This is a genomic window from Methylorubrum sp. Q1 (assembly GCF_004683995.1).
Lineage (GTDB): Bacteria > Pseudomonadota > Alphaproteobacteria > Rhizobiales > Beijerinckiaceae > Methylobacterium.
In genome coordinates this window covers 57,064-168,087 of the sequence record NZ_SRHQ01000008.1, presented here as the reverse complement: position 1 = coordinate 168,087, position 111,024 = coordinate 57,064, and the positions used below count along the sequence as shown (strand labels likewise).

At 68.5% G+C, this 111,024-nt stretch carries 106 protein-coding genes and 4 pseudogenes (1 of these 110 only partly in view); 43 read left to right on the top strand and 67 right to left on the bottom strand.

All coding sequences use genetic code 11. The features are described from left to right. Both fabG and fabD read right to left on the bottom strand, forming a co-directional pair. Positions 1-536, bottom strand: the 5' portion of a protein-coding gene (gene fabG / locus E4V01_RS10210; protein WP_012605587.1) for a 3-oxoacyl-[acyl-carrier-protein] reductase. It extends 205 nt beyond the left edge of the window; 536 of the gene's 741 nt are visible here — the first part of the coding sequence; its start codon is at positions 534-536; its stop codon lies beyond the left edge, outside the window. Between the two features lie 112 nt (positions 537-648). Continuing rightward, positions 649-1,581, bottom strand: coding sequence for an ACP S-malonyltransferase (gene fabD, locus E4V01_RS10205; RefSeq protein ID WP_135298270.1), 933 nt, complete (start codon positions 1,579-1,581; stop codon positions 649-651). Between the two features lie 345 nt (positions 1,582-1,926). Between fabD and E4V01_RS10200 the strand changes: the two genes are divergently transcribed. Next, the gene (locus tag E4V01_RS10200) at positions 1,927-2,256 is read left to right on the top strand and encodes a hypothetical protein (protein WP_135298269.1); all 330 of its coding nucleotides are present in this window, start codon (positions 1,927-1,929) and stop codon (positions 2,254-2,256) included. Positions 2,257-2,411: 155 nt separating this feature from the next. Here the strand turns inward: E4V01_RS10200 and E4V01_RS10195 are convergent, their stop codons facing one another. Both E4V01_RS10195 and E4V01_RS10190 read right to left on the bottom strand, forming a co-directional pair. Continuing rightward, a complete protein-coding gene (locus tag E4V01_RS10195; RefSeq protein ID WP_135298268.1) occupies positions 2,412-3,596 on the bottom strand; it encodes a pyridoxal phosphate-dependent aminotransferase family protein in 1,185 nt (394 codons plus the stop codon). A 363-nt stretch (positions 3,597-3,959) separates the two neighbouring features. Then, the gene (locus E4V01_RS10190; RefSeq protein ID WP_060772110.1) at positions 3,960-4,994 is read right to left on the bottom strand and encodes a hypothetical protein; all 1,035 of its coding nucleotides are present in this window, start codon (positions 4,992-4,994) and stop codon (positions 3,960-3,962) included. 346 nt (positions 4,995-5,340) lie between these two features. On the opposite strand from E4V01_RS10190, the gene E4V01_RS25665 reads away from it, so the two are divergent. Further along, a complete protein-coding gene (locus E4V01_RS25665) occupies positions 5,341-5,505 on the top strand; it encodes a hypothetical protein (protein ID WP_193763184.1) in 165 nt (54 codons plus the stop codon). Positions 5,506-5,561: 56 nt separating this feature from the next. Here E4V01_RS25665 and E4V01_RS10185 read toward each other — a convergent pair whose 3' ends face one another. Further along, the gene (locus E4V01_RS10185) at positions 5,562-6,926 is read right to left on the bottom strand and encodes an RsmB/NOP family class I SAM-dependent RNA methyltransferase (protein WP_135298267.1); all 1,365 of its coding nucleotides are present in this window, start codon (positions 6,924-6,926) and stop codon (positions 5,562-5,564) included. An 89-nt stretch (positions 6,927-7,015) separates the two neighbouring features. Between E4V01_RS10185 and E4V01_RS10180 the strand changes: the two genes are divergently transcribed. Next, positions 7,016-7,243 (top strand): DUF1674 domain-containing protein, encoded by a 228-nt coding sequence (locus tag E4V01_RS10180; RefSeq protein ID WP_060768361.1) that lies wholly within the window; start codon positions 7,016-7,018, stop codon positions 7,241-7,243. Between the two features lie 49 nt (positions 7,244-7,292). Here the strand turns inward: E4V01_RS10180 and E4V01_RS10175 are convergent, their stop codons facing one another. After that, positions 7,293-8,063, bottom strand: coding sequence for an NAD kinase (locus tag E4V01_RS10175; protein WP_003604954.1), 771 nt, complete (start codon positions 8,061-8,063; stop codon positions 7,293-7,295). A 105-nt stretch (positions 8,064-8,168) separates the two neighbouring features. Between E4V01_RS10175 and cutA the strand changes: the two genes are divergently transcribed. Then, positions 8,169-8,492, top strand: coding sequence for a divalent-cation tolerance protein CutA (cutA, locus tag E4V01_RS10170; protein WP_060768360.1), 324 nt, complete (start codon positions 8,169-8,171; stop codon positions 8,490-8,492). A 79-nt stretch (positions 8,493-8,571) separates the two neighbouring features. Here cutA and E4V01_RS25660 read toward each other — a convergent pair whose 3' ends face one another. Further along, positions 8,572-8,733, bottom strand: coding sequence for a hypothetical protein (locus tag E4V01_RS25660; RefSeq protein WP_193763183.1), 162 nt, complete (start codon positions 8,731-8,733; stop codon positions 8,572-8,574). A gap of 133 nt (positions 8,734-8,866) precedes the next feature. Here E4V01_RS25660 and E4V01_RS26155 point away from each other — a divergent pair, with 133 nt between their 5' ends. Together E4V01_RS26155 and zwf are read left to right on the top strand one after the other, a co-directional pair. Further along, the gene (locus E4V01_RS26155) at positions 8,867-9,544 is read left to right on the top strand and encodes a PilZ domain-containing protein (protein WP_245517494.1); all 678 of its coding nucleotides are present in this window, start codon (positions 8,867-8,869) and stop codon (positions 9,542-9,544) included. Between the two features lie 276 nt (positions 9,545-9,820). Continuing rightward, a complete protein-coding gene (gene zwf, locus E4V01_RS10160; protein WP_060768358.1) occupies positions 9,821-11,299 on the top strand; it encodes a glucose-6-phosphate dehydrogenase in 1,479 nt (492 codons plus the stop codon). A 35-nt stretch (positions 11,300-11,334) separates the two neighbouring features. Here the strand turns inward: zwf and rocF are convergent, their stop codons facing one another. The 4 genes from rocF to E4V01_RS10140 form a co-directional block, all read right to left on the bottom strand. Continuing rightward, positions 11,335-12,261 carry an arginase gene (gene rocF / locus E4V01_RS10155; RefSeq protein WP_135298266.1) on the bottom strand — a complete coding sequence of 309 codons (927 nt, stop codon included), beginning with the start codon at positions 12,259-12,261 and terminating at the stop codon, positions 11,335-11,337. 280 nt (positions 12,262-12,541) lie between these two features. After that, positions 12,542-14,902 (bottom strand): PAS domain-containing sensor histidine kinase, encoded by a 2,361-nt coding sequence (locus tag E4V01_RS10150; RefSeq protein WP_135298265.1) that lies wholly within the window; start codon positions 14,900-14,902, stop codon positions 12,542-12,544. Positions 14,903-15,087: 185 nt separating this feature from the next. Beyond that, positions 15,088-17,724 (bottom strand): aminopeptidase N, encoded by a 2,637-nt coding sequence (gene pepN / locus E4V01_RS10145; RefSeq protein ID WP_135298264.1) that lies wholly within the window; start codon positions 17,722-17,724, stop codon positions 15,088-15,090. A 78-nt stretch (positions 17,725-17,802) separates the two neighbouring features. After that, on the bottom strand, positions 17,803-18,711 hold the full coding sequence (locus E4V01_RS10140) for a hypothetical protein (protein ID WP_135298263.1): 909 nt from the start codon (positions 18,709-18,711) through the stop codon (positions 17,803-17,805). Positions 18,712-19,136: 425 nt separating this feature from the next. On the opposite strand from E4V01_RS10140, the gene E4V01_RS10135 reads away from it, so the two are divergent. After that, positions 19,137-19,577: a VOC family protein gene (locus E4V01_RS10135; RefSeq protein ID WP_135298262.1), complete on the top strand. Its 441-nt coding sequence runs from the start codon at positions 19,137-19,139 to the stop codon at positions 19,575-19,577. A 46-nt stretch (positions 19,578-19,623) separates the two neighbouring features. On the opposite strand, the gene E4V01_RS25655 is transcribed toward E4V01_RS10135, so the two are convergent. Continuing rightward, positions 19,624-19,788, bottom strand: coding sequence for a hypothetical protein (locus E4V01_RS25655; RefSeq protein WP_193763182.1), 165 nt, complete (start codon positions 19,786-19,788; stop codon positions 19,624-19,626). Positions 19,789-19,903: 115 nt separating this feature from the next. Continuing rightward, positions 19,904-20,413, bottom strand: a complete 510-nt coding sequence (locus tag E4V01_RS10130; RefSeq protein WP_135298261.1) for a hypothetical protein — start codon at positions 20,411-20,413, stop codon at positions 19,904-19,906. 677 nt (positions 20,414-21,090) lie between these two features. Here E4V01_RS10130 and E4V01_RS10125 point away from each other — a divergent pair. The 3 genes from E4V01_RS10125 (at position 21,091) to E4V01_RS10115 (ending at position 26,517) form a co-directional block, all read left to right on the top strand. After that, a complete protein-coding gene (locus E4V01_RS10125) occupies positions 21,091-24,768 on the top strand; it encodes a PAS domain S-box protein (protein WP_135298260.1) in 3,678 nt (1,225 codons plus the stop codon). A 152-nt stretch (positions 24,769-24,920) separates the two neighbouring features. After that, positions 24,921-26,000, top strand: a complete 1,080-nt coding sequence (locus E4V01_RS10120) for a sensor histidine kinase (RefSeq protein ID WP_060768350.1) — start codon at positions 24,921-24,923, stop codon at positions 25,998-26,000. Between the two features lie 88 nt (positions 26,001-26,088). Beyond that, positions 26,089-26,517, top strand: a complete 429-nt coding sequence (locus tag E4V01_RS10115; protein ID WP_135298259.1) for a SufE family protein — start codon at positions 26,089-26,091, stop codon at positions 26,515-26,517. Between the two features lie 34 nt (positions 26,518-26,551). Here E4V01_RS10115 and E4V01_RS10110 read toward each other — a convergent pair whose 3' ends face one another. From E4V01_RS10110 to E4V01_RS10100, 3 genes are all read right to left on the bottom strand, one after another. Further along, positions 26,552-27,376, bottom strand: coding sequence for a DUF6456 domain-containing protein (locus E4V01_RS10110; RefSeq protein ID WP_245517492.1), 825 nt, complete (start codon positions 27,374-27,376; stop codon positions 26,552-26,554). Between the two features lie 136 nt (positions 27,377-27,512). After that, a complete protein-coding gene (locus E4V01_RS10105) occupies positions 27,513-27,707 on the bottom strand; it encodes a hypothetical protein (protein ID WP_060768347.1) in 195 nt (64 codons plus the stop codon). A gap of 145 nt (positions 27,708-27,852) precedes the next feature. After that, positions 27,853-28,290 carry a MucR family transcriptional regulator gene (locus E4V01_RS10100; RefSeq protein ID WP_060772109.1) on the bottom strand — a complete coding sequence of 146 codons (438 nt, stop codon included), beginning with the start codon at positions 28,288-28,290 and terminating at the stop codon, positions 27,853-27,855. A 429-nt stretch (positions 28,291-28,719) separates the two neighbouring features. Here E4V01_RS10100 and E4V01_RS10095 point away from each other — a divergent pair, with 429 nt between their 5' ends. From E4V01_RS10095 to E4V01_RS10085, 3 genes are all read left to right on the top strand, one after another. Continuing rightward, on the top strand, positions 28,720-30,867 hold the full coding sequence (locus E4V01_RS10095; protein WP_135298258.1) for a S9 family peptidase: 2,148 nt from the start codon (positions 28,720-28,722) through the stop codon (positions 30,865-30,867). Between the two features lie 153 nt (positions 30,868-31,020). After that, a complete protein-coding gene (locus E4V01_RS10090) occupies positions 31,021-31,470 on the top strand; it encodes a hypothetical protein (RefSeq protein WP_135298257.1) in 450 nt (149 codons plus the stop codon). A 115-nt stretch (positions 31,471-31,585) separates the two neighbouring features. After that, on the top strand, positions 31,586-34,927 hold the full coding sequence (locus E4V01_RS10085; RefSeq protein WP_135298256.1) for a hypothetical protein: 3,342 nt from the start codon (positions 31,586-31,588) through the stop codon (positions 34,925-34,927). Between the two features lie 3 nt (positions 34,928-34,930). Here E4V01_RS10085 and E4V01_RS10080 read toward each other — a convergent pair whose 3' ends face one another. From E4V01_RS10080 to fabA, 5 genes are all read right to left on the bottom strand, one after another. After that, positions 34,931-35,332, bottom strand: coding sequence for a DoxX family protein (locus E4V01_RS10080; RefSeq protein ID WP_060768343.1), 402 nt, complete (start codon positions 35,330-35,332; stop codon positions 34,931-34,933). A 56-nt stretch (positions 35,333-35,388) separates the two neighbouring features. Continuing rightward, the gene (gene fliP / locus E4V01_RS10075; RefSeq protein ID WP_060768342.1) at positions 35,389-36,150 is read right to left on the bottom strand and encodes a flagellar type III secretion system pore protein FliP; all 762 of its coding nucleotides are present in this window, start codon (positions 36,148-36,150) and stop codon (positions 35,389-35,391) included. A gap of 67 nt (positions 36,151-36,217) precedes the next feature. Beyond that, the gene (gene fabI, locus E4V01_RS10070) at positions 36,218-37,048 is read right to left on the bottom strand and encodes an enoyl-ACP reductase FabI (RefSeq protein WP_135298255.1); all 831 of its coding nucleotides are present in this window, start codon (positions 37,046-37,048) and stop codon (positions 36,218-36,220) included. 470 nt (positions 37,049-37,518) lie between these two features. Then, positions 37,519-38,745, bottom strand: coding sequence for a beta-ketoacyl-ACP synthase I (gene fabB, locus E4V01_RS10065; RefSeq protein ID WP_135298254.1), 1,227 nt, complete (start codon positions 38,743-38,745; stop codon positions 37,519-37,521). Positions 38,746-38,907: 162 nt separating this feature from the next. Continuing rightward, positions 38,908-39,447: a bifunctional 3-hydroxydecanoyl-ACP dehydratase/trans-2-decenoyl-ACP isomerase gene (fabA, locus tag E4V01_RS10060; protein ID WP_003604006.1), complete on the bottom strand. Its 540-nt coding sequence runs from the start codon at positions 39,445-39,447 to the stop codon at positions 38,908-38,910. Positions 39,448-39,735: 288 nt separating this feature from the next. On the opposite strand from fabA, the gene irrA reads away from it, so the two are divergent. Next, positions 39,736-40,236: an iron response transcriptional regulator IrrA gene (gene irrA, locus E4V01_RS10055; RefSeq protein ID WP_060768339.1), complete on the top strand. Its 501-nt coding sequence runs from the start codon at positions 39,736-39,738 to the stop codon at positions 40,234-40,236. Between the two features lie 84 nt (positions 40,237-40,320). Here irrA and E4V01_RS10050 read toward each other — a convergent pair whose 3' ends face one another. Next, positions 40,321-40,914 carry an SH3 domain-containing protein gene (locus E4V01_RS10050; RefSeq protein ID WP_060768338.1) on the bottom strand — a complete coding sequence of 198 codons (594 nt, stop codon included), beginning with the start codon at positions 40,912-40,914 and terminating at the stop codon, positions 40,321-40,323. 325 nt (positions 40,915-41,239) lie between these two features. Between E4V01_RS10050 and E4V01_RS10045 the strand changes: the two genes are divergently transcribed. Beyond that, positions 41,240-42,244, top strand: a complete 1,005-nt coding sequence (locus E4V01_RS10045; RefSeq protein ID WP_003604009.1) for a D-glycerate dehydrogenase — start codon at positions 41,240-41,242, stop codon at positions 42,242-42,244. A gap of 189 nt (positions 42,245-42,433) precedes the next feature. Here E4V01_RS10045 and E4V01_RS10040 read toward each other — a convergent pair whose 3' ends face one another. Further along, complete coding sequence (locus E4V01_RS10040) at positions 42,434-43,447, bottom strand: bifunctional riboflavin kinase/FAD synthetase (RefSeq protein WP_135298253.1); 1,014 nt, start codon at positions 43,445-43,447, stop codon at positions 42,434-42,436. A 306-nt stretch (positions 43,448-43,753) separates the two neighbouring features. On the opposite strand from E4V01_RS10040, the gene E4V01_RS10035 reads away from it, so the two are divergent. The 3 genes from E4V01_RS10035 to E4V01_RS10025 all read left to right on the top strand — a co-directional run bounded on the left by E4V01_RS10035 (position 43,754) and on the right by E4V01_RS10025 (position 45,254). Continuing rightward, positions 43,754-44,137, top strand: a complete 384-nt coding sequence (locus E4V01_RS10035) for a response regulator (protein WP_003604011.1) — start codon at positions 43,754-43,756, stop codon at positions 44,135-44,137. A 182-nt stretch (positions 44,138-44,319) separates the two neighbouring features. Continuing rightward, a complete protein-coding gene (locus E4V01_RS10030) occupies positions 44,320-44,856 on the top strand; it encodes a protein phosphatase CheZ (RefSeq protein ID WP_060768336.1) in 537 nt (178 codons plus the stop codon). 170 nt (positions 44,857-45,026) lie between these two features. After that, positions 45,027-45,254 carry a hypothetical protein gene (locus tag E4V01_RS10025; protein WP_135298252.1) on the top strand — a complete coding sequence of 76 codons (228 nt, stop codon included), beginning with the start codon at positions 45,027-45,029 and terminating at the stop codon, positions 45,252-45,254. Positions 45,255-45,289: 35 nt separating this feature from the next. On the opposite strand, the gene E4V01_RS10020 is transcribed toward E4V01_RS10025, so the two are convergent. Continuing rightward, positions 45,290-46,762, bottom strand: coding sequence for an EAL domain-containing protein (locus tag E4V01_RS10020; RefSeq protein ID WP_135298251.1), 1,473 nt, complete (start codon positions 46,760-46,762; stop codon positions 45,290-45,292). 286 nt (positions 46,763-47,048) lie between these two features. Between E4V01_RS10020 and E4V01_RS10015 the strand changes: the two genes are divergently transcribed. Both E4V01_RS10015 and E4V01_RS10010 read left to right on the top strand, forming a co-directional pair. Further along, positions 47,049-47,270, top strand: coding sequence for a heavy-metal-associated domain-containing protein (locus E4V01_RS10015; protein WP_135298250.1), 222 nt, complete (start codon positions 47,049-47,051; stop codon positions 47,268-47,270). A 258-nt stretch (positions 47,271-47,528) separates the two neighbouring features. Continuing rightward, the gene (locus E4V01_RS10010; protein WP_135298249.1) at positions 47,529-49,202 is read left to right on the top strand and encodes a formate--tetrahydrofolate ligase; all 1,674 of its coding nucleotides are present in this window, start codon (positions 47,529-47,531) and stop codon (positions 49,200-49,202) included. A gap of 76 nt (positions 49,203-49,278) precedes the next feature. Here the strand turns inward: E4V01_RS10010 and E4V01_RS10005 are convergent, their stop codons facing one another. After that, entirely contained in the window at positions 49,279-51,378 is a 2,100-nt protein-coding gene (locus tag E4V01_RS10005) for a M3 family metallopeptidase (protein ID WP_135298248.1), read from the bottom strand. 197 nt (positions 51,379-51,575) lie between these two features. On the opposite strand from E4V01_RS10005, the gene E4V01_RS10000 reads away from it, so the two are divergent. The 3 genes from E4V01_RS10000 (at position 51,576) to ycaC (ending at position 54,687) form a co-directional block, all read left to right on the top strand. Beyond that, a complete protein-coding gene (locus E4V01_RS10000) occupies positions 51,576-52,493 on the top strand; it encodes an extensin family protein (RefSeq protein ID WP_135298247.1) in 918 nt (305 codons plus the stop codon). A 105-nt stretch (positions 52,494-52,598) separates the two neighbouring features. Then, complete coding sequence (locus tag E4V01_RS09995; RefSeq protein WP_135298246.1) at positions 52,599-53,690, top strand: L,D-transpeptidase; 1,092 nt, start codon at positions 52,599-52,601, stop codon at positions 53,688-53,690. 349 nt (positions 53,691-54,039) lie between these two features. Further along, the gene (gene ycaC, locus E4V01_RS09990; protein WP_060772107.1) at positions 54,040-54,687 is read left to right on the top strand and encodes an isochorismate family cysteine hydrolase YcaC; all 648 of its coding nucleotides are present in this window, start codon (positions 54,040-54,042) and stop codon (positions 54,685-54,687) included. A 168-nt stretch (positions 54,688-54,855) separates the two neighbouring features. Here the strand turns inward: ycaC and E4V01_RS09985 are convergent, their stop codons facing one another. Genes E4V01_RS09985 through E4V01_RS09975 form a run of 3 tightly spaced genes read right to left on the bottom strand, consistent with a single transcriptional unit; the run spans position 54,856 to position 57,613 of the window. Next, positions 54,856-55,566 carry an ABC transporter permease subunit gene (locus E4V01_RS09985; RefSeq protein ID WP_135298245.1) on the bottom strand — a complete coding sequence of 237 codons (711 nt, stop codon included), beginning with the start codon at positions 55,564-55,566 and terminating at the stop codon, positions 54,856-54,858. Then, positions 55,563-56,705 (bottom strand): ABC transporter permease subunit, encoded by a 1,143-nt coding sequence (locus E4V01_RS09980; protein ID WP_135298244.1) that lies wholly within the window; start codon positions 56,703-56,705, stop codon positions 55,563-55,565. Before E4V01_RS09980 ends, E4V01_RS09985 begins: the two co-directional genes overlap by 4 nt. After that, a complete protein-coding gene (locus E4V01_RS09975) occupies positions 56,702-57,613 on the bottom strand; it encodes an ABC transporter substrate-binding protein (protein ID WP_135298243.1) in 912 nt (303 codons plus the stop codon). The genes E4V01_RS09980 and E4V01_RS09975 overlap by 4 nt, the downstream gene beginning before the upstream one ends. A 292-nt stretch (positions 57,614-57,905) precedes the next feature. Between E4V01_RS09975 and E4V01_RS09970 the strand changes: the two genes are divergently transcribed. Further along, on the top strand, positions 57,906-58,295 hold the full coding sequence (locus E4V01_RS09970; protein ID WP_012779253.1) for a response regulator: 390 nt from the start codon (positions 57,906-57,908) through the stop codon (positions 58,293-58,295). A 29-nt stretch (positions 58,296-58,324) separates the two neighbouring features. Here E4V01_RS09970 and E4V01_RS09965 read toward each other — a convergent pair whose 3' ends face one another. Together E4V01_RS09965 and rsmI are read right to left on the bottom strand one after the other, a co-directional pair. Further along, entirely contained in the window at positions 58,325-58,711 is a 387-nt protein-coding gene (locus E4V01_RS09965; RefSeq protein WP_135298242.1) for a YraN family protein, read from the bottom strand. Continuing rightward, complete coding sequence (rsmI, locus tag E4V01_RS09960; protein WP_135298241.1) at positions 58,695-59,645, bottom strand: 16S rRNA (cytidine(1402)-2'-O)-methyltransferase; 951 nt, start codon at positions 59,643-59,645, stop codon at positions 58,695-58,697. The genes E4V01_RS09965 and rsmI overlap by 17 nt, the downstream gene beginning before the upstream one ends. A gap of 121 nt (positions 59,646-59,766) precedes the next feature. Between rsmI and E4V01_RS09955 the strand changes: the two genes are divergently transcribed. Then, a complete protein-coding gene (locus E4V01_RS09955; RefSeq protein WP_135298240.1) occupies positions 59,767-60,978 on the top strand; it encodes a penicillin-binding protein activator in 1,212 nt (403 codons plus the stop codon). 4 nt (positions 60,979-60,982) lie between these two features. Here the strand turns inward: E4V01_RS09955 and hemW are convergent, their stop codons facing one another. From hemW to E4V01_RS09935, 4 genes are all read right to left on the bottom strand, one after another. Beyond that, a complete protein-coding gene (gene hemW / locus E4V01_RS09950; protein ID WP_135298239.1) occupies positions 60,983-62,161 on the bottom strand; it encodes a radical SAM family heme chaperone HemW in 1,179 nt (392 codons plus the stop codon). Positions 62,162-62,344: 183 nt separating this feature from the next. After that, positions 62,345-62,980 (bottom strand): RdgB/HAM1 family non-canonical purine NTP pyrophosphatase, encoded by a 636-nt coding sequence (gene rdgB, locus E4V01_RS09945; protein ID WP_135298238.1) that lies wholly within the window; start codon positions 62,978-62,980, stop codon positions 62,345-62,347. Further along, on the bottom strand, positions 62,977-63,690 hold the full coding sequence (rph, locus tag E4V01_RS09940) for a ribonuclease PH (RefSeq protein ID WP_060768323.1): 714 nt from the start codon (positions 63,688-63,690) through the stop codon (positions 62,977-62,979). The genes rdgB and rph overlap by 4 nt, the downstream gene beginning before the upstream one ends. Before the next feature lie 337 nt (positions 63,691-64,027). Then, positions 64,028-64,330, bottom strand: coding sequence for a hypothetical protein (locus E4V01_RS09935; protein ID WP_060772104.1), 303 nt, complete (start codon positions 64,328-64,330; stop codon positions 64,028-64,030). 440 nt (positions 64,331-64,770) lie between these two features. Here E4V01_RS09935 and hrcA point away from each other — a divergent pair, with 440 nt between their 5' ends. Together hrcA and E4V01_RS09925 are read left to right on the top strand one after the other, a co-directional pair. Further along, complete coding sequence (gene hrcA, locus E4V01_RS09930) at positions 64,771-65,838, top strand: heat-inducible transcriptional repressor HrcA (RefSeq protein ID WP_371688516.1); 1,068 nt, start codon at positions 64,771-64,773, stop codon at positions 65,836-65,838. Between the two features lie 229 nt (positions 65,839-66,067). After that, positions 66,068-67,027 carry a DMT family transporter gene (locus E4V01_RS09925; protein WP_135298237.1) on the top strand — a complete coding sequence of 320 codons (960 nt, stop codon included), beginning with the start codon at positions 66,068-66,070 and terminating at the stop codon, positions 67,025-67,027. Between the two features lie 142 nt (positions 67,028-67,169). Here E4V01_RS09925 and E4V01_RS09920 read toward each other — a convergent pair whose 3' ends face one another. From E4V01_RS09920 to E4V01_RS09905, 4 genes are read right to left on the bottom strand one after another with little or no spacing between them, the layout of a single operon-like run. Next, complete coding sequence (locus tag E4V01_RS09920) at positions 67,170-70,268, bottom strand: efflux RND transporter permease subunit (RefSeq protein ID WP_135298236.1); 3,099 nt, start codon at positions 70,266-70,268, stop codon at positions 67,170-67,172. 49 nt (positions 70,269-70,317) lie between these two features. After that, positions 70,318-71,559, bottom strand: a complete 1,242-nt coding sequence (locus E4V01_RS09915; RefSeq protein WP_135298235.1) for an efflux RND transporter periplasmic adaptor subunit — start codon at positions 71,557-71,559, stop codon at positions 70,318-70,320. Further along, on the bottom strand, positions 71,556-72,191 hold the full coding sequence (locus E4V01_RS09910; RefSeq protein ID WP_135298234.1) for a TetR/AcrR family transcriptional regulator: 636 nt from the start codon (positions 72,189-72,191) through the stop codon (positions 71,556-71,558). Before E4V01_RS09910 ends, E4V01_RS09915 begins: the two co-directional genes overlap by 4 nt. After that, positions 72,188-72,502 carry a hypothetical protein gene (locus E4V01_RS09905; RefSeq protein WP_135298233.1) on the bottom strand — a complete coding sequence of 105 codons (315 nt, stop codon included), beginning with the start codon at positions 72,500-72,502 and terminating at the stop codon, positions 72,188-72,190. The genes E4V01_RS09910 and E4V01_RS09905 overlap by 4 nt, the downstream gene beginning before the upstream one ends. A gap of 308 nt (positions 72,503-72,810) precedes the next feature. On the opposite strand from E4V01_RS09905, the gene E4V01_RS09900 reads away from it, so the two are divergent. Then, on the top strand, positions 72,811-73,404 hold the full coding sequence (locus tag E4V01_RS09900; RefSeq protein ID WP_135298232.1) for a YgjV family protein: 594 nt from the start codon (positions 72,811-72,813) through the stop codon (positions 73,402-73,404). Positions 73,405-73,440: 36 nt separating this feature from the next. Here the strand turns inward: E4V01_RS09900 and E4V01_RS09895 are convergent, their stop codons facing one another. The 12 genes from E4V01_RS09895 to E4V01_RS09840 form a co-directional block, all read right to left on the bottom strand. After that, complete coding sequence (locus E4V01_RS09895) at positions 73,441-74,019, bottom strand: hypothetical protein (RefSeq protein ID WP_135298231.1); 579 nt, start codon at positions 74,017-74,019, stop codon at positions 73,441-73,443. A gap of 44 nt (positions 74,020-74,063) precedes the next feature. Then, positions 74,064-74,303 carry a hypothetical protein gene (locus tag E4V01_RS09890; RefSeq protein ID WP_060768314.1) on the bottom strand — a complete coding sequence of 80 codons (240 nt, stop codon included), beginning with the start codon at positions 74,301-74,303 and terminating at the stop codon, positions 74,064-74,066. A gap of 95 nt (positions 74,304-74,398) precedes the next feature. Next, positions 74,399-75,436 (bottom strand): formate dehydrogenase subunit gamma, encoded by a 1,038-nt coding sequence (locus E4V01_RS09885; RefSeq protein WP_135298230.1) that lies wholly within the window; start codon positions 75,434-75,436, stop codon positions 74,399-74,401. A 156-nt stretch (positions 75,437-75,592) separates the two neighbouring features. Then, the gene (fdh3B, locus tag E4V01_RS09880; protein WP_003605051.1) at positions 75,593-76,189 is read right to left on the bottom strand and encodes a formate dehydrogenase FDH3 subunit beta; all 597 of its coding nucleotides are present in this window, start codon (positions 76,187-76,189) and stop codon (positions 75,593-75,595) included. Between the two features lie 17 nt (positions 76,190-76,206). After that, positions 76,207-79,149: a formate dehydrogenase subunit alpha gene (locus tag E4V01_RS09875; RefSeq protein ID WP_060768312.1), complete on the bottom strand. Its 2,943-nt coding sequence runs from the start codon at positions 79,147-79,149 to the stop codon at positions 76,207-76,209. Positions 79,150-79,156: 7 nt separating this feature from the next. After that, the gene (locus tag E4V01_RS09870) at positions 79,157-79,402 is read right to left on the bottom strand and encodes a formate dehydrogenase (protein ID WP_003601742.1); all 246 of its coding nucleotides are present in this window, start codon (positions 79,400-79,402) and stop codon (positions 79,157-79,159) included. 76 nt (positions 79,403-79,478) lie between these two features. Continuing rightward, positions 79,479-80,114 (bottom strand): molecular chaperone, encoded by a 636-nt coding sequence (locus tag E4V01_RS09865; protein ID WP_060768311.1) that lies wholly within the window; start codon positions 80,112-80,114, stop codon positions 79,479-79,481. Between the two features lie 87 nt (positions 80,115-80,201). Then, entirely contained in the window at positions 80,202-80,912 is a 711-nt protein-coding gene (locus tag E4V01_RS09860; protein WP_135298229.1) for a DUF3306 domain-containing protein, read from the bottom strand. Continuing rightward, on the bottom strand, positions 80,909-81,427 hold the full coding sequence (locus tag E4V01_RS09855; protein ID WP_060768309.1) for a DUF3305 domain-containing protein: 519 nt from the start codon (positions 81,425-81,427) through the stop codon (positions 80,909-80,911). Before E4V01_RS09855 ends, E4V01_RS09860 begins: the two co-directional genes overlap by 4 nt. A gap of 8 nt (positions 81,428-81,435) precedes the next feature. Further along, positions 81,436-82,446, bottom strand: coding sequence for a DUF6352 family protein (locus tag E4V01_RS09850; protein WP_135298228.1), 1,011 nt, complete (start codon positions 82,444-82,446; stop codon positions 81,436-81,438). Next, positions 82,443-83,009, bottom strand: coding sequence for a DUF6505 family protein (locus E4V01_RS09845; protein ID WP_060768307.1), 567 nt, complete (start codon positions 83,007-83,009; stop codon positions 82,443-82,445). The genes E4V01_RS09850 and E4V01_RS09845 overlap by 4 nt, the downstream gene beginning before the upstream one ends. Beyond that, the gene (locus E4V01_RS09840; protein WP_135298227.1) at positions 83,006-83,764 is read right to left on the bottom strand and encodes a biotin/lipoate--protein ligase family protein; all 759 of its coding nucleotides are present in this window, start codon (positions 83,762-83,764) and stop codon (positions 83,006-83,008) included. Before E4V01_RS09840 ends, E4V01_RS09845 begins: the two co-directional genes overlap by 4 nt. A gap of 182 nt (positions 83,765-83,946) precedes the next feature. Here E4V01_RS09840 and E4V01_RS09835 point away from each other — a divergent pair, with 182 nt between their 5' ends. From E4V01_RS09835 to E4V01_RS09825, 3 genes are all read left to right on the top strand, one after another. Continuing rightward, the gene (locus E4V01_RS09835; protein ID WP_135298286.1) at positions 83,947-85,944 is read left to right on the top strand and encodes a 4Fe-4S binding protein; all 1,998 of its coding nucleotides are present in this window, start codon (positions 83,947-83,949) and stop codon (positions 85,942-85,944) included. Between the two features lie 216 nt (positions 85,945-86,160). Continuing rightward, entirely contained in the window at positions 86,161-87,087 is a 927-nt protein-coding gene (locus E4V01_RS09830) for an ABC transporter ATP-binding protein (RefSeq protein WP_060768305.1), read from the top strand. Beyond that, on the top strand, positions 87,084-87,863 hold the full coding sequence (locus E4V01_RS09825) for an ABC transporter permease (RefSeq protein ID WP_135298226.1): 780 nt from the start codon (positions 87,084-87,086) through the stop codon (positions 87,861-87,863). Before E4V01_RS09830 ends, E4V01_RS09825 begins: the two co-directional genes overlap by 4 nt. A 24-nt stretch (positions 87,864-87,887) precedes the next feature. Here the strand turns inward: E4V01_RS09825 and E4V01_RS09820 are convergent, their stop codons facing one another. Both E4V01_RS09820 and E4V01_RS09815 read right to left on the bottom strand, forming a co-directional pair. Further along, the gene (locus E4V01_RS09820) at positions 87,888-88,352 is read right to left on the bottom strand and encodes a hypothetical protein (RefSeq protein ID WP_060772102.1); all 465 of its coding nucleotides are present in this window, start codon (positions 88,350-88,352) and stop codon (positions 87,888-87,890) included. A 138-nt stretch (positions 88,353-88,490) separates the two neighbouring features. Next, on the bottom strand, positions 88,491-89,267 hold the full coding sequence (locus E4V01_RS09815; protein ID WP_060768303.1) for an alpha/beta fold hydrolase: 777 nt from the start codon (positions 89,265-89,267) through the stop codon (positions 88,491-88,493). Between the two features lie 139 nt (positions 89,268-89,406). Between E4V01_RS09815 and E4V01_RS09810 the strand changes: the two genes are divergently transcribed. Together E4V01_RS09810 and E4V01_RS26680 are read left to right on the top strand one after the other, a co-directional pair. Next, the gene (locus tag E4V01_RS09810) at positions 89,407-90,234 is read left to right on the top strand and encodes an FkbM family methyltransferase (RefSeq protein WP_060772101.1); all 828 of its coding nucleotides are present in this window, start codon (positions 89,407-89,409) and stop codon (positions 90,232-90,234) included. 98 nt (positions 90,235-90,332) lie between these two features. Then, positions 90,333-90,851 (top strand): YcxB family protein, encoded by a 519-nt coding sequence (locus E4V01_RS26680; RefSeq protein ID WP_083530724.1) that lies wholly within the window; start codon positions 90,333-90,335, stop codon positions 90,849-90,851. On the opposite strand, the gene sfsA is transcribed toward E4V01_RS26680, so the two are convergent. Beyond that, on the bottom strand, positions 90,790-91,554 hold the full coding sequence (gene sfsA / locus E4V01_RS09800; RefSeq protein ID WP_135298224.1) for a DNA/RNA nuclease SfsA: 765 nt from the start codon (positions 91,552-91,554) through the stop codon (positions 90,790-90,792). The two genes, E4V01_RS26680 and sfsA, sit on opposite strands and share 62 nt — an antisense overlap. Before the next feature lie 83 nt (positions 91,555-91,637). Between sfsA and E4V01_RS09795 the strand changes: the two genes are divergently transcribed. Both E4V01_RS09795 and E4V01_RS09790 read left to right on the top strand, forming a co-directional pair. Beyond that, complete coding sequence (locus E4V01_RS09795; protein WP_135298223.1) at positions 91,638-92,375, top strand: molybdopterin-binding protein; 738 nt, start codon at positions 91,638-91,640, stop codon at positions 92,373-92,375. A 111-nt stretch (positions 92,376-92,486) separates the two neighbouring features. After that, a complete protein-coding gene (locus E4V01_RS09790) occupies positions 92,487-93,374 on the top strand; it encodes a formate/nitrite transporter family protein (protein WP_060772100.1) in 888 nt (295 codons plus the stop codon). 88 nt (positions 93,375-93,462) lie between these two features. Here the strand turns inward: E4V01_RS09790 and E4V01_RS09785 are convergent, their stop codons facing one another. Then, the gene (locus tag E4V01_RS09785) at positions 93,463-94,581 is read right to left on the bottom strand and encodes a 2'-deoxycytidine 5'-triphosphate deaminase (RefSeq protein WP_135298222.1); all 1,119 of its coding nucleotides are present in this window, start codon (positions 94,579-94,581) and stop codon (positions 93,463-93,465) included. Beyond that, positions 94,578-95,030, bottom strand: coding sequence for a hypothetical protein (locus tag E4V01_RS09780; RefSeq protein ID WP_135298221.1), 453 nt, complete (start codon positions 95,028-95,030; stop codon positions 94,578-94,580). Before E4V01_RS09780 ends, E4V01_RS09785 begins: the two co-directional genes overlap by 4 nt. Positions 95,031-95,194: 164 nt before the next feature. On the opposite strand from E4V01_RS09780, the gene apaG reads away from it, so the two are divergent. Genes apaG through E4V01_RS09765 form a run of 3 tightly spaced genes read left to right on the top strand, consistent with a single transcriptional unit; the run spans position 95,195 to position 97,690 of the window. Further along, positions 95,195-95,587: a Co2+/Mg2+ efflux protein ApaG gene (gene apaG, locus E4V01_RS09775; RefSeq protein ID WP_003601773.1), complete on the top strand. Its 393-nt coding sequence runs from the start codon at positions 95,195-95,197 to the stop codon at positions 95,585-95,587. Continuing rightward, the gene (gene argE / locus E4V01_RS09770; protein ID WP_060768299.1) at positions 95,584-96,759 is read left to right on the top strand and encodes an acetylornithine deacetylase; all 1,176 of its coding nucleotides are present in this window, start codon (positions 95,584-95,586) and stop codon (positions 96,757-96,759) included. Before apaG ends, argE begins: the two co-directional genes overlap by 4 nt. Positions 96,760-96,769: 10 nt before the next feature. Further along, entirely contained in the window at positions 96,770-97,690 is a 921-nt protein-coding gene (locus E4V01_RS09765; protein WP_135298220.1) for a bestrophin family protein, read from the top strand. A gap of 203 nt (positions 97,691-97,893) precedes the next feature. Here E4V01_RS09765 and E4V01_RS09760 read toward each other — a convergent pair whose 3' ends face one another. The 7 genes from E4V01_RS09760 to E4V01_RS26150 all read right to left on the bottom strand — a co-directional run bounded on the left by E4V01_RS09760 (position 97,894) and on the right by E4V01_RS26150 (position 102,762). Beyond that, on the bottom strand, positions 97,894-98,277 hold the full coding sequence (locus E4V01_RS09760) for a CsbD family protein (RefSeq protein ID WP_135298219.1): 384 nt from the start codon (positions 98,275-98,277) through the stop codon (positions 97,894-97,896). A gap of 80 nt (positions 98,278-98,357) precedes the next feature. Continuing rightward, positions 98,358-98,561 carry a CsbD family protein gene (locus E4V01_RS09755; RefSeq protein WP_012605520.1) on the bottom strand — a complete coding sequence of 68 codons (204 nt, stop codon included), beginning with the start codon at positions 98,559-98,561 and terminating at the stop codon, positions 98,358-98,360. 88 nt (positions 98,562-98,649) lie between these two features. Continuing rightward, positions 98,650-99,561, bottom strand: a complete 912-nt coding sequence (locus E4V01_RS09750) for a PhnA-like protein (protein WP_135298218.1) — start codon at positions 99,559-99,561, stop codon at positions 98,650-98,652. Between the two features lie 42 nt (positions 99,562-99,603). After that, positions 99,604-99,945: a CsbD family protein gene (locus E4V01_RS09745; RefSeq protein ID WP_060768295.1), complete on the bottom strand. Its 342-nt coding sequence runs from the start codon at positions 99,943-99,945 to the stop codon at positions 99,604-99,606. A 58-nt stretch (positions 99,946-100,003) separates the two neighbouring features. Further along, complete coding sequence (locus E4V01_RS09740; protein ID WP_083530959.1) at positions 100,004-100,159, bottom strand: CsbD family protein; 156 nt, start codon at positions 100,157-100,159, stop codon at positions 100,004-100,006. Positions 100,160-100,254: 95 nt separating this feature from the next. Next, positions 100,255-101,715, bottom strand: coding sequence for a helix-turn-helix transcriptional regulator (locus E4V01_RS09735; RefSeq protein ID WP_060768293.1), 1,461 nt, complete (start codon positions 101,713-101,715; stop codon positions 100,255-100,257). A 513-nt stretch (positions 101,716-102,228) separates the two neighbouring features. Further along, entirely contained in the window at positions 102,229-102,762 is a 534-nt protein-coding gene (locus E4V01_RS26150; protein WP_371688517.1) for a transposase, read from the bottom strand. Positions 102,763-103,384: 622 nt separating this feature from the next. On the opposite strand from E4V01_RS26150, the gene E4V01_RS09730 reads away from it, so the two are divergent. The 3 genes from E4V01_RS09730 (at position 103,385) to E4V01_RS09720 (ending at position 107,067) form a co-directional block, all read left to right on the top strand. Next, entirely contained in the window at positions 103,385-103,867 is a 483-nt protein-coding gene (locus E4V01_RS09730; protein ID WP_245517489.1) for a sigma-70 family RNA polymerase sigma factor, read from the top strand. 4 nt (positions 103,868-103,871) lie between these two features. Then, positions 103,872-104,852 (top strand): FecR domain-containing protein, encoded by a 981-nt coding sequence (locus E4V01_RS09725; RefSeq protein WP_135298217.1) that lies wholly within the window; start codon positions 103,872-103,874, stop codon positions 104,850-104,852. 295 nt (positions 104,853-105,147) lie between these two features. Next, a complete protein-coding gene (locus E4V01_RS09720) occupies positions 105,148-107,067 on the top strand; it encodes a Hint domain-containing protein (protein WP_135298216.1) in 1,920 nt (639 codons plus the stop codon). Positions 107,068-107,117: 50 nt separating this feature from the next. Here E4V01_RS09720 and E4V01_RS09715 read toward each other — a convergent pair whose 3' ends face one another. From E4V01_RS09715 to E4V01_RS09705, 3 genes and pseudogenes are all read right to left on the bottom strand, one after another. Next, positions 107,118-107,378, bottom strand: coding sequence for a hypothetical protein (locus E4V01_RS09715; RefSeq protein ID WP_135298215.1), 261 nt, complete (start codon positions 107,376-107,378; stop codon positions 107,118-107,120). 1 nt (position 107,379) lies between these two features. Further along, positions 107,380-108,616 (bottom strand): annotated as a pseudogene (locus E4V01_RS09710) (transposase); the annotation flags it as partial. Positions 108,617-108,668: 52 nt separating this feature from the next. Then, positions 108,669-108,770: pseudogene (locus E4V01_RS09705) on the bottom strand (MucR family transcriptional regulator); the annotation flags it as partial. A 28-nt stretch (positions 108,771-108,798) separates the two neighbouring features. Here E4V01_RS09705 and E4V01_RS09700 point away from each other — a divergent pair. After that, positions 108,799-109,350 (top strand): annotated as a pseudogene (locus E4V01_RS09700) (bifunctional enoyl-CoA hydratase/phosphate acetyltransferase); the annotation flags it as partial. Positions 109,351-109,428: 78 nt separating this feature from the next. Continuing rightward, positions 109,429-109,621, top strand: a pseudogene (locus E4V01_RS09695) (transposase); the annotation flags it as partial. 78 nt (positions 109,622-109,699) lie between these two features. Here the strand turns inward: E4V01_RS09695 and E4V01_RS09690 are convergent. Then, positions 109,700-110,167 carry a hypothetical protein gene (locus E4V01_RS09690; protein WP_153227044.1) on the bottom strand — a complete coding sequence of 156 codons (468 nt, stop codon included), beginning with the start codon at positions 110,165-110,167 and terminating at the stop codon, positions 109,700-109,702. Positions 110,168-110,709: 542 nt separating this feature from the next. Beyond that, complete coding sequence (locus E4V01_RS09685; protein WP_135298213.1) at positions 110,710-111,018, bottom strand: hypothetical protein; 309 nt, start codon at positions 111,016-111,018, stop codon at positions 110,710-110,712. Between the last annotated feature and the right edge of the window lie 6 nt (positions 111,019-111,024).

The window sequence follows — 111,024 nt, the reverse complement described above, 5'->3', positions numbered from 1 at the left end:
TTCACCGTGATCCCGCGCGTCGCGACCTCGGCTGCCAGGGCCTTGGTCATGCCCACCAGCCCGGCCTTGGCCGCCGCGTAGTTGCCCTGGCCCGGATTGCCGGTCGCGCCGACGACCGAGCCGATGCCGATGATACGGCCGTAGCGGCGCTTCATCATCCCTCTGAGCGCGGCCCGCGAGAGCCGGAAGGCGGCGGTCAGGTTGACGTTGAGCACCGCCTCCCATTCCTCGTCTTTCATCCGCATGAAGAGGTTGTCGCGGGTGATGCCGGCGTTGTTGATCAGGATGTCGAGGCCGCCGAGCGCTGATTCGGCAGCCGGAAGCAGAGCCTCCACCGCCTCCTTGTCGGCAAGGTTGGCCTCAACCACCGCGACGCGCTCGCCGCCGAGTTCCGCCGCCAGCTCGTCGAGCACCGCGCGGCGGGTGCCGGACAGCGCGACGTGGGCGCCCTGCGCGTGCAGCGCCCGGGCGATCGCACCGCCGAGTCCGCCGGTCGCGCCGGTGACGAGGGCCTTGCGGCCGGTGAGGTCGAACATGATGTCGGCTCTTCTGGTCGTCGTGGAAATTCGGAGTGCCTCGTAAAGCGCCCGATCGTTGATCGCCGCCCCTCCGGGTCCGACGGCGCATCGGGCGTTTCGTGAGAGACGCTCAGGCGTAGGCGGCGACGTCGTCGGGGGTGCCGACCGCGCTCGCGGTCGCGTTCGGTGCAATCCGCTTGACGAGGCCGGTCAGCACCTTGCCGGCGCCGAGTTCGAAGAAGCGATCGACGCCCGCCTCGGCCATGGCGGCGACGCTCTCGCTCCAGCGCACGGTGCCGGTGACCTGGGTAATCAGCGCATTGCGGATCGCGTCCGGCTCGGTGAGCGGGCCGGCGGTGACGTTGGCATAGACCGGCACGGCGGGGGCGTGCATCGGCACCTCGGCCAGCGCCCGGCGCATCGCTTCGGCTGCGGGCGCCATCAGCGCGCAATGGAACGGGGCGGAGACGTTGAGGAGCACCGCGCGGCGCACGCCGCGGCTCTGCGCCAGCGCCATCGCCCGTTCCACCGCCTCCCGGTGGCCGGAGAGCACGACCTGCCCCCCACCGTTGTCGTTGGCGACATCGCAGACCAGACCCTCCGCCGCCTCGCCGGCGATGTCGCGGGCGGTGGCGAGGTCGGGCCCGATCAGCGCGGCCATCGCGCCGATGCCCGGCGCGACAGCCCGCTGCATCGCCTCGCCGCGAATCCGCAGCAGGCGGGCGGTATCGGAGATCGAGAAGGTGCCGGCGGCGGCAAGCGCCGAATATTCACCGAGGGAATGGCCGGCGACGAAGGCGGCATCGCGCGTGAGATCCAGGCCGCGCTCGGCCTCGAGCGTGCGCAGCACGGCGAGGCTCGCTGCCATCAGCGCCGGCTGAGCGTTGGCCGTCAGCGTCAGCTCGTCGGACGGACCCTCGAACATCAGGCGCGAGAGGTTCTGGCCGAGCGCCGCATCGACCTCCTCGAACACCTGCCGGGCGGCCGGAAACGCTTCGCTCAGCGCCTTGCCCATGCCGACGGCCTGGCTGCCCTGACCCGGAAAAATGAACGCTCGCGTCATGTCGTCCCGTCGCCGTGGCGCCGGAACGAATGCACCGGCGGATCGGTGTCCCGTCCGATGTCACGCGGTACCGTCGCAGTCACGAGAGGGACTGGCAGTACCCGGATCGTCGGGAGCGCCGTTTAAGGTGCGGCGCAGTCGCATCACGTGCGGCGAGTGTCAACAATGCGCTGCACAAGATCAGATCGGCGGAAAAGCCAAGCTCGACCACGGAATCACGTGCCCGATCACGGTCGAGCTTGGCCTGCGCCCTCGAACATTATCGATGTCGCGACCAGAACCGGGTTCATTTCCGCGCATTGATCGAAAGGCCCTCGCTTGGACGGGCCCTGCGAGACACACCCCATGTTCCGCACGATCTATCCCCAGGAGGCGGTCGGGCACGCCCATGCCCTGATCGGCGCCTACGAGACCGCCCATGCCGGGCTCGCCCGGATCTCGCACGAGTTCCGCCGCGACCTGTGCGTCACCCTGGACAGACTCGGTCCCGGCGCGGCGCCCTATCTGCGGGCCGTCCGCAGCGATCTCGAAGATCGCACCTCGGCGGCGCGTGCGACGTGGCCGCTCTGGATCGACCGGCTCACCGACCCGATGATCGATCGCCGCCTGATCGCGTCCCGTGCGCTGCTCGATGCCGTCGAGAGCGAAGCCGACGCCCGTGGGATGATTCTCTGACGATTCCGTCCCGAAGCCTTGGTGGCCGGTTTCGGGGGACGGCGTTCCCGGCGCCGTTCGACCGGGGCCGGGGCGTAGCGTACCTCACAAGACTTCCGATCTCTGGCCGTTCTTTCTCTGGCGATGACGGCGCAGCGGGAATTTTTTGAGAGACACTAAGCGGCGACGCGCAGGCTCGGCCGGCGCGAGCGCTCGGCGAGATCGGCGCGCGCCCGGTCCAGCGCCTCGGCGACGCCGAGGGCGGCTCGTGCGATCTCCGCATCGGAGTGCTCGGCGGTGACGTGCATCCGCAGGCGGCTGGCCTCGGCTGACGCGGTGAGATCGACCAGCAGGCCTAGTTCGATCAGGCGCGGTGCGGCAAGGCGGGCGAGTTCGCCGGAGCCGATCGCGACGGAGACGCTGGTGCAGGGCTCGCCGCAGACGGTCAGCGCCCGCTCCCGCAGGGCCGTACGCAGGTTCAGCACGTTGCGCATCAGCCGGGCGCGGCGTTCACACCCGTCGGCCTCGTCGAGGATGGCGAAGGCCTTGAGGATCACCGCGATCTGAATCGGCGAGAGGGCCTGCGCTTCGGCCTCGGCGGCCCGCAGACAGGCCGTGACCGCGCGGGTGCGGGCGGCGACGAAGCCGCCGTTCGAGGCGAAGCTCTTCGAGAAGCTGCCGGTGACCAGATCGGCCTTGCCCAGCATGTCCTGAAGGCCGAGATGGCCGCGCCCGTCCTCGCCGAGACAGCCCAGATCTTGGGTGACGTCGACGAGGAGGGTTGCGCCGTACTCGTCACAGAGCGTGCGCAGGGCGGCGAGGTCCGGCGTGCCGGAATCGAGCGGCGACAGGCTCTCGGTCACGACGAGGATGCCGTTCTCGGCGTCGCGCGCCCGGATGGCCCGGAGCCGGGCGCGGCAATGCCCGGCATCGAGATGGCGGAACGGGTGGAGGTTTGCGGTGGCGGCCTCGGCACTCTCCCGGAGGCCGCTCCGGATGGCGGCATCGATCACCACGTGGTCCGTCGAGCGCACGAGGCCGCGGATGACGGTGCGGGCCGCGGCACGGCCGGTCGCGCAGAGCAGAGCCTCCTCCATCTGAAGGAAGTCGGCGATCCGGCGCTCCAACGCCACCGAATCACCGGCCTCGGCCGCGGCGCAGACGCTGCGCACGCCGAAGCGGCGCAGGGTGTCGGCGGCGGTGGCCACGATGTCCGGGTGGGTCGAGAGGCCGAGGCAATCCTGCGAGGCGAAGTCGAGCCCACGGAGGGGGCGGTCGCCGAACGAGGCGGCCTTCGGGAGAAGGTGGGTGCCGTCCGTGCGATCGCGGTCCGTCGCGTCGGTCTGTTCACGATGTCTCATGCCATCCCGTCCGATGCCGCGTCGATCTCGAGATCCGACTTTCGCCGGTGGCGGCTTGCCATCGGGTTAAACGGCAACGGTCCAGAGGAAATGCATCGGCGCGTATTTAACGAAATGCTTCTTTCGCCATTTCGAACTGATCGCCGATTTCCCGCTTCAGTGTCCAGATGAAGGGGGCGACGGCCCGGCTAAACTTATCGAAACGTGAATCCAGCCTGCCGGAAATCTTTCGCAAACCATTTTGGCGCGGCTGGGACGGGCTGCTCCCCTCGTCGATGGTGAATGCCGCCGCCCTCGAACGGTTTGGGGCGCCCCCTTGTTCAAGGGGCGCCCCCGAGCGTCGTGATCGGGTTCCGCGTCGGATCAGATCACCGGAAGCCCCGTCATGCTCGCGCCGATCCTGTAGCCGTCGCCGAAGAGGGCTTCGTGCGCGAAGTAGTAGACGCCGAGGAACAGCATCAGCGCACTGGCATAATAGACCGGCGTCAGAATGACGTCCCGGCGGGTGGCGGGGACCCGGGCGTCGTCGGCGGCGATGGCGATCAGGACCGCGATGATGCCCGAGTGCCCGATGGCGTCGATCTTGCCGAATTCGAAGATGGCCGAGATGAAGACCGCCGTCAGGATGATCGCCGAGGCGCGGCGCACCAGGGGCGTCCAGATCAGGGCGAAGGCCAGCGTGAACTCGATGATGCCGGCGGCCTGCATGAAGAGTTCCGGCGAGGCGCCCATCGTCATGGCCGGCTTGGCGGCGATGAGCGGGTCGGTCCAGTGCGGGTAGGCCCACTTCTCGACCGAGGCCCACATCAGGGTGATCGCGGCGGCGATGCGTACCACGTCGATCGGGCGCTGGCCGAACAGGTCGCGGTCCAGGGCGGTCAGGGCGAGGAAGGCGGCCACGCCGAGGAACACCGGATAATCGGCAAGGTGGAAGACGCCGTAGTTCCAGACGGCGAAGCCGAAGAGGAACACGATGCCGGCGGCGGTGAAGGGGAGGGTGCGCTTCCAGAGGAGCCCGGCGGCCATGGCGAGCTGGAGCCACGGGATCCAGGCGACATCGGTCTTCAGCTCCGGCGTCAGGATGATGCCGCCGAGGTTCCAGAGCGAGACGAGGAAGAAGCCGACCACCGCCCGCACGATCAGGCCGCTGTTGACCCGAGCGAAGGCAGTCACGCGGTCCAGCGCGTTGAGGAGCGCGGTGCCGAGCGGCGTGCCCTCCATGAGACAGCCGGCCATCAGGCAGACGAGCGCCAATCCGGTGAGAAGCTCGAAGTCGGTGCAGAGGACCTGTTCGAGGCCCCGGGGCTGCCCGGCGACATCGAACGCACAAAACCATTTGACGTGGGCGCTGGCCGCCCCCGTCCCGAAAATCAGGAAGCCTGCTGCGCCTGCAAGCATGAGAGGAGAGCGCACCCAGAAGCTGGACACGTGAGACATGGAGCCGCCGAAACGGGAGGGAAGTTCGTTGTGCAGGAAAAACTTAACGCAATCCGATGGGTCGCGCTAAGGCTTTGTTTACCCACTTGAACGAATGGTTAACGGGGATTGTGTAACAAAGGTTATGCAACCTCGGGGCGCCGAATTCGCTTTGCCGGCGCGTCGTTTTCCCAGGGGGTTCGGCTAACCTGTGGAGAACGGGGGTAGCGGGGATGCCCGGCAGCGCGGCAGGCGCGTTAACGCCATCGAAGGCCGTGTTGAGGACGGCTGGACCGGCGCCGCGCTGGTCGCTCGATCGGGATAAGGAATGATTGCACTGCTCAGCCTGGTCAGCCTGACCTGCGGCCTCGCTCTCGCCGGACAGGCGCCGCGCTTTCCCGGCTGGACGGCCCGGATGGAGATGGCCGGCGGGCTCTCGCTCGTGACGGGTCTCGCCACGGTCGGCGCCGGCCTAGGAGCCTATTGCGGCTGAGCCGTGCCTGAGCCCGGACCACGGGAGGACCGGATCACAGGATCACACGTCCGGGTTCAATCGCGCCGCCTCAGAAGGCTCGCGAAGAACCCGTCGAGGCCACCCGCCCGCCCGGTGCCGCCCACGACGTGACTCGGTAAGGTGCGCAGATCGCCCGATGCGTCGATCAGCTCGGCATGGCCGGACAACCGGTCGGGCGTGATCGCGATCCGCTCGAAGTCCGGATTGCGGGCCAGGAACGCCGTGACCTGCGCGCTGCCTTCCTCGGGCTCAAGGGAGCAGGTGCAGTAGACCAAGCGACCGCCGGGGCGCGTCAGCCGCGCGGCCTTGTCGAGCAGGCGGCGTTGCAGGCCGGCCAAGCGGATCACGTCCGCCTCGCTCTTCGTCCAGACGACATCGGGATGGCGGCGGATGGTGCCGGTCGCCGAGCAGGGCGCATCGAGCAGCACCGCGTCGAAGGGCGCGTCCTCCGGCAAGGCGAGGGCATCGGCGGTGACCACCTCGGCGGAAAGGCCGAGGCGTTCGAGGTTCCGACCGAGGCGTTCGAGCCGCATGGCCGAACGGTCCACCGCCGTGACCACCGCGCCTGCGGCGGCCATCTGGGCCGTCTTGCCGCCGGGCGCCGCGCACAGATCGACGACGCGCTCGCCCGAGACAGGCGCCAGCAGCCGCACCGGCAGCGCGGCGGCGGCATCCTGCACCCACCATGCGCCCTCCGCGTAGCCGGGAAGCTCGGCCACCGCCTGCCGCACCTCGGCGAGCCGTACCGATCCGAGATCGAGCCGGATTCCCCCGAGCCGTTCGGCCCAGGTCTCGGGATCGTTCGGAACCGTGAGATCGACGGCCGCGCCTTCGAGATGCGCGACGGCGATCCGGCGCGCGGCCTCCTCGCCATAGGCGGCCCGCCAGCGCCGGGCGAGCCAGTCCGGGGTGTTGTGGGCGAGCGGATCGCTCTCCTGCTCCCGGATCGCGTCTCGCTCGCGTGCGATCCGGCGCAGAACGGCGTTGACGAGGGGCACGAGGTGCTGGAGCTGCGGATCGGCTTTCGCGAGGCGCACCGAGAGATCGACGGCGGCGTGGTCGGCCACCGCCAGATCGAGGATCTGCGCCGCACCCGTTACGAGCAAGGCGAGAAGGTGGGGCCGGTCTTCCGGCAAGCCGTCCCGCAGGCGGGCGGCGAGCGCCGCCCGGATGAAGCCGAGGCGGCGGAAGCTCGCCGTGGCGATTGCCCGAGCAAGCGCGGCTTCCCCCGCATCCAACCCCGCCCCGCGGGCGGCCTGGGCGAGCGCGTCCTCGAGCGCGAGGCCGCGGGCGGGCCCGAGCAGGGTCGCCACCGCTTCCCGCGCCGCGTGGCGCGCCGCGAGGCCGGGAACCGACGGGTCGAAGGGGGGCGGCGGGCGGCGGTTGGGGGTCGGTGCCACGCGTAAAGGGCCGTTCTGGTCTAAAAGGGATCGGCGGGGTCTCGCCCCGGAGCCGACGCAGTCACATCTGTCGGCGAGGGATGCAAGCAATGAAGGAGATCGGCATGACGCAGGCGAATGCCAAGGAGAAGGACGCGGCCTCGCGCGCCCTTTCCCCGGCGGCACAGCGCGCGCTGGCGGAAGCGGCTGAGCGGCGGGCGGCGATTGACGCCCGCGCGGCCAAGATTGCCGAGCGGCCCGAAACGCTGGGGCGCGGCGGCCTGGAGCCTGTCCGCTACGAGGACTGGGAAGTGAAGGGCCTCGCCAGCGACTTCTGACCGGACGCCGACCCGGGTCCCTCGAAGGACATGCGGCCTCGGGAGCGAATCAACCGAACTGCTCGCGCAGAATGCGCTCTTCCAGGCTGTGGCCGGGGTCGTGCAGCAGCACGAGATCGGTGGCGTGGTCGAGCCATGTCTCCACGGTGCAGACCCGGCGGAACTCGGTGTGGTCGGCCACCGCCGCCACGGGGCGGTGTTCGGCGTCGATGACGTCGATGCGGATGCGCGCGTGGTTCGGCAGCAACGCGCCACGCCAGCGCCGGGGCCGGAAGGCCGAGATCGGCGTCAGCGCCAGGAGATGCGCGTTGAGCGGCAGGATCGGGCCGCCGACCGAGAGGTTGTAGGCAGTCGAGCCCGCGGGCGTCGCGGCGAGGATGCCGTCGGCGATGAGTTCCGGCAGGCGCACATGGTCATCCACCGAGACCCGCAGCTTCGCCGTCTGGTGGGTCTGGCGCAGCATGTAGACCTCGTTGATCGCCCGCGCCGTGTGGCTGTTCCCCTCGGTGTCGGTGGCGATCATCGTCATCGGGTGGATCGTCGAACGCTTGGTCGCCTCCAGCCGTTCGAGCAGGCCTTCTTCCCGGAACTCGTTCATCAGGAAGCCGACCGTGCCGCGGTTCATGCCGTAGATCGGCTTGGGCGCGTCCATGAAGCGGTGCAGCACCTGAAGCATCAGGCCGTCGCCGCCGAGCGCGACGACGACATCCGCCTCCTCGGGCGAGACGTGGTCGTAGCGGCGCATCAGCAGGTCCGCCGCCTCCCGCGCATCGGCCGTGGGGCTCGCCACGAAGGCGATCCGTGAAAAGCGACGCGGCATCCGTGCTGTCAGCCCTGTTGACGGGAAGAGGCCGAGCCGGTCTCACTCGGGGTTCGAGCCGACCACCCGCGAACGGGCGCCGGCCTGCCGAGGGAGAGCCATAGCATGGAGCGACCGCTCCTCGTCTACACGACCTTTCCCGATGCCCCGACCGCGCTCGACGTCGGGGAAGCCCTCGTGCGCGCCCGCCTCGCGGCCTGTGTGAACGTGATCCCGGGGATGCAGTCGGTCTATGCCTGGAAAGGCGCGGTCGAGCGCGGCACGGAGGTCGTCGCGATCTTCAAGACTCGAGAGGGCCGGGCCGACGCCCTGGCGGCGGAACTGAAGCGGCGTCACCCCTACGAAACCCCGATCATCCTGCATCTGCCGGTCTCGGGAGCCGACCCGGATACGGCGGCCTGGATCGCGTCGGAAACCGGCCCCGGCTGATCGAGCCGATTCGACCCGTTATGCAAAAGGCGCGGACCCCGTCGCCGGAGCCGCGCCCTTGTGACGACGCTCGAGCGCTTCAGGCGCCGAGGAGGGGTGAGAACGCGCGCTGCCGGTGAGCGATGCTCGCCTCGTAGCGCTCGGCCTGCAGCCTCGTCAGGCCCGAGACCAGGGCCATCGACCCGCGATAGACGGTGTAGGTGCCGTCATGAGTCGGTTTCACGCGAATGAGCTCGGACATGGGACCTCTCCCTGCCAGGGGTCAACTTCGAACGCGTTACGATGGGGGCAGGTTAATCGGTTGTTCATGTCTTGCAAGCCGCTTTGAGCTTCGCGTTGGACAATATTTTTGTTGCGCTGCAAGAAGAGCCGACTTGTTCTGCAGTGCGGCTGCGGCCGCCGAACATAAAATCGATTTCATTCCGAATTCCTTCGCCAGCTTGGCCCCACATGCGGTGGGCGGCAGCATTCGTGGTGCGCATGGTGTCGGGCGCTGTGCGTCCTCGATGGATGTCGGGTTTTGGCGCAGCGAAATGCGGGCCGTCGGCGGAGGTCTGTCGCGGTGCAAATGTTGCATCAACACTTTGCCTGTATGGTCGGCTTCAAGAAGCCTTATGCCATGGGTCCCCATGCCGGATTCCCAGACCCAGATCGCCGATCTCCCCTTCGAGCTGACAACCGACGACGAAGCGGCGCTTATCGCGCGGCGTGAGGAGCGGACGTCCACGAACTGGATCGCGCTCATCCGGCTGTTCGACGGCACCGAGATCCCCTGCAACGTCAAGGATATCTCAAAATCCGGGGCCAAACTCGGCGTGCCCGCGGCGTATGAACTGCCGGCCTCGTTCATGATCAGAATTATCGGCCGGGACTTCGTGCTGAGGGTCAATCTCGCATGGCGGCAGGGCAATTACGCAGGCGTGCGCATCGAGCGCATCGCCAAGCTGCCGGTCGCCGAAGAGAAGAAGCCACCGGCCGACGAGCCGGCTTCGAAGTCGAACCCGAATTACAGCTCCATCGGCACGCGCCGCAGCCGCCTCTCGCCCGGGTGAGACGATGGCGCTACGAGCGGGCGTTGGGGGGCGCGCTTCTGCGGACCCGGAGAGACGCACCGTGGCGTTGACCCTCCGGTTCAAAGGTCTCGGCTCGTTTGTTCGGCAGCGCCCTTGCAAGGCGTCGCCATGAACCGATAACCCACCGTGCCGGAGGCTTCCGAGATTCAGCAACCTCTCGGGTGCGAGCCGCGGGGCCGCAGGAGCCGTTTCTGCCGCCGACCGGCACTTCGAATCCCGCGCGAAACAATCCTGCGCGAAACATGGGAGCCGCGCTTGGCCACCATCATCCCCGTCTCGCCCTTCGATTACGTCGTGTTCGGCGCGACCGGCGACCTGACGCAGCGCAAGCTCCTGCCGGCCCTCTATCAACGCTATCGCGATGCTCAGATCCCCGAGACGAGCCGCATCATCGGCGCCTCGCGCAGCCACATGAGTGTGGAGGAGTTCCGGGAGCACGCCCGCGATGCCCTGAAGAGCTTCGTGCCGCCGGCCGAGATCGACGATGCACGCCTCGCCGGCTTCCTCGATCACCTGTTCTACGTGGCGGTCGATGCCCTGGGCGATGAGGGCTGGGACGACCTCAAGAGCCTGCTCGACGAACGCCCCGACCGGATCCGGCCCTACTATCTCGCCACCTCGCCCGATCTCTACGGCTCGATCTGCCGCAGCCTCGACCGTTACGGGCTGATCGGTGAGAACAGCCGCGTCGTGCTCGAAAAGCCGATCGGCAAGGACCTGAAATCGGCCCGCGCCATCAACGACGCCGTCGGCGCGGTGTTTCCCGAGAGCCAAATCTTCCGCATCGACCACTATCTCGGCAAGGAGACGGTGCAGAACCTGCTGGCCCTGCGCTTTGCCAACACGATCTTCGAGCGGCTCTGGAACGCCGACGTGATCGACCACGTGCAGATCACGGTGGGCGAGACGGTCGGCGTCGAGGGGCGCGGCGGCTACTACGACACCTCCGGTGCCCTGCGCGACATGGTGCAGAACCATATCCTCCAGCTCCTCTGCCTCACGGCGATGGAGAGCCCGATCTCGCTCGACGCGAACTCCGTGCGGGACGAGAAGCTGAAGGTGCTGCGCGCCCTCAAACCCATCACCGCCGCCGACGTGCAGAGCGTGACCGTGCGGGGGCAGTACGTGGCGGGCGCGGTCAGCGGCAGGCCGGTGGAGGGCTACCACACCGACCTCGGCAACAGTGCCGCGAGCCGCACCGAGACCTTCGTCGCCCTCAAGCTCGAAGTGCGCAGCGGGCGCTGGGCGGGGGTGCCGTTCTACGTTCGCACCGGCAAGCGCCTGCCGAAGAAATTGTCCGAGATCGTGGTGCAGTTCCGCGCCTCGCCCTTCTCGATCTTTCCGACGGACGCCTTCGGGCGCGAGCCGAACCGCCTCGTCATCCGGCTCCAGCCGGAGGAGGGGATGAAGCTCGAAGTGATGACCAAGGATCCGGGCCCCGGCGGCATGCGCCTGCGCCCGACCAATCTCGACATCTCGTTCGAGGAGACGTTCAAGCAGCGCTACCCCGACGCCTACGAGCGCTTGCTGATGGACGTGGTGCGCGGCAACGCCACCCTGTTCATGCGCCGCGACGAGGTGGAGGTGGCCTGGGCCTGGGCCGACACCTTGCTCAAGGCCTGGGCCGACCGTCCAGACCCGCCGCGCCCCTACGCCGCCGGAAGCTGGGGACCGACCGCCTCGATCGCGCTGATCGAGCGCGACGGCCGTACTTGGCATGAGGAAATCGGCTGACGCCGAATCGGCATGAGAGGATCGGCTGAGGCCGGTCACGCCTCCAGCGGCGGCTCGGTCGGCCGGTCGATGATGCGGCGGCCGAACAGGCTCGCCACCAGCTCGACGAGCGCCCGGGCGCTGCGCCCGCGCTCGTCGAGAAAGGGGTTCAGCTCCACCACGTCGAGGGAGCCGACCAGCTCCGAATCGCACAGCATCTCCATGATGAGATGCGCCTCGCGGAACGTTGCCCCGCCCGGCACCGTCGTGCCGACGCCCGGCGCGATGGCAGGGTCGAGGAAGTCCACGTCGAAGCTGACATGCAGGTGGCCGTTCGCGGCCGCGACCCGATCGAGGATGCGGCGCAGCGGCGCGACTACGCCGAACTCGTCGATGGTCCGCATATCGATGACGTTCACCTGCCGCTGCGCGACGATGGCCCGCTCGCCGGCATCGATCGAGCGCAGGCCGAACAGGTGAATGCGCCGCGGATCGAGCAACGGGCGTTCGCCTCCGTCGAAGAGGTCGTCGAAACCGGGCTCGCCGCACAGGGCGGCCAGCGGCATGCCGTGCACGTTGCCGGAGGGCGATGTCTCCAAGGTGTTGAAGTCGGCATGGGCGTCGAGCCACAGCACGAAGACCGGCCGCCCGCTGCGGCCGCAATGGCGTAGCGCGCCATCGATCGAGCCGAGCGACAGACTGTGGTCGCCGCCTGCCACGAGCGGCAGGCTTCCGCCGTCCAGGGCCGTTTCCACCGCCCGCGAGATCTCGGTCATCCAGGCGCGGATCGCGGGGAGGTCGCGCTGGCCCGGCGCGCAATCGGGCGCGAGATCGCCCTGGTCGCGGACTGTGAAGCCCAGATCCCGAATCACCCGCAGCAATCCGGCGGTGCGCAGGGCCGCCGGGCCCATCACGGCTCCGGGCTCGCTCGTTCCGATCTCGATCGGTGCGCCGATGAGGTCGATGGTGGACGGTGCGGGCATGGAGGCTTCCGGTAGAGCAGGACGGGTCGGAGTCTTCGCCGGACCGGGCGTGGCAATACGGCTGCGCCACGCCCGGCCGATGCCCTTTTGTCTTACGAGCAGGGAAAAGGTGCCAAGGGCGGGCCAAATCTCTCGAAGCGGACCCTCCGCCATGAAGACGACCGGACGATTACGGTCCGGCGTGGAGCCGGCCGATCTGCGGACCATCGGCGAGTTCGGGGTGAGGCGCCGCATCGACATCGCCCATCACGGGATCGCGACGTACCCGCCGGGCCGATCCTCAGAAGGCCGCGATTCGGTCGCCTTCAGCCCGGGGCATGCCGGCCATTTCGCCGATCGCCGCCAGCGTGTCCCGCTCGGCCTCCCGTGCGACCTCGGCGAGGCGCTCGGGCGTCGGCATCGGCAGGCGTACCAGCACCAGGGTGCCGATCCCTTCCTCGGAGCGGATGCGCAGCGACCCGCCATGCAGCTCCGCGGTGGAGCGGGCGATGGCGAGGCCGAGGCCGGAGCCCTTGTAGCTGCGAGTCAGGTTGGTCTCGACCTGCTCGAACGGCCGGCCGAGCTTGGAGATCGCCGTCTTCGGGATGCCGATGCCGGTATCAGCGATGAACAGGTGGACGAAGCTGTTGCAGGAGCGCCCGCGCAGGGCGACGCGCCCCCGCTCCGGGGTGAACTTCACCGCGTTCTGGATGATGTTGAGCAAGATCTGCTGGAGCGCCCGTTCGTCGGCCAGCACGTGCAGGGTGCCGGCGAGTTCGAGATCGATGGAGACGGATTTGCTCGTTGCCTCCTTGGCCACCAACGTCAACGCGGAGGCGAGGGCCGTGCCGAGGTTGATGTCGCGGCGCACGAGCTTCACCCGCTTCGCCTCGATGCGCGACATGTGGAGGATGTCGTCGATGACCGAGAGCAGGTAGGTGCCGCTCTGCTGGATGTCGCGGCAATAATCGGCGTAGCGGGGTGAGCCGAGCGATCCGTAGACCTCGCTCTCCATCAGCTCGGCAAAGCCCATGATGGCGTTGAGCGGCGTGCGCAGCTCGTGGCTCATATTGGCCAGGAACTCGGACTTGGCCTGATTGGCGATCTCGGCGCGGGCCTTCTGGTCGAGATGACGCTCGGCGAGGTCGGCGAGCTGCTGCGTCTGGGTTTCCAGGGTGCGACGGGACCGCTTGAGATCCTTCACCGTCTCGATCAGCTCGCGCTCCGACGTGACGAGCTGCTCCTGGTGGCGCTTGAGGCTCGTGATGTCGGTTCCGACCGAAACGTAACCGCCGTCCTTGGTCCGCCGCTCGCTGACCTGGAGCCAGCGTCCGTCCGTCAGTTCCACCTCGAAGGTGCGCGACGGGCCGCGTTCCGAACCCGGAATGCCCCGGCGCACGGGGGGGAGGGCGCCCCGTCCCATGATCTCATCGTAGCGGCGGCCGGGCACCGCATCCTCGCTGGCCAGCGCGTGCAGGTCGCGGAACTTCGAGTTGCAGAGCACCAGCCGGTTGCTGGCGTCCCACAGCACGAAGGCTTCGGAGACCGCCTCCACCGCGTCGCGCAGGCGCATGTCGGCGGTCGCGGTGAACTCGGCGAGGCGGCGTTGCTCGGTGACATCCATGGCGATGCCGACGAGATGGCGGCTGCCGTCGACCGCATCCTCGACGATCTCCGCGCGGGTGCGCAGCCAGATCCACCCGCCGGACGCGTCGCGGATGCGGAACTCGTGATCGACGGTCGCGTGGCTCGCGGCGAGGTGGCGGGCGAGGCTGTAGAGGTCACCGTCCTCGGCGTGCAGCAGGGCGTTCACGTCGCCGAAGGAGAGAAGATCCTTTTCCGGCGTGTAGCCGAGAAGGGCGTACATCGAGTCGGACCAGAAGATCGTGCCGCGGGCGATGTCCCAATCCCAGAGGCCGCAGCGGCCGCGACCGAGCGCCGTGTCGAGGCGCTGCTTGACGAGATCGCAGACCTCGTCCGCCGCCTGCGCCCGCTGCGTCTGCAGGATGTAGGCGGTGGCCATGCCCGCCAGCACCAGGCCGATGGCCGAGAGTGAGACCGCGTGGTGAGCGAACATCCGCCACCAGTTGTCGGCCAGCGGCTCGAACCTCTGGACGACCGCGACTTCGCCCATCCCGTCGGACAGGCGGCGGGCCGCGACGACCGCCTGACCGCCGGCCTGGAGATTCACCGTCATCGCCCCGGCGCTCTCGCCGAGGATGGCGATGGGCTCGCCCTCGGCGAGATACCCGGCGAAGGTTTCGGCCGGGGCGGGTGCGGGATAGGCGGCGCGAATCCGGCCGCCGGGGCCGATCACCAGAACCTCGCGGCCGGCCGGCAGAAGATGGACCGGCAGCACGCGCTCGAGCCGCGTCTCGGTGGCGGACGACGCGTTCGACAAGGCGAGCGCGGCGAGGCGCGCGAAGGCTTCGACCTCGCGGGTGGCCACGCGCATCGCCTCATCGTGGCGCCCGCGCATCTGCAGAGCCGCCACGCCCAGCAGCGTGAGCATGAAGACGACGAGCAGAGCCGGAAGCGCGTAGCGAAGCCACGTCTCCGCCCGGATGAGGCGGGCCTGGGCAGTGCCGGTCGTACGTTGGATCCCGAGGATCGTGTCCGCGCGTACGCGCGCGGACAGGGACGCGGACACCGCCCCCGACATATCGACACCTCTGCACTGTTTGGAAACTGCGCCTTGGCCTGAGCCGCGTCGGCTGCTTCGAATCGTATTCACAATGGACATCGCGGGCCGGCGTTTGTCCACGCCGTTTTTGGGGTGGAGAATTGACACCGTGCGGCCGGTGACGGCCGCACGGTGCCGAAACGCTTTCCTCAACAGACTCTTAACTAGCCGGCCAAGCTCCGCGTCCCGATATCGGTCACATCACGAGAAAGTCCGGGCGTGGCCGCGATGCGACGCAGGGCCGTCTCGGCCGCTGCCCGGCGCACCGGTTCCAGCCGCCGCCAGGGGCCGAAGGCGGTCATCAGGCGTGCAGCGACCTGCGGGTTTGTGCCGTCGAGCGCCAGCACGGTCTCGGCCACGAGGGCGTAGCCGGCCCCGTCCGCGCGGTTGAACTGGGTCGGGTTGGCGAGGCTGAAGCTGCCGACGAGGGAGCGCACCCGATTCGGGTTCGTATGGGCAAAGGCCGGGTGGCCCTGAAGGCGGCGGATGCGCGCCACCGTCCCGTCCTCGGGGATCATCGCTTGGATCGCGAACCACTTGTCGAGCACCAGCGGCTCGCTCGCGTAGCGCTCGGCAAAGGCGGACAGCGCCGCCTCCCGCGCCTCGCCCGGCAAGAGCGCGAGGGTGGCAAGCCCGGCGAGGCGGTCGGTCATGTTTGTCGCCCGCGCGATCTGCGCCTGCGCCAGAACCGTGCCGGCCTCCGGGTCGGCGGCGGCGATCAGGTCGAGGGCGGCGTTGCGCAGGGCCCGCCGCCCGGCTGCGGCCGCGTCGGGCGAGAACGGGGTACCCTCCGGCTCGGCCAGAGCCGCGCGGAGGCTCAGGAGTCGGTCCCGCAGGCCCGTGCCGAGGCGGCGGCGCAGATGGCGGCGCGCGGAAGAGATCGCGTCCGGATCGATCTCCGTTCCGATCTCGTCGGCGAGGTCGCCCTCGCTCGGCAGGGCCAGAACCTGTGCGGCGAAGGCAGGGTCGCGCAGGCCCTCCGCATCGAGGAACGCGCCGAGCGCGATGACGAAGTCGTCGGCGCCCGCATCCCCGGCCGTCTCGCCGCGCACCTGATCCGTCATGAGCCCGAGGGCGATGCGCTGGGCTGCCTCCCAACGGTTGAAGCTGTCGGGGTCGTGGCGCAGCAGGATCAGGCGCGCGTCGTCGTCGAGGGTGCTCTCGACGCGGACCGGGGCGGAGAACGCGCAAAACAGCGAGGGCACGGGTTCCGCGGCGACATTCTCGAAGGTCACGGCATCCTCGGCGGTCTCGAGCACGAACACGCCGTCCTCGACCCGCTCGGCGCAGGGGCCATCGAGCGGGCCATCCGGGCCGACGAGGCCGAGGCCGATCGGGATGACGAGGGGCGGCGCATCCGCCCCGGCGCCGGGGCGCGTCTGGCGGAAGGCGAGGCGGTAGGTCCGGGCCGCGGGGTCGTAGGTACCGGAGACGGCGACCCGCGGCGTGCCCGGCCGCTCGTACCATTCGGCGAAGCGCGAGAGGTCGCGGCCCGTCACCGCCGCGAAGGCGTCGAGGAAGTCCTCGACGGTGGCGGCCGTCCCGTCATTGTCGGCGAAGTAGCGGTCCATGCCGGCGCGGAACGCGGTCTCGCCGATCAGCGTGCGCAGCATCCGCACGATCTCGGCCCCCTTCTCGTAGACGGTCGCCGTATAGAAGTTGTTGATCTCGGCATATTGCTTCGGCCGCACCGGGTGGGCGAGCGGCCCGGCATCCTCCGGAAACTGGCGGGCGCGCAGGTTCCGCACCTCGGCGATCCGGTGGACGGCGCGCGAGCGCATGTCGGAGGAGAATTCCTGGTCGCGGAAGACGGTCAGGCCCTCCTTGAGGCAGAGCTGGAACCAGTCGCGGCAGGTGACGCGGTTGCCCGACCAGTTGTGGAAATACTCGTGGGCGATGATCGCCTCGATCGCCGCGTAGTCGCCGTCGGTCGCGGTCTCCGGGCTGGCGAGGACGTATTTGTCGTTGAAGATGTTGAGGCCCTTGTTCTCCATCGCCCCCATGTTGAAGTCAGAGACGGCCACGACGTTGAACACGTCGAGGTCGTAGGCGCGGCCGAACGCCGTCTCGTCCCAGGCCATGGAGCGTTCCACGGCGTCCAGCGCGTAGGCGGCGCGGTCCGCCTTTCCCGGCTCGACATAGACCGCGATCTCGACCGCGCGGCCCTCCATGGTGGTGAAGGGCTTGGCCACCCGGTCGAGCCGCCCGCCCACCAGGGCGAACAGGTAGGCGGGTTTGGGCAGCGGGTCGTGCCACACCGCGTAATGCCGGTCCGTCCCCGGCACCGCGCCCGCCTCGACCGGATTGCCGTTGCCGAGCAGGATCGGGGCAGCCTCCCGCTGCGCCTCGATGCGGGTGGTGTAGACCGACAGCACGTCGGGCCGGTCGAGGAAGTAGGTGATCCGCCTGAAGCCGTCGGCCTCGCACTGGGTGCAGTAGACGCCGTTGGAGCGGTAGAGGCCCATCAGCCGGGTGTTGGCGGTCGGGTCGAGCCGGGTCTCGATCCGCAGGGTGAACGGACGCTGCGGCGGCCTGTGCAGCGTCAGGCCCGAGGCATCGGCCCGGACGGCGTCCGGCGCCAGCGCCTGCCCGTCGAGTTCGAGCGCCAGGAGCGTAAGGTCGTCGCCGTCGAGAACGAGGGGGGCGCCCGCACGGCCCGCCGGGTTCGGGCGCAGCGCCAGGGTTGCGGTCACGCGGGTGTCGTGCGGATCGAGGTGCACGTCGAGTTCGACCCGGTCGATCAGGTGATCGCTCGGGCGGTAGTCTTCGAGGCGAACGGTCGTGGGCGTCTCGGTGCGCATCGGTCTGGGCTCGCCGTCGGGAAAAGCGTCCCGTCTTCTAGAGGCGATCCCTGCCGAGCGGAATCCGTCACGGATCGATCAGGCCGCCGGGACCGCCTGTCTTGCCTGATGCCGAAGAGCGAGCCGGTAGGTCAGGTCGCTCTGCGCCAGGCTGCCCGCGATGAAACGGTCGAACGCGGCGACCCAGTGGGGGGTGAGGTGGATGTAGGCGTTGCGCGGCCCCGAGCGGACGAGGAAATTCCGCTCCTGCGCAACGGTTAGAATGTTGCGCACATGGCTGCGGGAGACGGCGAAGCGCGGCGCGAGATGGACGAGATCCGATCCGCGGATGCGGCTTTCCGGGTCGCTGCCGCCCATCTCCGAGAGCGTCAGCAGGATGATCAGCGCGCTCGTGCTGCTGAGAAAGACGATGATCTCAAGGTTGCTCCACATCATGGCGATGATCGCGTCGAAGGCCGCGATGGCGGATCGGGCGTGGGCCGCCTGGAATCCCAAGTCGCGCCGCCGCGCTGGCTCGAAACCCGGATCGGGGTAGAGAACCTGGAGCGGTGCGTAGTGGGCGGCCTTCCACTCGCGATCCCAGGCCAGGAGTCGCTCGGTCGGAAACAGGAGGCGCACGCGGCTGTCCCCCGGCTGCTGCCGGAGTTCGAGATAGCCGGTCTGCACGAGGCGCGCGACGAAGCTGTCGATCAGCCTCGGGCTGGCGAAGCCGAAACGGGCGACCGTCTCCTTGAGCAGGCTCAGCGTCGGCCACGTCGCCCTGTCCGCCGGATCGTAAGCGGCATGCTGGCAGACGATGATGGCGAGGGTGGTCACCCGCCCGGCGTCTGCGCCGAACTGGGCGGGAAACATGCCGGCTTCGTAGACCTTGGCATGTTCCAAGACGAAGACACGGCGCGCCTCGGCAAAATCGGGATGGGCAAGGATCTGCTCGGGCATCGCGTGTCCGACCTCGCCGACCCCCGGGATGACCGAGCCGGCCCTCATGCGCCGTCTCCCGGTAGCCGCGCGTCTGATCGGACCATCATCGCAGGAGGGGACGAATCGACACTTTCCCGATGCAATTTTCGGAAGTGAAAGCTCTCGGGCGCCACAATATGGATGCGCGCCAAATCAGTTTCGGACGACTTTCTTATATTAATCAATGTCATTTAAATGTGATCTGATAAAAATACCAGTAGTGATCTTTAGCGAAGGCGACCGTATCGATCAATTGCAACAAGCAAGGCGCTTTATCAAATCTATGTTATTCGCCGGCGGTCCGCGTGAATCCGGCGGGCGGCGGCGGTCGAACGGCCGTTGCGCCGCCGCTGGCTCACAGGCCGCGCCGGGTCCTGATCGGCCGCCCCCCGTTGACGGGCGTGTGCGCCGGGCCAGATAGCCGGCCATCCCTGTCATCATCCGGTGTGGCCATGGAATACCTGCACACGATGGTTCGCGTGGCGGACCTCGACCGCGCGCTCGCCTTCTACGTCGATTCCTTCGGGCTCAAGGAGGTCCGGCGGGTCGAGAACGAGAAGGGCCGTTTCACCCTCGTCTTCCTCGCCGCTCCGGGGGATGTCGAGCGGGCCGAGGCGACGAAGTCGCCGCTGATCGAGCTGACTTACAATTGGGATCCGGAGACCTATTCCGGCGGGCGCAACTTCGGGCACCTCGCCTATCAGGTCGATGACATCTACGCCTTCTGCCAGCGGCTGAAGGATGCGGGCGTGACCATCAACCGGCCGCCGCGCGACGGGTACATGGCCTTCGTCCGCTCGCCCGACGGCATTTCCATCGAGATCCTGCAGAAGGGCGGAGCGAAGCCGCCGCAGGAGCCGTGGGCCTCCATGGAGAATACCGGAACCTGGTAGGTCCGGCGGGTGGGCGCCCGGGCTCGATGCCCCGGCGCCCGTCCGGTCAAACCGCGAGCTTGGGCGTGATGCCGAGTTCGGCGAGCTTGGCGCAGACTGCATCGACCGGCCGCTTCAGCCGAAGGCTGATGACGGAGACCGGTACGCCCTCGCGGGCCATGCTGCGCAGGCTCTGGACCGCGTCGAGGTTCCAGTGGGTATCGACCGACATGGCTTCCTCCTGTTTCTCAGGCGGCAAGTTTCTCAGGCGGCAAGGCGATCCGGCGAGACGTCCTGCGGATCGCTCCGCCGGAACGAGGTGGATCGCCGGGACGGGCGCGGCAACCTCACGCCGAACATCTGTGCATGCCCGCAAGTTGGGCGGTGCGAAGCGTCGGCCGGCTCTGGAGCGCCCCACGGAGCGGGACGCGCAGGCTCGAACGCTCCACGGCGAGGAATATGCTGCATCCCCCCACCACGGCGCCCGTCTCGTCGCGCAACGCCGTCGGGTAAGGCAGGAAGGCCATCCGGCTCCCATCCGGCCGTTCGAGGCCGATTTGGATGCCGCGCACCGCGCGCGCGCCTCGGAGGGTGATCGCCATCGGCGACAGGTCGTGCGGCAGCGGTGTGCCGTCCGCCTCGAACAGCCGCCAAGCCCCACACCAACGTGCCTTGCCGATCACGGGGCGGAACCCCCAGAGCTGTGCGGCAGCTTCGTTGTAGTAGGTCAGCCAGCCGTTGGAATCGGTGGTATAGAGTGGTGCGTCGATCTGCCGGAACAGATCGGCCCGCGACGGCTCATGGTTCCAGTCGGAATCGGGCGCGTCGAAATCGTAGGCGAAATCGTCCGTGTTCATCAGGCTCCCCATGACGTCCGGGCATTCGAAATGCCCGCTGCCAGCACTTCGTGCCCCCCTCTGTCATGGGTTCCTGGGGACCTCCCGGCGCCTCGGCCGGCTTGGAAGGTCCTTCGGAGCGGTGCCGGAGCGCCACCCTCCAGATCGTCCAACCCTTGCGGGATTGTGCCTCGAAGCTTCCGGGGGCGGTCGCTCCTCGACGCCATGAACGGCATATCGGGCCGAACTGGGCTCTCTCGCTGAGTCTGATACGGACGAGGGGTAGAATGCACGTCTCGCCGCATGAGGCAAGCACCTCGACGACATTTCATGAGCCGAACGGCTGATTACGATCGATCGAACTTATTGCGATGCAAAAAAGGACTGAGTTTCGTGCGGGATGATGCAGGTTCCATCTTCGGCAATGCAACGAATACCGCATTTGTTGTATTTCATGTCCATCATGCCGGGACCGCCTGCCACGTGTCCGTTTCCGATCGAACGTTCATCGAGCTCGTCTCGACGCGATCCGCAGTGATCCGTCGCAATGATTCGGAGCACCGCCATCACAAGCCGTCCATGAATCGGCCCGCCGCAACGGACATATCCGCGAAGGCGTCCTCGCTGTCCCATCGATCCGCCGCCGCCGTGCCCGCCCGCGCTCCGGATCGGGTCCAAAGCCGGTGGAGGGTCGTTCGATGAGCCGAATCGTCGCTGGCGAGGGCCTGCCGGCGTCCCTGCGCTTCCTTGACGAGGGCGGGCAGACGGGCCGCGAGATCCTGGCGCATCCCTGGTCGGACACGCCGCTCGGTCCGCTGGAAGACTGGCCGGTTTCCCTCCGCACGACCCTGGCGACGATGCTGGCCTGCCCGGCCGCGATGTTCCTCGCTTGGGGGCCCGAGGGGATTTCCTTCTTCAACGACGCCTACCGGCCGGTCTTCGGCGACCGCTTGCCCCGGGCACTCGGTGCGCGCTTTCGCGAGATCTGGGCCGACCTGTGGGAGGATATCGGCCCCTTGGTCGATGCCGCTCTGCGCGGGCAAAGCGTCGCCCAGCGCAACCTGCCGCTCCTCATGGATCGCTACGGTGTGCCCGAGCAGAGCTGGTGGAGCTTCACCTATTCGCCGGTGCGCGACGATGCGGGCCGGATCAACGGCATGATCTACGTCACGGCGGAAACGACGGCCGAGGTGCTGGCCGAGCGCGCACGCCGCCGCAGCGACGAGCGCCTGGAGATGGCGCTCTCGGCCGGAGGCAGCGTCGGCGTCTGGGACTGGGACGTGACGACCGATCGCGTCACCGCCGATCCGCGCTTTGCCGCGCTCTACGGCGTCGATCCGGAGATGGCGGCGGCCGGGGCACCCATCGCCGCATTCTTTACACGGGTGCACCCCGACGACTTGCCAAGCCTGAGAGCGAGCATCGGGGCCGTGCTCGGCACGGGGGGGCAGTTCGATGCGGAGTACCGCCTCCTCCAGGGGGATGGCAGCATCCGCTGGGTCGCCGCGCAGGGTCGCTGCACCCTCGGCGAGGACGGGACGCCGCGCCACTTCCCCGGCGTCAGCTTCGACATCACCGAGCGCAAGCGTATCGAGCAGGCGCTCCGCGACAGCCAGGACCGCTTCCGCGGCATCATCAACTCGGTCGATCAGATGATCTGGTCGACGCGGCCCGACGGCTACCACGACTTCTATAACGAGCGATGGTACGCGTTCACCGGCGTCCCCGCCGGAACGACCGACGGCGAGGCCTGGAACGGCATGTTCCATCCCGAGGATCGTGAGCGTGCCTGGGCGGCATGGCAGCACGCCCTCGACACGGGTGAAAACTACCAGATCGAGTATCGCCTGCGGCACCGCTCCGGCCTCTACCGCTGGGTGCTCGGCCGGGCACAGCCGGTCCGCGATGCGGATGAGCGGATCGTGCGCTGGTTCGGCACCTGCACCGATATCCACGACCGTAAGCTCGCCGAAGAACGTCAAGCCTTCCTGCTCGGACTGAACGACCGGCTGAGGGAGGTGGGCGAGCCGCAGGCGGTGACGCTGGCCGCGGCCGCGACGCTCGGCGCTCATGTCGGCGTGGCGCGGGCCGGCTACGGCGAGATCGACGAGGCCGGCGAGACCGTGCGGGTCGAGCGCGACTGGACCCGCGACCCGTCGGTGCCGAGCCTCGCGGGCGCGCCGCGCATCCTCGACGGGTTCGGACCGGCGGTGATCGCGCAACTGCGGGCCGGGCTTACCCTCGTGGTAGAGGATTGCTACGCCGACCCGCGGGCCGGGCGCGGTTACGCGGCGACGTGGGATTCCATCGGCTGCCGGTCTCTCGTCGTCGTGCCGCTGATCCGTGAGGGGCGTTTACGGGCGATCCTCTACCTGCACGAGCCGCAGCCGCGGGTCTGGCGTGCCGAGGAGATCGGGCTGGTCGAGGATGTCGCCCAGCGCGTCGGCCACGCTGCCGAGCGCGCCCGCGCCGAGCAGGCCGAGCGCGCGAACGCTCGTGAACTGCGTCTGATCGCCGATTCGCTGCCGGTCCTCATTGCCCTGTTCGATGCCGACGGCGTGTGCCGCTTCGCCAATGCCGCCAGCGCCGACTGGTTCGGCGTCCCTCCGGCGGAGGCGGTCGGGCAGACGCTCGCAGCGCTGATCGGGCCGGACGCTCTCGCCGAGGCGCAACGGCGCTTCGAGAGGGCCCGCGCCGGCCGCGACGTGCGGTCCGAACGGGCCTGGCCGCGCCGGGACGGCAGCCCGCGCATCGCCGATATCCGCTACCTGCCGCGACCGATGCCGGACGGCTCGACCGACGGGGCCTACCTGTTCGTCACCGACATCTCGGACGCCAAGCGTATCGAAGCGATGCTGGAGCGCGAGGTCGGCGAGCGCACACGCGAGCGCGACCGCCTCTGGCAGACCACCAACGACCTGATGGGGACGGCCGGCCTCGACGGCCACCTCCGGAGCGTCAATCCGGCCTGGGGGCGCCTGCTCGGCTGGAGCGAGCGGGAGCTGCTCGAACGTCCGTTCCTCGATTTCATTGAGCCCGAGGACCGCTCCGGCACCGGCGCCGTGCTGGCACGGCTCGCCGGGAGCGAGCAGATCACCGATTTCGTCGATCGCATCCTCAGCAAGGACGGGCGCCGCCGGACGGTGATGTGGACGGCGGTGCCCGAGGGCGGCTGCTTCCACATCGTCGGGCGCGACATCACCGACCAGCGCCTCGCCGAGGAGCAGTTGCGGCAGGCGCAGAAGATGGAGGCGGTCGGCCAGTTGACCGGCGGCATCGCCCACGACTTCAACAACCTCCTGACGGGCATCATCGGTTCGCTCGACCTGATGCAGACCCGCATCGCCCAGGGCCGCGTCGACACCCTGGAGCGCTATGCCGGGGCGGCCCTCACCTCGGCCCACCGTGCCGCGTCGCTGACCCATCGCCTGCTCGCGTTCGCCCGGCGCCAGCCGCTCGAACAGAAGCCCGTCGATGTGAATGCGCTGCTGGCCGGCATGGAGGAGATGCTGCGGCGCGCGCTCCCCGAGCAGGTGCATCTCGACATCGTCGCGACGGAGTTCCTCTGGCTCACGCTCTGCGATCCGCACCAGCTCGAGAACGCGGTCCTCAACCTGGCCATCAACGCGCGCGACGCCATGCCGGAGGGCGGCCGGCTCGTGGTCGAGACCTGCAATGCCATTCTCGGACCCGCCGATCTGAGCCTGCATTCGGGCGCCCGCGAAGGGGCTTATGTCAGCATCCGCGTCGCCGATACGGGCCACGGCATGCCGCCGGAGGTCGCGGCCCGGGCCTTCGAGCCGTTCTTCACGACGAAGCCCCTCGGCATGGGGACCGGTCTCGGCCTGTCGATGATCTACGGGTTCGCCCGCCAATCGGAGGGGCATGCCCGGATCGCGTCCGAGCCCGGCCGGGGGACGACGGTGACGATCTACCTGCCCCGCTACGACGGCGCATTGCCGTTCGAGCACGCGTTGGCCCCGTCGCCCGAGCCGGCGCGCACGGAGCGGAACGAGACGGTCCTCGTGGTCGAGGACGAGCCGGTGGTGCGCGACCTCGTCATCGAAGTGCTGCGCGAGCTCGGCTACCGCGCGATCGAGGCACCGGACGGCCCCTCCGGCCTGGAGATCGTGCGCTCATCCGCCCGGATCGATCTTCTGGTCACCGATGTCGGCCTACCCGGCCTCAACGGGCGCCAACTCGCAGACCACGCCCGCACCCTGCGGCCCGAGCTGAGGGTGCTGTTCATGACGGGATACGCCGAGAACGCGACGTTCGGCGGGGGGCCGCTCGATCCGGACATGCAGATGATCACCAAGCCGTTTCCGGTTGAACGGCTCGCCGCGCGCATCTCTGAGATGATGGGGCTCTCGTGAGGCTTGGTCTGACCGTGGCTTGAAACGAGGGCTTTTCCGACCGACAGGACACATAGACTTGTGGAAGGCCCGGAACGGCCCAACACCGCACACGTTGACCGGCGCGAAGAGACCGTCGTTTCCAGGCTGCGGTGAGCGAACAGACGAGCGGTATGGGTGCTGACACGCCACAGGGCGGCCTTTCGGGGACTAAGGGGGCGGACACCCCGTTTGACCTCGGCGACGGCTTTCGCCGGTTCGCCGACCACGTACCGCTGATGATGTGGCGTACGGATGAGAAGGGGCGCTCGACCTATCACAATGAGTGCTGGCTTCAGTTCACCGGCCGCCCGCTCGCCGAGGAGATCGCTAACGGCTGGCGCAAAGGCGTGCATCCGGACGATTTCAAGCGGCACGCCGAAACCGTCGAGAAGGCCGTCGAGTCGCGCCTTCCCTTCACCGTGGAGTTTCGGCTGCGCCGTCACGATGGAGCCTATCGCTGGCTGCTCGATACCGGCCGCCCGCTTGAGGAGAACGGCGTCTTCCACGGCTATCTCGGCTCGTGCTTCGATATCACCGACCGGAAGAGCGCCGAGGAGCATGCCGAGCACGCCCTGGTCGAGAAGGAAACGTTGCTCGCAGAAATCTATCATCGGGTGCGCAACAACCTTCAGGTGATGGTGAGCCTGATCGGCCTCTACGGCCGCGCCGCGCCCGAGGCCTGCCGCGGAAGCTTCGATGCCCTGGGCCAGCGGGTACGTGCCATCGCGCTGGTGCAGCAGCATTTGCACGAAGCGCCGCACATCGCCTCGATCGATCTCCGCGATTATCTGCATCGGCTCGCCTCCGGCTTGGGACAGTTGCGCCGGGCCGGGCGGATCGGCGTGACGGTCGAGGGAGACGGGACGAGCTTGGTCGAGCCACGCACCGCCAATGCGCTCGGCATGATCGTGGCCGAGGTCGTCGCGGAATGCCTCGATGCCACGACGGAGACGGTGACCTGCGGCATCACCATCCGCATCAATGCCGGTGCCGGCACGCCGGTGCGCCTCTCGGTCGTGTCCGGGGCCGGAGAGGCCGCTGCGGCGGGACGCGAGGGGGTGCCGAAACTCGGCCCCCGTCTCATCGCGGCCTATGCCGCGCAGGCCGAGATCGCGGTCAGCGGCACCGCGACGCAGGCTGACCCGCTTCACCTGCAATTGCCCGAGGCCCGTGCCTACGTGCCCCCGACGCTTTCGCCCTCCCTGAGCTGACGCGATCGGCGCAGGCGGATGCCTCGCGGCCGCGGCTTGCGATCGCTATATCGGGTTCGATGTCCCGACGCTCCTGAACGCGAGTGCCATGCTTCCCGACCTCGACACCATCATCGAGAACTTCGAGATCCTCGACGACCCCATGGATCGCTACGAGTATGTGATCGAGCTCGGTAAGCTGATGCCGAAAATGCCGGAAGCGGCGAAGATCGAGGACAACCGCGTCTCCGGCTGCGAGAGCCAGGTGTGGATCGACGTCTCTCTGAAGGACGATGCGGGCCACCCGGCACTGAAGCTCGAGGGGGACAGCGATTCGCACATCGTGAAGGGCTTCGTGGCGTTGATGGTGGCGCTCTACGAAGGGAAGACGCCGGACGAGGCGATCGAGGCCGACGGCTTCGATCTGCTCAAGCGTCTCGCTTTCGGATCGCACATCACATCGAAGCGCTCGAACGGCGTGCGCGCGATGGTGGACCGCATCCGGAAGGATGCGGGCCGCCTTCGGACGCTGAACTGACCCGCCGCGATCTGACGGCGCGGGTCGAGGGACCTCAGGACGAGGCTGGCGGATGGTCCGTGTTGAGGCGCCAAGCGCGGGTGCGGGCCCGCTCCGGCCCCGTCGCCTCGCGCGCGATGCCGTAATGCTCGGCGAGCCGCCCGAGGGCGATCCGAGCCACCACCTTGGCGGATCGGGCCGGCCAGCGCCGCTCCGCCTCGATCCGCTCGATGCCTTTGAGAAAGCCGCACAGGTCGATCAGAAGCCCTGAGAGATCCGAGCCCACCGCCGCCAAAGCGAGATCCACCCGCTGGCGCGCGGCGATGACCCGGTCGGAACCCGAACTCGGATCGCGCGGGCCGCCGCCATCGACGCGCGGGGCGGTCCAATCGGTCGAGAGTTGCGGCAACATCTGCGCCGAGGCGAGGTCGTGGCGCAGCCGCTCGCCCGCCGCGAAGGCGGCGGCATCGATCATCGGCTCTCCGTCGCGTCCGCGGCGGCGTGCCATCCAGGCCAGCGGGCTCTCCGCCGTGTCGCGCACGCGTTCCCCATCGCCGGTGCCTTCCCGGACCACGGCGAGATGCTGCATCCGAAAGCTGTCCGGCCCGCCGATTTCCGCCCGCCGCAAACGCGCGCGCCCGGCGGCCCCGATGACCAGCCGGTTGCGCCGCCCGTCGTCCCGTGATGCGAGATCCGCCGCCAACAGCGCGTCGCCGGCCCGTATCGGGAAACGCCCGGCCCCCAACGACACCCCGCGTCCGCCGCAGCGCACGATCAGCGTTTCCGGCGCACTCGGATCGGGGAAGGCGTAGGCACCCTCGGGCGCCAGCGCCGCCAGCAGGCGTTCGGCCTCGCGTCCGAGACCACCAAAATTGTTCATGTTTTGTTCTTTTGACATCGTGCCACCCGAACCGGAACCGAAACGGGAGGCTAAAGGAAATTTGTCCTAATACAAGTCTTGACGGCCGTTGATGCCGCCTGTGGTTGCACCGTCACGCTGCTGGTTCGCGGCGCTTTCAGGCCTGGGACGGCTTGGTCGGCGGCTTCTTCAGGATCTCGGCGATCTCTTCCTCGGACTTGCCGCGCACCGCGTATCCCATCTGCTCGAAGCGATCGATCAGACGGTCGCTGTCGCAGGCGGAGCGGGCTGCCCACTCCGCGAGCGCTTCATTGGTCTTGGCAAGTTGTTCGGAGGGGCTGTCGTCGTTCATGGGGAGGCAATGCAGCAGAAGTTGTGCCGTTCCACGACTTTGTTGTTGATAACCCGATTCGTCAATGTCTGCCTGAACGATCTGCCGCTGCGCCGGCCCTGGACGGGCTGGCGCAGCGGGCGTCGCGTGAGGGCCCGGATAAACCTCAAGCGGCCGCGTCGTAGCCCGGCCGCACTTGGCCGAGACCGATCGCCTTGGCGAGGTCGGAGCGGGCCTTGGCATAGTTCGGCGCCACCATCGGGTAGTCGGGCGAGAGGCCCCACTTGGCGCGATACTGCTCGGGGGAGAGGTTGTATTTGGCGCGCAGGTGCCGCTTCAGCGACTTGAAGGTCCGCCCGTCTTCCAGGCAGACGAGATAGTCCGGCTGGATCGACTTCTTGACCGGCACGGCCGGCTGAAGCGTCTCCTGGACCACCGGCTGCGGCGCGGCGGCCCGGCCGGTTCCAACCTGGATCAGGGCGCCGTGGATGTTGCCGATCAGACCGGCAAGTTCGGCGGCCGGCACCGGGTTGTTGCTCACATAGGCGGCGACGATGTCGGCCGTGAGAGCGACGTAATCGACCGGGGTCTCGGTTTCGTTCATGTTCTTGATTGTCCCTTGGCGGTCCATCGCGCGCAATCGATCCGGCCCATGATCCGGTACGAAGACGGAAACGGACAGATACCTCTCGGCCTGTGCAATGGTGCCGCTTGATTTCGGTTTGGCGTGACGCCCCCGCAGTCACGGGTTCTACCTAGAACATCCAAATTAGACCTGCAAGACAGGACCGGTATGCACAACTGAACGGATCCGTCGCCATCCGGGACGTGCGCAATTTGTCGTGAATGCTCGACATCGCTTCCAGGGCGGCGGCCCGTCCGCCATGATCGCTCGTGCGTCGCGGCGAGGGCGCGACGAAGGGGCGGCTCATTTGCCAGCCTTGCGGCCACGGCCGTCGCACGGCACACCGCCAGGTATCGCACGCGATTTTTTCTCGCGTTGCCACCCAAGCGTTCCCACCGGAGTCCGGCGATGACCTTCGAGCCACCCCCCTTCGCCCTGCCGCCCGAGGCGCCCGTTGCCGAGATGCGCCCGCACGCCTTCGAACTCTTCGGCCGGCGCGTCGAAGATCCGTTCGCGTGGCTCAAGGCCGAGAACTGGCGCGCGGTGCTGAAGGACCCGTCGGCGCTGGCCCCCGACATCCGCGCCTATCTCGAGGCCGAGAACGCCTATGCCGAGGCGGCGCTGAGCGGCGCGGCCGATTTGCGCAAAACCCTCGTCGCCGAGATGCGCGGTCGCATCCGCGAGGACGATGCCTCGGTGCCCGAACCCGACGGACCCTTTGCCTATTATTCCCGCCATCGCGAGGGCGGGCAGCATCCGCTGATCTGCCGCCGTCCGCGCACCGTCCACCGCATCGCCGAGGAGCCGGAGGACGGCGAGATCGGCGAGCAGATCCTGCTCGATGGCGACCGGGAGGGGGAGGGCCTCGCCTTCTTCGAGATCGCGGGCGCTGCCCATTCCGACGACCACCGCCTGCTGGCCTGGGGCGTCGACACCAAGGGCTCGGAACTCCACACCATCCGCGTGCGCGACCTCGACACCGGGCAGGACCGCGTCGAGCAGGTCGAATCGACCGCCGGCGACGCAGTGTGGAACGCAACCGGCACCGCCTTCTTCTACGTGGCGCTGGACGAGAACCACCGTCCGGCCCGCGTGATGCGCCACCGCCTCGGCACGGATCAGGCGCAGGACACGACCGTCTACGAGGAATCCGATCCGGGCTTCTTCGTGAATATCGGCCGTACCCAGTCGGGCACCTACCTCACCGTCACCGCGAGCGACCACGAGACATCGGAGGTCTACCTGCTCGACCGCGCCGACGACGCGGGTGCGCTGGCCTGCGTCGCGCCCCGCGAGGAGCGGCTGATCTACTCGGTCGAGCACTGGGGCTCGTATCTCGTCATCCTGACGAACGCCGACGGAGCGGTGGACTTCAAGATCGTCACCTGCCCCCTCGACGTCACGGCGCGGGAGAATTGGCAGGACGCGGTACCCTACCGGCCCGGCGTGATGATCCGGCACCTGCACGTGCTCGGCAACCACCTCGTGCGGCTCGAACTCGAGAACGCCCTGCCGCGCATCGTCGTGCGCGACATGAAGGGCGAGGAGCACACCGTCTCCTTCGCCGAGGAAGCCTACTCCCTCGGGCTTCTGCCGGGCTACGAGTTCGAGACGGCGCGGATCCGCTTCAGCTACTCGTCGATGACGACGCCGGCCGAGACCTACGACTACGATTGCGTCACCCGCGCCCGCATCCTGCGCAAGCGCCAGAGCGTGCCGAGCGGCCACGAGCCGGCCGACTACGTGACCCGCCGCCTGTTCGCGACCGCGCCCGACGGGGAGAGCGTACCGATCTCGCTTCTGCACCGCCGCGGCCTCGTGCTCGACGGTTCGGCGCCGCTGCTGCTCTACGGCTACGGCTCCTACGGCACACTGATGCCGGCGGGGTTCCGCACCAACCTGCTCAGCCTCGTCGATCGCGGCTTCGTCTACGCCATCGCCCATGTCCGCGGCGGCACCGAGAAGGGCTGGAACTGGTACACGCAAGGCAAGCGCGAGAAGAAGCCCAACACCTTCACCGATTTCGTCGCCTGCGGCCGGGCGCTGATCGAGGCGGGCTACACGGCGCAGGGGCGGATCGTCGCCCATGGCGGCAGCGCGGGCGGCATGCTGATGGGGGCGGCCGCCAACCTCGCGCCGGAGCTGTTTGCCGGCATCGTCGCCGACGTGCCCTTCGTCGATGTGCTCAACACCATGCTCGACGCGGATCTGCCGCTGACACCGCCGGAATGGCCGGAATGGGGCAATCCGGCCGAGAGCGAGGAGGCCTTCAAGACGATCCTGTCCTACTCGCCCTACGACAACGTCGCCGCCAAGGCCTATCCGGCGATCCTCGCGCTCGGCGGCCTCACCGATCCGCGCGTGACCTATTGGGAGCCCGCCAAGTGGGTGGCGCGGCTGCGCGCCACCATGACCGGCGGCGGCCCGGTCCTCATGAAGATCAACATGGAGGCCGGGCATGGCGGCGCCGCCGGCCGCTTCGACCGCCTGGAGGAGGTCGGCCTGATCTACGCCTTCGCGCTGATGGCGGCGGGACGCGCGGCCAAGTCGGTCTGATCCCGGTCGGTGCCGGCCGCGACATGCGGCGCGGCCGGCGCTTCGACAAAGCTTCGCGAAGAGGGCAGAACAGCGCCCGCACCTTTGCTATGCTGGCTCGACGAAAAATAAGCTCGAAATAATAATCAAGCACGACGCCGAGGGAACGAAACGATGAAGCATCTCGCGATCGCAGCCGCGATTCTGTTCGCATGGCCGCTCGCCGCTGGGGCCGAGGCGCCGGCACCGGCCGCGCCCGAAATCGCCAAGACGTCCCCCGAAGCTGCCCCTGAGGCTGCCAACCCCGCTTCGGACGGTGCCCCGAAGGCGCCGCAGACCGCGCAGGAGCGCCAGGAGGCGAATGCCGCCAAGCTCGCCGGGCTCGTCCGCTTCGTCGGCGAATCCTGCAAGGAGGCGAAGCCCGATTACGAGCGGTTCAAGGCGGTGGTCTCCGGCATGGGCGTCGATCTCGACGCGATCTCGAAGGGCGAGTTGCTCATGCGCAGCATGGGCTACACCGAAGCCTACCGGAAGAACGTCGATGAGAGCTGCCGCAGGGCGCAGGAGATGTTCGGCGAGAAAGGCAAGGTGATCCCCGGCCTCGTCCTGCGCAAGGCCTCATAACGAAGGTTCGTCCTTAAGCGCCCGTTCACTGCGCTGGGCGAGAGTGCCGGCACGAGTGGCGTTCGGCGCCCGGCCTCCGAAGGCCGGCCGCCGGTGAGGGCGGGCGTTTCGCGCGATGGGGGGACGGGCCGGTCAGGCAAAGCGGCGTCCGGGCAGGGCTCTCCTGCGCGCCGGCTTCGCCGTCGGCCTCTGCGCCGCAGCCTCGGCGGCGGAGGCGGCCCGGCTCGTCTCGGCCAAGGGCGCGCAGCCACCGGAGGGTTTCGGCCGTATCGTCCTGACGTTCGATGAGCCCGTCTCCGTCAAGGCGCGGCTGTCGGGCGCGATCCTCGTGCTCAATTTCGGTGGGGCGGTGGGGGCCGGTCCCGAGCGGATCGCGGCGGGGATGCCGGACTACGTCACCGTGGTGCGGCGCGACCCCGACGGCTCGGCCCTGCGCCTCGCCCTGCAACGGCCCTACCGCGTCAACGTGCAGGATGCCGGCGAACAGGTCTTCATCGATCTCCTGCCGGAAAGCTGGAACGGCTTCCTGCCGCCGCTTCCCACCGAAGTCGTCGCCGACCTCGCCCGCCGGGCCGCCGCCGCCGAGGCCAGCCTGAAGGCGCGCAACCCGGCCCCTGTGCCGCGTCCGCTGACCCTCGAACTCGCCCGCACCGAAGCACGTACCCGGCTCTCGCTGCGCCTGCCGGAGGGCTCCGAGGCGGCCTTCGCCCCGAACGGCACCGGCACGCGCCTGACGCTGCCGGGGGCGTGGCGCATCGACGACCACGCCCTCCGCGGCCGCCTCGACCCGAATCTCGGCCGTGTCACCGTCGAGACGGACGCCGGCGAGGCCCGCATCGTCGCGAGCCCGGCCGAGGGCGTGAGCCTCGCCACCCAGCGTGACGAGGATGTCGTGGCGATCGATTTCGTCACCAAGCCGAAGGCAACCGAGACCGCGACCTCACCCGTTCCGCCTGCCGTGACCCCGGCAGCGGAGGCGAAGGGCGGGGCGAAGGAGGTGCCGAAGGAGGCCGCGCGGCCCGCGGCGTCGGCGGTGATGTCGCGCAAGGCCGGCTCGGGCCTCGTCTTCCCCTTCGCCCAGCGCGTGCCGGCGGCGGCGTTCGAGCGCGGCGGCATCGTCACCGTCGTCTTCGCCACGACCGAGCCGGTCGCCGTGCCGCCGCCCGGTGCCACAGGGCTCGTCGCTCTCGCGCCGCCGCTGCGGAGTGGCGGCTTCACCATCCTTCGCTTCACCGCGCCCGCGGGGCGGCTCGTCGACCTTTTGCCCGTCACCGAGCCGGCCGGATGGGAGTTGGCGGCCGGCGACGGTCTCGCCCCGAGCGAGAGCCTGATTGCTCAGCGCGTGCCGACGGCTCAGGGCCGGCTCGGCGTCAGCGTGCGGCTGCCCGAGGCCGGTCCTGCTGGCTGGCTCGATCTCGACGGCGAGCGCATCGCCGTCGTCACCACCGACGGCAGCCGGCCTGCCGGCGTGGTCAAGGCGCAGCGCTTCGTCGAGTTCGAACTCATTCCGAGCCGGCTCGGCCTCGCCGTTCTCGCCAACGCCGACGACCTGATCGTGCGGCCGGACCTCGACGGCGTGACGATCGGCCGTGACGGCGCAAGAGAGGGAGCAAGGGAGGGAGGAAGGGAGAGCCGCGACGGCGGGCTCTCGGTGTCGGGCATCTCCCGCCCCGCCGATCCGCCCGTGGGGGCGGTCACGGAGCTGGCGGTCGATCGCGACGCCTGGGAACGGGCACAGCGCGGCGACGTGCGCGCGACGCTGCGGGAGGGCCTCGCCGCCGCCGTCGAGGCCCATCGCCGCGACCGCGGCGGCGCCCGCCTCGGTCTCGCCCGAGCGATGATGGCCAACGATCTCGACGTGGAGGCGCTCGGTGCCCTGATCTCCGCTGCCGCCGAGGATGTGGTCATCGACGGTGATCGGCAGACGGCGCTGATGCGCGGTATTCTGCTCGCCCGGATCGGACGGGCCGAGGAGGCGCGCAAACTTCTCTCCGACGAGCGGCTCGCCACCAATCCGGAAGCCCGGCTCTGGCGTGGCTATGCCGACGCCCTGGCCGGCCGATGGAGCGAGGCGGCCGTCGCGCTGCGTGCCGGCGAATCGGTCTTGGAGCGCTACCCCGAATCTCTTGCATCGCTGTTCCACGCCGCCGCCGCCGAGGCCGCGGTCGAGACCGGCGACTGGGAGGCGGTCACGCGCGAAGCGATCGCCGCGAGCCGCGCCGCGACCGAATACACCCGCGACCGGCTGACCTTGCTGCGGGCGAAGATGGACGCGGCGACAGGCCGCAGCGCGGCGGCGCTGGCGGCCTACGAGACGCTGCGGAACCAAGCGCCTTGGCCACTGGCGGCGGAGGCGACCCTGCGTGCGGCCTCCCTCGGCCACACCCTCGGCAAGACGGCCCTGCCCGAGGCGATCGACCAGTTGGAGGTTCTGGCCCTGACCTGGCACGGCGGCCCGACCGAGATCGGGACGCTGGGCGCGCTCGGTGGCCTCTACGAGGAGGCCGGGCGCTGGCGCAAGATCTTCACCACCGCCCGCCGCGCCAACGCGCTGAGCCCCGAGGCGCCGATCGCTCGCGCCCTGCACGAGCGCGCCATGGCCGTGTTCGAGGATCTGTTCCTGGGCGCGCGCGGCGAGCGGCTCGGCGGCGTCGAGGCGCTGGCGCTGTATTTCGACTTCAAGGATTTCGCGCCCGCCGGCCGGCGCGCCGACGAAATCGTGCGGCGGCTGGCCGACCGCCTCGTCGCCCTCGACCTGCTCGATTCCGCCGACGAGCTGCTGCAATACCAGATCGATCACCGGCTGGAGGGCACGGCCCGTTCCTCGGTCTCGGCGCGGCTCGCCACGATCCGGCTCATGGAGGGCAAGCCGCTCCAGGCACTCCAGACGCTCGACGCGACGCACCTGCCCGAACTGCCCGAGGACGTGCGCCGCGCCCGCGCGATGCTGCGCGCCCGCGCCCTGTCGGACCTCTCCCGCACCGATCTCGCCCTGGAGACCGTCGAGGGCGAGACCGGCGCCGATGCCGAGCGTCTGCGGGCGGACATCCTGTGGGCAGCCCGGCGCTGGCGCGAGGCCGGCGAGGCCCACGAGATGATCCTCGGGCCGGCCTGGCGCTCGGGCAAACCCCTCGACGACACGGCGCGGGCCGACGTCATCCGCGCCGGCATCGCCTACGGGCTCGCGGGGGAGTCCCTCGGGCTCGAACGGCTGAAGGCGAAGTTCGCGGGGCCGATGGCCGAGAGCGCGGATGCCCGTACCTTCGCCATGCTGACGCGGCCGGACGCGCCCCGCTCCGCTGCCTTCCGCGATGCGGCCCTGCGGGCGACCAAGGCGGAGACGCTCGCCGCCTTCCTCTCGGAGTACCGCAAGCGCTACCCCGACAGCGCCGTGCCGGAACCCGGCAGCGCCGCGACGGGCAACCGCGCCGAGGCGCCGTCCCCGCCGCCGGGGTGAGGGTCAGATGCGACCGTGGCCGCGCTGCGCGTCGATGCTCCACGGGCCGGGGCCGGCGAAGGCGATGTAGAGGAAGACGAAGCAGTACAGGATCGCCGCGTCGCCGCCGTTCAGCGCCGGGAAGACGCTCTTGGGCGCATGGGCGATGAAGTAGGCGAAGGCCATCTCGCCGGAGAGGATGAAGGCCACGGGGCGGCTGAACAGGCCGATCAGCAGGAGCGCTCCGCCGACGAGTTCGATCAGGCCGGCAACCCCTGAAAGCGACATCAGCGGCGGGTTCATCGAACTCGCCGGAAAGCCAAGGATCTTCTGCGTCCCGTGCGCCATGAAGATGAGCGCGGAGACGATTCGCAGGATGCTCAGCATCCGCGGGGCCCAGCGAGTGGTGGTGGTCGTCAAATCCATGCTTCGGCGTCCTCGTGAGGCGGCCGCCACAACCTCGAATCGTATCGTGGCGGACCTCAGCCTCCGTAGCTCTGAATCAGGGAGCCCGCCACCAGCGTCCAGCCGTCGACCAGAACGAAGAAGATCAGCTTGAACGGCAGTGCGACCGTGGCGGGCGGCAGCATCATCATGCCCATCGCCATCAGCACCGAGGCGACGACGAGGTCGATGATGAGGAAGGGGATGAACAGGAGAAAGCCGATCTCGAAGGCGCGCCGCAGCTCGGAGATCATGAAGGCCGGAGTGACGATCTCCAGGCCGATCGCCTCCGGGCCTGCCGGGGCCGGCTGGCGCGCCATGTCGAGGAACAGCTTGAGGTCTTTCTCGCGCACGTTGCGCAGCATGAAGGTCTTGAACGGCGCCGAGGCCCGCTCGAACGCCTGGGACTGGCTGATCTGGCCGGCCAGCAACGGCTCGACACCGGTCCGGTAGGCCTCCCGCGCCGTCGGAGCCATCACGAAGGCGGTCAGGAACAGGGCCAGACTCACCATCACCGTGTTGGGCGGCGCCGTCTGCGTGCCGAGCGCCGAGCGCAGGATCGACAGCACCACGACGATCCGGGTGAACGAGGTCGCCATCACCAGCACGGAGGGCGCGAGCGCCAGGACCGTAATCAGCGCGACGAGCTGGAGCGCCCGTTCCGTGGTGCCGCCGGCGCCGAGATCGAGGGTGACGCTCTGCGCCCACGCCGCGCCCGCGCCGCCCACGAGCAGGAGGGCGGCCAGGACGATCGTCAGGGGGAGGGATCGCGGCACGAGTCGGCGGGGGGAGGGGATCATCGCGGGCCGCACCCTGCGGCGTGACGCGGTCGCGCACAAGCGACGCGACGACACGCTGCCGGCGGGATCACAGATCGCCGACGACGCCCGCCTCGTCCTGGGCCTGGAGCACCGCCGGGCGTGGCATCGAGATGATGTTGTAGCCCGAATCGACGAAGTGGATCTCGCCGGTCACGCCGCCCGAGAGATCGGAAAGCAGGTAGAGCGCGGAATTGCCGACATCGTCCAGCGTCACCGTGCGCCGCAGCGGGGCATGCGCCTTCTGGTGATTGTACATCAGCCGCGCGTCGGCGATGCCGGCGCCGGCCAGCGTGCGCATCGGGCCGGCCGAGAGCGCGTTGACGCGGATGCCGTCGGGGCCGAGGTCGCTGGCGAGATAGCGGACCGACGCTTCGAGCGCGGCCTTGGCCACGCCCATCACGTTGTAGTTCGGCATCACCCGGGTCGAGCCGGCATAGGTCAGCGTCAGCAGGGCACCGCCCCGGGGCATCCGGGCGGCGGCGCGCTGGGCGATTTCGGTGAAGGAGAAGCAGGAGATCGTCATGGTCCGCGAAAAGTTCGCGCGGGTCGTGACGTCGACGTAGCGGCCCTTGAGCTGCGCCTTGTCGGAAAAGCCGATGGCGTGAACGATGAAGTCGATCCCGTCGGGAAAGCGCTCGTCGAGGGTGGCGAAGGTGGCATCGACGGTCGCGAGGTCCTCGACGTCGCAGGGCAGCACGATATCGGAGCCGACCGAGGCCGCGAGCGGGGTGACGCGGCGGCCGAGCGCCTCGCCTTGATAGGTGAAGGCGAGTTCGGCGCCATGCTGGTGCAGGGTCTTGGCGATGCCCCACGCGATCGAATGATCGTTGGCGACCCCCATGATGAGGCCGCGCTTGCCCGCCATCAAACCCGTCATTCTCAAATCCGTACGCGTATCGGCCCGGCGCCGCGGCGCCCTGTCCGAGGCTTAGCCCGCCGGGCGAGGGCCTGTCCACGCGTGGGGGGCCTTGCATCCCGGGCCAGGGAAATTGGCTTGAGGACGGCGGCAGAAAAAAGCCCCGACGCGGATGCGACGGGGCCGGGCGGCCATGCAGATGCGGGTTGAACGCGAGCGTTCAGAAGTAGCCGCGGGTTCCGCTCCGTGCGTCATCGATCAAGGCCTGCTTGGCGCGCACCGCAACGCCGGCCGCAACGGCCAGGCTGGAGACGGTGAGCAGAGCAAGGATGACGATCATGGTGTTACCTGCCTATCGAAGCAGGAACGCCAAGACAACAGGTCGGTTCCCCCGATCCATCAGACTAAGACCCGGCCGATGCTTGGCCCGACTTCTCGCAAGTGCGAGAAGATCTGTGCCGCACGGCAAGGCGCCGTCAGCGGTTCGGCCCTCATGCGTCGGGATGCTTGAGCACGAGGGTTGCGTTGGTGCCGCCGAAACCGAAGGAGTTCGACATCACGTGGCCGAGCTGCGCCCCGTCCCGGCGCTGACGCAGGATCGGCATGTCGGCGAAGGCCGGATCGAGTTCCTCGATATGCGCGCTCTCGCAGATGAAACCGTTGTTCATCATCAGAAGCGCGTAGATCGCCTCCTGCACGCCGGTGGCGCCGAGCGAATGCCCGGTCAGCGACTTGGTGGCCGAGATCGGCGGGCAGGCGTCGCCGGCGCCGAACACTTCGCGGATCGCCTCGATCTCCTTGTCGTCGCCGACCGGCGTCGAGGTGGCGTGCGGGTTGATGTAATCGATCTTGGCGCCCTTCAGGTCTTCCATGGCCTGCCGCATGCAGCGCACCGCACCCTCGCCGGAGGGGGCGACCATGTCGTGCCCGTCGGAGGTGGCGCCGTAGCCGGCGATCTCGCCGTAGATCCGCGCGCCGCGGGCCTTGGCGTGCTCGTACTCTTCCAGCACCAGCACGCCGGCGCCGCCCGCGATGACGAAGCCGTCGCGATTCACGTCATAGGCGCGCGAAGCACGGGAAGGGGTCTCGTTGTAGCGTGACGACATCGCGCCCATGGCGTCGAACAGAACGGAGAGCGTCCAGTCCAGCTCCTCGCAGCCGCCGGCGAAGATGATGTCCTGCCGGCCGCCGCGGATGATCTCGGCGGCATTGCCGATGCAGTGATTCGAGGTCGCGCAGGCCGAGGAGATCGAATAGTTGACGCCGCGGATCTTGAACCAGGTCGCCAGCGTGGCCGACGCGGTCGAGGACATCGCCTTCGGCACCGCGAACGGGCCGACGCGCTTCGGCCCCTTCTCGCGGGCGATGGCGGCGGATTCGACGATGGTCCGGGTCGAGGGACCGCCCGAGCCCATGATGATGCCGGTGCGGTCGTTGGAGATCTCCCGCTCCTCGAGGCCGGCGTCGCGGATCGCCTGATCCATGGCGATGTGGTTCCAGGCGGTGCCGCCGCCGTGGAAGCGCATGGCGCGGCGATCGACGACGCCCTCGGGATCGATCGTCGGGGCACCGGCCACCTGGCTGCGGAAGCCGTGCGCGGCCTGCGCCTCGGAGCGGGCGATCCCGGAACGGGCCTCGCGCAGGGAGTCCAGAACCTCCCCGGTATTGTTGCCGATGGACGAGACGATGCCCATCCCGCTGATGACGACACGCCGCATGATGGCTCGTGCTGCTGACGCCGCGGCTGGTGCGGCGTTTCCTCGGGGAGGTCAGTTAGGATGATGCGCGGCCAATCTCAACCGCGCTTCGCGCACTCGGCGCCGAACCGGAGACCGGTTCGGCGCGAAAATCCCTCCCGAACCGAGCGGGCGGCGCCGGTCTCAGGCGCGGAACAGCGCCACGCGCAGGTCGTTCGCCTCGTAGATGCGCCGGCCGTCGGCCTCGAGCCAGCCGTCGGCGATCCCGAGCACGAGCTTGCCCTGACGCACGCGCTTGATGTCGATGCCGTAGACGACCTGTTTGACGGTCGGCAGCACCTGATCGGTGAACTTTACCTCGCCGACGCCGAGCGCGCGGCCGCGGCCGAGTGCGCCGAGCCAGCCGAGATGGAAGCCGACGAGCTGCCACAGGGCATCGAGCCCGAGGCAGCCGGGCATGACCGGATCGTCCTTGAAGTGGCAGGGGAAGAACCAGAGGTCCGGCCGGATGTCGAACTCGGCCAGCACGTGACCCTTGCCGTGGGCGCCGCCCTCGGTCCCGATCGAGGTGATCCGGTCGAACATCAGCATCGGCGGAAGCGGGAGCTGAGCATTGCCCGCCCCGAACAGCTCACCGCGCCCGCAGGCCAGGAGATCCTCGTAGGAGAAGCTCGAAGCGCGCTGCGGAGAAGCGCCGTCGGATTGCTGGTCGAGAGAGGCCATGGATGACGTACGGGTCCTCGGTGACGGACGGGTCCGATGCGTGCGAACGGACGAGGCGTGACGGAATGGGCGCCTCGTTAGCACAGGCTCCGCGCGCCCACAAAGCGGCTCCCGCGCAGTGCCGATACTCGGTCGACGCTCGGTCCAACGCCGACTGAGCCGATGCGAGCCATGCGCCTTCCACGTATCAAAACGGTGTCGACATCGGCATGGGTTGCCGCAGGGCTCCATGATCCGTATAATTTCTAGGCTATACTCATTCTAAGTAAGTAGGAATCGTTCCCGACGATGTCCGATTTGATGCCACTCCAGGCCGTGCTGAACGCACGGTCCTCTTCGCCGGGCGACGTTACCGGCCGTCGGGGCTGCCCGCTCTCCGACCTGCGCGATCGCTTGCGCCGGGCCGGCTTGCGCCCGACCCGTCAGCGCCTCTCGCTGGGCTGGCTTCTGTTCGGCCGTGGCGACCGCCACCTGACGGCGGAAATGCTCTACGACGAGGCGATGCGCGCCAAGGTGCCGGTTTCGCTGGCGACCGTCTACAACACGCTGCATCAGTTCACCGAGGCGGGCCTGCTGCGCCAGCTCGCGCTCGATGGCTCCAAGGCCTATTTCGACACGAACCCGACCGAGCACCACCACTTCTTCTTTGAGGAAGAGGGCGAGGTCCTCGATATGCCGGAATGCGGCATCTCGGTCGATTCGCTGCCCGACGCGCCGGAGGGCATGGAGATTGCCGGCGTCGAAGTGATCGTGCGCCTGCGCCGCCGGAAAGTGTCCGGACGCGCCTGATCCGGCGTTGACCGACGCTGGAACGAAAAAAGGCCCGGATTTCCGGGCCTTTTTTCGTGTCGATTCGTGGCGCGGCGGCTCGGCCTACTCCACCCGCTCGTCGGGATAGACGCCCCACAAACGGTTCTGGCGGATGTAGCCGTCGACGTCGCCGCGCTTGTCCGGAAGCGGCACCACGAGGCGGCACCACGAGCCGGTGCATCCCTTGACGCTGCCGATGACCCCGGGCTGCAGCCGCGCCTGCTCGGCCGACTGCTCGTCGGCGCGGGTGGTGAGCGGAACCGTCGCCTTGGCGGCGTCGGCCCGTTCGCCCGACGGGGGAATCACGACGGCGGTCCGGCGGCCCGAGAGCAGCGAGTGCAAGACCCATCCCTCCGTCCCTTCCGAATCGCGGATGCGGCGCCAGGTCTCGAACTCGGCGACGATCTCGACCGGCAGGCCCTCCCGCTGGAAGACCCACAGGGTTCGGTGATCCTTCGAGGGCCCCTCCCGCAGGTTGACGCGGTTGGTCTTCAGACTGGCATAGCGCGGCAGGGGCAGCTTGGTCACGGGCCCCTTGCCGACCTCCGGCGCGGGGGCCGGGGCGGCCTCGGCGGTCAGGGGTATCAACAGGGCGAACAGGGCCGCGAGCAGCGCGAGGCGCGCGGGGTTCATCGGGGGAAGCTCAGGCGGGCGCATCGTGCCTCGTCTCCGATCCGTGTCTCCAAGGTCGTTCCGGCAGTGACGTTTCGGCGCGTGCGCGGGCACAGGCCGGAAACGTCCATGGGTCGGCGCAGGATCGGCCGGCCCTCCGACACTGATCCATCCGGGTCAGGGCCGCATTGTGTTCGCCGACCTCTCTGCTAGAGAGGCCGACGTCCTGCAGCGGTCCGGGGGACCGGTCCGCCTTCCGCTCCATCTGGCCGCGCCATGGTTAAGGGAGCGTAAGCCGACCCCTCGCGGCATAGCGGGGTGGCGTCCGGCGCAGGCGAACGAATGCGGACGGCCTCGTCGGGGAGGGAACATGTCGTCGTTGAAGCGCAAGCCGCTGGTGGTCGTCACGCGGCGTCTGCCGGACGCCGTCGAGACGCGCATGCGTGAATTGTTCGATACCCGCCTCAACCACGATGATGCGCCGCTCTCGCAGGAGGCGCTGTCGGCCGCGATTCGCGAAGCCGACGTGCTCGTGCCCACCGTGACCGACGAGATCGGAGCCGGATTGCTCGCACAGGCGGGGCCGAACCTGCGGCTCATCGCCAATTTCGGCAACGGCGTCGATCACATCGACGTCGCCGGGGCGCTGGAACGCGGCATCACGGTCACCAACACGCCCGGCGTGCTGACCGAGGACACCGCCGACATGACCATGGCGCTGATCCTGGCGGTCGCCCGCCGCCTCGCTGAAGGTGCGCGCATCATTCCCGACGACGACTGGACCACGGGATGGTCGCCGACCTGGATGCTCGGCCGCCGCATCACGGGAAAGCGCCTCGGCATCGTCGGCATGGGCCGCATCGGCCAAGCGCTCGCCCGCCGCGCCAAGGCATTCGGCCTGTCGATCCACTACCACAACCGCCGTCGGGTGCCGTCGCATATCGAGGAATCGCTCGATGCGACCTACTGGGAATCCCTCGACCAGATGCTGGCCCGGGTCGATATCGTCTCGGTCAACTGCCCGCACACGCCCGCGACCTATCACCTGCTCTCGGCCCGCCGCCTGAAGCTGCTCAAGCCCGAGGCGATCGTCGTCAACACCGCCCGCGGCGAGGTGATCGACGAGAACGCGCTGGCGCGCCTGATCGAGGGGGGCGAGATCTCGGCCGCCGGCCTCGACGTGTTCGAGCAGGAGCCGGCGGTGAGCCCGCGCCTCGTGCGGCTCGCCCGTACCGGCAAGGTCGTGCTGCTGCCGCATATGGGTTCGGCGACGCATGAGAGCCGCACCGACATGGGCGAGAAGGTCATCATCAACATCAAGACCTTCATGGACGGCCACCGTCCGCCGGACCGGATCCTTCCGAGCATGCTCTGACGGCGGGCCGGAGCCCGGTCGCTGCGGCGGTGGAGGCCGGCTTCGGCTCCGCCCCGCCGCGATGGAGAGGAGAATGCGTGACGCCTCGCGAACTGTCGGGCGAATCCGTTCAGAAGCACGGTAAGGCGGATTGCAGCCAGCCTCGAAAACCGCGGGCAAGTCGTTCGACGGCCGAGCCGAAGGCTCCCCTCACCCGAGCATCGACGGCACCCGATCCGTGCCAATAGCCGCCTTGGCCCGAGCCGAATCGACATCCATCTGCGCAATCAGCGCCTCGGCGCTCGAAAACTTCTCCTCGCCGCGCAGATAGGCCAGCAGCTCGACGGCGACCTCCTGCCCGTAGAGATCGCCCTTGAAGTCGAACAGGTGCACTTCGAGGAGCGGCGCGCCGTCGTCGAAGGTCGGGCGGCGGCCGTAGCTCGCCACGCCGTCGTGCAGGCTGCCGTCGGCCAGGCGCACCCGCACCGCGTAGATGCCGTGGGCGAGCCCGCAGGATTCGAGGGCGAGGTTGGCGGTGGGGTAGCCCAGGGTGCGTCCGCGCTTGTCGCCGTGGCGCACCTGGGCCAACACGAACCAGCGATAGCCGAGAAGGTCGTTGGCCCGCGCCACGTCGCCCGAGGCGAGGGCGGCGCGGATTGCGCTCGACGAGATCGGCGCATCGCCGGGATCGGCCGAGACCGCAGGGACGATGCGGCAGGACAGGCCGGCGCCGGCGCACAGGTCGGCGAGCGTCCCCGGCGAGCCCTCGCGTCCGCGGCCGAAATGGAAATCGTGGCCGATCACCACGCCGGACAGGCCGAGCCCGTCGCGCAGCCAGCCCCCCACGAAATCCCGGGCGCTGGTGCCGGCAAGCCGCTCATCGAACCGGCGCACGATCAGACCGTCCAGACCGAGGCGCGCGAACACGATCTCCTTGGCGCTGGGGCCGGTGAGACGGAACATCGGTTGGTCTGGGGCGAAGAAGGCGCGCGGATGCGGCTCGAAGGTCAGCACGGCGGCGGGGTGTGACCCGGCCTCGGCGCGCACCGCCTCGATCAGCGTGCGGTGGCCGCGATGGACGCCATCGAAATTGCCGAGCGCGGCGACGGCACCCGCCAGCGCGGGAGGCACCGGGTCGTCCTCGCGGCAGACCGTGAAGGGTCTCGAAGAGGGGCGGAGGCCGATCCCGGCGGGCGGCACGGCGTTCTCGTCGCCTGAGGGCATCGGCTCCTGCGATCGAATGTCTGCGAGTCTCAAGGGATTGTCGGCAGGGAGCAGGGACGGAAAGCGTCGGCGCGGCCGGGCTCGTCCGCCTCGTCCCCGCGCGGCGGGACAGCGGCGGGAGACTTGGCGAAATCAGTCTCTCGGGTCAAGCGAGGGGGAAGGGCGCGAGATTAACTGCTTCGCAATCCGCGCCGCCTATTGTCTGAGAACGGAAGGCAGCTCCGCTCGCACGCGTCGATGCGACGTTGATCGCTCGAGAGAGCCGCGCCGCCAGTATCGATCAGGGACAAACGGAGCAATCGTCATATGGCCCTCGACCTCAGCATGCCTATCCTGGTGGTCGACGACTACCAGACCATGGTGCGTATCATCCGCAACCTCCTCAAGCAGCTTGGCTTCGAGGACGTGGATGATGCGTCCGACGGCACCGCCGCACTGGCGCGCCTGAAGGGCCGCAAGTACGGCCTCGTCATCTCGGATTGGAACATGGAGCCGATGACCGGCTACGAGCTTCTGCGCCATGTCCGCGCCGACGAGGGCCTGCGCACGACGCCGTTCATCATGGTCACCGCAGAGTCGAAGACCGAGAACGTCATCGCCGCCAAGAAGGCCGGCGTGAACAACTACATCGTCAAGCCCTTCAACGCCGCCACCCTCAAGTCGAAGATCGAGGCGGTCTGCGGAGCCTGATCGCACGATCCGCCGATGGACCGTCGCGCCGAACCGATGCGCGCCGAGCGAAAATGAGCGGACTGACACCGTAACGAGAGCTGATCCCGGCCGTCGTGCCGTCGGGGTCGGCGCAGGAGGAACGGCCGTCCTCACGGGCGGCCTTAACGGATCGAACACGAGAACGTCGCGAGAGATCGCCCATGAAAATGATGGCAACGGCACGCGACGGCCGGTCGCAGAACTCCCATCCATCGGCGATGGTGAAGGAACTTCTCGACATCGCGGACTACATCGCCAGTCTGCGGGACGCGATCGCGATCCTGCGGGCCAACGAGCTGACGCGTGACCGTCTGCCGATGGTCCACGAGGAACTGAGCGAGGTGGTGGCAGCGACGGCTGGCGCGACCAATTCGATCATGAGCACCGCAGAGGCCGTGCTCGCGCTGCGCGACGGGCCGGGCTACCGGGACGCGGTCGAGGCCAAGATCTACGACATCTTCGAGGCCTGCACCTTCCAGGACATCACCGGCCAGCGCATCGCCAAGGTGGCGGAGGCGATGAGCCAGCTCGAAGGGCGGCTTGCCCGCTTCAGCGCCGCCGTGAAAGCCCGCGACGCGGCCGGCATCGACGAGACCGAGGCCGATCGGCGCAAGCGCAACGAGTCGCTCTTGCTCAACGGGCCGCAGATGGGCGGTCCCGCGACCGCGCAGGACGCCATCGACGCGCTGTTCGCCTGACCCACGGGACAAGCGGAGATCGGGTCGGCGCGGCCTCGGACGGGCTTGAGATCAGCCGGCCGTTACGGCCAAGCTGCCTTGTTCCGAACATCGCCGTTGCGAAAAGCCGTCAAGGTCATCCCTGAAAAAGGGTGCGGGATCCGAGCTGGGGATTCCGCAGAGGCTGGACTATGGCGAACTTCGATCCGCTGCCCGATCGCGCATCCGGCGATGCCCTCGACCGCGCCCGCGCGCAGGGGCAAATGCACCATTCCATCGCGACGACGCTGCTCGTGATCGCGGCCGCCCGCGCCGAGCGCGCGGCGCCTCCGGTCCATGCGGCGCGCCAGCGTCTGGCGAAAATCTACGGAGCCTCCCGGCTGCGCAAGCGGATGGAGCGCGACGCCGCGCGAGGCTGAACCCCCTTCCGCCGACGTCGCGCCCGCCGCCGGGTTCACCCGGCTCTGCGCAGAAAATCCCGGAACGGGCGACGCTGCGGCGGCGGGCTCGGCGGTGGATCGGGGGAGGGTGGCGGCGGCGGCGCCGCCTCGGGCAATGCTGAAAGCACCTCCGCCCGCACGGCACGGGGGGCGGCGAACACCTCTCCTTGCGCCAGCGGCACGTCAAGATCGATCAGGTCGGGTACCTCTGTCTCGGCCTCGACCCCGGTCGCGACGAGCCGGATTCCGGCCCGCGCCAGGGATGTCACCAGATCCTCCAGGGCGATATCCGGCCGCGCCTCCCGGTCGAGCGGTCGCAGCAGCAGCGCGGCCGCGACCTTGACCTGCGTGATGCCGCGCTCGGCCAGAGCGGTCGGGTCGAACCGCAGGTCGATCGGGCGATCCATCACGAAGCCGATCCGCCCGCGCAAACCCGCCAGAAGGGCGGCCTGCTCCGCATCGAGGCTGCGCCAGCTCGATTGCGGCAGGGCGATCACGACGCGGCCCGCGAGTTCCGGCCCCTCGCTGACGAGCCGGCCGAGGGAGCGAAGGAAGCCGGGCTCGAACAACGAGTGCGGTGTCAGGCTGTAGCTGACCGAGGCCGGGCTGCCACGCCCCTGGAGATGGCGCGCGATCGTCGCGACGCGCTGGAGCATGCGCCGGTCGAGCGCCGTGGTACGGCCGTGCCGCTCCAGAACGGGCAGGAACGTCTCCGGCGCGTAGACCGCGTCGCCGACCTTGAGCCGCGCCAGCGCTTCGTAGGCGACGACCTTGCGCTGCGGCAGGGTGACGACCGGCTGCAGGAAGACTTCCAGCCCCTCGCCGTCGAAGGCCTCGATCAGCAAGGCCGCGTCGGCCTCGGTGGCGAAATGATCGGAGGTACGGGCCGCCGGCAGGGTCGTGCGGGGTACGAGCCGCATCGGCGGCGCCACCGGTTCCGTTTCGGGGGGAACGGTTGCGGCGGGCGCCGGTCGCGGCCGGATCGGCTCCGCTTGCGGAACCGGCTTCGGCTCGGGAGCCTGCGCCTGCACCCTCAGGCGGGCGATGTCGCCGTCCTGCGACGCCACCACCGCGGCGAGTTCCCGGACGATGCCGCTGAGGATGCCGATCTCGGCGGTCACCTCCTCAAGGCCGGCATCGAGCCGTGCGTCGAGCGCCTTGACCGCCTCGTCCGGCGGTCGCGCCGCCGGGTCCGCCGCCGCCGAACCCTGCATCCGCGACTGGATCAGGGCAGCCGTGACGGCTTCCAGCTTCACGAGGCGCTGGGACAGCACGCCGATCTCCTTCGAGACGACCTCCTGCGCGACGGCGAAGGCGGAAAGCCGCCGCCACAGCAGCGCTCCGCCGACGATCGCGAGGCCGGACACGGTGGCAACGGCGGCCAGCGGGAGGATGAGCGCCAGCGGAACGAGGACCAGGACGCCGATGAGGCCGAGGATCCAGGGGGTGCCGCGCGGGCGGATCGTTCGGGCTTTCGGTGTTTTCACCGTCGATCGACGCGTTTCTGTCTGGCGGCCGCGGCCGGGCTTCTCATTCACGCTGCGAAGCGGGCGCCCGCAGAACGTGTGGGTGAAACGTGCCGGATCGCGCGATAGGACAGATCCGGATCGTCGTAACCCTAATGTTGCCGACGCCGCTCCCCGCCGCAAGGCGGCATCATAGGTTTCTCCCGTGCATTCGGCCCGAACGCGGCCTGCGCTTGCCGCGCGCGATCCCGAAGCCACATCTGCGGAGGTCCGTCGGTGCCCGGCGGGTAGCCAGGAGACGATGGCGATGGACCAGAGCCCGATCGAACTGACGATGCGTGTGGACGGAATGACCTGCGAGGGATGCGCCGAGGCGGTGCGTCGCACGATCCGCCGCCTCGACCCGCAGGCGGACGTCTCGGTCGATGTCGGCCTGGGCCGGGTCTCCGCGACGACCGTCGCGCAAAGTCTCGACGTGGCCCATGCGCTGACCCAGGCCGGTTACACCGCCACCGCGATGACCGGTTGAAACCATTCGGCCTCGCGCGCCGGCTGGCCGGAGGCGGATCACCCGTCCCAAACGGCCTGTCCCCAATGCCCTGTCCCATGAGAAAACTTAACGGTCGGGATCAAAAAAATCCGAGACGCTTTTCCTCGTCGTTTCGCTCACACTGCCGCGATCGGTTTATCGTGGCCGTTCCGTTCGCTACCACGGAAGCATCGGGACGGACCGGGCAACGCCTCGGCACGCCGCGAGCCCGCGTGACAAGAAACGACGGTGAGAGAAATGCCCTCAGATATCGAGATCGCCCGCGCGGCGACCCTGAAGCCGATCGCCCAAGTCGCCGAAAAGCTCGGCATTCCGGACGAGGCGCTGCACAACTACGGCAAGCACATCGCCAAGATCGACCACGGCTTCATCGCCTCGCTCGAGGGTAAGCCCGAGGGCAAGCTGGTGCTCGTCACCGCGATCTCGCCGACGCCCGCGGGCGAGGGCAAGACCACGACCACGGTCGGACTCGGCGACGCGCTCAACCGCATCGGCAAGAACGCGGTGATGTGCCTGCGCGAGCCCTCGCTCGGCCCCTGCTTCGGCATGAAGGGCGGCGCGGCCGGCGGCGGCAAGGCGCAGGTCGTGCCGATGGAGCAGATCAACCTGCACTTCACCGGAGACTTCCATGCCATCACCTCGGCGCACTCGCTCGCCGCAGCGCTGATCGACAACCACATCTACTGGGCCAACGAGCTCAACATCGACGTGCGGCGCATTCACTGGCGCCGCGTGGTCGACATGAACGACCGGGCGTTGCGCGCGATCAACCAGTCGCTCGGCGGTGTCGCCAACGGCTTTCCGCGCGAGGACGGCTTCGACATCACCGTCGCCTCCGAGGTGATGGCGGTGTTCTGCCTCGCCAAGGATCTCGCCGATCTCGAGGAGCGGCTGGGCCGCATCGTCATCGCCGAGACCCGCGACCGCAAGCCGGTGACGCTGGCCGAGGTGAAGGCGACCGGTGCGATGACCGTCCTCCTCAAGGATGCGCTGCAGCCGAACCTCGTGCAGACGCTGGAGGGCAACCCGGCCCTGATCCATGGCGGTCCCTTCGCCAACATCGCCCACGGCTGCAACTCCGTGATCGCCACCCGCACCGGCCTGCGGCTCGCCGACTACACCGTCACCGAGGCCGGCTTCGGCGCGGATCTGGGTGCGGAGAAGTTCATCGACATCAAGTGCCGCCAGACCGGCCTCAAGCCGTCGGCGGTGGTGATCGTCGCGACGGTCCGTGCGCTCAAGATGCATGGCGGCGTCAACAAGAAGGATCTCCAGGCTGAGAACCTCGGCGCGCTGGAGAAGGGCTTTGCGAACCTCGAGCGCCACGTGAACAACGTGCGGGGCTTCGGCCTGCCGGTGGTGGTGGGCGTGAACCACTTCTTCCAGGACACCGACGCCGAGCACGCACGGCTGAAGGAGCTGTGCCGCGACCGGCTCCAGGTCGAGGCGATCACCTGTAAGCACTGGGCGGAGGGCGGCGCGGGCGCCGAGGCGCTGGCGCAGGCCGTGGTGAAGCTCGCCGAGGGCGAGCAGAAGCCGCTGACCTTCGCCTACGAGACCGAGACGAAGCTGACCGACAAGATCAAGACGATCGCGACCAAGCTCTACGGCGCGGCCGATATCCAGATCGAGTCGAAGGCGGCCACCAAGCTCGCCGGCTTCGAGAAGGACGGTTACGGCGGTCTGCCGGTCTGCATGGCCAAGACGCAGTACTCGTTCTCGACCGACCCGACCCTGATGGGCGCGCCCTCGGGCCACCTCGTCTCGGTGCGCGACGTGCGCCTCTCGGCGGGCGCCGGCTTCGTCGTGGTGATCTGCGGTGAGATCATGACCATGCCGGGCCTGCCCAAGGTGCCGGCGGCGGACAGCATCCGGCTCGACGCCAACGGTCAGATCGACGGGCTGTTCTAGCAAGCCATGACCCTCCCCCCGACGGATCGCGGGCAAGCCCGAGATCCGTCGGGGGGAGGGTGTTCTGCCTCGTGTGCTACGCCGCCAGCCCGCGCTTCTTGAGCAGCGGCTCGATGCTCGGCAGCCGGCCCCGGAACGCCGTATAGGCCTCGCGCGCGTCGCGCAGGTTGCCCGCGCCGTAGATCATGCGGCGCAGCCGCTGCGCGGTCTCCGGATGGAAGATGTCGCCCGCCTCGCGGAAGGCGTCGAAGGCGTCGGCATCGAGCACCTCCGACCAGAGATAGCTGTAATAGCCGGCCGCATAGCCGTCGCCGGAGAAGATGTGCGCGAAGTGCGGCGACCGGTGCCGCGCCGCGATCTCCGCCGGCATGGCGATGCGGCGCAGGGCATCCGCCTCGAACGCGACGACGTCGAGCCCGTCCTCTCCGGCTGCGGAGAGATGCAGCGTCATGTCGACGATGGCCGAGGCCGCATATTCGATCGTCGCGAAGCCCTGGTTGAAGTTGGCCGCCGCGAGCAGGCGTTCGAGCAGCGCATCGGGCATCGGCTCGCCGGTGGTCACATGGCGGGCATGGGCGCGGAGCACCTCCGGCTGCTGCAGCCAGTGCTCGTAGAGCTGCGAGGGCAGTTCCACGAAGTCGCGCGAGACCGCGGTGCCGGACAGGAGCGGATAGGTGACGTCGGAGAGAAGCCCGTGCAGGGCGTGGCCGAATTCGTGGAACAGGGTACGGGCGTCGTCGAAGGAGAGCAGCGTCGGCTCGCCGCGCGGGGCGCGGGCGAAGTTCATGACGTTGACGATGATCGGCCGGATGTCGCCGTTCAGCCGCTCCTGCGAACGGAAGGCGCTCATCCAGGCGCCTGAGCGCTTCGAGGGGCGGGCGAAATAGTCGCCGAGGAACAGGCCGACCTCGGAGCCGTCGGCGTCGCGCACGAGCCAAGTGCGCACGTCCGGGTGATAGCGCGGCACGTCGTGCAACTCCTCGAAGGCGAGCCCGAACAGCTTCGACGCCGTGTCGAAGGCCGCCCGGATCATGCCTTCCAGCGGCAGGTACGGCTTGATCTCGGACTCGTCGAGGTCGTGCTCGGCCCGCCGCAGTTTCTCGGAGTAGTGCCGCCAGTCATGCGCTTCGAGGGCGAAGTCGTGCCCCTCCGCCCGAACCAGGGCCTGTAGCCCTTCGCGTTCCGTTGCCGCGCGCTGGAGCGCCGGCTTCCAGACGTTGCGCAGAAGCTCCATCGCCGCATCGGGGGAGCCCGCCATGGTGTCGTCGAGCTTGAGATGGGCGAAGCTGTCGAAGCCGAGCAGCCGGGCCCGTTCGGCGCGCAGGCGCACGATCTCGGCGATGATGGCGCGGTTGTCGGTCTCGCCGCCATTCTCGCCGCGGCGGGTCCAGGCCGCGTAGGCCTGTGCCCGCAGATCGCGGCGGGCGGAGAAGACGAGGAAGGGCTCGATCAGCGAGCGCGAGAGGGTGATGACGTGGCTCTGCCTGCCGCCGCGCTCCTTGGCCGCCTCCGCGGCGGCATCGCGCAGGAAGGGCGGCAGGCCGGCGAGATCCGCCTCGCCGTTCAGCGGCAGGATGAAGTCGCGCTCGTCGGCGAGCACGTTTTGGGCGAATTGCGTTCCGAGTTCGGCCAGCCGGATCGCAATCTCGGCGATGCGGGTCTTGGCCTCCGGGGCGAGGCCTGCGCCGGCCCGGCGGAACCGGCTGCGGTAGCGGTCGAGCACGCGGCGCTCCTCCGCGCCCAGCCCTTCCGCGTCGGCATCGATGGTCGAGAGCCGGGCCCAGAGCTGCGGATTCAGCGTGATGGCGCTCGAATGCCGCGCGAGCTGCGGCGCGACCGCCCGCTCGATCGCCTGAAGCTCCGGGCTGGAGTTGCTGCCGGTCAAGTTGAAGAACACGTTGGCTACGCGCTCGAGCGCGTAGCCCGCGCGTTCCATCGCCGCGACCGTGTTGGCGAAGCTCGGCGCCGCCTCGTTCCCGGCAATCGCCGCGATCTCGGCCTCGTGCGCCTTCAGGGCGTGCGCGAAGGCCGGCACGTAATGCTCGGGCCGGATCGCCTCGAAATCCGGCAGGCCGAACGGCGTCGCCCAATCCGACGCGTCGAACGGGTTGGCTTGCGCGCCGCCACGGCCGGGCTCCGTACCCTCGGGGAGGTCGCGTGCGGTGTCGGCGGTCATGGGCAAAACTTTCGGGGCGCGTCGGAGAGTGAAGCGTCGAGCATAGGTTTGTGGGTCGAGCGGCGCAAAGCCACAGCCGCCTGCGCCCGGTTCTTTCACGTTTTCGCCGGGCGTGGCCGCCGCGTCCTTGCTGGGAACGGCCGGGCGGCGGATGAGGGGAGGACGGGTTGCGGCCGAGCGAGCGGGATACACACGGCATGAAGCCTTCCACCCTCGCTTCCCTTCTCGCGTGCCTCCTCGCCGCCGGGCTCGCCCTTCCGCCGGACCCGGCATGGTCCGATCCGGCCAAGCCGCCGCCCGCGACGGTGCCGCTGCCGCCGCCCCAGCCGCCGGCGCGCCCGGATGACCTCGTGCCGCCCGCCCCGCAGGTGACGCCGCTGCCGCCGGAGCGCCCGCCGGGACTGGGCACCGGCCCGGACAAGGGTGCCGTGACGAAACCGGACGAGCCGCCCAAGGAGACGAAGACCACCAACGACACGAAGGACGCACCCGCCGCCCTGCCGGAGGCGCCGCTGCCGCCGGCTCGGCCGCCGGAGCTGTCGGGCGAGTCGGCGCTCGCCCTCAAGGTCTCGGCGCCCGACGACACCGCCTGCCGGCGCCGGCTGGAGCGGCTCGGCGCGCACTTCGAGGCGGCGTCGCCGCTCGGCAACGGCCAGTGCAGCGCGCCGCATCCTCTCACCGTCACCGCACTTGCCGACGGCGTCGCGCTGGAGCCGGCGGCCACCCTGACCTGCCGGGCCGCGGAGGCGCTGGCGCGCTGGACGACGGAGGTGCAGGTCGCGGCGCAAAAGGAGTTCGGCGAGAGCCTGAAGAGTCTTGCGCTCGGGGGCACCTATGTCTGCCGCGGGCAGAACCACGACACCGACGCCAAGCTCAGCGAGCACAGCTTTGCCAACGCCATCGACGTGATGGGCTACGGCTTCACCAAGCGCGCGAGCCTCAAGGTGACGGCGGCGCCGGACGGCACGCCGGAGGCGGCTTTCCTGGCCTCGGCGCGCGTGGGCGCCTGCACCTTCTTCCGCACGGTGCTGGGGCCGGGCAGCGACGCCGCGCACGGAAACCACCTGCATCTCGACCTGCGCGAGCGCAATGCCGGGCACCGTCTCTGCCAGTAGGCGGTTTTCCCGGACCGGACGCATGACGAAGCGCCATTCGCCGCGGGAACGGTAGCGCTTGGCCATCGCTTCCTCTCGTCGTGGGTCGAGGAGCGTGAGCGGGCGATGGGACGGGTGTGGATGCGAGGAGCGCTGGCGGCGCTCGGTGTATGGTCGGTAGCCGCGCAGGCCGCCGATGCCGGAGCGCCCGAGCTGACCCGCGAGGCCATCGAGAACGCGGCGTTCCACGAGGTGTCGGAAGAGGCCAAGCCGGACACAGCATCCAAGCCGGCGAAGAAATCCAAGAAGGAAGCCGGGGCGAAGAAGGAGGCGGAGAAGAAGCCCGACCCTCTACTGGTGAAGGTGCAGGTGCTGCTCGACCGGGCCCGCTTCTCCCCCGGCGCCATCGACGGGCGCGACGGCGAGAATCTGCGCGGCGCGCTCAAGGCCTTCGCCGCGGCGCAAGGGCTGCCCCCGGGCGACCGCCTCACCCGCGAAGTCTTCGACCGGCTCCAGGCCACCGGCAAGGACCCGGTCGTGACGCAGTACACGATCACGGAAGAGGACGTGAAAGGCCCCTTCGTCGAGAAGATGCCGCCCAAGATGGAGGAGCAGGCGGAGGTCGGGCCGATGCGCTACACCAACATCCGCGAGATGCTGGCCGAGCGTTTCCACATGCAGCGCGACCTGCTCTCCGCCCTCAACCCGAACGTGCCCCTCGACAAGGCCGGCGGCACGCTGGTCGTCGCGGCCGTGCCGCCGCTCGGCGAGGGCAAGGTCGAGGGCGCGCCGGTCGCCCCCAAAGTCACCCGCATCGAGGTCGACAAGCGCACGAAGCGGGTGCGGGCCTTTGCGGAGGACGGCAAACTGACGGCGGATTACCCCGCTTCGATCGGCAGTTCGGAGAAGCCGGCGCCGGACGGGTCGGCGAAGGTGAAGGCCGTCGCCTTCGATCCCTGGTACACCTACAACCCGAAGTACAAGTTCAAAGGCGTGAAGGCGACGAAGAAATTCTCGATCCATCCGGGGCCGAACAACCCGGTCGGCCTCGTCTGGATCGACCTGTCGATTCCCTCCTACGGCATTCACGGTACGCCGGAGCCGGAGAAGGTCGGCAAGACCGAGTCGCATGGCTGCATCCGCCTCACGAACTGGGACGCGCGCGACCTCGCGAGCCATACGCAGAAGGGCGCGAAGGTCGAGTTCTTGGACAAGTAGGAGGCTCGTTGCCGGCTGGCCGGCCGGCCGGCGATGCGAAGCCGAAAGCTGCTTGGCCCCGCTCGAAGTCCGGTTGCCGCGCGTGGATGCCGGCGGCGAGACCTGAGCGCCCTTCGAGGGGCGTGGGCTCGCCACCATCGTGGTTCGAGCGCCGCACCGAGATCTCGTGTGATGGGCCAACCACGTCCGCCGTGACGGGGTACGGATGGACCCGCGGCGATCATCCCGCGATCATGCTTTCATTCCTGAAACGATCCGTTTCGATCGTTTCCGTTTCGGTGATTAGAGCACCGTGTCATAGTCTCTCCATCGACGCCGCGCCGCACAGGCCGCCCCGATGGAGACCGAGATGAGCAAGCCCTACAACCGCCTCGACCTCGACCAAGCCGTCGTCCTGCTGGTCGATCATCAGGCCGGGCTGATGTCGCTGGTGCGCGATTTCGATCCCGACCGATTCAAGAACAACGTCCTCGCCGTCGCCGATCTCGCCGCCTATTTCCAGCTCCCGACCATCCTCACCACCAGCTTCGAGGACGGCCCGAACGGTCCGATCATGCCCGAGCTGAAGGCCAAGTTTCCGGACGCGCCCTTCATCGCCCGGCCCGGCCAGATCAACGCCTGGGACAACCCCGATTTCGTCGCCGCCGTGAAGGCGACGGGCCGCAAGCAGCTCATCATCGCCGGCGTCGTCACCGAGGTCTGCGTTGCCTTCGTGGCCCTCTCGGCCATCGCGGAGGGCTACGAGGTGTTTGCCGTCACCGACGCATCCGGCACCTTCAATCCGGTCGTGCGTGAGGGAGCCTGGAACCGGATGTCGGCGGCCGGCGTGCAGCTGGTCAACTGGTTCGCCGTCGCTTGCGAACTGCACCGCGACTGGCGCCGGGATGTCGAAGGGCTGGCGACGCTGCTTGGCGACCACATTCCGGACTACCGCAACCTGATGACGAGCTATGCCGCCGTCCGCGGCTCCGTCCCGCCCGCAGCGACTGGCGCCTGAACGCGCCGTCCCGAGAGGTCGCCTCCGGCTTTCGCGATGATGCGAAAGCCGGGCCCGGAGCGCCGTCTTGGATCGAGCGGCCGGGCCGGTGCGTCAAGCCGCGGCGATCGCGAGAGAGGCGGTCGGCGTCGGCCGCTCGAAGGGCGGTCGTCCCCTGACCCGAACTGCTCAGTCCCGCCGCAGCATCCCTCCGATCGCAAGCAACAGCGCATCCCCGAGGAAGGCCAGCGCCGCGGTCGCCAGCGCGCCCTGGAGCATCGCCGCGATGTTCTGGTTCTGGAGCCCGGCGACGATCGGCGTGCCCAGCGTCGAGGCCCCTGCCAGCGCTCCGACGGCGGTGACGGAGACGGCGAGGATCAGGGCGGTGCGCAGCGTATCCACGAGCCCCGCGGCGGCGAGCGGCAGTTCGATATGGATGAGGGTCTGCGTCGGCGTCAGCCCGATGGCCTGGGCCGATTCGCGGGCCTCGGCGGTCACGGCGTCGAGCGCGCCGACCGTGCCGCGCAGGGTCGGCATGATGCCGTAGGCGGTCAGCGCCAGCAGGGTCGGCGGCCCGCCGAAGCCGAGCACCGGCAGAGCCAGGGCCACGACGACGACCGGCGGCACCGCCTGAGCGAAGGCGACGAGCGTGTCGATGCTGGTCCGAAACCCCGCCAAGCGCGCCCGCGTGGCGATCAGGCCGAGTCCGATTCCAAGTGCGGCGACCAGGGCGAGTCCGGTCGCGGCCAGGGTGAGGTGGTTGAGCGCCAGTTCGGTCATGTGGCCGACGGTGAGGGGTCGGCCGCCTGCGCCGATCCAACCGGCAAAGGCCGGATGGCTCGCAGCCGCCAGCGCAAGGCCGAGCGCGAGCGGTCCGAGGGCCGGGGCGACGCGGTTCATCGCGGCCACCGTCGGCGCATCGCCGCCTCCAGCCTGCCGAGCGCCCCCTCGGCGGCGAGCGAGAGCGCGATGATCGGTAGGGCGCCGAGCAGGATCAGGTCCGGCGCGAACTGCGCCATGCCGTCGAAGACGAGGGTACCGAGGCCGCCCGCCCCGACCAGCGCTCCCAGGGTCGCGAGACCGAATGCCTGAACCGTGGCGACCCGCAGGCCGCCGATGAGGGCCGGGGCCCCGAGCGGCAGGCGGATGGTCGTCAGGATCGGGCCCGACGTGAGTCCGAGGGCCCGCGCGGCGGCGAGGCTATCGGGACCGGTGGCGCGGTTTGCCGCCTGAAGGCCGCGCCAGAGCGGCAGGAGCAGGTAGGCCGTGATGCCGATCAGGGCCGGCCCGGTGCCGAGCGCCGAGACCCCGTAGCCGCGCAGTGCCGGGGCCGCCGTGAGCAGCGCCGAGAGGCCGGCGACGAGGCCGCCGAGCAGGGCGACCGCCGGCACGAGCTGCAATCCGCTGACGGTGAGTTCGACCACCCCGCGCGCCCGACGCCACAGCGCGAGCCCCCCGGTGAGACCGGCGGCCAGCACCAGGGCACCGAGGGCGAGGACGAGATGATCGCGGATGGCGGCGCCGAGGGCATCGGACCGGGCGCGCCCCTCGACGACGAGCGAGAGCGCATTGAGGCGACCGCCGCCCCACAGGCCCCCGATCAGCGCCAGGACGGCGGTCGCCGCGATGAGGCCGCCGCCGGGCAGGCCGGTGCGCCGAGCGGCCAGAGTCAGCGCACAGACCAGCACGACCACACCGGTCCAGGCGCCGGAGGCGAGGCGCGCCCGCGTCGCGAACGGCTGGCCGGCGGTCAGGTCCGCGGCTCCGGCGCCGAGCCCTGCCAGCAAGAGAAAGAGGGCGCAGAGGCAGGCGAGCCCGGCGAGACCAGCACTTCTCCGCCCCCGGCCCGCCGCGAGCAGGCCGAGTCCCCCGGCGGCGAGGGCGGCGATGGGCCAGAGGCCGGTGCCGAGCGCGTCCGACGCGGCGATGGGCGCACCGGTCACCAGCCGGTTCGGTGCGAGATGCAGCAGGGGCAGCCCAGCCAACACCGCCGGGAGCAGAGCCGCTGCGGCGAGGCCGGCGAGGAGGCGTGCCGTCACGGGCGGCTTGCTGCTTCAGCGAGCCACGCCTTGGCCACTGCCTCGGCGGTGCGCCCCTCCACGGTGATCGCCGCGTTGAGCCGCCGCAGCGTCTCGGCGTCGAAACGCGCGAAGATGGGGTCGAGGGCGTCGCGGATATGCGGGTGGCGTTCGAGCGTCGCGGCGCGGATCACGGGGGCGGGTTCGTAGACGATCTGCGCCCCCTTGGGATCACTCATCACGGCGAGGTCGAGGGCAGCCAGCGCCCCATCGGTGCCGTAGACCATGCCGGCATTGATTCCGCTGATGCCTTCCGCCGCAGCGCGGGCGGTCACCGCCGTGTCGCCGCCCGGCAGGCTGACGATGCGCGAGAGCGGCAGGGAGAAGCCGTAGGCGGATTCGAAGGAGGGCAGGGCGGCGGGACTCTCCACGAACTCCGTCGAGGCGGCGAGGCGGATAGCGTCCTCCCGCACGGCACCCGCGAAATCCGCCATGGTGGCGAGCCCCCGCTCACGGGCGAGACGGCCCTGAACCGCGATCAGCCATGTGTTGTTGGCCGGTGCCCGACCGAGCCAGACCAGCCCGTGCGCGGCGTCGAGCCGCAGGGCGAGGCCGTAAGCCTCCGCAGCGTTCTTCCAAGCGGGATCGGTCTCGGTGCCGGAGAAGAACGCGACGTTGCCGGTATATTCGGGATACAGGTCGATCTCTCCGGCCAGCAGGGCCGAGCGGACGATCAGAGTGGGCCCGAGGCCGAGGCGTCGCTCGACGCGCAAGCCGAGATCCTCAAGGACCAAAGCAATCAGGCTTCCGAGAAGCGCGCCTTCGGTATCGCTCTTCGAACCGATCACGATCGGACCCTCCGATGCGGCAAGGGCGCGGGCCGGAAGCATCGCGGCGGCGGCCGAGGCGAGCAGGCCCCGCCGACTCACGGTTGAGTGGGGATCGCCTCGTGCCGGGGCTGTCGCTAGGTTGCGACAATGGGCGGGAAATGTTTTGCGGAATAACATTGGGCTGACCAGCCTAGCACAGACAGAGCGGTGCGGCGCTTGACACGCCCAGCTTTACGGGCGACGGCTCGCGGTGCCGGGCAGCGTTTTCCGGGTCGCTCATCCGCTCTCGAAGCGTACCGGAAGGAATTCCTCCGGAACAATCCTGGCGCGACTGACAGACTCGAGACGGCGCTCCGGATCGGGAATGAATCGATAGGGAAGACGATCCGGCGTGAGTGTGGATTCGAACGAGGATCGTCTGTCCGGCGCCCGGGTGCTGGTTGTCGAGGACGAAGCGGCCATCTCGATGCTTCTCGAGGATATGCTGCTCGATTTCGGCTGTGAGATCGTCGGGCCGGCGGCCCGGCTCGCGACCGCCCTGGAGATGGCCCGCAGCGAGAGCTTCACGGTCGCCATCCTCGACGTGAACGTGGCGGGTGAGCCGATCTACCCGGTGGCCGAGGCCATCGCCGAGCGTAACCTGCCCATCGTGTTCTCGACCGGCTACGGCGGCGCAGGCATCCGCGAGCCGTTCCGCGACCGGCTGGTGGTGCAGAAGCCGTTCAGCCAAGCCGACCTCAAGCGCACCCTTGCCGCGGCCATCGCCGCCGCCGAGGGCTGACACGGCCCGGCCGGCTCCTGGCCGGACGCTCATAAACCTTCGATCTCGAACGCATCGGGCAGATGGCGCGGCCAGCGGCGCGGCGCCACGAAGACGGCATCCGCCCGCAAAGTCGCGTCGGCGGCAAACGGATGACGCGCGAGCCACGCCCGTGCAGCCCGCGACAGTCGCGCCCGCTTGCGTGCGTCGATGGCGGTCGCGGCGGCCTCCAGCGTCGCACGGGCCTTGACCTCCACGAAGGCGATGGTGCGCCCGCGCCGAACGATCAGGTCGATCTCCCCGCCCGCGGCCGCGAAGCGCCGGGCGAGCGGCCGATAGCCCTTCAGCATCAGCGCCAGGAGCGCCAACCCCTCGGCCGAGATGCCCCGTCCGTGGGTGGCGCGGCGCCGCGCCTCCGGATCAGCCGGAGGTCTCATCGTCCGCCCGGCGGGCGAGCGCCAGGGCGCGGGCATAGACGACGCGCTTGGGCTGGCCGGTCTCGTCGGCGACGAGCGCCGCCGCATCCTTGATCGAGTGGCGGGCGAGCGCCGCCTCGATCCGGGCGTCGAGCCCGGTATCGGCTTCGCGCGGAGCGGCGTCCTCCGGTGCCGTGCCGATGACCACCACCACCTCACCCTTGGGCGGACCCTCCTGGGCGAAGGCTTCGGCCAGGCCGCCCAGGCTGTCGCGCCGGATGGTCTCGTAGAGCTTGGTCAATTCGCGGGCCACCGCCGCGGGCCGCTCCGGCCCGAGGGTGGCGGCGGCATCGGCCAGCATCTCGGGGAGGCGATGGGGGGACTCGAACACCACCAGCGTTCCGGGAATCGTGGCCAACGCCTCCAGACGGTTGCGCCGGGCGCCCGATTTCTGGGGCAGGAACCCCTCGAAGAAGAACCGGTCGGTCGGCAGGCCGGCGGCGACGATGGCGGTCATCACCGCGGACGGGCCGGGAATCGGCGTCACCGGGATGCCGGCGGCAATCGCCGCCTGGACCAGCTTGAAGCCGGGATCCGAGACCAGCGGCGTTCCGGCATCGGAGACTAGCGCCAGGGTCTCCCCGGCCTTCAGCCGCAGCACCATCCGCTCGCGCACGGCCTCGTTGGAATGCTCGTGGTAGGAGAGAAGCGGCGTCGTGATCCCGTAATGCATCAGCAGGGTGCGGGTGACGCGGGTGTCCTCCGCCAGCACGGCATCCGCGGCGGCGAGCGTCGCCAGAGCGCGGAACGAGACGTCGCGCAGGTTCCCGATGGGGGTCGCCACCACGTAGAGGCCCGGCGCCAGAGACTCGGCCTCGGCGGCGAGGCCGAAGGCCGTGAAGGTGGCGGGGCTGCGCGGGGCCCCTTCGGAGCGCTTGTCGAGTCGCTGTGTCATCGCCGCGACAATGCCATGCCCGCGCGCCTTTGGAGACCGGGGAAAGGCATGGCCTCACATTTACTTTTCGCAAGCCCCTCCGCATCGTGACCGCGAATTGCGCTCGCACAGGAGGGTCGCGATGGCGCGACGCGGCGGACGGTGGACGGCCTGCGCGGGTGCTGCGCTTCTCGGCCTCGGGCTCACGATCGGGCTCGCGGGCTGCCTCGGCGTTCCGGACGCGCCGCGGCCGGCGGCTCGGGTGGCGCCGGAGGTCGAGCCCAACCCCACCGTGACTGCCGGCAATGTCATCGGCGCGGGCACGGTGAAAGTCGCGCTGATCGTCCCGTTGAGCGGGCAGGGGGCGGCGGTCGGCGCCGCCCTGCGCAACGCCGCCGAACTCGCCTACGACGATTTCCAGAAGCCGAACCTCCAGATCCTCGTCAAGGACGACCGCGGCACGCCGGAGGGCGCACGCGAGGCGACGCAGGCGGCCTTCGCCGAGGGCGCCGAGATGGTGCTGGGCCCGCTCTTCGCCGCCAGTGTCCAGGCCGCCGGGGGCGTCGCCCGCGGCGCGGGCAAGCCGGTCATCGCCTTCTCGACCGACGCGGCGGTGGCCGCGCGCGGCATCTACCTCATCAGCTTCCTGCCGCAATCGGAGGTGGACCGCATCGTCGACGAGGCGAGCGCGGGCGGTCGCCGCTCCTTCGCCGCGCTGATCCCCGAGACGACCTACGGCAATGCCGTCGAGGCGCAGTTTCGTGAGGCGGTGGCCCGGCGCGGCGCCCGGCTCGTCGGCATCGAGCGCTACCCGGCGGGCAATCCCGGCCCGGCGGTCGACCGGCTGCGCGGCGTGATCGCGGGGGGCGGCGCCCAGGCCGACGCGCTGTTCATACCCGACACCGCCGAAGGCCTGATGGCCGTCGCGCCCGCGCTGACCAAGGTCGGGTTCTCGCCCGCGCGGGTCCGACCCCTCGGGCTCGCCCTGTGGAACGACCCGCGTGTGCTGTCGCAGGCCGCGTTCCAGGGCGGTCGCTTCGCCGCGCCCGACACGGCCGGCTTTGCCGGTTTCGCCCAGCGCTATCAGACCCGCTTCGGGACGATGCCGCCGCGGACCGCCTCGCTCGGCTACGATTCCGTCTCGCTCACGGCCGCCCTGGTGCGCCAATACGGCTCGCAGCGCTTCGCCGACGCGACGCTCACCAACCCGGCGGGCTTCTCCGGCCTCGACGGTACCTTCCGTTTCCTGCCCGAGGGTGTCAGCGAGCGGACCTTGGCGGTCTACGAGATTCGCAACAACGCGGCGAATGTGGTGAGCCCGGCCCCGAAGGTGCTCGGGCCGTCGGGGATTTGACGGTTCAGCCCGCCAACTCCGCCACCACGGCGTTGAGCACCGGAGCGCCGCGGGCAGTCGCGGCGATGCGGCCGTCGGGGCGCCGCGCGACGAGGCCGTCTTTCACCAGCGCGTCGAGGCGATCGGCCTGGAGCGGGCGCCCCTTCAAGGTCGCGTAACGGGCGGGGTCGATGCCTTCCGTCAGCCGCAGCCCCATCATCAGGAACTCGTCGCCCTGATCCTCGGCGGACAGCATTTCCGTCTCGACGATGCCGTGGCCGTCGCGCTCGACGCGGGCGAGCCAGTCTTCGGGCGCTTTCTCGGTGAGCGTGCCGGTACGGCCCTGCGGCAGGACGAGGCGGCCGTGGGCGCCGGGGCCGATGCCGGCATATTCGCCATAGCGCCAATAGAGGAGATTATGGCGCGACTGCGCACCGGGCCGGGCGTGGTTCGAGATCTCGTAGGCCGGCAGGCCCGCGAGCCCGCAGATCTCCTGCGTCACGTCGTAGAGGGCGCGTGAGGCGTCGTCGTCGGGCGGCACGAGGCGGCCGGCCTGGGCGAGGCCGAAGAACGGCGTGCCGGGCTCGATGGTGAGCTGATAGAGCGAGAGATGCTCGGCGGCATAATCGATCGCCCGGCGTAGCTCTGCCGCCCAGGCCTCCGGTGTCTGCTCCGGGCGCGCGTAGATCAGGTCGAAGGAGAAGCGCTCGAAATGCGCCGCCGCGGTGCGCACGGCGTCCAGCGCTTCCGCTACGCTGTGCAGCCGCCCGAGCCGCTTGAGGTCGCCGTCGTCGAGCGCCTGAACGCCGAGCGAAACACGGTTGACGCCGGCGGCGCGATAGCCGCGAAAGCGGGTCGCCTCGACGCTGGTGGGGTTCGCCTCCAGCGTCACCTCCGCGTCCGGCGCCACGCTCCAGGCTCCGGCCACGGCATCGAGCAGGCCCGCCACCGTGTCCGGCGCCATCAGCGAGGGTGTGCCGCCGCCGAGGAAGATGCTGGTGACCGTCCGTCCCGGTGCGAGTGCTGCGGCGTGGGCGATCTCTCGCCGGAAGGCGTCAAGGAAGCGCGGTTGATCCACGCCCGCATGGCGAACGTGGCTGTTGAAGTCGCAATAGGGGCACTTCGCGGCGCAGAACGGCCAGTGCAGGTAGATGCCGAATCCCGCGTCGCGGGTCGGATGGTCGGGCGGTGTCGCGGGGGGCATCGGCCTGTCTTGTGTCATCGAGCCGCTTGAACCGCGCACTCGTCCAACCCGCCGCCCTCACCCTGAGGTGGCCGCGAATGCGGCCACCTCAGGGTGAGGGCGGCGGATGGGATGTCGGCGTTCGAGCGGAGCGCCTTCCATTCTTCACGCTTGATGTATGCACGCCAAACGCCGAGCGGAAGCTCAGCCCGGCCGACGCAGGCACGCCTTCGCAAGCTCGACGAAGGCCCGCGCCCGATGCGAGAGCGCGTTGCCGGTCTGCCAATCGACGCCGTGCTTCTCCTCCGAGGAGATCTCGCCGAAGGTGCGGTCCATGCCCTCGGGACGGAACATTGGATCGTAGCCGAAGCCGAGGTTCCCGCGCGGCTCCACCAGATCACCGAAGACGCGGCCCTCGAACAGCTCAGTATGGCCATCGGGCCACGCCAGAACCAGGGCCGAGACGAAGTGGGCACGCCGGTCCGCGGCGCCGCGCGTGTCGAGTTCGGCGGCGATCCGGGCCATCGCGCCGGAAAAATCCTTGTCCGGGCCGGCCCAGCGGGCGGAGAACAGCCCGGGCGCGCCGTCCAGCGAATCGACGCAGAGGCCGGAATCGTCGGCGAAGGCCGGCAGGCCCGAGGCCTCGGCCGCGGCGTGCGCCTTGATCGCCGCGTTCTCCGAGAACATCGTGCCGGTCTCGTCCGGCTCCGGAAGGCCGAGTTCGCCGGCCGAGACCGCCTCGACCCCGAACGGGGCCAGCAGCTCGCGCATCTCCACGAGCTTGCCGGCATTGTGGGTCGCGATGACGACCTTGCCCGAGAGGATGCGATGCCCGCTCACGCGATGACCTTCCGCTGCAGCTCGACGAGCTGCGCCACGCCGCCTTTGGCGAGCCGCAGCAATTCGAGGAACTGTTCGTCCGTGAACGGCTCCATCTCGGCGGTGCCCTGCACCTCGACGATGCCGCCCTTGCCGGTGACGACGAAGTTCGCGTCCGTTTCGGCCGCCGAGTCCTCGGCGTAGTCGAGGTCGAGCACCGGCTGGCCCTTGTAGATGCCGCAGGAGACGGCCGCGACATGGTCCTTCAGGGGATCGACCGAGATGATCGAGCGGGCCCGCATCCAGGCGAAGCAATCGTGGAGCGCCACCCAGGCACCTGTGATCGAGGCGGTGCGGGTGCCGCCGTCGGCCTGGATCACGTCGCAATCGACGGTGATCTGGCGCTCGCCCAGGGCCGGCAGGTTCGTGACCGCGCGCAGGGAGCGGCCGATCAGCCGCTGGATCTCCTGCGTCCGGCCCGACGGCTTGCCGGAATTGACCTCGCGGCGGGTGCGCTCGTGGGTGGCGCGGGGCAGCATCGCATATTCGGCGGTGACCCAGCCCTTGCCGGAACCGCGCAGCCACGGCGGGCCGCGCTCTTCCAGCGAGGCGGTGCAAAGCACGCGGGTGTTGCCGAAGGTGACGAGGCAGGAGCCTTCCGCGTAGCGGGCGACGGCCCGCTCCAGCGTGACGTCGCGCATCGCGTCCGCCGCGCGCTTCGAGGGCCGCATGCTTGGTAAGCTCCCGTATCGAAAATCGAAGCCCGGGCTCTTAGGCGCTGCCCGCCTCCGCGGCAACCGTCGCCCGGCCCTGGTTTCGTGCCGGCCTTCGTCGCCGGCGCCCGCCTGCGCGAACAGTCTCGGTTTTTCGGGCTTCCGCTCCGTTCGATGCTTTTCAGGATCGAAGTCCTCAAAAGCCCGCTCCGTACGGCGCTCTTCGCGCCGCGAAGCCGCTCAGGCGACTTCGAACGATGTCCCTGGACTCGCGCCTTTTCGCGCCAGACCAGCCTCCGGCATGAAAAAAGCCGCCGTCTCGCGACGGCGGCCCTTCAGACGACCTTCCGGCCGGTCACCAGCGGCGGTGGTTCATGTGACCGCGGTGGTGGTGATGGCGCGGGCCACCGAAGCGGTGGTGGCGGTGCCAATGACCACGGTGACGCATGTGGCGGCGGTAGTGACGGCGATCGCCGCGGTACTGCGCCTGCTCGATCATATCGCCAGCGGGTGCGGTCGCCTCGGTTTGGATCGGGAGCGGGGCAGCCTGCGCAGCGCGCGGCGCCGAAGCGAGGCTCAAGCCGGTGACCGCAATCGCCAGTGCGGCGACCTTGACCAGGGTCTTTCGTGCGCCAGTCAGCACTATCGGAAGCTCCATCTTCATTCGGGTAATGGGGCGGCGAATCGCGGTTCGAAACGCCGCCCTGGTGATGAAACGCCGCGGGGACGCAGAACGATCCCAATCATTTCTCGGCTAGCAGGCTGCTGGAGAAGTCTCGGGGCGGAGTGAACCATTCTCTGGAAGCCGGTTGTCGATGTCGGGCAGTGCGGCAGCCGACGCTTCATCCCGTCAGCACGCCTCACGCTCGGCGCGAAGTTCGACCGAGATGGAGATGATCGTTCTCCCTCGTCAGACGTCTGCAGCCGCCTGCTAAAGCCGCGCGGGGCGTCGTTCGCCGGTTGGGTGTGGTCCGGCGCTCGTCCGTAACGTCGCGGCAGAGCAGGATTGATCGGCGGCGCCCAAGCGCCCACAATCATTCGTCAGGATCCTGCTTTCGTCAGGTGCTCATCTCCTTGATCGAGGCCCTTTAGCCCATCGTGAATCCTCAAACCCAAGCGCTCGCCGCCCTCAACGAGCGCTCCCGAGAGATCTTCCGGCAGATCGTCGAGAGCTACGTCACCACCGGCGAGCCGGTGGGGTCGCGCAATCTCGCGCGCATTCTGCCGATGAGCCTGTCTCCGGCTTCGATCCGCAACGTGATGGCGGATCTGGAGCATTCCGGGTTGATCTTCGCGCCCCACACCTCGTCCGGGCGCCTGCCGACGGAGCTGGGCCTGCGCTTCTTCGTCGATGCGATGATGGAGATCGGCGACGTCGATCTCGCCGAGAAGGCGCGCATCGAGGCGCAGATGCAGGCGGCCGCCTCGCGCCACACCTTCGATTCGGCCCTGGCCGAGGCGTCCTCGCTGCTTTCGGGCATTTCCCGCGGGGCGGGCGTGGTGCTGACCACCAAGGTCGATGCCGGGCTCAAGCATGTGGAGTTCGTGCGGCTCGATGCCGAACGGGCGCTCGTGGTTCTGGTGTCGATCGACGGCACGGTGGAGAACCGCCTCGTCGATCTGCCGCCGGGTCTTCCGGCAGGGGCGCTGCAAGAGGCTTCGAACTTCCTCAACGCCCGCCTGCGCGGCCGCACCCTCGACACCCTGCGTGCCGATATCGAGAACGGCCGCAAGGAGATGAAGCAGGAGCTCGACGCTCTGACCGAGCGTCTGGTCGATGCCGGGCTCGCCACCACGGTCGGCCCGTCCGAGGCGCGCCAGCTCATCGTGCGGGGACAGGCCAACCTTCTGGACGACCTGCGCGCCGCCGAAGACTTGGAGCGCATCCGCCTGCTGTTCAACGATCTCGAGACGCAGAAGGATGTGATCGAGCTGCTGGCGCGGGCCGAGCAGGGCGACGGTGTGCGCATCTTCATCGGCTCGGAGAACAAGCTGTTCTCGCTCTCCGGCTCCTCGATGATCGCCGCCCCCTTCCGCGACAGCGCGCAGAAGATCGTCGGTGTCGTCGGCGTGATCGGCCCGACGCGGCTCAACTATTCCCGCATCGTGCCGATGGTGGACTACACCGCCCGCGTGGTCTCGGGGTTGCTCGACCGGTCACGGTAGGGCGTCGCTTCGGCCGTTCCCGAGTATCGCGTGCAAGCGAATTGCGATGAGGCGATCACCGGCTCGTCGAAAGAATGCGCCTCAGACAAAGACCGGGAGATGCCGGCCTGATGCCATCGGGTCGGACGCGGCTCGAGCGGCGGCGCAGGGGGATTCGAAAGCAGGAAGCGGGATGCGCGGCGTCGGGATGGGGCCGTAGGCACGGGCTCGGACTTGCCGGAGCCTCCTCATGCCAACCGTCGTCAACCACACCATGTCGCCGTTCGAATGGGCGATGCTGCTCGGACTGTCCGTGCTCTGGGGCGGATCGTTCTTCTTCGCGGGCGTGGCTTTGTCCGCGCTGCCGCCTCTGACGCTCGTCGTCCTGCGCGTTGGATTGGCCGCGCTGATCCTCAATGCCGCCCTGCCTCTGGCCGGTATCCGCCTCCCCCGCGGCCGAGACGTTTGGGTTGCCTTTTTCGGGATGGGACTCCTCAACAACGTCATGCCCTTCTGTCTCATCGTCTGGGGGCAGACCCAGATCGCCTCGGGGCTCGCGGCCATCCTCAACGCCACGACACCGCTCTTCACCGTCGTCGTCGCCCACCTGCTGACGTCCGACGAGCGGATGACCGGGAACAGGCTGGCGGGGGCGCTCACCGGCCTCCTGGGTGTGGCCGTCATGATCGGCGCCGCGGCATTCGCCGACGAAGGACGCCCTCTCCTGGCGCAGCTCGCGGTGCTCGGCGCCGCCCTGTCCTATGCTCTGGCCGGCGTCTTCGGACGGCGCTTCCAGCGCATGGGCGTCCCGCCGCTCGCGACGGCGACCGGCCAGGTGACAGCGTCCACGCTCCTGCTTCTGCCCGTTGCGCTGCTCACGGACCGGCCGTGGACGCTGCCGATGCCGGGCGCAACGGTCTGGGGTGCGGTGCTCGGGATCGCGGCGCTCTCCACCGCGCTCGCCTACCTGCTCTACTTTCGCCTGCTGGCGACGGCCGGGGCGACCAATCTCCTGCTCGTCACCTTCTTGATCCCGGTGACGGCCATCCTCCTCGGCACGCTGGTGCTGGGCGAGTCCCTGGAGGTTCGTCACATCATCGGCATGGCCCTCATCGGGGGCGGTCTCGCGGCCATCGACGGACGGGTTCTCAAGCGCGTGAGGCGACGGCCCATCGAAGAGCCCGGACGCTATCAGGGCCGGGATATCTGAGCGGTCGGAGACGAACCCGAGGTGCTCCGTCGCCGGCGGCGGCGCATCCGCTCGGAAAGGGCGCGACGTGTCGAAGCGCGGCCGTCTGCCCGCCCAGCCTATCCCGCACCAGCCCATCGCAGGGACTGGTGCGGGGCGGGGGTCAGCCGTGATGGGCGGCCGGGGCGGGTGGTGCGTCCCCGGCCTCGTCGCGCGGGCCGACAAAGCGGCCGAGCCCGCGGCCGATCAGGCTGCCGAGGCTGTCCATCAGCAGGAACACCGCGGGAACGAAGACCAGCGAGAGCAGGGTCGAGACGATGAGGCCGGCGATCACCGCGACCGCCATCGGCGCGCGAAACTCGCCGCCGATCCCGAGCGCGAGTGCCGAGGGCACCATGCCGGCGGCCATGGCGATGGTGGTCATCACGATGGGGCGCGCCCGCTTGCGGCCGGCATCGACGATGGCCGTGACGCGATCCACGCCCGAGCGCATTTCCTCGACGGCGAAGTCTACGAGCATGATCGCGTTCTTCGTCACCAAGCCCATCAGCATCAGGATGCCGATGACGACCGGCATCGAGATCGGCATGTGGCAGATCAGCAGGCCGAGGATGGCGCCGCCGATGGAGAGCGGGAGCGAGAACAGGATCGTCAGCGGCTGGAGGAACGAGCCGAACAGCAGCACCAGAACCGCGTAGACCATCATGATGCCGGCGCCCATCGCCATGAGGAAGCCGGAGAAGACCTCCTGCATGATCTCGGCGTCACCGGTCTGGCGGATGGTCACGCCCGGCGGCAGGTTTTTCGCCGTCGGCGTGGCGAGCGCCTGCTCGATCAGCGAGCCCAGCGCGTCCGAACCCTCCATATTGGCCTCCACCGCGACGCGCACCACGCGGTCGTAGCGCTCGATGGCACCGGGGCCCTGGTCGAGTTCGATGTCGGCCACTGCGGCGAGCGGGACCGCGGTACCGTTCTTGGCCGGAACTTTCAGGTTCTCCAGCCGCGAGACCGCGCCGCGGGCGCTCTCGGGCAACTGGACGCGGATCGGAACCTGACGGTCCTTGGCGTTGAACTTGGCGAGGTTGATGCCGATGTCGCCGATGGTGCCGACCCGCACCGTCTCCGCGATCACGTCGGTGGAGACGCCGAGATCGGCCGCCGCGCCGGGCTTGGGGCGGATGCGCACCTCGGTGCGGTTCAGGGGCGCTGTGGACATCACCGAGACGAGGTGCGGGATCGCGGCCATGTCGCGCTGGAGCCGGGCGGCGACTTCGGTCACTACCTCGACGTCCGGGCCGCCGACCACGAGGGCGAGATCGCGCTGGCCGTTCTCGCGCAGGTTCCAGGAGCGGATGTCGGGCTCCTGCGCCAACAGAGCGGCGATCTCGGTCTCGATCGTCCATTGCCGCTTGGCGCGCTGGCTCTTGGGGCTGAGATTGACGATCAGGGTCGCGAGACGCGTCTCCTTCTTGCCGCCGGCCTGACGGCCGCCATCCACGAAGACGGAGGTTACCTCAGGCAGCGTGCGGATGCGCTCGACCACACGGTCGGCGACGGCGATGGTGTCGGGGAGCCGCGCGCCTGGCGCCAGCTCGATCATGAACAGGGTGCGGGCGTTGTCCTGCTTCGGGATGAAGCCCGAGGGCAGGAGTCGGGTCGAGGCGAGCGAGCCGGCAAACAGCGCGAGCCCGACGAACAGGGTGATCCACTTGTGGCGCACCGACCAGCCGACAAGGCGGGTATAGGCGCGCATCACCGGCCCCTCCCGCTCCTCGGCATGGCCGTGGTCGCGCAGGAAGTAGGCCGCGAGCAGGGGCGTGATCAGCCGTGCTACCAGCAGCGACATGAACACCGAGACGGCGATGGTGAGCCCGAACTGGATGAAATAGCGGCCGGCGATGCCGCCCATGAAGGAGACGGGGGCAAAGACGGCGATCAGCGTCGCGGTGATGGCGATTACCGCAAGCCCGATCTCGTCGGCCCCCTCGATCGAGGCGCGGTAGGGCGACTTGCCCATCCGCATGTGGCGCACGACGTTCTCGATCTCGACGATGGCGTCGTCCACGAGGATGCCGGTCACCAGGGTGATCGCGAGTAGGCTGATGCCGTTGAGCGTGAAGCCCAGTGCGTCCATCGCCCAGAAGGTCGGCAGCACCGAGAGCGGAAGCGCCACCGCCGCGATCAGCGTGGCGCGCCAGTCGCGCAGGAACAGGAACACCACGAGGACGGCGAGCGCGGCGCCCTCGATCAGCGTGTGCATGGCCGAATCGTAGCTGCCGATCGTCGCCGCGACCGAGGAGTCGATGGTCTCGAAGCGGATCTCGGGATAACCCCGGCTGAACTCGGCGATCTTCTTCTCGACGCCCGCGGCGACCTCGGCATCGCTGGCGCCCGAGCCGCGCGAGACCGAGAAGGCGACGACCGGCTCGCCGTTGAAGCGGGCGAAGGTGCGCGGTTCCTCGATCGCGTCCTCGACGGTGGCGAGGTCATCGAGGCGCACCTTGCGGCCGCCGGGCAGGACGATCGAGGTGGCCTTGAGGTCGCGGATGGTACGCGAAGCGGCCAGCGTGCGGATCGACTGCTCCCGCCCGCCGACCTCGCCGCGCCCGCCCGCCATGTCGGCGGAGGTGACGCGCACCTGCCGGTTCACGTCCGCGGCGGTGATGCCGAGCGCCAGCAACCGGTCGGGCAGGGGGGTGATGCGGATCTCGCGGGCGACGCCGCCCACGCGCTCGATGCCGCCGACGCCTTTCACGCCCTGGAGCGTGCGGGCGACGTTGTCCTCCACGAACCACGACAGTTCCGCCGGCGTCATCGCGGGCGAGGTCACGCCGTAGATCAGGATCGGCAGGCCGGTGATCTCGACGCGCTGGATCACCGGCTCGTCGATGGTGCGCGGCAGGTTGATGCGGATCTTCGAGATCGCATCCTTGACGTCGTTGACGGCCCGGTCGGTGTTCACTTCGAGGCGGAACTCGACGGTGGTGACGGACGAGCCTTCCGTGATCGCCGAGGTGACGTGCTTGACGCCGCGCACGCCCGCGATCGAGTCCTCGACCCATTTCGTGACCTGGGTCTGCAACTCGGCCGGCGCCGAGCCGGCCTGCGTGATCATCACCGAGACGATGGGCACGTCCACGTTCGGCATGCGGGTGACGGGCAGCCCCCGGAAGCTGACGAGGCCGAGCACCATCAGCACGAGGAACAGGACGAGCGGCGCGATCGGATTCCGGATCGCCCAGGCGGAGATGTTCAGGCGCATCGGGCAACCCGTCAGAAGGAATGTCGATGGGGCCGAGGCTTAGAGTGCCTCAGCGCGAGCCGGCGTCGGCGGTGGCCTGCGGCGAGGGGGCTGCGGAGATTGCGGCCGGTATCTGGCCTTCCCGCGCGAGCGGAACCGGACGGACGCGGTCGCCGTCCCGCAGGAAGCTGCCGGCGCGGGCCACGACCCGTTCGCCTTCGGAGAGGCCGGAGCGGATCTCGATGTCGTCTTCGTCGGACAGGCCGGTGCGGACCTCGCGGGACTCGACCTTGTCCTCCGCGACGACGAGCACGGAGCTGCGCTTGCCGCCGCCGTAGAGGACGGAGGCCTGGGGCACGGTGACGCCGCGGGTGCGGGCGAGTTCAACGGCACCGCGGGCGAAGGTGCCGATGCGCAGGCGCGGATCGGGATCGAGGCGGACGCGGACCTTGCCCAGCCGGCTCGCCTTGTCGACCTCCGGATAGACCGCACGAACGGTGCCCGTGACGCGCTCGCCCTCGCCGATCTCGATGAAGGCGGGAGCTCCCTCGCGCAGCAGCGGAAGCTTGGTCTCGATGACCTCGGCCTCCAGCTCGATCTCGCCACGGGCGATCAGCCGGAACAGCGGCTCGGCCGATGAGGACGTGGCCATTCCGACCCGCGCCGTGCGGCGGCTGACGATGCCGGCTTCCGGCGCGCGGATCTCGGTGCGGGCGAGGCGCAGTTCGAGTTCGTCGCGCACGGCCTTGGCCTGCGCCAGTTCCGCCTTGGCCATCGCCAAGCCGTTGCGGGCGAAGGCGAGCTTACCCTCCGTCTGCCGCAGGGCGGCGGTGCGGTTCTCCATGACGGCGGCGGTGGTGATGCCGGTCTGGATCAGTTGCTTGGCGCGATCATGGGCCAGCCGCGCTTCGAGTTCGGCGGCCTCGGCCTGTTCGATGTTGCTCTGCGCCTGGAGCACGGCGGCGCTCACCTTGTCGATCAGCGCGTTCTGCTGGGTGAGCTGGCGGTCGATCAGGTCGCGGTTGAGGCGGGCGAGCACCTGCCCCTTCTCGACGCGCATGCCCTCCTCGGTCAGAAGCTCGACGAGACGGTAGCCGTCGATCTCGGGCGTCACGAGAATCTCGTCGCGCGGGACCAGCGTCCCGGTCACGACGACCCGTTCCACGATCTCCTGACGCGCGGCCTCGACCACGCTGACGGCTGGAGCCGGGGCCGTCTTCGCCGGGGGCGGGGCGGTCTCGGCCCGGGCCGGAGCGAAGCCCGCGGCGGCGAGCAGGAAGGCGGGGATGGCGAGGGCCCGGACGCTTTTCATCGGCCGGTCTCCAGATCGAGGTGGGGAAGGGGGAACGGACCGGACAGTCCGGCATCGATCACGGCCTGAAGCTGCGCCACGGCCGGGCCGGCATCGTAATCGTCACTCAGCGCACGGCTCACGATGATCCCCTTCATCAGCGGGGCGACCGCATCGAACAGGGCGGCCGAATCGCAATCGGGCGAAGTCTTGATCGCGTCGAACATCGTGATGAGCCAGGTCCGGCCTTCTTCGTCGCTGCACGCGACCATGGCGCCGATGGCCGGATTGCGGCTCGACTCCGCCCAGACGTCGAGACGTAGGATCGCCGCCCCGCGGGTGAGGTCGAGGAAGAAGCGGGCGAGCACGCCCATCAGCGCGGTGCGCTTGTCGCCGGCCCGCTCCAGCGACTCGACGAGGACGACACCGCGTTCGCGGTCGCGCTCGGCCAGACCGAGGACGACGGCCTCCTTGGAATCGAAGTAACGGTAGATGTTGCCCGGGCTCATCGAAGCCTCGCGGGCAAGATCCTGCATCGTGGTGCGGTGGAAGCCGTTGCGGGCGAAGCAGGCCTCGGCCGCGTCGAGGATATGCTCGCGCCGCGCCGCCTGTCCGCTCCGGGCGTCGATAACAGCGCCGGCCGCAGCACTCATGACGTGGTTCCGACGGTGTCCGTGGCGGCGGTGCGGCCCGGCTCGCTGAGGAACTGAACGGCGGCGCAGGAGCGCGGCTGAAGGTCGAGATCGGCACAGAGGCGGGCCTGCCAGCCATCCGGCCCGGCACCGGTCCAGCCCAGCAGCGCAAACCAACCGAACGCGACGACGGCGCAGACGAGCAGGTTCGCCGGGGTGCAGACCGCCTTGACCAACCGCGCCGGGCTGAAGCCCTCCTGCGCGGGGGCGAGATCGGCACCGAGCCCGGCGGCGTGAGGGTAGGACGCCCGGTCAACGACAATCATGCTCATGGCCCAACTCCTACGCTGCCTCGAGCTTGATAGTGAACGTTCATTCTCGTGTCAATGAACGTTCATTCTCATCGCCGGGGAGTCGCGCTTCGCTCCACAAGTGAGGCGCTGGCGCCACGCCGAGAGAACCTTATCGCCGCGTTAACGAACCGGTTACCACGCCGGAATAACGCAACGGGCAAGACCCGTGGGGCTCTGCACACGGTCGGCACTGCTTTCGCGGCGGACCGCGAAGGAAGTGCGAAGAACAAACGTCAACAGAACGCCCGTCGCAGCGAATAACGAACGCGTCGTTCGAGACCCTCATCATGTCCCCCTCAGATCTCGCCCCCCTCGCGTGGAATGCCGCGCGTGAACACCTCGACCTGTTTGGAAGCCTGGGGCTCTGCCTGGGTTTTGCCGGCGGAATGATGCCGCGGCGACGTTTGATCCTCTTCACCTCGGCGGCTTGCTCAGCCTGCTTCGCGCTGCATTTCCTACGGCTCGGCGCCCAGACCGGCACGGCGATGTGCCTCGTCTCGGTCATGCAGAGCGTGGTGGCGGCCCGCTGGATCGGGCCCGATTCCCGCGCGACCTGGGTCGCCCCGTTGTTCCTGGCAAGCAGCCTCGTCGCGCTGGGTCTCACGCTCGCCACCTGGAACGGATGGCCCTCGGCCTGCGCCGGGCTCGGATCGCTGCTGGCGACGACGGCCCGCCTGCAGGGAAAATCACAGGCGATGCGCCGCTACTTCCTCGGCGCGTCCTCGTGCTGGGCGATCCACAACACGCTGGTCGGCTCGGTCTTCGGCCTGACCTGCGATCTGCTCACACTGACGGCGCTGATCATCGCACTGGTGCGGGGCGGTGCGGAGAGGCCGGCATCCGCCGCCAACCCGGTGGCTCCGCTGCAGGGTGCCGCCTAACCGGAGGTGGAGCCCGACGGCTCCGCCCCCTGTTTCTTACGGCTGGAAGAACTTGAGATCCAACGCCGCGAGCGCGAGCAGGGGCGGGGGGAGAACGACACCGGCCACGCGCATGGACCGGGCGGCTTCGCGGCAGGCTGCGAGATCGTTGGCGCCGGCCGCGGCCTCGAGCTTCTCCACCGTGGCGGGGTCCGGCTTCGGGGCCGGCGCGGGCGCCGCCGGGGGAGGGGGATTCTTCGCCGCCGCGTTCGCCTTGGCGTTCGGGTTGTCCGCCGGATTGCCGGTCGCGCGGCTTGGTGCGGTCTCGTTGACGGCGCCGCTGAGGCCCGACGTCTTCTGAGGCTCACCGCCATCCGCCGGCTTTCCGCCCTCGGTCTTGCCGGAGGGGTTCGAGACGGCGGTGGCCTGCTGCGGAGGCGTCGCCGCGGCCTTGTTGGCCGGCTCCGGCTGCTTCACGAACGTGACCAGTTCCTGGCAGAGATTGGCCGGCTTGCCCGAAGCCTGCTGCGCAGCGGGCGCGCTCGGGCTTGCATCCTGGGCCATGGCGCTGCCCGCGAGAACCGCGCAGGCCGCGAGGCCGCCGGCGAGGTGCCGGATGATCGGCGAAGGCTTCATCGGGCTCACTCCCCCATCCTCGTTATCAGGTTTCTCGAGTTCGCTCAGGAGCGCTTCGGGTTCGAGGCCTCACCCTCGGCCTTGCCGTGGGGCTCGCCGTTGTACTCGTCCGGCTTCGGATCGCCGTTCCAGCGGGGACCGACGAGGTTGGTGCCGGGCTCCGACACCCGCGCCCCGGAGGTCGCGAACGCCTGATAGGCGAACTTCTGGTTGCTCGTGAGCGCGAACATCGCCAGCACCCCGAGGGCGATGGCGGCCATCACGGCGGCGAGGAAGGCTTTCATGGTCGTGTCTTCCCTGGAGGCCTCGGGCCTCGGTCAGCGCAGGTGGTCTTGCCCTTGGACGGGGGACCGGCCTGCGCCGCCGGTCTCCCCTCTCATCACTCCGCGGGGGCGGGATGCCCTTTGAGCTGTGGGCCGCTGCCGGTGCGCGCCTGTTCCTGCTCGACCCAGAGGTCGTGGTGCGCGCGCGCCCAGGCGAGATCGACCTTGCCGCTGCCCATGGCGTCGTAGGCGCCCTCCATGCCCAGCGTGCCGATATAGATGTGGGCGAGGATGCCCGCGATGAAGACGATGCCGATCACCGAGTGGATCACCTGCATCACCTGCATGCCGTTGATGTCGGTGAGCGCGAACGGGAACAGCATCATCAGGCCGGTGGCGGCCATGGCGGCGCCGAATCCGGCGACCATCCAAAACACACCCTTCTGGCCGGCATTGAAGCGGGCGGCATGGGGATGGCCCTTGCCGATGAAGCCGCCGCCGGCCTTGATCCAGGCCCAATCGACCTTGTTCGGGATATTGTCCCTGATCCAGAGGACGAACATGAAGACCACGCCGAGCATGAACGGCCATGCGAGGTAGACGTGGCTGTACTTCGCCCATTGCGCGATCGCGCCGAACGCCTCCGGCCCGATCAGCGGCATCAGCAGCCGCTTGCCGAAGATGTAGTTCAGGCCCGACAGCGACAGGATGATGAAGCATACCGCCGTCATCCAGTGCGTGAAGCGCTCGAAGGCGTTGAAGCGCAGGATCTTCTTTCCCGATTCCTGGCTTTGCTCCATCATGATTCGGCCGCGGAACAGGAAGAACGCAGCCAGCGCGGCGAGCATGCCGAGGATGGTCAGCGCACCGATCCACGGCAGCCAGCGCTCGCGGAAGTTCTGATACTCGCGACCCTGCGGCTGGATCAGGTTGGCCGACTTGCCGTCGGGGATCGAGACCCGGCCGCGGATCTTGGATTCCTGCTTGAACAGGAATTCCTCGTTGACCGAATCCGCGGTGGGCCGGGCACCCATCGGGTTCTGGCCGTCGGCCTGGATCGGGTTCTGCGCGAAGGCAGGCGCAAGCGCCGCCGGGCCCGCGACGAGCATCGCTGCCAGGATGAGAGTGTTGAGGAAGGTCACTGCCCGCCGCATCGGCGTTCCTTTCCGTATCCTTGTCGAGACGCCGCCGAGCCCGCGCACGCCGTTTGCGTCCCACCCGACCCCCCTCATCCAGAGGTGCCGCGCAGCGGCCTCGGAGGAGGTCGGGGGTGGGACAACGGTTCGAGGGCGTTGCCCTCGAACCGAGCGTTAGATCGCGACGGTCTCGCGGTAGGCCGTCTTCCAGCCCCAGGCGCCGGAGCCGTAACCGCGTTTGATCACCCGCTGCTTGTAGATCTCGGCGATCATCTCGCCGTCGCCCGCGAGCAGCGCCTTGGTCGAGCACATTTCGGCGCAGAGCGGCAGCTTGCCTTCGGCCAGGCGGTTCGAGCCGTACTTCTCGTACTCGGCGGTCGAGAAGTCGGGCTCGGGGCCGCCCGAGCAGTAGGTGCACTTGTCCATCTTGCCGCGCGAACCGAAATTCCCGACCCGCGGGTACTGGGGCGCGCCGAAGGGGCAGGCGTAGAAGCAGTAGCCGCAGCCGATGCAGATGTCCTTGGAGTGCAGCACCACGGCATCGGCCGTGGTGTAGAAGCAGTTCACCGGGCACACCGCCGCGCAGGGCGCGTCGGTGCAGTGCATGCAGGCCATCGAGACCGAGCGCTCGCCGGGCTTGCCGTCGTTGAGGGTGACGACGCGGCGGCGGTTGATGCCCCACGGCACCTCGTGCTCGTTCTTGCAGGCCGTGACGCAGGCGTTGCATTCGATGCAGCGGTCCGCGTCGCAGAGGAACTTCATCCGGGCCATGGTTCAGGTCGCTCCTCTTACGCCGCTGCGATCTGGCACAGGGTGCACTTCGTTTCCTGCATGCCCGTCACGGGATCGAAGCCGTAGGTCGTTACGGTGTTCACGCTCTCGCCGAGCACCACCGGGTCGGTGCCCTTCGGGTAGAAGTCGCGCATGTCCTTGCCCTGGTACCAACCGGAGAAGTGGAAGGGCATGAACGCCACGCCCTTGCCGACGCGGTCGGTCACCAGCGCCTTGACCTTGGTCTTGGCGTTGTTCTCGGCACCCGAGACCCAGACCCACTGACCATCCTTGATGCCGCGGGCGGCGGCATCGCCGGTGTTGATCTCGACGAACATGTCCTGCTGCAGCTCGGCGAGCCACGGGTTCGAGCGGGTCTCCTCGCCGCCGCCCTCGTATTCCACGAGTCGACCCGACGTGAGGATAATGGGGAAGTCCTTGGCGACGCCGCGGTCCACCACCGACTTCTGGACCGAGAAGCCGATATTCGGCATGCGCAATTGCCGCTCGTCGGGCCGGGTCGGGTACTTCGCCACGAGTTCGGGGCGGGGCGAGTAGACCGGCTCGCGGTGCACCGGCACCGGGTCGGGCAGGTTCCAGGCATTGGCCCGGGCCTTGCCGTTGCCGAAGGGCGCGACGCCGTGGTCGAGACAGACGCGCTGGATGCCGCCCGAGAGGTCGGTCGCCCAGCTCACGGTGTCCGGCTTCTCACCGCCGATCTTGAGAATGGTGGCGAGTTCGTCCGGGGTCAGGTCCTTGTCCCAGCCGAGCTTCTTGAACACCCCGAAGGTGAATTCGGGGTAGCCGTCGGTCAGGTCCGAGCCCTTCGAGAAGGAGTTTTCGGCGAGCAGGGTCTGGCCGTTGCGCTCGGTGCCGAACCGCGCGCGGAAGCCGCCGCCGCCGTCCTTTACGTGGAGGTTGGTGTTGTAGAGGATCGCCGAGCCGGGATGGCGCAGCTCCGGCTTGCCCCAGCACGGCCAGGGCAGGCCGTAATAATCGCCGCCGACCTCCGGATCGTCCTTCGGGGCGCGCAGCGTCACGAGGTCGAACTTGTGCTGATTGCGCATATGCGCCTTCAGCCGCTCCGGCGATTGGCCGCAATAGCCGGTGGACCAGCCGCCGCGGTTGATCTCCCGCAGGATGTCTTCCGCTTCCGGGGCGCCGTTGACGATCTTGATGGTCTTGCAGAGCTTGTCGGCGAAGCCGAGCTTCTGTGCGAGGCGGTAGAGGACCTCGTAATCGCTCTTCGACTCGAAGGCCGGCTTCACGATCTGCTCGCCCCACTGGATCGAGCGGTTCGAGGCCGTGCGCGAGCCGTCCATCTCCAGCGAGGTGCAGATCGGCAGGAGGTAGGTGTTGTCCTGCCGGGCATCGAGCGCCGCGAAGGTGGTCGGATGCGGATCGGCGACGACCAGCAGTTCGAGCTTGTTCATGCCGTCGATGGCTTCGGGCATGCGGGTGACGGTGTTGCCGCCGTGGCCGAACACCATGAACGCCTTGATCGGGCTGCGCTGGTCGATCTGCTCGGGCGGCAGGTTCACGGCATCGAACCACCGGGTCGAGGTGATGCCGGGCGCCTCCATGTTTTCCTTGCGGGTGCGCGCCTTGCGGCCGTCCTTCGCCGGAACCTCATCGAAGCGCGATTGCAGCCACTCGTACTCCACGTCCCAGACGCGGGCCCAATGGCGCCAGCCGCCCTCGACGAGGCCGTAATAGAGCGGCAGCGACGTCACATCGAGGCCGAGATCGGTCGCGCCCTGCACGTTGGTGTGGCCGCGGAAGATGTTGGCGCCGGTGCCCGGCTTGCCGACATTGCCGGTGGCCAGGCACAGGATGCACAGCGCGCGCACGTTGGCGGTGCCGACCGTGTGCTGGGTCGCGCCCATGCACCAGATCAGGGTCGCCGGCTTCTCCTTAGCGAACTTTTCCGCCACCCGGCGAAGCTGCTCGCCCGGCACGCCGGAGACGCGCTCGACCTCGTCGGGCGTCCACTTGGCGACTTCCTTGCGCACGTCGTCCATCGCGTAGACGCGCTGGGCGATGAACTCCTTGTCCTCCCAGCCATTCTGGAAGATGTGCCAGAGGATGCCCCAGACCACCGGGATGTCGGTGCCGGAGCGGATCCGCACGTACTCGGTGGCGTGCGCCGCGGTGCGGGTGAAGCGCGGATCGATGACGATCATGTTCGCGCGGTTGATCTCCTTGCCCGACAGCACGTGCTGCATGGAGATCGGGTGCGCCTCGGCCGGGTTGCCGCCGAGGATGATCATCGTCTTGGCGTTGCGGATGTCGTTGTAGGAATTGGTCTGGGCGCCGTAGCCCCAGGTGTTGGCCACGCCCGCCACCGTCGTCGAGTGGCAGATGCGCGCCTGATGGTCGATCGAGTTCGTGCCCCACAAGGCCGCGAACTTGCGCATCAGGTAGGCGGCCTCGTTGGTGAACTTGGCCGAACCCAGCCAGTAGACCGAATCCGCGCCGTTCTTCTCACGGATCTGGATCAGCTTGTCGCCGATCTCTTCGTAGGCCTGATCCCACGAGATCCGCTTCCACTGCCCGCCTTCGAGCTTCATCGGGTACTTGAGGCGGCGGTCGGACGAGACCAGCTCACGGATCGCCGCGCCCTTGGCGCAGTGCGTGCCGCGGTTGATCGGGCTGGCATAGGACGGCTCCTGACCGACCCAGACGCCGTTCACGACCTCGGCCGTCACCGTGCAGCCCACCGAGCAGTGGGTGCAGACGTTCTTCTTGATGACCGTGTCCGGCCCGACGGCGGACGAGCCGGCGGCCTGCGCCTTGCGCACCGAGCCGAGCTGGATCGTGCCGGCCGCAGCGAGCGCGCCGGCGGTCAGCCCGGACTTACGGAGGAAGGCACGGCGGTCGAGCACGCCCGCGGCGAGGCCGGCGGCGACGGCTTGGTGCTTGGTGCGAGCAGCGTCGCCGCTCTTGCGCTTGATCAGCATGGCAGCCTCACTTCGGACCGGTCGAGGCCGGATCGGTGTTCTTCTTGAGCGTCTCGTAGCCGTTGGTCCGGTAGAACGCCTTCACGTGGTCGCTCTCCCGGTAACGGGCCTTGGTCTCGTCGTTGCCGGGATCGTAGGCCTGGGCCTCGGTCGCCCCCATCGGCGAGGCGACGGCGGCCGCGGCGGCCACCGTGCTGCCGCCGAGCGCCCGAAAGAACTGGCGACGACCGAGCGTCTTCGGATCCTGTCGCATCACCCTCATCTCCTTCGGCGGCTGCCTGCTTTGGGACAACCCGCCTCGATTCCATTTGTCACGACGGAGCGGCCCTTCAGCCTTCCATGGCGAAGGCTTCCGCCTCGATCTCGATGAAGGCGCGTCCGAGTCCCCCGACCGCGCGGTAGAACCGGCCCGCCTTCGCCGTTTCCAGATCCGCGAAGAAACGGTCCGCCCAGGGTTCGACGTGCCGGGCGAAGAAGCGCGCCTGCATGCCGGGCTCCGCCTCGAACCGCCCGGCCGCGAGTCCGGCCATCACCTCCAGAAGGATCGCGAGATGATCCTCCGGCTCGCTCATCGACTCGTCCCGCTCGATGCCGAGCGCGGCGAAATCTTCGCGCACGCGGGCGAGCGGACGCTCGTTGAGGAAGCCGGTGAGGTAGTAGGAGGCGTAAGGCAGAAGCTCGCCGCGGCCGACGCCGATGAACAGCGCGAAGAACTCGCGCTCGACGGCCTCCGTGTCGGTCTCGTCCGCCGCACGGCGCAGGGCCGCGACCTGCCGGCCCAGAACTCCGTCGCCCTCCTTCAAGGCGGCGAGCGCCGCGAGCAGCGTCGAACCCGGTGCACGGCCAAGCAGCGCAGCCAAGAGATCGTATTGCTGTGCGCGCAGGAGGTCGATGTCGTCCGGAACGCCGACGACTCCAGACACCTCATCTCCCGGAAGTGCCATCACCGACGCGACCGAACCCATCGTTTCCCTCGGGCCCATCTGGAGGACCGCTTGTTTGGACCGATAATAAAAAGCGTTTGGCTTCGCCGCAATCGAAATGCGCGTGAATTACGAGGGCATCGCCCCACCATGGCGCCGCAGGCGAGGCCGGGGGAGGGCGGGCTGTACGACTTCAGGGGCCTCTATGGCGGCAATCGTGACCGGAGCGTGCAGGTCCGGCACCGGGAGCGGATCACCGTCGGTTGCAGGGTCGGTCTCGGGTTCCGGAGGCGCCGGGTCAGAGATCTCCGCGGCCCTCTCCGATGACGCCGTCGGAGCGTCCTGCCGCTCGGTATCCGGTTCCTCCTCCGCCGCGACGGGGACACCGTCGATGATCCGCTTCAGCATCGCCTTCACGTCGTCGGTCGGCAGGAGCGGGCCCATGCCCGGCACGCCGCCCGGCGTGTTCCAGTCATAGGCGTATTCCCGCGCCTCGCTGACGAAATCGCGGATCGCCGGGTCGAGCGACCACATCCGCCGCAGGGCCGCGTTGCGCAGAGCCGTCGGCACGCCGGCCTGGAGGAAGGCGGTGAGATCGGTCTCCGGCGTCAGGGCGTCGAGGGAGGGGAGCCGCGCCAGAAGATCGTCCGTCCCCGCCTCCGGTTCGTCGCCGGCAAGGGCGAGAGGCTGCGGCGCGGATGATTCCTCGCCGTTAGGCGCCTCCGCGCTGAGAGCGACCTCCGCCTCGGGCCGATCCGTGATCGCGGGCGCAACGGTTCGCTCGGTGGCGCGCACGGCCTCCTTGCGGCGGGCCCAGCGAGAGAGGAAGCTGCTGCTCATTCCGGCTTTCCCTGCCTGCCCGGCGCGCGGCGCGCCAAGGCCTCGGGATCGGCGCGGTCGCGCTTGCGCTTCTCGAACTTGCGCTCGATGTGGAAGGCCTCGAAGAAGGCGAGCAGCTTGGCCTGCACCTCAGGCGGCATCGGCACCGCCTCGACGATCTCGCCGATGCCCTCGGCCATCGATTCGCCCTCGTAGGGATCGGCGGTCACGCTCGCCACCGTGTAGGTGTCCTCCGCCGTGGCGTGCAGCGTGACCCAGAGCGAGGGACGGCCGGAGACGAGGTTGTCGCGGTAATGCGCCGTCTCGGCGATGTGCAAAGTGACCTCGTGGGCGCCCGCGTAAAAGGTCGCTTCCTCCTCGGTCTCGGAGAGCTGGGTCCAGGGCGCGGTCTCCGGCGCTGCCGGAAGAGCCTCGATCGGCATCCAGGCATGGCTCGCCCACGGCCCTTTCAGGCGGCGGCGCGCCACGATGATGCCGACTTCGAAGCGGTCTTCCGGGATCTGTTCCGGCGTCATGTCCGACCTCACGCGGCGGCCCGGTCGGAGGCCAGCGGCAATCCGACGACGAGGTTCTGTGGCTTGAGCTGCACGGTCTTGTCCGGCGTCATGGCGAGCAGGAGATAGACCGGCCGCTCGCCGACCCGCGGATCGACGCGGGCCGGATCGGCGAAGGTGAGGCTGAACACGGCGATCACCCGCTCGCGGGCGGCGTCGTCCAGCGCCTCGCCGCGCCAGAGCGCGTTGCCGATCCGCGTACCCTCCGCGTCGAGCCCGACGAACCAGCGCCAGTCGGGATCCTCCAGCCGGTCGAGGGGCGCGACCGTGACCTCGGCATTGAGGAGGTGACGCACGAAGGTTTCGATCGCCCGCGCCAGCCCCTCCCGACTTCGGCCGCTGGTGCCGAGGTTCAGCGCCATGGTGAAGGCGTCCGAGCGGCTCCAATAGGTCCAGGCGTTCTCCTCGTTGAGCACGTCGAGTTCGCTCGCCGCCTCCTTGCCGAGCATCGTGACCAGGGGCGAGAGCGCCGCGCCGCCCTCCCGCGCCTCGATCACCTCGGCGTCCGCCAGCAGCACTGCGCCCTCGTGCAGGCTGGCCCGCTGCGAGCGGAAGAACAGTTCGGCGGCGCGCAGCACGAACGGGTCTTCGCAGCCGTCGAGCGCATTGCGCAGGATGAGATGCACGAGTTGGGTCAGGAACAGCCCCGGCACGCCCTGCAACCCGCCGCGCACGAGTGCGAGATAGGCCGCCTCGACGGAGCGTGCCGTGAGCAGCCGCTCGCGGAAGGCCAGCATCACCTCCCAGTTCTCCCGCGCATCCGCGTCCGCGATCTTTTGGAGTTCGCCGCTCGAGACCGGTCGGCGCGGATCAGAAAGAAGGCCCGCGTGCAGCGCGCGTTCGGCGATGCAGGCCTCCTCCGGCGGCACCAGTTCGGGGCGCGCGAGATAGGCGAGGATCAACTCGTCGGTGACGGCGAGGCCGCCCCCTTCCGTGCGCTGCGTCAGATGGTGGCCGCTCGAAACCCAGAACTCGGTCATGCTCTCTCAGCCCCCGCGGAGGCGCTGCTCAAAAGTCCCACGAGGTCGGCCTGTTCGTCGGGCCCGTCCTCGTCGGTCTCGACGAAGTGGAAGGCGCGTCCGTGCAGCGGGTCCGCGCCCGGTGCGCGCTGGTGCAGGGTGCGGAATTCTTCCGCGATTTCCCCATCCTGCGCGCTTCGGTGCATGGCCACGACGCTGCCGACCGGCAGATTGCACAGCGAAGCCGCGACCTCGATCTCCTCGCGCGCGGCGGCGCGGGCCGCCTCGCGATCCGGCGCGCCGAAGCGCTCGTGGATGTGGCGGGCGAGATCTTCGATCGCCGCCTCGCGCTCGGCATCGCTCGCCTCGCTGACGACGACGAGGGTCGAGAAGCCGAGCGAGCGCACGCCGACGAAACCGGAGCGGAACGCCGCCCGCTCCTTGCCCGCAAGCGCGGAGAGGTCGGCATCGAAGAACAGGAACGAGCCCGTCACCGCCCATTCGCCGGCCTCGGCGGCCCGCGCGAAGACGAAGGTGTCGGAGGGGTCGAGCCGCAGGGTCCGCGGCAGCTTGCCCGCACTCACAGCCGCACCGTGCCGGTGGCCGGGTCGCGCCAGGAGGGGGAGATCAGCGCCGGCCGCAGCTTCAGCGTTTCGCAACGGCCGTCGGCGTGGACGAGCCGGGCATCGCCGCTCGGCTCGATCGTCGCCCGCGCGCCCGGCGGAAGGGCGAGGCGGGTGAGATAGCGGCCCGTCGAGCGCGCGGCGCCGTCCTCGTCCCAGATCTCGAACGCCTTCGTGAGATGGCGGGCGAAGCTCTCGACCAGGGGTTCGCGCAGATCGTTCGGGAAACCCTCATCCTCCAGGGAGGTCGAGTCGGGCGTGAGGCCGGGGTCGCCCGCATCCCGCTTCGAGGCGAGCAGCATCGCCGAGAAGACCAGCCAGTCCGGCGTCTCGGTCTCGTCGCAGCCTTCGGGCCAATGCAGCGCGCCGCCGCCGAGACGGGCGCCGTTGAAGCTCAGCGTAGCGGGCCACTGGAACGTCACCGGGATCTCCGGCGGCCCGAACGCGCCGACCGCGTCGGCGAGCGCCTGCATCCCGATGAAGACGGCACGCCGCGCCGTGGTCAGCGGCTCGGTCGGCGCCAGCACCACCGCGAAGGCGATGACGTCGTCGCGCTCTTCCATGAGGAGGGTGGCGGCGTCGGCCTCGCCGCTCTCCGCCATCCGGCAGGCCAGCCCCGCCGCAGAGCCCGCCGCGACGAGACCGGTGAAGGCCGGCGGCAGGACGAGCGGCGCGAGGCGCAAGCCCGGCGATCCGATATCGAGGGGGAGGGTCATAGGCGGTCTCGGGCGGGGCACGGTTCTGGGAAGAGTACCTGCGCCCGCATGTCCGTTCGTCGTTTTAGAATGATACGAGTATAGGGAAGGCAGGCTTCCGCGCGAAGGCCCTCGCGCTCCCAATCGTCTCAGGTTCAATCGTGTCCGATCGTCTCGTGTTCGCCTGTTCCTGCGAGAAGACGATGCCGCTCGATGTCGCGGCCCTGGAAAAGGGTTGCGGCACCCGCGTGCGCACCGCCGACCAGCTTTGCGGTCGGGAACTCGACCGTTACCGCGAGGCTCTGGCGACGGGCTTGCCCGTCACGGTCTCCTGCACGCTCCAGGCGCCGCTCTTCGGGGAAATCGCCGCCGAGATGGATGCGGAGGAGCGCGTCACCTTCGCCAAGATCCGCGAGACCGCCGGATGGTCGTCTCAGGCCGAACGGGCCGGTCCGAAGATGGCGGCGCTGCTGGCCGCGGCCGCGGAGGCGGTCCCCGTTGCCGGTACGGTGCCGTTGGAGAGCCGCGGCGTCGCCCTGATCTACGGGCGCGACGAGGCCGCCATCGAGGCCGGGCGGCGCTTGGCCGAGCATCTCGACGTCACCGTGCTCCTGAGCCGGCCGGCTGAGGTCGCGCCGCTCCATCGCAATGAGTTCCCGGTGATCCGGGGCACGGTGCGCGGGGCGACGGGCCATCTCGGCGCGTTCGACCTGCGCATCGACGACTACGCCTTGCCGGCGCCGTCCTCGCGCACCCACCTCGTGTTCGGGGCAGGGCGCGACGGGGCGGCCTCGACCTGCGACCTGATCCTCGATCTGACCGGCGGCACGCCGCTCTTTCCCGCGCACGAACTGCGCAGCGGCTATCTGCGGGCCGACCCGCGCGACCCGGCGTCGGTCGAGCGCGCGGTGATGGCGGCGTCCCACCTCGTCGGCGAATTCGACAAGACGCGCTTCATCGATTTTCGCGGCGAACTCTGCGCCCATTCCCGCTCGCGCATCACCGGCTGCACCCGCTGCCTCGACGTCTGCCCGACCGGGGCCATTGCGCCGGCCGGCGATACGGTGGCGATCGACCCCTATATCTGCGCCGGCTGCGGCAGTTGCGCCGCCGTCTGCCCCACGGGTGCGGCGAACTACGCCCTGCCGCCCGCCGACGCGCTGATGCGCCGCCTGCGAAGCCTGATGCGCGCCTACCGGGCGGCCGGCGGTGCGGACGCGGTGGTGCTGTTCCACGACGGCGATCATGGCGAGCCGTTGATCGACGCGCTCGGCCGCTACGGCGAGGGCCTCCCGGCCCATGTCCTGCCGGTGCGGGTCAACGAGGTGACGCAGTTCGGCCCCGAGGTTCTCGCCGCCGTGTTCGCCTACGGCGCGGCCGGGGCACGGGTGCTGGTGCGCGAGCGCCCGAAGCATGACCTCGACAGCCTGCACCGCACCGTGGCCCTCGCCCGGACGCTTGCCGATGCCCTCGGCTACGGTGCCGGCACGGAGGCGCCGACCGTCGCCCTGATCGAGACCGACGACCCCGATGCGCTCGGTGCGGCGCTCCGCTCGGACGTTCCCGGCCGTGCGACCACGGTGCCGGCCGGCTTCGTGCCCGTCGGCGGCAAGCGCGAGATGCTGCGCCTCGCCTTCCGCGAGATGCACGCCGCGGCCCCGACGCCGGTGGCCGCGGTGCCGTTGGCGGCCGGGGCGCCGTTCGGTGGGCTCGCGTTTCGCACGGAGGACTGCACGCTCTGCCTTTCCTGCGTCGGCGCCTGCCCGACCCACGCGCTGTCGGACAGTACCGACCGGCCGCTGCTCGCCTTCGAGGAGAGCCTGTGCGTGCAGTGCGGTCTATGCGCGGCCACGTGCCCGGAGGACGTGATCAGCCTGAAGCCGCAGATCGACTTCGAGGCGTGGGGCGAGCCCCGCCGGATCGTGAAGGAGGAGGAGCCGTTCTGCTGCATCACCTGCGCCAAGCCGTTCGGTACCCGCGCCACCATCGAGCGGGTGATCGGCAAGCTGCGCGAGCGGCACTGGATGTTCTCGGGAGAGGCCGGCGAGCAGCGCATCCGCTCGCTGATGATGTGCGACGATTGCCGCGTCGAGTCGGCGCTGACCCAGGGGTTCGACCCGCACGCCGTGCCGCCGATGAAACCGCGAACCACCGAGGATTACCTGCGCGAGCGCGAGGCCGCGGAGCGGCTGCAGAGCTGACGACAAAAAACGACCTGCCTTCGGTTGAGGGCAGGTCGGGCAGGGGATCAATTGTCGCAGGAGAACAATTCGACAAACCCTGGGGCGCGCTCCGGTTCCACGGGCTGCCCGTGAAGAATGGGAGAAAACGGCGCGACATGTAACCGACGGCCGCAGGGTTCACCGGTTCGAGCGCCGTGCTATAGGGCGCGCCCCACCCGCCAGCCCCGAGCCCCGATGCCCCCGATCGTCTCGATCGCGAACCTGTCGAAGGTCTACGCCTCGGGGTTGCATGCCCTGCGCGACGTCAACCTCGACATCGCCAAAGGCGAGATCTTCGCGCTGCTGGGGCCGAACGGCGCCGGCAAATCCACCCTCATCAATATCGTCTGCGGCATCGTCACGCCGAGCACGGGCCAGATCCGTGTCGGCGGCCACGACATCCTGAGCGAATACCGCGCCGCGCGCCGAATGATCGGGCTGGTGCCGCAGGAACTCACCACAGACGCCTTCGAGAAGGTGTGGGACACGGTGAGCTTCAGCCGCGGCCTGTTCGGTTTGGCTAAGAATCCGGCCCATGTTGAACGGGTGCTCAAGGACCTCTCTCTCTACGAGAAGCGCGAGAGCCGCATCATGCAGCTCTCCGGCGGCATGAAGCGCCGGGTCCTCATTGCCAAGGCGCTCGCCCACGAGCCGCAGGTGCTGTTCCTCGACGAGCCGACGGCGGGTGTCGACGTGGAACTGCGCCAGGACATGTGGCGCCTCGTCCGCCGCCTGCGCGAGCAGGGCGTCACCGTCATCCTCACCACCCACTACATCGAGGAGGCCGAGGAGATGGCCGACCGGGTGGGCGTGATCCGCAAGGGCGAGATCATCCTCGTCGAGGACAAGGTCGAGCTGATGCGCAAGCTCGGAAAGAAGCAGCTCATCCTGCACCTGCGCGAGCCGGTCACGACCCTGCCCGAGAACCTCGCGCGCCACGACCTTCACCTCGGCGAGGACGGGCGCAGCCTCGTCTATACTTACGACACTCGGCGCGAGCGCACCGGCATCACCGGCCTGCTCGGCGAGCTGGCCGATGCCGGCATCGCCTTCACCGATCTCGATACCAGCCAGAGTTCGCTCGAAGACATCTTCGTCGATCTCGTCCGCGAGCGCGCATGATGGGCGTATCCATGCTGAACGTCCCGGCGGTCCTCGCCATCTACCGTTTCGAGATGGCCCGTTTCTGGCGCACGGCCCTGCAGAGCATCGTTGCGCCGGTGATCTCCACCTCGCTCTATTTCGTGGTGTTCGGCGCCGCCATCGGCTCGCGGATGCAGACGGTCGACGGCGTTCCCTACGGCGCCTTCATCGTGCCGGGGCTGATCATGCTCTCGCTGCTGACGCAGAGCGTCTCGAACGCGGCCTTCGGCATCTACTTCCCGCGCTTTGCCGGCACGATCTACGAACTGCTCTCGGCGCCGATCGCGCCGTTCGAGGTGGTGCTCGGCTATGTCGGCGCGGCGGCGACGAAGTCGATCATCATCGGCCTCATCATCCTCGGCACGGCCTCGCTGTTCGTGCCGCTGCACATCGAGCACCCGGTCTGGATGGTGTTCTTCCTGCTGCTCACGGCGCTCACCTTCAGCCTGTTCGGCTTCGTGATTGGCCTGTGGGCGGACGGGTTCGAGAAGCTGCAACTGGTGCCGCTCCTCATCGTCACGCCGCTGACATTCCTCGGCGGCAGCTTCTACTCCATCGACATGCTGCCGCCGTTCTGGCGCGCGGTGACCCTGTTTAACCCGGTCGTCTACCTCGTCAGCGGCTTTCGCTGGGCCTTCTTCGGCAAGGGCGACGTGGCGGTCGGCGTCAGCATCGCCGCGACGCTGGCGTTCCTCGCCCTGTGCCTCGGGCTCGTGACCTACATTTTCCGCACGGGGTATCGGCTGAAGAGCTGAATTCGGACAGGGGTGCCGATCCGCTCAAAGCGGCCGCACGGCGTCGAGCGTCAGCGTCCGGGCCGCCGCCCCGCACCCGAGAACGCGCACGGACACCGTCTTGCCCGCGCTCAGCATGGTTTCGAGGGATTGCTTGACCGCGCCGTTGGTGGCGGCGTCGAGAGTGCGATAGCCGTCCTCGACGTTGATGAACGTCCGCTGGCCGGATTTCTCCTCGAGGATGACCGACTCGAGATAGAGACCGTCGCGGCCGAACGCCCGCTTCACGACCCGGCCCGTCAGCTTGGCCGGAAGGCAGCCTTCATCGGTCGAGAGGTTGCTCAAGCCGACGACCTTGCCCGCGGCATAGGTGAGTTTCGGCTGCGCGAGCGCCGCGCCGCCGAACACCAGCAGGAGGATCGCGAGGACGATCAGAATGCTGGCGAGCGCATCCGCCACCACCGAGCGAAGAAGGCCGTCCGCGGCTGTCTGCGAAGTCCGACCCGACATGGCCCATTCCTCAAGAATGGTCATAGCTTAGGGGCGGATGGGGCTCCGGGCGCAGTCCGTCAAACGATCTACCACCAATAGGCTGTTCGGGCCCGCTCGGGAGACGGCGGGACAGGCTCTGCCCCGTGAAGCGTGCCGCTACGGCCGCTGCTCCAGGAACTCGAGCACGCCCTTCCGGTGCAGTCGGTCGCCGACCGCCGTCGAGTGGTCGCGGTTCGGCAGGTCGAGGCCGCGGGCGTTCGGCAGCAGCTTCGCCAGTTCCGGGCCCGAGCCCGCCACCGTATCGAGCGTTCCGACCGAGACCAGCGTCGGCGTCTCGATCGCCGAGAGTTCGGCCCGCGACAGGGTCTGGCGCGAGGCGCGGATGCAGGCGGCCAGCGCCCGCAGGTCGCTCTTGGTCTGCTCGGCGAAGGTGCGGAAGGAGGCGGCCGTCGGGTTCGGCGCGGGCGCGCCGGGGGGCGCTTCCAGCGCCTCGGCGATGCCCTGCGGCAGGCCGCGCCCGTCCACGAGGTTGAACCCGAGCCCGCCGATCAGCAGCGAGCGGACCTCCGCCGGGTAATCGAGCGCCATATGCGCGGCGATGCGTGCGCCCATGGAATAGCCCATCACATCCGCCCGCTCGATGCCGAGATGGCGCAGCAGCCGCACCGCGTCGCCGGCCATCTGGTCGGAGGTGTAGGCAGCGGGCTCGTAGAGCTTCTCGCTCTGCCCGTGGCCGCGGTTGTCGAGGGCGACGACCCGGTAGCCGGCCTCGGTCAGGGTGCGGACCCAGAGCGTATTGACCCAGTTCACCGCGTGGTTCGAGGCGAAGCCGTGGATCAGGAGGATGGGATCGCCGCTGCCGCCGGAGGCGTCTTCCTTGGCCGGTACGTCGATATAGGCGATCTGCACGCCGTCGGAGTCGAAGCTCTGCATCCCGATGTCTTCGGGTGCCGGGGCGCCGTTGTCAAAGGCAGCGATGGTGCTTCGTGCGACAACGGACGGCGTTTGGCGCGTCGCGCTCGATCGCGCCCGACTTGCCGCGGCTGCGCCGGGCTGGCATCACCCCGGCACGATGACGGACACCTCGCCCTACGGCACCTACGCCCCCACCGGCCTCGTTGCGCGGATCGCGGAGCGCACGCAGAAGCTCCCGGAGCATTCCTGGCGCGCGCGGCGGATGGCGATGTTCCTGCGCCGCCTCGCCATCTCGATGATGCGCGGCCGGCCGCTCGACGTCGAGCGCTACGGCGCGCGGATGCGGCTGCACCCCTACAACAACAACTGCGAGAAGAAGGTGCTCTTCACCCCGCAGTTCTTCGATCCGCAGGAGCGGGCCTTCCTCAAGGAGCGCTTGCGCGAGGATGCGGTGTTCCTCGATATCGGCGCCAATATCGGCGCCTACGCCCTGTTCGTGGCGGGCTTCACCGGCCGGCGGGCGCGCATCCTCGCGGTGGAGCCGCAGCCCGACGTGTTCGACCGGCTGACCTTCAATATCGGCCAGAACCCGTTCGGCACGGTGAAGGCCATCGCCTGCGCGGTGGCCGACAAGTCCGGTGAGTTGACCCTGTTCATCGATCCGCGCAACCGCGGCGAATCGAGCGTGAAGATCGTCGGCACCCACAAGAACGCGACGGTGCGCGTGCCGGCTGTGACGCTGGTGGAGCTGTGCCGTTCGGAAGGGATCGAGCGCATCGACGCGATCAAGCTCGATGTCGAGGGCGCCGAGGATCTGATTCTGGAGCCGTTCCTGCGCGATGCACCGGCCTCCCTGCTCCCGTCGGTGCTCGTCATCGAGAACGGTGCCGACCAGTGGCAGATCGACCTGCCGAACCTGCTCCAAAAGTACGGCTACCGCCAGATCGCCCGCACGCGGCTCAACCTGATGTTCGAGCGGCACTAATTTAAACTTTCCGAATTTTGTCTCATTTTATACTGTTGTTCTGCCAAATTGCATGGCACGATGAGAAGTGCTTTGCCGATAAAGGTGATTTTTGCGAGATGCCTATGTCAGGTGGCGAAAGGGCAGGGTTCGATAGAATTGGACCTTTTACTATGAGTAAGGTCGATGCGATCGTTACTAATTTCTTCGGTCGTTTTGGGGGCGGTCCCATATCGATAAAAGCGAAGATAATATTCCTTATTATAGTAATTTCTATCTGTGTGGCGCATGGGATCGCATTCGATTTATGGTTTATAACTTTTGCAGGTTTTATGACTGTTGCCTTTTCTTTTGTGTTTCCCGCTGTTTACGCGGTCAGCTATGCTGGCAAAAGTTGTTCTGTATATTATAAAGACGATGGTATTGGCATAGACGGTTCTGATATCAATATATTGTATAAGTGGGATATGATCAAATCATATATAAAATCAGATCGTGCCTTATACATTTATCTGCATGTCGGTGGCGCTATCATTGTCCCCACGCATGCCACGACTGACGAGAACATGAATCGACTCATATCAGTCCTGAAGTATCATCAATCAACGGGATCGACGACGTATCCGTCGCCAGCGTGAGGATCGGGACGGGCGCATCGATCGCCACACCTTCCGGCCCCACCGTGCAGGTATAAGCATAAGCCTCGACGCCGGCCGCCAGCGCTGCCCGGAATGCGCGATCGAAGGCCGGGTCGATGTCGCGGGCGACGTCGAAGGCGTCGGCCCGCATCTGGATCACCACGATCAGCATGGCCCGTCCGCCCGCGGTGACGACGCCGGCCAGTTCCTCCATGTGGCGGGCCGAGCGAGCGGCCTTGCAATCGGGAAACTCCGCAAGCCCCGCATGGCGCATCAGGTGGCAGTTCTTCACCTCGACATGGCAGGGCGAAAGGCCGCCGCCGCTCGCCAGGAAATCGACCCGGCTCGCCTTGCCGTAGGCGACTTCCGGCCGGAGCGTCTCGTAGCCGATCAACGGCGCCAACTTGTTCTCGCGAAAAGCCTCGGCGACGAGGGCGTTGGGCCGGGCGGTGTTGATGCCGACCCATTGCGGCCCGCCGGGCAGCTCCGCCTCCACCAGCTCCCACGAGAACCCGAGCTTTCGCGAAGGATTGGTCGAGGGCGAGAGCAGAACGCGAAACCCTTCCGCGTTGAGCCCCAGCATCGCGCCGGGGTTGGCGCAATGCGCCGTCACCGTCGTTCCGTCGGGAAGCTGCACATCGGCGAGGAAGCGCTTGTAGCGCCGCACGAGGCGCCCTTCGATCAGGGGAGTGGGGAAACGCATCGTGGGCCGGGGCGGAACGAGGGGCTTTCGCTTTCGCGCATCCGCGCCCTAGCTTCCACCCCGATCATCGCCCCCGAGGCCGCATGCCCCAAAGTTCCGACGTCACCGCCGCCATCCTCGTCATCGGCGACGAGATCCTTTCGGGCCGCACCAAGGACAAGAACATCGGCACCATCGCCGAGGTGCTGACCGAGATCGGCGTGGACCTGCGCGAGGTGCGCATCGTGCCGGATGCGAAGGACGAGATCGTCGCCGCGGTGAACGCGCTGCGGGCGCGCTACACCTACCTCTTCACCTCAGGCGGCATCGGCCCGACCCACGACGACATCACCGCCGACAGCGTGGCGGAGGCCTTCGGCGTCGGCATCGACGTCGATCCGCGGGCCCGCGCCATGCTGCTGGAGCGGCATCGCCCGGAGGATCTCAACGCGGCGCGCCTGCGCATGGCCCGCATCCCCGACGGGGCCGATCTGATCGCCAACCCCGTGTCGAAGGCGCCGGGCTTCCGGCTCGGCAACGTCTTCGTCACGGCCGGCGTGCCGCAGATCATGGCGGCGATGCTCGATGAGATCCGCCCGACGCTGACGGGCAACGCGCCGGTGATGTCCGAGACGATCGAGGCGGGCGCGATCCCCGAGGGCAACTTCGCCGGCGGCCTCTCCGAGATCGCCGCCGCGCATGGGGATGTCTCGATCGGCTCCTATCCGTCGATAACTCCGGAGGGGTTTCGCAATCGCATCGTCGTGCGCGGCCGGGACAGGGACGCGGTGGCGGCGGCGCGGGCGGCCGTGGAGGCCTTGCTGGCCGGGCTTCGGCCTTAGGCATTTCGCTTCCATCCCCGTACCGGATCTCATGAAATAAATCTCTGCGCGCAGGGAGCGTGCAAGCGCTGCCATACGTTGGGCTGCGACGAGACGACCGCCGAGGGCCGCATGTCCCAGGAATCCCGTACGTACGGAGAGCCAGACAACCGGGGTGAGTCGAAGACCCACGGCGCCCACACCCGCGAGACGGACAACGCACAGGTCGAAAAGGCCCACCGACCGGACGCGGTGATCCTGCACGAGATCATCCGGCGGGAAGGCGAGGAGGAGATGCGCCGCACCTGGCTCGCCCTCTCGCTCTCGGGGTTCGCCGCCGGGCTCACCATGGGCTTCTCGCTGATCGTGCCCGGCGTGCTCAAGGGGCATCTGCCGCACGCGCCCTGGGCCGAACTCGTCACGAGCGCGGGCTATTCGATCGGCTTCCTCATCGTCGTGCTCGGGCGCCAGCAGCTTTTTACCGAGAACACGGTTACGCCGATCCTGCCGCTCCTCACCGAGAGGACGTTCGGCGCGTTGATGCGGGTCGTGCGGCTATGGGGCATCGTGCTCGTCGCCAACATCCTGGCGACGATCGCCATCGCCTCGGTGCTGGCGCATACCGACGCGTTCAAGCCGGAGGTGCGGGAAGCCTTTGCCGAGATCAGCCGCCACACCATCGAGGACCCGTTCTGGACCACGGTGATCAAGGCGGTGTTCGCGGGCTGGCTGATCGCCCTGATGGTGTGGATCCTGCCGGCCACGGGCTCGGCGGCGCCCTTCATCATCATCCTGATGACGTGGCTGGTCTCGATGTGCGGGCTCGCCCACATCGTCGCCGGCTCGGTCGATGCCTATTACCTCGTCGCCATCGGCGAGATCGATTTTCCGAAGTATCTCACTGGGTTCTTCGTTCCGACGCTGCTCGGCAACATCCTCGGCGGCGTGACGCTGGTCTCTGTGCTCAATTTCGGACAGGTGGCGCCCGACATCGAGGAGCACAACCGCGTCGACGCCTGAGCGTGCTCGGGCGCCGCTGGGAAGGCCGGGGCATTCGACAAGGTTCTGAGGGAACGCCTGCGCGTCGATGCCCCCGGCAGCGGATCGATCAGGCCGCGGGCGGCTCCGGCTCGATGGCGAAATGCTTCGAGAGCTTCAGACCCTGCGCCTGATAATTCGAGCCGGCGCCCGCGCCGTAGAGGGTCGCGGGCTGCTCCAGCATCCGCTCGTAGACGAGGCGGCCGACGATCTGGCCGTCTTCCAAGAGGAACGGCACGTCGCGCGAGCGCACTTCGAGCACCGCGCGGGCACCGGCCCCGCCCGCTTCGCTGAGGCCGAAGCCCGGATCGAAGAAGCCGGCATAATGGACGCGAAACTCGCCGACGAGGGGATCGAACGGCACCATCTCGGCCGCGTAGTCGGCCGGCACCCGCACCGCCTCCTTCGAGGCCAGGATGTAGAACTGGCCGGGATCGAGGATCAGCGTGCGGCTGCCATCGGCCGGCAGCGGCTCCCAGAAGTCGCGGGTGCGGTGACCGCGCGGCCGGTCCACGTCGATCAGGCCGGTGTGGCGCTTGGCTCGGTAGCCGATCAGCCCATCGAAACCCGAGAGATCGACCGAGACCGGCACGCCGCCCTGAAGCGAGGGGGTTGCGACATCGATCAGCGGGTCGTTGGCGTGGAGCGCCGCGAGTTCCGCCTCCCGCAGCCGCGGGTCGCCCCGGCGAAAGCGGATCTGCGAAAGGCGCGAGCCGGTCCTCACCCGCACCGGGAAGGTTCGCGGCGAGATCTCGGCGTAGAGCTGGCCGGCATAGCCCGCCTCGATCTGGTCGAAGGCGCTGGCGCGGTCGGTGATGACGCGGGTGAACACGTCGATGCGCCCGGTCGAGCTTTTGGGGTTGGCGCTGGCGCTGAGGCCGGGGGGGAGCGCCAGGGTTTCCTGCAATTCGGCGATGTAGACGCAGCCCGTCTCCAGCACGGCGCCCTGCGTCAGGTCGATCTCGTGCAGCGCGAAGGCCTCGACGCAGGTCGCGACCGAGCGCCCGCTGCCGGGCAGGAAGCTCGTGCGCACCCGGTAGGCGCGGCGGCCGAGCCGCAGGTCGAGGCTGGCAGGCTGGATCTGGTCGGCGGCGTAGGCGGTCGCGGGGCGGATCGCCCCGGCTTGCGTCAGCGCCGTGATGGCCTGCGCCGGCAGGATACCGGATGCTGCCGGCACGTCTCCGCTCATCGTCCCGTATCCTCGCCTTTGCGTTTGGCCTCGGCCGCCGCGCGCTCCGCCGCCTCGATGGTCACGACCATCCGCGCCAGCGCCAGCCGGGCGCAGGCGCCCATCGCCACGAGACCGGCGAGCGCGCTTGCGAGCAGCGGAAAAAGCGCGGGCCGCAAGCCGGCCGCGACAGCCACCACGACTGCTGCGATCCACGCCGCATTCCCGAGCGCCAGAATCGGTGAGGGCAGGCCGCGGATCTCGGTCTCCACGCCCGTCCGCTGCCGGACGGCCCGAGCCGCGATCCGCGCGGCGGTATCGAGGCCGAGCCCCATCACGAGCGCGAGCGCCGGCCACCGGTTCTGAGCCGGGTCCCACCACGCGAAGGCGAGGGCGAGAGCGAGCGTCAGGACGGAGCCGAGAGCCGGCCCCGCCGCCAGGGGCGGTCCATTGGGCCGTGCAGCCGTCACGGCTCCCTCGAATTCTCCCCGGTGCGAAGCGTTCGGCACGTGGTCTCCGGCCTCCGCTCACCGTAGGATACCGTGATTGACGAGGTTTCTGGCGCCACGTACCACGGCGCGTCGCAGATGTCGCGATGCGGCCTGCGCGCCGTCCACGGAGATGCTTTCACGCGATGTACAAGGCCGAGACGCGCGGCATCATGGTGACGGTGGAGCCCCGATTCGTCGAGGAGGAGTCCTCGCCGGGCGAGAGCCGCTATTTCTTTGCCTACACGGTCGAGATCGTGAACAACGGCAGCGAACAGGTGCAGCTCCGCTCGCGCCACTGGCGGATCATCGACGGACGCGGCGCCTGCCAGGAAGTGCGCGGCGCGGGCGTGGTCGGCAAGCAGCCGGTTCTCGAGCCGGGCGAGTCGTTCAGCTACACCAGCGGCTGCCCGCTCACCACGCCGGACGGCCTGATGGCCGGCAGCTACACGATGTCCACGATCGGCGGCGAGAGCTTCGAGGCGGAGATCCCGGCCTTCTCGCTGGACTCGCCCCATTTGCGCCGCGTCGTCCATTGACGGCGCCGGCCGGCGGCACCCGCCTCACGCCGCTGGAGCTTCTGGAGCGGCTCGTCGCGTTCGACACCGAGAGTTCGAAGTCGAACCTCGCGCTGATCGATTTCGTGGCCGCGTATCTCGACGGCTGGGGCGTGCCCCATCTCCGGGTGCCGAACGCGGAGGGTGACAAGGCCGCCCTGTTCGCCACCCTCGGGCCGATGACGGATGGCGGCGTCGTGCTCTCAGGCCATACCGATGTGGTGCCGGTGACGGGGCAGGCGTGGACCTCCGACCCGTTCCGCCTGCGCGTGGCCGACGGACGCGCCTACGGCCGCGGCGCCGTCGACATGAAGGGGTTCGACGCCCTCGCACTCGCAATGGTGCCGGCGGCGCTGGAGGCCGGGCTGACACGGCCGATCCACATCCTGCTCTCCTACGACGAGGAGACCACCTGCCTCGGCGTCGCCGACACCATCGCCCGCTTCGGCGCGGACCTGCCGCGGCCGGGCGCCGTGATCGTCGGCGAGCCGACGGAGATGCAGGTGGCGGACGCACACAAGAGCGTCGTGACCTACAACACCGCGGTTCACGGCCACGCGGCGCATTCGGCCAAGCCCGGGCTCGGCGCCAACGCGGTGATGGCGGCGGCCGACCTGATCGCCGAACTGAACCGCATCGCCGACGCGATGGTCGCCCGCGGCGACGCCTCCGGCCGGTTCGACCCGCCGAACACCACCGTCCATGTCGGCGTGATCGAGGGCGGCACCGCCCGCAACATCCTGCCGAAGCTCTGCACCTTCCTCTGGGAATTCCGCGGCCTGCCCGACCTCGACATGGCCGAGATCCCCGCTCTCTTCGCCGCTTCCTGCGAGCGTGTGACCCGCGAACGCCTCAACCGCTACGGCGAATTCGGGCGCATCGCGACGGTCGAGGAGGTCTCCGTGCCGGGGCTCGCGCCCGATCCGGGCTCGGAGGCCGAGCGGCTGGCCCTGCGGCTCGCCGGCCGCAACGCGACGATCACCGTGCCCTACGCGACCGAGGCCGGACGCTTCCAGCGGGCCGGCATCCCGACCGTGGTGTGCGGGCCGGGCTCGATCGATCAGGCGCATCAGCCCGACGAGTTCATCACCCTCGACGAACTCGCCCGTGGCGAGGCCTTCATGCGCCGGCTGGTCGCGGCCTGCGCCGGCTGAGACACGCGCCATGATCGTCCGTCCCCGCCCCGGCCTGCTGACGATCCTGTTCGCCATGCGCGGCTCGATCCTGCCCAAGGTCGCGCCTCAGGTGATCGCGATCGCCGCGCTCTCCTTCCTCGTGGTGGCGATCGAGCAGCGGCATCCGGCCTGGTTCCCGATCACGGCCGGGATCGGCCCCTTCACCCTGGTCGGGCTCGCGCTCTCGATCTTCCTGAGCTTCCGCAACGGCGCCTGCTACGATCGCTGGTGGGAGGCGCGGCGGGCGTGGGGCAGCCTGATCGTCGAGTTGCGCGGCCTGGCGCGGCTGCTGCCGGCGCTGCTGCCGGAACCCGAACACGAGGCCCTCCGCCGCCGCTGTCTGCGCCGAGGAGCCGGCTTCGCCCATGCCCTGCACGCCCGCCTGCGCGGACTCGACGAGACCGCGGCGCTCGTACCCTGGCTGCCCTCGGAGGAACTTGCGACCCTCGGGCAGAGGCCGAGCGGGGCCGACGCGGCGTTGACGGGGCTGACGCGGGATCTCGCCGGGGCGACGAAAGCCGGCGCGCTGAGTGACGTGCTGTTCGTGGGCCTGGAGCACAAGATCGCCGGCCTCTCCGCGATCCAGGCAACCTGCGAGCGCATTCACGGCACGCCGCTGCCCTTCGCCTACACGCTGCTGCTTTACCGGACCGCCTGGCTCTACTGCCTGCTGCTGCCGTTCGGGCTCGCCGGCTCGCTCGGCTGGTCCACCCCGATCATCGCCGCGCTCGTGGCCTACGCGTTCTTCGGCCTCGACGCACTCGGTGACGAACTGGAGGAGCCGTTCGGCACCGATGCCAACGACCTGCCCCTCGATACCCTGCTGCACACGGCCGACGCTGCGATCCTCGATGCGCTGGGCGAGACCGGCCGGGCGGCACCGAAGGCCGACCGGTTCATGCTGCGATAGTCTCGCATCCCTGCGGGACGTGGTCAGTGCCGTCGTCGCCGCGCTCGAGGGTCCCTCGGCGCCCGTTCCGGAGGCTCAACGCCTATGACGCGTCGGGGTCGTGGCCTTGCCGGTGAGCCGGCGGCTGACGAAGGCGATGACCCTCGGCAGGACGAGGGCGGTGAGAAGCTTGCGGATCATGGTTGTCTCCCGAATTGCGGCGGTCAGCGCGACGGACGCGCGAGCCAGCCCAGCGTGAAGGCGGCCGCGGCGATGCCGAGCAGGGTCGTGGTGCGGTTGGCATCGGCGTAGCGGACGGCGCGGTGCCCGTAATCCCGGCCGCGGCGGCGGGCCTCGCCGGCGTAACGGCGCCCGTCCCGGATCAGGTCGTCGGCCCGTTCGCGTGCGGAATGGGCGAGGTGTTCGCCATCGCGGGCCAGATCCTCGATACGGTCGCGGGCGCTGCCGTAGGCGTATTGCGCTCCGCCGGCCACTTGGTTCGCGGCGCCGCGCACTTGGCGGACCGGGTCACCCGTGACGCTGCCGACGGCGGTCTGGGCGCGGCCCTTGATATGACGGGACGCGCCGCGGAACTGATCGCGGTTCATGGTTCTCTCCGAATGACGAGTGAGAAGGGTAAAGGGATGGGGCCGGCCCGGCCGGCCCCGCGCAAGGATCAGGGCTGGGTTCAGTGCTTGCCGGTGACCTTGTCGGCGAGGTTCTTGGCACCGTCCTTGACGTCGCCGACCGTCTTCTGAGCCTCGCCTTTCAGCTCCTGCGCCTTGCCCTCGGCCACGAGCTTGTCGTTGCCGGTGACGTTGCCGATGCCCTGCTTGACGTTGCCGGCCGCCTCGTTGGCCAGGCCCTTGATCTTGTCGGTCGTGCTGCTCATCGGATGCTCTCCTTCTGGCGGTCAGGTTCACCGGCAGCGCCGGTCGTGGAGGCTCCCGCCAACGGCGGCGGGAGCCGAGGGGAGGGGATCAGGCGCGGCGGGCGTCGTAGGGGCCGACGAGCGTCGAGGGCTTCGGGGCACCGAGGCGTCCGCCGAAGAAGGCGGCAAGTGCGCCGAGGATCAGGGCCAGGGCCGCGTAGAACGCGCCCTGGGTGGCGGCGGACTTGGCGGCGACGGCGGCGGCTGCGGCCTTCTGCTTGGCCGTGGCGACCGCCTGCTCGTACTGCTTCTCGTAGCCGTCGATCTGCGCCTTGGCCTGGTCGGGCGCGATGCCCTGCGCCTTGGCGAGCGCGTCGGCGGCGCGGGTCTTGGCTTGCTCCTTCTGGGCCGGGTCGCCCGACAGGACGGCACGGACCGCCGCGACGGCCGCATCACGAGCGGCCTGCGGGTCCTGGCCGGCGGATTGCTCGCGAACCTTCTGCTCGATGCCGTCGAGCGGGTTGGCGATCTTCGACAGCGAGGGGGCCGCAGCCTGGGCCGCGGTCTGCACCGTGCCGCCGACGAGGTTGCCGGCGCCGCCGAGCGCGCCCGAAACCGTGCCGAGCGTGCCGCCGACGAGGCCGCCCGCGGCCGAGGTGATGAGGTACAGAACCACCAGCGTGGTCACCGCCCAGGCGACGAGGCCATGCAGGGCGGCCACGCCGGGCAGCGGCTTGCCGGAGAGACGGCCTGCGATGAGACCGCCGGCCAGCGAGGCGACGATGCCGGAGACCACGAACCACAGCCCCGCACCGAGCGAGAAGGTCGAGGCGTCAGGATTGTCGGCGGCGTTGGTGCCGACGGAGGCTAAGCCGACCCCCACCCCGACGAGATTCAGGACGACCTGGGTCACGAGGGCGGTCACGGCGCCGGCGAAGATGGCGCCCCAGGACACCTCGTTGAGCAGTACGGCCCGCGTGTCGCCGGCGGCGACGGGGGTTAGGCTTGTGGTCGTGGTCACGCAGTTACTCCGGTGGTCAGAGAAGTCGGAAAAAGGAAGGTGTCAGAGCCGGCTGACGAGAAGGCCGAGGCCGAAGCCGATCGCAGCGGCAACGAGAAGCGAGGTGCCCGGCGCCTCGGAAACGTACCCGCCGACATCGCGGGAGCCCTCGCGCAGCGTGCGGCGGCCCCGGTCGTAGGCGTCCTCGGCGTATTCCGAGACCTCGTCGGCGGTGTGCCGGACAGCATCCTTGGCCTGACCGTAAAGGTTCTCGGCGGTGCCTTGCGCTTCGCGGAAGCGGCCCTCGACGGAATCATTCTTCGAGCCGGTCAGGTCGCCGACCGCGCTCTGAACCTTGCCGCCGATCTCCTTCGCGGCGCCCGTGATCCTATCCGTATCGACCATGTCATTCTCCTCGTATTCTTGATGGGCCGGCACGCCGATGTGCCGGATGACCTTCGGGTCATTTGCCGCGCGGTGCTGCCTTGGGCGGCTGCACTTGGCGCTTCTGAGCCTTGCCCTCGGCCTCGACGCGGGCATCACCCGTCAGCTTGCCGATGGCCTCCTTGACCGAGCCCTTGGCTTCGGTGGCGGAGTTCGATTTCACGCGGTCGGTCATGAGCACCTCGCGAGTGATTGGGAAAAACCCGGTCGGCTTGAGATGTCCGCTCGCGCGCGCCAATCAATAGTATCAAAGTACCAGTAGAGCGGTTTTTATGTACCGGCGGGGTGGAGCGGGAAGCCGTTCTCCCGTCCCCAGATCACGGCCTCCGCCCGCTTGTGGACGCCGAGTTTGCGGTAGAGCGCGGCACCGTGATTCCGGACGGTGTTGCGGGAGAGGTTGAGCCGCTTGGCGATGGCGTCGTCATCGAGTCCGGTACAAATCAGGTTCAAGATCTGGCGCTCGCGCACGGTGAGGATCGGGCTCGCTCCGTCGCCGTCGTGGCCGCCGGGCTGGCGCAGGTTGGCAAGCTTCTCGATGAGCCCGCGGCTGAACCACGAGGTGTCAGCCATCACCGCCTCGATGGCCTCGAACAGGTCGCGCTCGCCGCGCTTGCGCTCGGTGATGTCCTGCAGGACGAGCAGAGCGAAGGTCTCCTCGCCGATCTCGACGCGCTCGGCGGAGACGAGGCAGTCGAGTTCCGACCCATCCTGGTGGCGCAGGCAGACCTCCTGCCCGGGGACGAAACCGGTGCGCCCGACCGCCTCCTCGAACCGCTCGCGGGCTGCATCCGCAACCCACAGCCCGGTCTCGGATGGGGAGCGCCCGACCACGCTGTCCTCGCCGTAGCCGAAGACGCGGGTGAATGCGTCGTTGATGCCGGTCACCGTGAAGCCGTCCAGGCGCGCCAGCAGCGTCGGCACCGGGGTCAACCGGAACGCCGTGGCGAAGCGCGCCTCGCTCTGCCGGAGCGCGGTCTCGGCCTTCCGGCGCAGTTCGAGGTCGGCGAACGTGAACAGCATGCAGGGCTCTTCGCCCATCTCGATGGGCTGGCCCGCGACGATGACGAAACGCGAACCGCCATCCGGCAGGTTGAGGCAGGCTTCCATCTGCGGGATGGTGCCGCCCTCGTTCAGGCGCGACACGGCGAGGTCGCGGTTGCGGGCGCCGGCCAGCACATCGACCTCGTAGACGCTGCGCCCGATGACGGCATCACGGACATAGCCCGTCATCTCCAGGAAGCCCGCGTTCACCTTGACGTGGCGCAGGTCCGACAGCCGGGTGATGACGGCGGGCGCCGGGTTTGCGTTGAAGGTCTTCTCGAAGCGCTCCTCGGCCTCGAACTGATCCGACACGTCCTTGAGGATGAGGGCGAGGCAACTCGGGCCGCCGTCACGATCCGTGGCGACCAAGCTGCGGAGCGAGTGGACGAAGTAGACGTCCGGCGCGTCGGGCCGCCGGACCTCGACGACGACATCGTGGAAACGCTCGCCTGCGACGACTCGCTCGATCGGATAATGTTCGGGCGCGCGATTGTTGCGGTAGCGCAGAGCGAAGCGCTCGCGGTAGGCATCGACGGTCGCGCCCAGTCCGTCGAGGGTCTCGACGCCGTGCATGGCAAGCGCGGCCTCGTTGGCGTAGGCGATGGTCTGGTCGGGCTCGACCAGGATCACGCCCTCGCTCAGGCCGGCGATGATCTGCCGGAGTTCATGCCTGTCAACGTCCGCCGTCACGCCCGCGTCGCTCCCTCTCGCGCCAAGCTGCCAGATCGGCAGCGGTGCTCAAACGAATTGCGCGCAAAGCGGTTCCGGAACGGATTTGGTAAATCAGGACCATGCCGCTGATATCTGGGGACCGTACCGCTCCGTCGCGAACTTCAGGCGAAAACGGCGTCGCTGGCTTCCCTCGATCCGCACGACTTTGATGTGCGGTTTCATTCCGCGGGCACGTTTCAATCCCGAAAGATCGGTATTCTACCCCGGCCCATCGAAAGCGATTGCATTCGAATATCAGACAAACAGCCGTTCGTCGGACACGCGGTCGTGTCTCGTGTTGGAGCGTTCAAGCGCCAAGTCGCTTAGACAAGGCATCGGCTGTCCGCCGCAGCTCCCAACCCAATCGGTCCAAGACGCTCGGCAGGGCTTTAGTTTTCGATCAAGTTGATGCTGATCCGCCTCCACGCGGTGGTCCAAGTTCAAAGTTAGGAGGCCGTCCTTCGTGCCCTGCCGCCACACTCGGCATCGAGGTCACGCTCCGCCGGGGACAGGCCGCCAGCACCGCTTCGGCCTCGCGCGGCACCTGACCGGCACAGGTTTGCGACCCATACGGGCGGTGGCACGAGCCGCATGCCGGGATCGTAGAGCTTTTGATTGTACACCTTTTGGTTCTTGGCGATGCGCACAGCCCAGACGAGCCCGCGCGTCGAGGCCGTGGCGGAACGCGGCGCTGGCTCCGTCGCCGACGTCGGCCCGCATCACACCGAAGCCCATACCCGCGGCCCGAAAGCGGTCGAGTTCGGTGAGCGCGATCCCGCCCTTGCGGCGCGGCGAGGCTGCCGCCTCCGGCGCGCCGACCTGCGCGCAACGCGCCGGGGGCGATCCGTTCCTCCAACAGGAACAGGTGCGGCCCCCACCGGCACGGGCACCTCGCCCCGCGCCAGGGAGACGAGCGACGGACCGTTGGCTTTCCTGCCGAGCGCACCGCAGTCCTGGTGCGCCGCCCCAACCGAGCAGGCCGCGCCGGTACAGCGGCGCCCCGTTCCGCCGCGTCGTGCGTCTCATCGCCGCCAGGAACGGGGCGAACCACGCGTCGAGATCCTGGAGCGACCAAGGCGCCCGCTCCCGCCTCCGGCAGTTCCACCGCAGGATCGGAACGCTCAACGCCTCTCGATGTGCCCAGGCAGTGCGAGAGCGCCGCGTTGCTGTACGGCTGCGAACGGCCTTTTTGCGCAATCTTACTCAGGTGCAACGCTGCACACGCTTTATTGTGCATTAGTAAGACCGGCCATTGATGTATCCATCGTTCGGCAGCCCGTGCTGCCATGTGAACCTCGATTCGATGCGCGGTTGGGCGCTTTTGCATCATTTGATGGCATGGATGCTGCATGGTGCAAAGCGTGCGGGATTCAGCTTTGCGACCAGCGCACGGCCTGCAAAGTGTGAATTTCCAACTCTTATCGGAGGGAAAAGGAAATCTTACACTTGATATTGATCTCAGGAGTGCGCTCTAAGTTAAACCGCAAACATTGCGAGACTTGATGTTTTTATTTCAAAGTGTTGTCCGAGCATTGCCGACACACAGGTCAAACAAAACATCTGCCTGCCTGGGCTTGGACGGCGCAGGGCAGGCGTCAAGCGGTGGGGTTATCAGATGGCAAATACCGCAGTCGGACCGAGCTCACGATTGGTCGAAACGCTGTTTCGAGAGCATTCCACCTGGCTCGGCTCATGGCTGTCGCGCCAGCCCTGGACCGTTCACGCTCCCGAGGACATCGTAGCAGACGTCTTCCTGTCGCTCCTGACCCTGCCGAACGTGGCGAGCGTGCGCGAGCCGCGCGCCATGATGACCACGATTGCCAAGCGGATCATCTTCGAGGCCCGCCGCCGCAAGAAGCTTCAGATCTCCTACGAGGATGCCCTGTCGGCCATCCCGGAGGCGATGGATGTCTCGCCGGAGGACCGGCTGATCCTCGTCCAGGCGTTGCAGAAGATCGACATGGTCCTCGCTACGCTCTCGCCGAGAGCCCGCGCGGCATTCCTCATGAGCCAGATCGATGGTATGTCCAACAAGGAGATCGCCCAGGAACTGAATGTCTCGCTCAGTGCCGTGAGCAAGTACATGACCCAAGGCTTTTCCGCAGTCTATCTGGCCAAGATGGAAAGTTGAACGAATGGCCAAGGCCCGGGCGCGAGAGGGCGTCGACGACAAGAGGATCGATGACAGCGGTCGGGCAGCCATCAAGTGGATGGTGGCGCTGACCTCCGGCACCATGACAGAACGCCAGCTTCGCGATTTCGACCGCTGGCGCAGCGCCAACGCCGGAAATGCGGAAGCGTGGAACCGCATGTCGGGGGGACTCCAGCCCTTCGAGGTGCTGGCTCACTCCGCTCTGCCCCGCGGGACGGTGTCTCGGTTGTCGGACGCGCCGGTCCGCCGCGACCGCCGGGCGATCCTGGCGGGCTTTGCCGGCCTCGTCGCGGTGGGGGGGGCAGGCACCCTTTCTCTGGAGCGCTTCGTCCCGCTTCAGGGCCTTCTGCACGATCGATACACCCGCACGGCGGAGCACGATCAGTTCGAACTCGACGACGGCAGCAAAGTCGTGCTCGCGCCGCGCTCCTCGATCAACGTCGCCCTCTCGGCCGAGGAACGGCGTCTCGAGTTCCTCAATGGTCGGATGATGCTCGAAGTCGCCGAGCGCGACCCGCGCCCCTTCGTGGTCGATCTGGGCTCGTTCCGCCTCGACGCCTCGGCGGGAAGCTTCGTTCTCGACAGCCGCGACGGCCGCCTGGCCGTCTCAGGGCTCAAGGGCAGCGGCACCCTCGAAGGCGGGGGACGTCGGCTGAACCTGCGCACCAGCGAGCGTCTCAACTACGATGGAGCCACCTTCAGCCGGAGCAAGGTCGACGCCGAAGTCGAAGCGTCTTGGACGACCGGCTTCGCGGTCTTCGACGACGAGTCCATCGCGGCCATCGTCGAGCAGATCCGTCCCTACTATGCCGGATTCATCAGGCTGAGCCCTGAAGTGAGGGACCGGCGCGCCACCGGTGTCTTCAACGTTTTCGATCCCGTCACTGCCCTGGATACGCTCGTCCGGTCCGTCCAGCTCAAGATGACGCAGACCGCCGGCATCTGGATCAAGATCGAAGCGTAGCGTCAAGCCTGGACCGGCATCCGCCGTAGGGCCTTGCCCGCGGCGGTCCTTCGAATTTCGATGCGCCGCCCGAGACGGTTCACAGAAGCCGTTGCCGACACGATGCGCCACTCGCCTTCGCCCGGCCGGTCTCAGGACCAGGCGCCGCGGCCGCCGGGCGAAGAACCCATGCAGGCCTGTTTCGAAAAAACGCCCCGTTCGGCGGCTGCCATTTTTCCTGCCTCGTCACACAGAGAGAAGGGAAGCTCGGCCGTTGCGTGGCGTCGGCGCGTTCCCGGAGAGGGCCTGAACCGAGATGGCAACGCTGACGGACGAGCAACGGAAATCCGTAACCTATCTCGCGGGGATGGATGAGAACGGTGCCATCGCCTCGCTCGCATGGCGGGGCTGGCGGCGGGACAACCCGGCGACCTATTGGACCGACCGAAGCTTCGTCAACAAATGGAACAACGATTCCGACGGCAACACCCTGAGCGCGAGCAGCAAAGCCGGGACGCCGGGCGGGGTCGTGACGTATTCGTTCGCCCCCGGCGTCTCGGTACTGGCCAAGGCGGCCTATCGCGAAGGCCTCAACCTCTGGGCTGACATCGTCGACATCCGGTTCAAGGAGGTCCCGCTCTCGCCCGGCTCCAATCTGGTGCTGGACACGGACGTGGATCGAGGCGCGGTGACCACCTCCCCGGGCTCGGTGCGGACGAACCCGGGGGCGACCGAAATTCCTTCGGTCCTGACCCCGGTGACGAACCCGTTGGGCTACTCGGCCAACGTCAATATTCCGGACAACAATAACGGCTACGGCGTCCTCGGCGATTTCACCACCCGGGGCGTCAGCACGGTCACGCACGAACTCGGCCATATGCTGGGGCTCGGCCATGCTGGTCCCTACAATGCGGGCGTGGCGGCCTCTAGCCAGTTCAATGCCTATGACAGCCAGCAATGGTCCGTCATGTCCTACATTACTGCCAACAATACAAGAACGCCGTTCTACGCAGAGAACCCGGTCAAGGGTAGCAACTGGACCGAAGCACATACGCCGATGATGCTGGACATTGAGGCGGCGCAGCGCATCTACGGTGCCTCCAAGACCTCCACCTTCTCGGGGGGGCAAGTCTACGGCTTCAACGCCAATATATCCGGCACCTCCAATGCCTACTACAATTTTTCTTACAACAGCGCACCCGTCGTCACGATCTACAACACAGGCACCGGCAATTCTCTTGATCTGTCGGGCTACAGCACGGGCTCGACGATCAACCTGAATCCGGGCAGCTTCAGCTCCGCTGGCGGCCTGATCAACAACATCGGCATCGCCTACAACACCCGGATTGACACGGCGATCGGCGGGGCGGGCAACGACATCATCTACACCAACGGCAACGGCAACCGGATCGATGGCGGCGGCGGCACCAACAGGGTAATTTTCGCGAAAGCGGAAACCGACTATCAGGTCGTCCGCACCGCGGCGAACGCCGCGATCGTCACGGACAGGACCACGGGCGCCGTCGACACCTTGACGAACGTTCAGGAGATGGCGTTCGCGGCGCCTGTCTGCTTCACGAGCGGAACGCGCCTCCGCGTGTTTCAGGCCGGAGGCGTGGTCGAGGTCGCGGTGGAGGCGCTGCGGGTCGGCGACGTGGCGGTGACGGCAACGGGCGGACGCCGCAAGATCCGCTGGATCGGCCAGCGGACCGTCGTGCCGGCCACATGCACGGTGCCGTCGCAGCAATGGCCGGTGCGCGTGCGGGCCGGCGCCTTCGGGAGCGATCCCTGCGGCCGCCTGCTTCCGGTGCGGGACTTGCGGCTGTCGCAGGGCCATCCGGTGCTGGTCGCGGCGGACGAGGACAACCGGGGAGGCGTCCTCGTCCCGATCATGTGTCTCATCAATGGCACGTCGATCATGCGCGAACCGGCCTCCATGGTCACCTACTGGCATGTCGAACTCGACGCACACGACATCCTGCTCGCCGAGAATCTGCCGGCAGAAAGCTACATCGACGGCGGCGACCGCGCTTTCTTTGTCAAGGCATCCGATGACGCCCTGCATAATCCGGACTTCGTCGCGCCGGGCTGGACCGCGAGATGTCGGCCCGTCCTCATCGATGGCCCCGTCGTCGAGGCGGAGCGCGCGCGGATCAACACCCTCTTTGTGCTGGCGCTGGAAGGAAACTGCGCTTGGCCACCCTTCGAGAGCGCGCACCCAACTGGATGCCGGTGACGTTCGGGGAAGGATGATGTTCTCCAAGGCCTGAGAGGGTCGAAACCGAGTCAAGCTGTTGCTTGGGCGACGGGGCGACGCAGGTCCGCCCCCAGGGCGTCCATGGTGTCGACGCCGGTGTCCCGGATGAACATCAGCCGGACCCCGCCGCCGATGAAGGTGTCGAAGTGCCAGCCTCGGCCGCGTAGGCGCGCGACCGCGGCCTCGGACATGCCCAGGGACACGCCGTTGGCCTCGACCGGATGGAGGAGATCCAGGCACGACCGCGCCGGCGAGGCGGGCGGCGCGAGCGCTGGCGGCGCGCCAGCCACGCACCATCGCCCACTCGCCCCGGACCTGATCGGGCCCTCTCATCAGAAGCGGCCGGAAGCCTCGGGCCTGCTTGATCTGTCCGACCAACGGCTCGCTCCCCTGCTTTCTGAGACGGTACCGACTGCGGCGCCCAGCCCGCTTCAGGCGGCCGCGTCTGCTGCGCCATGATGCCCCCGGCCCGGAGCAAGGTAGTCCGTGATCCTCCGCTCCTTCAGCGCGGCGAGGTTCGCCTCGTTGGCAAAGCCGGCATCGCCGGAGACTTCCCGCGGCTTGCGCCCAAGATGAGTGCGGATCTCGTCCACAAGCGGCACGAGGACGCGGTAGTCGGCAGAGGTGGTCACGAGCCGATGCACGACGATGATCTGATGGGCTGCGTCGACCGCGATCTGACCGTTATAGCCCTGCACGAAGCCGTCGCGCGTGGGCAGATTCCGGCTGTCAGGGTCGGTGAAGTTGCGCTCGCCCGGTCGGGCGGAGCGCCGTCTTCGCTGCGCAGTGGCCGCCCCTGCCAACGCATCCCCGACGAGGCGCCCGGCCCGCTCTCGTCCTCGGGATCGGGCGGATCTGCAGCCTCCGCCTCCAGCGCGGCCTTGGTGGCGCGGATCGCTTCCAGCCGCCGCGGCTTGTCGGCCATCCAGTCCGGCGTCTCGTCGCCCCGACGGCTAGCACCGTCAGCCTGATCTTGGGCCGCGTCAGCCTCGTGCGCGCTCCAGCCAAGCGTCCGCCTCGCCGGCCAGGGCCGGCTCGGCCGTCATCATCCGTCCGTAGCGCATCGCTTTGTGGCGGGAGGCGTTCGCCTTCAGCTTGGTGCCATCCACCGCCACGTGGCGAACTCGACGAGACCAGCCGCCCGACACAGGCGCAGCACCTGCACGAACAGGTCCGACAGGGCCACGAGGTGGCGTTCGCAGAAGTCGGCTATGGTGCGGAAGTCGGGCCGGTTCAGGCCGGTCACCGCCATGACATCGACCCGCTCGTCACAGGCGCGGGCGAACTGGCGCGAGGAGGACAGGCCGCGGCTGCAGCCGTCGAGCAGGAGCGCCACCATCATGCCGGGATGGTAGGGCGGGTAGCCGCGCTCCTCTGTGCAGGTTTCGAGAATGGCCGAGAACTCGAGCGCCTCCCGCACTGTATCGCGTACGAAGTGCGCCATATGTCCGGGTGGCACGAACTCGTCCAGCGAGGGCGGCAGCAGCCAGCCCTGATCGACATCCCACGCGCGAAACACCTTGGCCATGAGCCAAGTGAATCGGCCGCCGGATCCGCCGTCGAGGGAATGACTCGGACAGGCTCCTAGTTAGATGCCGCTTGAGCATCTTGTAGGGCCTGCGGTCGATGAAGCTGATCAGCGCGTCCGGGGTGGTCGACTTGCGGACCTCTGCCGGTGTTGGCCCGGCTCTCTACAGAGCGAGCATCCCCGTAGACGTGCCGGGCCATGCGACGCCCCTGATCATTACGGACGCCGCGGTCAACATCGCGCCCTCTCTGGAGGAAAAGCGCGACATCACGCAGAACGCCATCGACCTCGCGCAAGCCCTTGGCGTCGAGTCGGTGCGGGTCGCCATCCTGTCGGCCACGGAGAGCGTCAACGCGAAGATGCCCTCGACCCTCGATGCCGCGGCCCTCTGCAAGATGGCCGACCGGGGTCAGATCACCGGCGGCATCCTCGACGGCCCTCTTGCCCTCGATAATGCCATCGACCTCGAAGCGGCTCGGATCAAGAAGATCCATTTACCGGTGGCCGGCCAAGCCAACGTACTCGTGGTCCCCGATTTGGAAGCCGGCAACATGCTGGCCAAGAGCTTGACCTTCCTTGCCCGTGCGGACGCGGCCGGGATCGTGCTCGGGGCCAGGGTCCCGATCATTCTGACGAGCCGGGCCGACTCTCGGCTCACGCGTCTCGCCTCCTGTGCGGTCGCCTCACTGTTCGCCGCCGCCCAGCGCACCCACCTGTCCCTGCCGGAGGTCTAGGTGGGGAGGTCATACAACCAATTGCCGTCTCTTGTGTTTTCTTCCTGCGTATGGGGTTTCCCGCGCAGGAGTACCGCGATGGCACGGCTGTTCTGGCTCCCGGATAGGGCTTGGGCGCGGATTGAGCCACACCTGCCTCACGGCCAAACCTCGGGTCGATGACAGGCGGGTCATCAGTGGCATCCTGCACGTGCTGAAGGTCGGATGCCGTTGGCAGGATACCCCTTCAGCTCACGGCCCACACAACACGATCTGCAACCGCGACAACAGGTAGGCTCAGCGCGGCCTCTGGCAGCGCTTGTTTGCCAGGATCCTGTGTCGTCGCATGGACCTCAAAAAAGTTCCCTCCCTAAGACGCGCGCCCGATATCAAACCACACGCTCTCCAGCACCATAGCGCGCCAGTCTGAATGCTGCGGGTCCATTTGCACAATATGCATATTGGCTTCATCCAGTGCATCGAGACCGCCGGCTGCGTGAATGCGTTCGCCAATAAGAAGGAGTTCCCTCCAGTAGGCATCTCCGGTTGGGTCTGGGCCGCAATAGCTGAGATCCGGCCCGAGCTGTGCCCTCCCGGGCACCTGCCATGTCGTCAGCACTCCTCCATCGCACACGGCGACGAAGGTTGAGCCGACGCGCTCGGTTTCGACGATGCTCCTCAGGAGTGCGTCGGTGGCGACCTCGGTCTCCGAGCCTTCGCGTTTATGCACGGTCGCCTCCTCAAGCTGCCCAACACACGCGTTGATCGCCGATGCCGCCCGCCCATTGCCGTGGCTGCGGCGGTACGTCCGGTCCGCCTTTGATCGGCACTGCAGCACGGTGGATGTCTTGATGGAAGGCGCGGATCGCGCATTGATGTCATCGGCTTGTGAGCCGGGCTGCGATGTCTACCAGCCTAACGTGGATTCATCATGTCATACAAATGTCGCCGTCATCGCGCCCTAATCGAAGGGAGTACATCGACGTCATTAAAGAACTTGCTAGACAAGCTGGAAAAACTGAAATTTATGAAAGATCTCTAGAAGATATTAGCAAATTTGATTTATCATCGAATTTCACGCGAAGCAAGACTGCCATCAGCAGCCAATGCAGATGCTGCCACCGACGACTTTCATCTTCGATCCCAGCGAAGTCCGCGGGCTTCCGCCAAACGTTGACCCTGTCAACCCGTACCTTCATATTGCTGATCTTCTAGGCTTCGAACTGAGCAGCCTCGACCTTTGCTACGAGCAGTTCCGCACGAGCCCGACAGCTGGTCGCAAAAAATACTGATACAAGGCATGAGATAGGAAAGGCTATTGCTCGCGCTGATTTCAAAAACACAGAACGCGCCTCGTAAATATTCAAAATTTAGGACGAATCAAAGTGGGATCCGGCCTTGGATCACGATTTCGGCTGTTGAACTGCCGTTTGGATTGGCGAGCACGACTCCGACAGATTGGCCGCTAGACAAAAATATTCGTGCGCCGCCAGTTTCGAAAGCGTGCATCAGAAGCGCAGTATTGCCCTCGATCTGGCCATTTGCAGAGTATGCCTCTCGGTCCAGATAGCTATCGATCTCATAGCTGACGACGCCGACGCCGGGCTGACCATCCCCGATCGTCAGCTTCCCTCGCCCACGTATCGTGCCGAGATATTTCAGCAGTTGCCGCTTACCAAAGCTGGTCATCTCATC

Excerpts from the sequence above, each read along its gene's own strand:
- fabD (WP_135298270.1), bottom strand. The coding sequence starts at position 1,581 with ATGACGCGAGCGTTCATTTTTCCGGGTCAGGGCAGCCAGGCCGTCGGC.
- E4V01_RS10200 (WP_135298269.1), top strand. The coding sequence starts at position 1,927 with ATGTTCCGCACGATCTATCCCCAGGAGGCGGTCGGGCACGCCCATGCC.
- E4V01_RS10195 (WP_135298268.1), bottom strand. The coding sequence starts at position 3,596 with ATGAGACATCGTGAACAGACCGACGCGACGGACCGCGATCGCACGGAC.
- E4V01_RS10190 (WP_060772110.1), bottom strand. The coding sequence starts at position 4,994 with ATGCTTGCAGGCGCAGCAGGCTTCCTGATTTTCGGGACGGGGGCGGCC.
- E4V01_RS25665 (WP_193763184.1), top strand. The coding sequence starts at position 5,341 with ATGATTGCACTGCTCAGCCTGGTCAGCCTGACCTGCGGCCTCGCTCTC.
- E4V01_RS10180 (WP_060768361.1), top strand. The coding sequence starts at position 7,016 with ATGAAGGAGATCGGCATGACGCAGGCGAATGCCAAGGAGAAGGACGCG.
- E4V01_RS10175 (WP_003604954.1), bottom strand. The coding sequence starts at position 8,063 with ATGCCGCGTCGCTTTTCACGGATCGCCTTCGTGGCGAGCCCCACGGCC.
- cutA (WP_060768360.1), top strand. The coding sequence starts at position 8,169 with ATGGAGCGACCGCTCCTCGTCTACACGACCTTTCCCGATGCCCCGACC.
- E4V01_RS25660 (WP_193763183.1), bottom strand. The coding sequence starts at position 8,733 with ATGTCCGAGCTCATTCGCGTGAAACCGACTCATGACGGCACCTACACC.
- rocF (WP_135298266.1), bottom strand. The coding sequence starts at position 12,261 with ATGCCCGCACCGTCCACCATCGACCTCATCGGCGCACCGATCGAGATC.
- E4V01_RS10150 (WP_135298265.1), bottom strand. The coding sequence starts at position 14,902 with ATGTCGGGGGCGGTGTCCGCGTCCCTGTCCGCGCGCGTACGCGCGGAC.
- pepN (WP_135298264.1), bottom strand. The coding sequence starts at position 17,724 with ATGCGCACCGAGACGCCCACGACCGTTCGCCTCGAAGACTACCGCCCG.
- E4V01_RS10140 (WP_135298263.1), bottom strand. The coding sequence starts at position 18,711 with ATGAGGGCCGGCTCGGTCATCCCGGGGGTCGGCGAGGTCGGACACGCG.
- E4V01_RS10135 (WP_135298262.1), top strand. The coding sequence starts at position 19,137 with ATGGAATACCTGCACACGATGGTTCGCGTGGCGGACCTCGACCGCGCG.
- E4V01_RS25655 (WP_193763182.1), bottom strand. The coding sequence starts at position 19,788 with ATGTCGGTCGATACCCACTGGAACCTCGACGCGGTCCAGAGCCTGCGC.
- E4V01_RS10130 (WP_135298261.1), bottom strand. The coding sequence starts at position 20,413 with ATGAACACGGACGATTTCGCCTACGATTTCGACGCGCCCGATTCCGAC.
- E4V01_RS10125 (WP_135298260.1), top strand. The coding sequence starts at position 21,091 with ATGAGCCGAATCGTCGCTGGCGAGGGCCTGCCGGCGTCCCTGCGCTTC.
- E4V01_RS10120 (WP_060768350.1), top strand. The coding sequence starts at position 24,921 with ATGGGTGCTGACACGCCACAGGGCGGCCTTTCGGGGACTAAGGGGGCG.
- E4V01_RS10115 (WP_135298259.1), top strand. The coding sequence starts at position 26,089 with ATGCTTCCCGACCTCGACACCATCATCGAGAACTTCGAGATCCTCGAC.
- E4V01_RS10110 (WP_245517492.1), bottom strand. The coding sequence starts at position 27,376 with ATGAACAATTTTGGTGGTCTCGGACGCGAGGCCGAACGCCTGCTGGCG.
- E4V01_RS10105 (WP_060768347.1), bottom strand. The coding sequence starts at position 27,707 with ATGAACGACGACAGCCCCTCCGAACAACTTGCCAAGACCAATGAAGCG.
- E4V01_RS10100 (WP_060772109.1), bottom strand. The coding sequence starts at position 28,290 with ATGAACGAAACCGAGACCCCGGTCGATTACGTCGCTCTCACGGCCGAC.
- E4V01_RS10095 (WP_135298258.1), top strand. The coding sequence starts at position 28,720 with ATGACCTTCGAGCCACCCCCCTTCGCCCTGCCGCCCGAGGCGCCCGTT.
- E4V01_RS10090 (WP_135298257.1), top strand. The coding sequence starts at position 31,021 with ATGAAGCATCTCGCGATCGCAGCCGCGATTCTGTTCGCATGGCCGCTC.
- E4V01_RS10085 (WP_135298256.1), top strand. The coding sequence starts at position 31,586 with ATGGGGGGACGGGCCGGTCAGGCAAAGCGGCGTCCGGGCAGGGCTCTC.
- E4V01_RS10080 (WP_060768343.1), bottom strand. The coding sequence starts at position 35,332 with ATGGATTTGACGACCACCACCACTCGCTGGGCCCCGCGGATGCTGAGC.
- fliP (WP_060768342.1), bottom strand. The coding sequence starts at position 36,150 with ATGATCCCCTCCCCCCGCCGACTCGTGCCGCGATCCCTCCCCCTGACG.
- fabI (WP_135298255.1), bottom strand. The coding sequence starts at position 37,048 with ATGACGGGTTTGATGGCGGGCAAGCGCGGCCTCATCATGGGGGTCGCC.
- fabB (WP_135298254.1), bottom strand. The coding sequence starts at position 38,745 with ATGCGGCGTGTCGTCATCAGCGGGATGGGCATCGTCTCGTCCATCGGC.
- fabA (WP_003604006.1), bottom strand. The coding sequence starts at position 39,447 with ATGGCCTCTCTCGACCAGCAATCCGACGGCGCTTCTCCGCAGCGCGCT.
- irrA (WP_060768339.1), top strand. The coding sequence starts at position 39,736 with ATGTCCGATTTGATGCCACTCCAGGCCGTGCTGAACGCACGGTCCTCT.
- E4V01_RS10050 (WP_060768338.1), bottom strand. The coding sequence starts at position 40,914 with ATGCGCCCGCCTGAGCTTCCCCCGATGAACCCCGCGCGCCTCGCGCTG.
- E4V01_RS10045 (WP_003604009.1), top strand. The coding sequence starts at position 41,240 with ATGTCGTCGTTGAAGCGCAAGCCGCTGGTGGTCGTCACGCGGCGTCTG.
- E4V01_RS10040 (WP_135298253.1), bottom strand. The coding sequence starts at position 43,447 with ATGCCCTCAGGCGACGAGAACGCCGTGCCGCCCGCCGGGATCGGCCTC.
- E4V01_RS10035 (WP_003604011.1), top strand. The coding sequence starts at position 43,754 with ATGGCCCTCGACCTCAGCATGCCTATCCTGGTGGTCGACGACTACCAG.
- E4V01_RS10030 (WP_060768336.1), top strand. The coding sequence starts at position 44,320 with ATGAAAATGATGGCAACGGCACGCGACGGCCGGTCGCAGAACTCCCAT.
- E4V01_RS10025 (WP_135298252.1), top strand. The coding sequence starts at position 45,027 with ATGGCGAACTTCGATCCGCTGCCCGATCGCGCATCCGGCGATGCCCTC.
- E4V01_RS10015 (WP_135298250.1), top strand. The coding sequence starts at position 47,049 with ATGGACCAGAGCCCGATCGAACTGACGATGCGTGTGGACGGAATGACC.
- E4V01_RS10010 (WP_135298249.1), top strand. The coding sequence starts at position 47,529 with ATGCCCTCAGATATCGAGATCGCCCGCGCGGCGACCCTGAAGCCGATC.
- E4V01_RS10005 (WP_135298248.1), bottom strand. The coding sequence starts at position 51,378 with ATGACCGCCGACACCGCACGCGACCTCCCCGAGGGTACGGAGCCCGGC.
- E4V01_RS10000 (WP_135298247.1), top strand. The coding sequence starts at position 51,576 with ATGAAGCCTTCCACCCTCGCTTCCCTTCTCGCGTGCCTCCTCGCCGCC.
- E4V01_RS09995 (WP_135298246.1), top strand. The coding sequence starts at position 52,599 with ATGGGACGGGTGTGGATGCGAGGAGCGCTGGCGGCGCTCGGTGTATGG.
- ycaC (WP_060772107.1), top strand. The coding sequence starts at position 54,040 with ATGAGCAAGCCCTACAACCGCCTCGACCTCGACCAAGCCGTCGTCCTG.
- E4V01_RS09985 (WP_135298245.1), bottom strand. The coding sequence starts at position 55,566 with ATGAACCGCGTCGCCCCGGCCCTCGGACCGCTCGCGCTCGGCCTTGCG.
- E4V01_RS09965 (WP_135298242.1), bottom strand. The coding sequence starts at position 58,711 with ATGAGACCTCCGGCTGATCCGGAGGCGCGGCGCCGCGCCACCCACGGA.
- rsmI (WP_135298241.1), bottom strand. The coding sequence starts at position 59,645 with ATGACACAGCGACTCGACAAGCGCTCCGAAGGGGCCCCGCGCAGCCCC.
- E4V01_RS09955 (WP_135298240.1), top strand. The coding sequence starts at position 59,767 with ATGGCGCGACGCGGCGGACGGTGGACGGCCTGCGCGGGTGCTGCGCTT.
- hemW (WP_135298239.1), bottom strand. The coding sequence starts at position 62,161 with ATGCCCCCCGCGACACCGCCCGACCATCCGACCCGCGACGCGGGATTC.
- rph (WP_060768323.1), bottom strand. The coding sequence starts at position 63,690 with ATGCGGCCCTCGAAGCGCGCGGCGGACGCGATGCGCGACGTCACGCTG.
- E4V01_RS09935 (WP_060772104.1), bottom strand. The coding sequence starts at position 64,330 with ATGGAGCTTCCGATAGTGCTGACTGGCGCACGAAAGACCCTGGTCAAG.
- E4V01_RS09925 (WP_135298237.1), top strand. The coding sequence starts at position 66,068 with ATGCCAACCGTCGTCAACCACACCATGTCGCCGTTCGAATGGGCGATG.
- E4V01_RS09920 (WP_135298236.1), bottom strand. The coding sequence starts at position 70,268 with ATGCGCCTGAACATCTCCGCCTGGGCGATCCGGAATCCGATCGCGCCG.
- E4V01_RS09915 (WP_135298235.1), bottom strand. The coding sequence starts at position 71,559 with ATGAAAAGCGTCCGGGCCCTCGCCATCCCCGCCTTCCTGCTCGCCGCC.
- E4V01_RS09910 (WP_135298234.1), bottom strand. The coding sequence starts at position 72,191 with ATGAGTGCTGCGGCCGGCGCTGTTATCGACGCCCGGAGCGGACAGGCG.
- E4V01_RS09905 (WP_135298233.1), bottom strand. The coding sequence starts at position 72,502 with ATGAGCATGATTGTCGTTGACCGGGCGTCCTACCCTCACGCCGCCGGG.
- E4V01_RS09900 (WP_135298232.1), top strand. The coding sequence starts at position 72,811 with ATGTCCCCCTCAGATCTCGCCCCCCTCGCGTGGAATGCCGCGCGTGAA.
- E4V01_RS09895 (WP_135298231.1), bottom strand. The coding sequence starts at position 74,019 with ATGAAGCCTTCGCCGATCATCCGGCACCTCGCCGGCGGCCTCGCGGCC.
- E4V01_RS09890 (WP_060768314.1), bottom strand. The coding sequence starts at position 74,303 with ATGAAAGCCTTCCTCGCCGCCGTGATGGCCGCCATCGCCCTCGGGGTG.
- E4V01_RS09885 (WP_135298230.1), bottom strand. The coding sequence starts at position 75,436 with ATGCGGCGGGCAGTGACCTTCCTCAACACTCTCATCCTGGCAGCGATG.
- fdh3B (WP_003605051.1), bottom strand. The coding sequence starts at position 76,189 with ATGGCCCGGATGAAGTTCCTCTGCGACGCGGACCGCTGCATCGAATGC.
- E4V01_RS09875 (WP_060768312.1), bottom strand. The coding sequence starts at position 79,149 with ATGCTGATCAAGCGCAAGAGCGGCGACGCTGCTCGCACCAAGCACCAA.
- E4V01_RS09870 (WP_003601742.1), bottom strand. The coding sequence starts at position 79,402 with ATGCGACAGGATCCGAAGACGCTCGGTCGTCGCCAGTTCTTTCGGGCG.
- E4V01_RS09865 (WP_060768311.1), bottom strand. The coding sequence starts at position 80,114 with ATGGGTTCGGTCGCGTCGGTGATGGCACTTCCGGGAGATGAGGTGTCT.
- E4V01_RS09860 (WP_135298229.1), bottom strand. The coding sequence starts at position 80,912 with ATGAGCAGCAGCTTCCTCTCTCGCTGGGCCCGCCGCAAGGAGGCCGTG.
- E4V01_RS09855 (WP_060768309.1), bottom strand. The coding sequence starts at position 81,427 with ATGACGCCGGAACAGATCCCGGAAGACCGCTTCGAAGTCGGCATCATC.
- E4V01_RS09850 (WP_135298228.1), bottom strand. The coding sequence starts at position 82,446 with ATGACCGAGTTCTGGGTTTCGAGCGGCCACCATCTGACGCAGCGCACG.
- E4V01_RS09840 (WP_135298227.1), bottom strand. The coding sequence starts at position 83,764 with ATGACCCTCCCCCTCGATATCGGATCGCCGGGCTTGCGCCTCGCGCCG.
- E4V01_RS09835 (WP_135298286.1), top strand. The coding sequence starts at position 83,947 with ATGCCGCTCGATGTCGCGGCCCTGGAAAAGGGTTGCGGCACCCGCGTG.
- E4V01_RS09830 (WP_060768305.1), top strand. The coding sequence starts at position 86,161 with ATGCCCCCGATCGTCTCGATCGCGAACCTGTCGAAGGTCTACGCCTCG.
- E4V01_RS09825 (WP_135298226.1), top strand. The coding sequence starts at position 87,084 with ATGATGGGCGTATCCATGCTGAACGTCCCGGCGGTCCTCGCCATCTAC.
- E4V01_RS09820 (WP_060772102.1), bottom strand. The coding sequence starts at position 88,352 with ATGTCGGGTCGGACTTCGCAGACAGCCGCGGACGGCCTTCTTCGCTCG.
- E4V01_RS09815 (WP_060768303.1), bottom strand. The coding sequence starts at position 89,267 with ATGCAGAGCTTCGACTCCGACGGCGTGCAGATCGCCTATATCGACGTA.
- E4V01_RS09810 (WP_060772101.1), top strand. The coding sequence starts at position 89,407 with ATGACGGACACCTCGCCCTACGGCACCTACGCCCCCACCGGCCTCGTT.
- E4V01_RS26680 (WP_083530724.1), top strand. The coding sequence starts at position 90,333 with ATGCCTATGTCAGGTGGCGAAAGGGCAGGGTTCGATAGAATTGGACCT.
- sfsA (WP_135298224.1), bottom strand. The coding sequence starts at position 91,554 with ATGCGTTTCCCCACTCCCCTGATCGAAGGGCGCCTCGTGCGGCGCTAC.
- E4V01_RS09795 (WP_135298223.1), top strand. The coding sequence starts at position 91,638 with ATGCCCCAAAGTTCCGACGTCACCGCCGCCATCCTCGTCATCGGCGAC.
- E4V01_RS09790 (WP_060772100.1), top strand. The coding sequence starts at position 92,487 with ATGTCCCAGGAATCCCGTACGTACGGAGAGCCAGACAACCGGGGTGAG.
- E4V01_RS09785 (WP_135298222.1), bottom strand. The coding sequence starts at position 94,581 with ATGAGCGGAGACGTGCCGGCAGCATCCGGTATCCTGCCGGCGCAGGCC.
- apaG (WP_003601773.1), top strand. The coding sequence starts at position 95,195 with ATGTACAAGGCCGAGACGCGCGGCATCATGGTGACGGTGGAGCCCCGA.
- E4V01_RS09765 (WP_135298220.1), top strand. The coding sequence starts at position 96,770 with ATGATCGTCCGTCCCCGCCCCGGCCTGCTGACGATCCTGTTCGCCATG.
- E4V01_RS09760 (WP_135298219.1), bottom strand. The coding sequence starts at position 98,277 with ATGAACCGCGATCAGTTCCGCGGCGCGTCCCGTCATATCAAGGGCCGC.
- E4V01_RS09755 (WP_012605520.1), bottom strand. The coding sequence starts at position 98,561 with ATGAGCAGCACGACCGACAAGATCAAGGGCCTGGCCAACGAGGCGGCC.
- E4V01_RS09745 (WP_060768295.1), bottom strand. The coding sequence starts at position 99,945 with ATGGTCGATACGGATAGGATCACGGGCGCCGCGAAGGAGATCGGCGGC.
- E4V01_RS09740 (WP_083530959.1), bottom strand. The coding sequence starts at position 100,159 with ATGACCGACCGCGTGAAATCGAACTCCGCCACCGAAGCCAAGGGCTCG.
- E4V01_RS26150 (WP_371688517.1), bottom strand. The coding sequence starts at position 102,762 with ATGAGACGCACGACGCGGCGGAACGGGGCGCCGCTGTACCGGCGCGGC.
- E4V01_RS09725 (WP_135298217.1), top strand. The coding sequence starts at position 103,872 with ATGGCCAAGGCCCGGGCGCGAGAGGGCGTCGACGACAAGAGGATCGAT.
- E4V01_RS09720 (WP_135298216.1), top strand. The coding sequence starts at position 105,148 with ATGGCAACGCTGACGGACGAGCAACGGAAATCCGTAACCTATCTCGCG.
- E4V01_RS09685 (WP_135298213.1), bottom strand. The coding sequence starts at position 111,018 with ATGACCAGCTTTGGTAAGCGGCAACTGCTGAAATATCTCGGCACGATA.